Origin of the sequence: Treponema primitia, assembly GCF_046533075.1 — a bacterium.
Taxonomy (GTDB): Bacteria; Spirochaetota; Spirochaetia; order Treponematales; family Breznakiellaceae; genus Termitinema; species Termitinema primitia_B.
The window spans coordinates 1-83,940 of record NZ_JAJQRB010000074.1; the positions used below are offsets into that span (position 1 = coordinate 1).

81 protein-coding genes, 2 tRNA genes and 1 pseudogene are annotated in these 83,940 nt (G+C 50.3%); 55 read left to right on the forward strand and 29 right to left on the reverse strand.

The annotated features are described in order from the left end of the window. Positions 1 to 110: 110 nt before the first annotated feature. From LQZ19_RS15380 to LQZ19_RS15395, 4 genes and pseudogenes are all read right to left on the reverse strand, one after another. Positions 111 to 656: a flavin reductase family protein gene (locus LQZ19_RS15380; RefSeq protein ID WP_411048569.1), complete on the reverse strand. Its 546-nt coding sequence runs from the start codon at positions 654 to 656 to the stop codon at positions 111 to 113. Between the two features lie 132 nt (positions 657 to 788). Next, positions 789 to 980 carry a hypothetical protein gene (locus tag LQZ19_RS15385; RefSeq protein WP_411048570.1) on the reverse strand — a complete coding sequence of 64 codons (192 nt, stop codon included), beginning with the start codon at positions 978 to 980 and terminating at the stop codon, positions 789 to 791. A gap of 15 nt (positions 981 to 995) precedes the next feature. Then, positions 996 to 1,082, reverse strand: a pseudogene (locus tag LQZ19_RS15390) (helix-turn-helix domain-containing protein); the annotation flags it as partial. Between the two features lie 158 nt (positions 1,083 to 1,240). Continuing rightward, positions 1,241 to 1,723: a flavodoxin gene (locus tag LQZ19_RS15395; protein WP_411048571.1), complete on the reverse strand. Its 483-nt coding sequence runs from the start codon at positions 1,721 to 1,723 to the stop codon at positions 1,241 to 1,243. A 179-nt stretch (positions 1,724 to 1,902) separates the two neighbouring features. Between LQZ19_RS15395 and vapB the strand changes: the two genes are divergently transcribed. Continuing rightward, on the forward strand, positions 1,903 to 2,115 hold the full coding sequence (vapB, locus tag LQZ19_RS15400; protein ID WP_411048572.1) for a type II toxin-antitoxin system VapB family antitoxin: 213 nt from the start codon (positions 1,903 to 1,905) through the stop codon (positions 2,113 to 2,115). Between the two features lie 860 nt (positions 2,116 to 2,975). Here vapB and LQZ19_RS15405 read toward each other — a convergent pair. Next, positions 2,976 to 4,067 carry a class I SAM-dependent methyltransferase gene (locus LQZ19_RS15405; protein ID WP_411048573.1) on the reverse strand — a complete coding sequence of 364 codons (1,092 nt, stop codon included), beginning with the start codon at positions 4,065 to 4,067 and terminating at the stop codon, positions 2,976 to 2,978. 146 nt (positions 4,068 to 4,213) lie between these two features. Here LQZ19_RS15405 and LQZ19_RS15410 point away from each other — a divergent pair, with 146 nt between their 5' ends. The 22 genes from LQZ19_RS15410 (at position 4,214) to LQZ19_RS15515 (ending at position 28,366) form a co-directional block, all read left to right on the forward strand. Then, complete coding sequence (locus LQZ19_RS15410; RefSeq protein ID WP_411048574.1) at positions 4,214 to 4,477, forward strand: phosphopantetheine-binding protein; 264 nt, start codon at positions 4,214 to 4,216, stop codon at positions 4,475 to 4,477. Next, positions 4,474 to 4,725 carry an acyl carrier protein gene (locus LQZ19_RS15415; RefSeq protein WP_411048575.1) on the forward strand — a complete coding sequence of 84 codons (252 nt, stop codon included), beginning with the start codon at positions 4,474 to 4,476 and terminating at the stop codon, positions 4,723 to 4,725. Before LQZ19_RS15410 ends, LQZ19_RS15415 begins: the two co-directional genes overlap by 4 nt. 253 nt (positions 4,726 to 4,978) lie before the next feature. Next, entirely contained in the window at positions 4,979 to 5,662 is a 684-nt protein-coding gene (locus LQZ19_RS15420) for an ApeI family dehydratase (RefSeq protein ID WP_411048576.1), read from the forward strand. Further along, positions 5,659 to 6,654: a lysophospholipid acyltransferase family protein gene (locus LQZ19_RS15425; RefSeq protein WP_411048577.1), complete on the forward strand. Its 996-nt coding sequence runs from the start codon at positions 5,659 to 5,661 to the stop codon at positions 6,652 to 6,654. The genes LQZ19_RS15420 and LQZ19_RS15425 overlap by 4 nt, the downstream gene beginning before the upstream one ends. Before the next feature lie 18 nt (positions 6,655 to 6,672). Next, positions 6,673 to 7,143 (forward strand): hotdog family protein, encoded by a 471-nt coding sequence (locus LQZ19_RS15430; protein ID WP_411048578.1) that lies wholly within the window; start codon positions 6,673 to 6,675, stop codon positions 7,141 to 7,143. Between the two features lie 4 nt (positions 7,144 to 7,147). Next, positions 7,148 to 7,873: a GntR family transcriptional regulator gene (locus LQZ19_RS15435; RefSeq protein ID WP_411048579.1), complete on the forward strand. Its 726-nt coding sequence runs from the start codon at positions 7,148 to 7,150 to the stop codon at positions 7,871 to 7,873. A 109-nt stretch (positions 7,874 to 7,982) separates the two neighbouring features. Beyond that, the gene (locus LQZ19_RS15440) at positions 7,983 to 8,987 is read left to right on the forward strand and encodes a C4-dicarboxylate TRAP transporter substrate-binding protein (RefSeq protein ID WP_411048580.1); all 1,005 of its coding nucleotides are present in this window, start codon (positions 7,983 to 7,985) and stop codon (positions 8,985 to 8,987) included. Positions 8,988 to 9,008: 21 nt separating this feature from the next. Next, a complete protein-coding gene (locus LQZ19_RS15445; protein ID WP_411048581.1) occupies positions 9,009 to 9,509 on the forward strand; it encodes a TRAP transporter small permease in 501 nt (166 codons plus the stop codon). Continuing rightward, positions 9,509 to 10,792 carry a TRAP transporter large permease gene (locus LQZ19_RS15450; protein WP_411048582.1) on the forward strand — a complete coding sequence of 428 codons (1,284 nt, stop codon included), beginning with the start codon at positions 9,509 to 9,511 and terminating at the stop codon, positions 10,790 to 10,792. The genes LQZ19_RS15445 and LQZ19_RS15450 overlap by 1 nt, the downstream gene beginning before the upstream one ends. A gap of 44 nt (positions 10,793 to 10,836) precedes the next feature. Beyond that, on the forward strand, positions 10,837 to 11,904 hold the full coding sequence (uxuA, locus tag LQZ19_RS15455; RefSeq protein WP_411048583.1) for a mannonate dehydratase: 1,068 nt from the start codon (positions 10,837 to 10,839) through the stop codon (positions 11,902 to 11,904). Between the two features lie 24 nt (positions 11,905 to 11,928). Continuing rightward, complete coding sequence (locus LQZ19_RS15460; protein ID WP_411048584.1) at positions 11,929 to 13,584, forward strand: mannitol dehydrogenase family protein; 1,656 nt, start codon at positions 11,929 to 11,931, stop codon at positions 13,582 to 13,584. Beyond that, a complete protein-coding gene (locus LQZ19_RS15465) occupies positions 13,565 to 13,666 on the forward strand; it encodes a hypothetical protein (protein WP_411048585.1) in 102 nt (33 codons plus the stop codon). The genes LQZ19_RS15460 and LQZ19_RS15465 overlap by 20 nt, the downstream gene beginning before the upstream one ends. Positions 13,667 to 13,668: 2 nt before the next feature. After that, a complete protein-coding gene (locus LQZ19_RS15470) occupies positions 13,669 to 14,634 on the forward strand; it encodes a bifunctional 4-hydroxy-2-oxoglutarate aldolase/2-dehydro-3-deoxy-phosphogluconate aldolase (protein ID WP_411048586.1) in 966 nt (321 codons plus the stop codon). A 25-nt stretch (positions 14,635 to 14,659) separates the two neighbouring features. Next, positions 14,660 to 15,682 carry a PfkB family carbohydrate kinase gene (locus LQZ19_RS15475; RefSeq protein ID WP_411048587.1) on the forward strand — a complete coding sequence of 341 codons (1,023 nt, stop codon included), beginning with the start codon at positions 14,660 to 14,662 and terminating at the stop codon, positions 15,680 to 15,682. Positions 15,683 to 15,775: 93 nt separating this feature from the next. Continuing rightward, positions 15,776 to 18,730 carry an ATP-binding protein gene (locus LQZ19_RS15480; protein WP_411048588.1) on the forward strand — a complete coding sequence of 985 codons (2,955 nt, stop codon included), beginning with the start codon at positions 15,776 to 15,778 and terminating at the stop codon, positions 18,728 to 18,730. A gap of 61 nt (positions 18,731 to 18,791) precedes the next feature. Continuing rightward, a complete protein-coding gene (locus LQZ19_RS15485; protein WP_411048589.1) occupies positions 18,792 to 20,447 on the forward strand; it encodes a response regulator in 1,656 nt (551 codons plus the stop codon). Next, positions 20,431 to 22,206 (forward strand): cache domain-containing sensor histidine kinase, encoded by a 1,776-nt coding sequence (locus LQZ19_RS15490; protein WP_411048590.1) that lies wholly within the window; start codon positions 20,431 to 20,433, stop codon positions 22,204 to 22,206. The genes LQZ19_RS15485 and LQZ19_RS15490 overlap by 17 nt, the downstream gene beginning before the upstream one ends. Positions 22,207 to 22,309: 103 nt before the next feature. Beyond that, positions 22,310 to 23,827 (forward strand): sugar ABC transporter ATP-binding protein, encoded by a 1,518-nt coding sequence (locus LQZ19_RS15495; protein WP_411048591.1) that lies wholly within the window; start codon positions 22,310 to 22,312, stop codon positions 23,825 to 23,827. A gap of 4 nt (positions 23,828 to 23,831) precedes the next feature. Continuing rightward, positions 23,832 to 24,785 carry an ABC transporter permease gene (locus LQZ19_RS15500; protein ID WP_411048592.1) on the forward strand — a complete coding sequence of 318 codons (954 nt, stop codon included), beginning with the start codon at positions 23,832 to 23,834 and terminating at the stop codon, positions 24,783 to 24,785. An 89-nt stretch (positions 24,786 to 24,874) separates the two neighbouring features. Further along, positions 24,875 to 25,834: an ABC transporter substrate-binding protein gene (locus tag LQZ19_RS15505; protein WP_411048593.1), complete on the forward strand. Its 960-nt coding sequence runs from the start codon at positions 24,875 to 24,877 to the stop codon at positions 25,832 to 25,834. A 95-nt stretch (positions 25,835 to 25,929) separates the two neighbouring features. Beyond that, on the forward strand, positions 25,930 to 26,916 hold the full coding sequence (locus tag LQZ19_RS15510; protein WP_411048594.1) for a substrate-binding domain-containing protein: 987 nt from the start codon (positions 25,930 to 25,932) through the stop codon (positions 26,914 to 26,916). Between the two features lie 100 nt (positions 26,917 to 27,016). Beyond that, complete coding sequence (locus tag LQZ19_RS15515; RefSeq protein ID WP_411048595.1) at positions 27,017 to 28,366, forward strand: alpha/beta hydrolase family protein; 1,350 nt, start codon at positions 27,017 to 27,019, stop codon at positions 28,364 to 28,366. Positions 28,367 to 28,513: 147 nt separating this feature from the next. Here LQZ19_RS15515 and LQZ19_RS15520 read toward each other — a convergent pair whose 3' ends face one another. Beyond that, positions 28,514 to 29,530, reverse strand: a complete 1,017-nt coding sequence (locus LQZ19_RS15520) for a sugar ABC transporter substrate-binding protein (RefSeq protein WP_411048596.1) — start codon at positions 29,528 to 29,530, stop codon at positions 28,514 to 28,516. A 370-nt stretch (positions 29,531 to 29,900) separates the two neighbouring features. Here LQZ19_RS15520 and LQZ19_RS15525 point away from each other — a divergent pair, with 370 nt between their 5' ends. The 5 genes from LQZ19_RS15525 to LQZ19_RS15545 all read left to right on the forward strand — a co-directional run bounded on the left by LQZ19_RS15525 (position 29,901) and on the right by LQZ19_RS15545 (position 35,724). Continuing rightward, positions 29,901 to 31,001 carry a substrate-binding domain-containing protein gene (locus tag LQZ19_RS15525; RefSeq protein ID WP_411048597.1) on the forward strand — a complete coding sequence of 367 codons (1,101 nt, stop codon included), beginning with the start codon at positions 29,901 to 29,903 and terminating at the stop codon, positions 30,999 to 31,001. A 103-nt stretch (positions 31,002 to 31,104) separates the two neighbouring features. Continuing rightward, on the forward strand, positions 31,105 to 32,610 hold the full coding sequence (locus LQZ19_RS15530; protein ID WP_411048598.1) for a sugar ABC transporter ATP-binding protein: 1,506 nt from the start codon (positions 31,105 to 31,107) through the stop codon (positions 32,608 to 32,610). 36 nt (positions 32,611 to 32,646) lie between these two features. After that, complete coding sequence (locus LQZ19_RS15535; protein WP_411048599.1) at positions 32,647 to 33,639, forward strand: ABC transporter permease; 993 nt, start codon at positions 32,647 to 32,649, stop codon at positions 33,637 to 33,639. A gap of 31 nt (positions 33,640 to 33,670) precedes the next feature. Continuing rightward, positions 33,671 to 34,732 (forward strand): zinc-dependent alcohol dehydrogenase family protein, encoded by a 1,062-nt coding sequence (locus LQZ19_RS15540; protein ID WP_411048600.1) that lies wholly within the window; start codon positions 33,671 to 33,673, stop codon positions 34,730 to 34,732. After that, positions 34,732 to 35,724 (forward strand): aldo/keto reductase, encoded by a 993-nt coding sequence (locus tag LQZ19_RS15545; RefSeq protein WP_411048601.1) that lies wholly within the window; start codon positions 34,732 to 34,734, stop codon positions 35,722 to 35,724. Before LQZ19_RS15540 ends, LQZ19_RS15545 begins: the two co-directional genes overlap by 1 nt. Positions 35,725 to 35,837: 113 nt before the next feature. Here the strand turns inward: LQZ19_RS15545 and LQZ19_RS15550 are convergent, their stop codons facing one another. The 9 genes from LQZ19_RS15550 to deoD all read right to left on the reverse strand — a co-directional run bounded on the left by LQZ19_RS15550 (position 35,838) and on the right by deoD (position 44,917). Continuing rightward, positions 35,838 to 36,455 (reverse strand): RloB family protein, encoded by a 618-nt coding sequence (locus tag LQZ19_RS15550; RefSeq protein ID WP_411048602.1) that lies wholly within the window; start codon positions 36,453 to 36,455, stop codon positions 35,838 to 35,840. Then, a complete protein-coding gene (locus LQZ19_RS15555) occupies positions 36,445 to 37,731 on the reverse strand; it encodes an AAA family ATPase (RefSeq protein ID WP_411048603.1) in 1,287 nt (428 codons plus the stop codon). The genes LQZ19_RS15550 and LQZ19_RS15555 overlap by 11 nt, the downstream gene beginning before the upstream one ends. A 211-nt stretch (positions 37,732 to 37,942) precedes the next feature. Further along, positions 37,943 to 39,760 (reverse strand): L-fucose isomerase, encoded by a 1,818-nt coding sequence (locus LQZ19_RS15560; RefSeq protein WP_411048604.1) that lies wholly within the window; start codon positions 39,758 to 39,760, stop codon positions 37,943 to 37,945. A 42-nt stretch (positions 39,761 to 39,802) separates the two neighbouring features. Further along, entirely contained in the window at positions 39,803 to 40,813 is a 1,011-nt protein-coding gene (locus LQZ19_RS15565) for a LacI family DNA-binding transcriptional regulator (RefSeq protein ID WP_411048605.1), read from the reverse strand. Beyond that, positions 40,814 to 41,248, reverse strand: a complete 435-nt coding sequence (gene fucU, locus LQZ19_RS15570; RefSeq protein WP_411048606.1) for an L-fucose mutarotase — start codon at positions 41,246 to 41,248, stop codon at positions 40,814 to 40,816. A gap of 82 nt (positions 41,249 to 41,330) precedes the next feature. Beyond that, positions 41,331 to 41,999 (reverse strand): DUF6320 domain-containing protein, encoded by a 669-nt coding sequence (locus tag LQZ19_RS15575; protein WP_411048607.1) that lies wholly within the window; start codon positions 41,997 to 41,999, stop codon positions 41,331 to 41,333. Further along, positions 41,983 to 43,266 carry a hypothetical protein gene (locus LQZ19_RS15580; protein WP_411048608.1) on the reverse strand — a complete coding sequence of 428 codons (1,284 nt, stop codon included), beginning with the start codon at positions 43,264 to 43,266 and terminating at the stop codon, positions 41,983 to 41,985. Before LQZ19_RS15580 ends, LQZ19_RS15575 begins: the two co-directional genes overlap by 17 nt. Positions 43,267 to 43,274: 8 nt before the next feature. Beyond that, positions 43,275 to 44,204, reverse strand: a complete 930-nt coding sequence (locus LQZ19_RS15585; protein WP_411048609.1) for an alpha/beta hydrolase — start codon at positions 44,202 to 44,204, stop codon at positions 43,275 to 43,277. Between the two features lie 8 nt (positions 44,205 to 44,212). Beyond that, positions 44,213 to 44,917, reverse strand: coding sequence for a purine-nucleoside phosphorylase (deoD, locus tag LQZ19_RS15590; RefSeq protein WP_411048610.1), 705 nt, complete (start codon positions 44,915 to 44,917; stop codon positions 44,213 to 44,215). Positions 44,918 to 45,046: 129 nt separating this feature from the next. Between deoD and LQZ19_RS15595 the strand changes: the two genes are divergently transcribed. Together LQZ19_RS15595 and LQZ19_RS15600 are read left to right on the forward strand one after the other, a co-directional pair. Continuing rightward, the gene (locus LQZ19_RS15595) at positions 45,047 to 46,405 is read left to right on the forward strand and encodes an MATE family efflux transporter (RefSeq protein ID WP_411048611.1); all 1,359 of its coding nucleotides are present in this window, start codon (positions 45,047 to 45,049) and stop codon (positions 46,403 to 46,405) included. After that, entirely contained in the window at positions 46,395 to 46,841 is a 447-nt protein-coding gene (locus LQZ19_RS15600) for a MarR family winged helix-turn-helix transcriptional regulator (protein WP_411048612.1), read from the forward strand. Before LQZ19_RS15595 ends, LQZ19_RS15600 begins: the two co-directional genes overlap by 11 nt. A 32-nt stretch (positions 46,842 to 46,873) precedes the next feature. On the opposite strand, the gene LQZ19_RS15605 is transcribed toward LQZ19_RS15600, so the two are convergent. The 4 genes from LQZ19_RS15605 to LQZ19_RS15620 all read right to left on the reverse strand — a co-directional run bounded on the left by LQZ19_RS15605 (position 46,874) and on the right by LQZ19_RS15620 (position 50,030). Continuing rightward, a complete protein-coding gene (locus tag LQZ19_RS15605; protein WP_411048613.1) occupies positions 46,874 to 47,566 on the reverse strand; it encodes a PD-(D/E)XK nuclease family transposase in 693 nt (230 codons plus the stop codon). Positions 47,567 to 47,895: 329 nt separating this feature from the next. Then, positions 47,896 to 49,155: a hypothetical protein gene (locus LQZ19_RS15610; RefSeq protein WP_411048614.1), complete on the reverse strand. Its 1,260-nt coding sequence runs from the start codon at positions 49,153 to 49,155 to the stop codon at positions 47,896 to 47,898. Continuing rightward, positions 49,152 to 49,427: a hypothetical protein gene (locus tag LQZ19_RS15615; protein WP_411048615.1), complete on the reverse strand. Its 276-nt coding sequence runs from the start codon at positions 49,425 to 49,427 to the stop codon at positions 49,152 to 49,154. Before LQZ19_RS15615 ends, LQZ19_RS15610 begins: the two co-directional genes overlap by 4 nt. A gap of 54 nt (positions 49,428 to 49,481) precedes the next feature. Beyond that, complete coding sequence (locus LQZ19_RS15620) at positions 49,482 to 50,030, reverse strand: hypothetical protein (RefSeq protein WP_411048616.1); 549 nt, start codon at positions 50,028 to 50,030, stop codon at positions 49,482 to 49,484. A gap of 353 nt (positions 50,031 to 50,383) precedes the next feature. Here LQZ19_RS15620 and LQZ19_RS15625 point away from each other — a divergent pair, with 353 nt between their 5' ends. The 3 genes from LQZ19_RS15625 (at position 50,384) to LQZ19_RS15635 (ending at position 51,300) form a co-directional block, all read left to right on the forward strand. Then, positions 50,384 to 50,707: a helix-turn-helix domain-containing protein gene (locus LQZ19_RS15625; protein ID WP_411048617.1), complete on the forward strand. Its 324-nt coding sequence runs from the start codon at positions 50,384 to 50,386 to the stop codon at positions 50,705 to 50,707. Then, positions 50,704 to 50,835, forward strand: coding sequence for a hypothetical protein (locus tag LQZ19_RS15630; protein WP_411048618.1), 132 nt, complete (start codon positions 50,704 to 50,706; stop codon positions 50,833 to 50,835). Before LQZ19_RS15625 ends, LQZ19_RS15630 begins: the two co-directional genes overlap by 4 nt. A 231-nt stretch (positions 50,836 to 51,066) precedes the next feature. Continuing rightward, a complete protein-coding gene (locus LQZ19_RS15635; RefSeq protein WP_411048619.1) occupies positions 51,067 to 51,300 on the forward strand; it encodes a hypothetical protein in 234 nt (77 codons plus the stop codon). Positions 51,301 to 51,326: 26 nt separating this feature from the next. Here LQZ19_RS15635 and LQZ19_RS15640 read toward each other — a convergent pair whose 3' ends face one another. Next, positions 51,327 to 52,286, reverse strand: coding sequence for an Rpn family recombination-promoting nuclease/putative transposase (locus LQZ19_RS15640; protein WP_411048620.1), 960 nt, complete (start codon positions 52,284 to 52,286; stop codon positions 51,327 to 51,329). 424 nt (positions 52,287 to 52,710) lie between these two features. Between LQZ19_RS15640 and LQZ19_RS15645 the strand changes: the two genes are divergently transcribed. The 18 genes from LQZ19_RS15645 (at position 52,711) to LQZ19_RS15730 (ending at position 73,040) form a co-directional block, all read left to right on the forward strand. Further along, a tRNA-Thr gene (locus tag LQZ19_RS15645) sits at positions 52,711 to 52,783 on the forward strand. Positions 52,784 to 52,803: 20 nt separating this feature from the next. Continuing rightward, positions 52,804 to 52,977 carry a 50S ribosomal protein L33 gene (rpmG, locus tag LQZ19_RS15650; protein ID WP_411048621.1) on the forward strand — a complete coding sequence of 58 codons (174 nt, stop codon included), beginning with the start codon at positions 52,804 to 52,806 and terminating at the stop codon, positions 52,975 to 52,977. A gap of 11 nt (positions 52,978 to 52,988) precedes the next feature. Then, a tRNA-Trp gene (locus LQZ19_RS15655) sits at positions 52,989 to 53,061 on the forward strand. A gap of 222 nt (positions 53,062 to 53,283) precedes the next feature. After that, on the forward strand, positions 53,284 to 53,463 hold the full coding sequence (gene secE, locus LQZ19_RS15660; protein WP_411048622.1) for a preprotein translocase subunit SecE: 180 nt from the start codon (positions 53,284 to 53,286) through the stop codon (positions 53,461 to 53,463). A 24-nt stretch (positions 53,464 to 53,487) separates the two neighbouring features. Continuing rightward, positions 53,488 to 54,045 carry a transcription termination/antitermination protein NusG gene (gene nusG / locus LQZ19_RS15665; RefSeq protein WP_411048623.1) on the forward strand — a complete coding sequence of 186 codons (558 nt, stop codon included), beginning with the start codon at positions 53,488 to 53,490 and terminating at the stop codon, positions 54,043 to 54,045. Positions 54,046 to 54,251: 206 nt separating this feature from the next. Continuing rightward, positions 54,252 to 54,686: a 50S ribosomal protein L11 gene (gene rplK / locus LQZ19_RS15670; protein WP_411048648.1), complete on the forward strand. Its 435-nt coding sequence runs from the start codon at positions 54,252 to 54,254 to the stop codon at positions 54,684 to 54,686. Then, entirely contained in the window at positions 54,683 to 55,363 is a 681-nt protein-coding gene (gene rplA / locus LQZ19_RS15675) for a 50S ribosomal protein L1 (protein ID WP_411048624.1), read from the forward strand. Before rplK ends, rplA begins: the two co-directional genes overlap by 4 nt. Before the next feature lie 3 nt (positions 55,364 to 55,366). Then, positions 55,367 to 55,918 carry a 50S ribosomal protein L10 gene (gene rplJ, locus LQZ19_RS15680; RefSeq protein ID WP_411048625.1) on the forward strand — a complete coding sequence of 184 codons (552 nt, stop codon included), beginning with the start codon at positions 55,367 to 55,369 and terminating at the stop codon, positions 55,916 to 55,918. A gap of 124 nt (positions 55,919 to 56,042) precedes the next feature. Then, a complete protein-coding gene (gene rplL, locus LQZ19_RS15685) occupies positions 56,043 to 56,435 on the forward strand; it encodes a 50S ribosomal protein L7/L12 (protein WP_411048626.1) in 393 nt (130 codons plus the stop codon). A 125-nt stretch (positions 56,436 to 56,560) separates the two neighbouring features. Beyond that, complete coding sequence (rpoB, locus tag LQZ19_RS15690) at positions 56,561 to 60,094, forward strand: DNA-directed RNA polymerase subunit beta (RefSeq protein WP_411048627.1); 3,534 nt, start codon at positions 56,561 to 56,563, stop codon at positions 60,092 to 60,094. Between the two features lie 157 nt (positions 60,095 to 60,251). Next, complete coding sequence (rpoC, locus tag LQZ19_RS15695; RefSeq protein ID WP_411048628.1) at positions 60,252 to 64,592, forward strand: DNA-directed RNA polymerase subunit beta'; 4,341 nt, start codon at positions 60,252 to 60,254, stop codon at positions 64,590 to 64,592. Between the two features lie 114 nt (positions 64,593 to 64,706). Continuing rightward, positions 64,707 to 64,940: a hypothetical protein gene (locus tag LQZ19_RS15700; protein WP_411048629.1), complete on the forward strand. Its 234-nt coding sequence runs from the start codon at positions 64,707 to 64,709 to the stop codon at positions 64,938 to 64,940. Continuing rightward, entirely contained in the window at positions 64,915 to 65,364 is a 450-nt protein-coding gene (locus LQZ19_RS15705; RefSeq protein WP_411048630.1) for a hypothetical protein, read from the forward strand. The genes LQZ19_RS15700 and LQZ19_RS15705 overlap by 26 nt, the downstream gene beginning before the upstream one ends. Positions 65,365 to 65,454: 90 nt before the next feature. After that, on the forward strand, positions 65,455 to 67,452 hold the full coding sequence (locus tag LQZ19_RS15710) for an IS1096 element passenger TnpR family protein (protein WP_411048631.1): 1,998 nt from the start codon (positions 65,455 to 65,457) through the stop codon (positions 67,450 to 67,452). Beyond that, positions 67,449 to 67,940, forward strand: coding sequence for a PTS sugar transporter subunit IIA (locus LQZ19_RS15715; protein ID WP_411048632.1), 492 nt, complete (start codon positions 67,449 to 67,451; stop codon positions 67,938 to 67,940). Before LQZ19_RS15710 ends, LQZ19_RS15715 begins: the two co-directional genes overlap by 4 nt. A gap of 60 nt (positions 67,941 to 68,000) precedes the next feature. Then, positions 68,001 to 69,344, forward strand: a complete 1,344-nt coding sequence (locus LQZ19_RS15720) for a hypothetical protein (protein ID WP_411048633.1) — start codon at positions 68,001 to 68,003, stop codon at positions 69,342 to 69,344. 12 nt (positions 69,345 to 69,356) lie between these two features. Then, complete coding sequence (locus LQZ19_RS15725) at positions 69,357 to 70,025, forward strand: HAD family hydrolase (RefSeq protein WP_411048634.1); 669 nt, start codon at positions 69,357 to 69,359, stop codon at positions 70,023 to 70,025. Between the two features lie 6 nt (positions 70,026 to 70,031). Next, a complete protein-coding gene (locus LQZ19_RS15730) occupies positions 70,032 to 73,040 on the forward strand; it encodes a SpiroCoCo family coiled-coil protein (RefSeq protein ID WP_411048635.1) in 3,009 nt (1,002 codons plus the stop codon). A 301-nt stretch (positions 73,041 to 73,341) separates the two neighbouring features. Here LQZ19_RS15730 and LQZ19_RS15735 read toward each other — a convergent pair whose 3' ends face one another. The 6 genes from LQZ19_RS15735 to LQZ19_RS15760 form a co-directional block, all read right to left on the reverse strand. Continuing rightward, positions 73,342 to 73,584, reverse strand: a complete 243-nt coding sequence (locus LQZ19_RS15735; protein ID WP_411048636.1) for a hypothetical protein — start codon at positions 73,582 to 73,584, stop codon at positions 73,342 to 73,344. After that, the gene (locus tag LQZ19_RS15740) at positions 73,577 to 73,843 is read right to left on the reverse strand and encodes a hypothetical protein (protein WP_411048637.1); all 267 of its coding nucleotides are present in this window, start codon (positions 73,841 to 73,843) and stop codon (positions 73,577 to 73,579) included. Before LQZ19_RS15740 ends, LQZ19_RS15735 begins: the two co-directional genes overlap by 8 nt. 394 nt (positions 73,844 to 74,237) lie before the next feature. Then, entirely contained in the window at positions 74,238 to 74,933 is a 696-nt protein-coding gene (locus LQZ19_RS15745) for an endonuclease III domain-containing protein (RefSeq protein WP_411048638.1), read from the reverse strand. Between the two features lie 9 nt (positions 74,934 to 74,942). After that, positions 74,943 to 75,416 carry a 2-C-methyl-D-erythritol 2,4-cyclodiphosphate synthase gene (gene ispF / locus LQZ19_RS15750; protein ID WP_411048639.1) on the reverse strand — a complete coding sequence of 158 codons (474 nt, stop codon included), beginning with the start codon at positions 75,414 to 75,416 and terminating at the stop codon, positions 74,943 to 74,945. A 20-nt stretch (positions 75,417 to 75,436) separates the two neighbouring features. Next, on the reverse strand, positions 75,437 to 76,171 hold the full coding sequence (locus LQZ19_RS15755; protein ID WP_411048640.1) for an IspD/TarI family cytidylyltransferase: 735 nt from the start codon (positions 76,169 to 76,171) through the stop codon (positions 75,437 to 75,439). A gap of 8 nt (positions 76,172 to 76,179) precedes the next feature. After that, positions 76,180 to 76,683: a CarD family transcriptional regulator gene (locus LQZ19_RS15760; RefSeq protein WP_411048641.1), complete on the reverse strand. Its 504-nt coding sequence runs from the start codon at positions 76,681 to 76,683 to the stop codon at positions 76,180 to 76,182. A 372-nt stretch (positions 76,684 to 77,055) separates the two neighbouring features. Between LQZ19_RS15760 and LQZ19_RS15765 the strand changes: the two genes are divergently transcribed. The 4 genes from LQZ19_RS15765 to LQZ19_RS15780 are packed head-to-tail and all read left to right on the forward strand — an operon-like array spanning position 77,056 to position 79,524. Then, positions 77,056 to 77,547, forward strand: coding sequence for a hypothetical protein (locus tag LQZ19_RS15765; RefSeq protein WP_411048642.1), 492 nt, complete (start codon positions 77,056 to 77,058; stop codon positions 77,545 to 77,547). Further along, positions 77,534 to 78,118, forward strand: coding sequence for a cobalt transporter CbiM (gene cbiM / locus LQZ19_RS15770; protein WP_411048643.1), 585 nt, complete (start codon positions 77,534 to 77,536; stop codon positions 78,116 to 78,118). Before LQZ19_RS15765 ends, cbiM begins: the two co-directional genes overlap by 14 nt. Continuing rightward, positions 78,108 to 78,788, forward strand: a complete 681-nt coding sequence (locus tag LQZ19_RS15775) for an energy-coupling factor transporter transmembrane component T family protein (protein ID WP_411048644.1) — start codon at positions 78,108 to 78,110, stop codon at positions 78,786 to 78,788. The genes cbiM and LQZ19_RS15775 overlap by 11 nt, the downstream gene beginning before the upstream one ends. 19 nt (positions 78,789 to 78,807) lie before the next feature. Further along, positions 78,808 to 79,524, forward strand: a complete 717-nt coding sequence (locus LQZ19_RS15780) for an energy-coupling factor ABC transporter ATP-binding protein (protein WP_411048649.1) — start codon at positions 78,808 to 78,810, stop codon at positions 79,522 to 79,524. 42 nt (positions 79,525 to 79,566) lie between these two features. Here the strand turns inward: LQZ19_RS15780 and LQZ19_RS15785 are convergent, their stop codons facing one another. The 3 genes from LQZ19_RS15785 to LQZ19_RS15795 form a co-directional block, all read right to left on the reverse strand. Then, positions 79,567 to 80,376: a DUF4198 domain-containing protein gene (locus tag LQZ19_RS15785; protein WP_411048645.1), complete on the reverse strand. Its 810-nt coding sequence runs from the start codon at positions 80,374 to 80,376 to the stop codon at positions 79,567 to 79,569. Between the two features lie 92 nt (positions 80,377 to 80,468). Then, entirely contained in the window at positions 80,469 to 81,137 is a 669-nt protein-coding gene (locus LQZ19_RS15790) for an energy transducer TonB (RefSeq protein ID WP_411048646.1), read from the reverse strand. A gap of 34 nt (positions 81,138 to 81,171) precedes the next feature. Further along, positions 81,172 to 83,481 carry a TonB-dependent receptor gene (locus tag LQZ19_RS15795; RefSeq protein ID WP_411048647.1) on the reverse strand — a complete coding sequence of 770 codons (2,310 nt, stop codon included), beginning with the start codon at positions 83,479 to 83,481 and terminating at the stop codon, positions 81,172 to 81,174. Positions 83,482 to 83,940 lie beyond the last annotated feature (459 nt).

The window sequence follows — 83,940 nt, forward strand, 5'->3', positions numbered from 1 at the left end:
GAGGCCCCGCCGACCGGAGGGAGGAAAAGCGCGCATGGATGCGCGCGGCAGGGGCTGGAGGCGGCCCGGAGCCCCGAAACAGTAGGTTGAGGGACGGAGGGTTCGAGTCTTTATATGATTGATGTCCACTTTGTCATCTTTTCCCGCAAATCTCTTGTCCTCCCATCAACCTTAAAAGTCCCGTCCCCATTTGCATGAATAGTCCGTTGTTCTTTTCTTGTCTTATCGTACCATGCTTTAAGTCCTTCCATAACAAAAAGACCATATTTGCCGGTCATGGAGGTATCGATTACTTTACATTCAATGTTTGCCAAACATTCTTTTACGAGCGGAGCATTAACATATTTTCCCTTAATGGCGGTTAGTTTGAATCGGGTGTATTTATCGGTATCAATTCCGGAGCAATTGCCAATGTCTACAACTGTGCGTAGCAAATCTACTGTTGGTATAGCTATTACGCATTCCTTTGTCTTTTTAAGGATCTCAAACGTGTAATCCCCCGGACTTAATATGCAACCGAAAATAGGAGTAAAATCTATTACCGTAGACCAACTTAGGGTCATTAGGTTTGATTTACCCTTATAGCTTGTGGATAATAAAATAGTTGGTCCGGGCTCAATGAATTGGAAAGCACGATCTAAGGGAAAAGCTTTCATGGGCAGCTCCTTGCATGAAGTCAAAATCGCATGTCGCACAAAGTCTATTTTGATTTCATGTTTTTTTCTACCTATAGGCAGTCAACATTCAGAATTAAATAAACCTATCCGCCCTGCTATCGGGCCGTTTTTTTATCTTTTTTTACCCTGTGGATTGGATTCCTTGTCGGAGATCTTGCTCATGAGTTCCAGTGAAGAATTTACCAGGGAAGCCATATCAACGGTCAGCTTATCGACTATTCCCTTAATGTCGGCGGCAACAGGGCTTTCAGAGCTAAAAAGATCCCGGACTTCTACTCCCAGGGCAACGGCAAGTCTAACCAAAATATCCGGGTGGGGCTAGCGTTCACATCGTTCTATGGACCCTATATAGGTGACCGAGATATCCGCCTTTTCGGCTAGAACCTGCTGTGAAAAGCCGCGAAATGTCCTAAATCTTTTAAATTCCGGCTCAAAAGAGCCCGCAGGTCATCACCATCCACTCTGTCTTACCCCTCATTATGGGCTCTGAGCGCTGCCATGGTGTGTGATTGACAGAAATAAGTGTCTATCTGCATACCTTGGACCTCACCGCTCAGCTGTTCTCACGATTGAAAAGATTCTACCCATCTAGCTAAAGTATCCTGAGATGGCTTGCCATTCAGCAGTTTTCCCTCTTTCCATATAGCCGTGCCGGAAACGGAAGGCTGGAGCTTTTCTTTCGTCTTGCCTAATCCGCTGCTGCCGGATGTTGCAAAGGGTATAATAGTCTTTCCGGAAAAATCATAGCTTTCCAAAAAAGTGTTAATGATGGTTGGGGCCACATACCACCAAATTGGGAAGCCTACAAATATAACATCGTATGCCGCAATGTTGGCATTCTTATCCGCAAGTGCAGGGCGGGATGATGGGTCTTTCATTTCTATTGAGCTCCGGGACCGGCTGTCTCTCCAGTCCAAATCGGCCTTGGTATATAATATTTCCGGTTTTATTTCATAAAGGTCGGCGTTTGCCGCCTTCGCGAGTGTCTTGGCAAGTTCAGATGTAACCCCACTTGCTGAAAAATACGCTACTAAGTTCCTACTCATACTTTATTCCTCGTCCGTATCATTATTTATGACCATAATACCCTATTAATCTTATAGGCGCAAGCATCACGGCATCCGGGAAATATGTGCTCACACTCCCTGATTGAGATTACGGGGGCGGTGCAAGGGCGGTGGCATAGGTGAGGGATTTGTGCTAGAATAGAGGTATGGAGGCAATAATGAAAACTGACGCCTTATATCAAAATGTACAGCGGCTTCCCGTTTCGCTCCAGCAGGAAGTGAGCGATTTTGTGGGTTTTTTGCTGGCCAAGTACCCTACGTCAGCAGGCCAATCGGACCGCAAACCCCGCGCTGGCTGTATGAAGGGTACATTCACCATGATGAGCGATGATTTCAATGCTCCGCTTGAGGACTTCAAGGACTATCAGTAATGCAGTACCTGGTTGATACCCAATCGTTTATATGGTTTGTCGAAGACGACTCCAAATTGCCCGTGCACATCAAGGCATTGATGGAACAGGCTGACAGTCAACTGGTAATCAGTATCGCCAGCCTCTGGGAAATGGCCATAAACGAGAGTATACCAGTTATTAGCTCGGATACGGTTTTTGGCCAGTACCCAGTAAAATGGATTTGGAATAGGTAACGAACGAGTAGGTTTCCCACTCCTCCTTCCGAGGGTCACTAACCGGAGGGAGGAAAAGTGCGCATGGATGCGCGCGGCAGGGGCCGGAGGCAGCCCGGAGCCCCGAAACAGAATGACGCTGTGCCGCCGGATGGAGGCGTGTAAATCAGTTCCTATCGGCAAACTCTTTAGATGCCGCATGAGCGGCTACATTGGAGGACGTATTTTGAGGGGCAGAGGGTTCGATGGCGGTATCTTCAAGTCCTCAATGATATTTGCGGTATGGATAGCAGTCAGCTTAGTGAATGCCCTTTGGATCTCCAAGGGTAATTTCTTTATATTATTGATGCCCACTTTGTCATCCTTTCCCGCAAATCTCTTGTCCGCCCATCAACCTTAAAAGTCCCGTCACCATTTGCATGAATAGTCCGTTGTTCTTTTCTTGCCTTATCGTGTCATTAGGCAGTCAACATTCAGAATTAAAGCCGTAACAACGATAGCTTTCGATTATACATTATTTGGAAAAGTGTGCTTTAAAAATAATAGGAAAGGAAAGCAGCCGACATCAATAAATATTTATCCATAAGGGGAAGAGAAGGCAGGTGGGTCCATAGAGCGGCATGGTGTACAAAAGAAAAACAATTCGAGCCTGGCACCGACTCCTCCCTAATAGACAGCCCGAAAGCACAGGAGCGAATAGCTGTTTGACCCAAGCCCGTGGTGAGCGCAGGATAATGTAAACCCGGCTTTCTCAATTGCTCCGCTAAGTTCCGCGAAACGGTACATTTTACTGTTGCCGTTTGCCATGCAGGTAAAGTAAAGGGATGTAGCCTGGAGGGAGTAGGCGGAGGCTTCAAAGCGCTGCATGTCCCAGAGCGGTTCCAGTACGTAGATAGTGGTTGCGGGGGTCACCGCTTCGTGGATTTTTGCCAGTATGGCGGTAACCTGGTCCAGGGAAAAACAGTCCAGAAATTGGCTCATCCAGATCGCGTCGGCCCCGGCGGGGAAGCAGGCGGCGGGATCAAGCACGTTGCATGGGTACAGTTCAATGCGGTCCCCAAAGCCCGCATCGGCGGCGTTTTTTTCCGCCACCGCAGTCTGGCCGGGGAGGTCTATGATGGTAATACGTACCTGGGGATCATAATCGCAGCACCTGATGGCCCACTTCGCGGTATTACCGCCTATGTCGAAAAGGCGGCGGGGCGGGGAGGCAAACACAATAGGAAGCGCCTCGGGAAAGGCGATATCGGAATAAAAATGATCAAATTCAAACCAGCTTTTTTTTGCCCCCTCGGGCAGGGAAGAGAGGGCCTCATAAATAGTATTCCAGCGTTCCCCAAAGACCGCAAGGCCCCGGGGCTTTTCGGATCTGATCGATTCGGTTAACCCATAGGCGCCCTGATAACAGATATCGTTGACAAAGTTAAAATTAACCCTGGTCATGTCATCTTCCAGCAGGAACCAGCCGATCTTGCCCAGAACAAAACGCTCCTTCCCGTCTGCACCGGGCCGGAGCTTGAGCACCTTCATGCCCAGGGCAATTTCCGCCAGAACTCCAACGCCGTATAGGGAAACGCCGGTCTGTTCCGCCGCTTCTTCCCCGGTAAGCCCCGCGTCGCCGGCATCGGATATTTTCTGCAGAATCCCCAGTTCCAAGAGCGCCCGCACTGCTTGAAAGGTTAGTGGCGCAAAGGCGATCCTCAGGGCTTCAAATTTTGCGTCCACCGCGTGGATTTTATCAACCGTATAGTCGTGCATGGTATGCTCCGGCCTTCACCACTGGGTCGGGGAAAGGCCGTCCTCATCCTAGTACGGCCTTTCCCGGGTGTCAATGCGGATCTTGACACGTTATAGCAAAAAGGTTAGGTTAAAATACTGTTTTTTACTGCGGGAGTGGGGACCGGATGGACGATCTGAAATTTCAAATAAAGGAATTAATTGTAAACGCCCTTGAGTTGGAGGATATAAAGCCCGAAAACATCGTTGATTCGGAACCGATATTTGGCGAAGGATTGGGATTGGATTCGATTGATGCCCTGGAGCTGGGTGTGGCGCTTAAAAAGAAATTTGGTATAAAATTTTCTGCGGAAAGTGAGGATAACCGGAAGCATTTTGCTTCGGTGGATGCACTTGCGGCTTATATTATTGCGGGAACCGGCGGATCATGACAAAGGATGATATTTTTGAAAAAATAAAGGAAATTCTTATCAAGGAATTCGAAATTGATGGGGATCTGATAACTCCTACGGCTTCTCTTTTTGTAGATTTGGATTTTGATTCGATAGACGCGGTGGATCTTATCGTCAAAATAAAACCCTATGTTTCGGGTAAAATAGATCCGGAACTTTTTGAGAATATCCGCACGATTCAGGACGTGGTAAATGTTCTTTTTCCCCTGGTACAGGAAGTACCTTGAAGGTCTTTTTTTACATAGCAGCTGCGGTTTATCCCATTTTGGTATTTTTCTTTTTGGTGGTTTTTAAGATATCCCTGCGGTTCCTTTCGATTTTTGTCATCCTGGTAGGTTTTGCCTATTTCCTCATTTGTACATCTAAAAAAAAAAGGGAATCCCCCGGAAGCAGCTTCTAAGCGCCTTCCTGCTTTTGGGAGGTGGCTTTTTAAGTTTGTTTACCAATTCTTCTATATATGTAAAATTGTATCCGGTTTTTATGAACGGGGCCCTTCTGGCGGCCTTTGGCAGTACCCTCTTTGCCCCTCCAACCATGATCTTCCGGTTTGCGACTCTCCAGGATAAAAGTATCAAGGGTTCCCTGGCGGAAAAGCGCATAGAAGCCTATTGCCGGAAAGTAACCTGGGTTTGGTGCGGATTCTTCGTTCTCAACGGGGGAATCGCCTTTTATACCGTATTTTTTGCCTCCGATGCCCTCTGGTCTATCTATAATGGGGGTATTTCATATATTCTTATGGGTATTCTTTTTGCAGGGGAGCTTGTTGTACGAAAAATGACGGATAAAAAAATGCCCAAGGACATTTTGGCCCATGGGGTTATCGTAAAAAAGGTTTTGCATCAAACTGAAGATGCGGCATCGGTGGAATTGTTCATCCCCGCCGAGTGTGAATACTTCGATGGTCATTTCCCTGAATTCAAGCTCCTCCCCGCAGTGGCCCAGTTTGACCTGGTGATCCGTCTTGGGGCTCATTTTTTCGGGACCCCCCTTTTATTAAAAACATCCAGACGGATCAAATTCTCCACCCCCATATTCCCCAATATAAGGGTGATCGTGACATTGAACTATAACCGGGAAGCGGGATCACTGACCTTTAAAATAAGTGATACGGGCGCCAAGATCTATGCCGGCGGAACCCTGATCCTGGACGGGACTGCACCATGAAGCAGACTTACTGGTCTGAGCATCCTGGGGCCGAAACAGCGGTCCACTGGTCGGAACAGAAGGAACAGGTCGCCGGATACTGGCATGTCAAGCTCATCCTTATCATTTTTAAGATCTGCCCGGTGATCGTCCTGCGTCTCCTCGCCTTTCCGGTGGCCTTTTTCTATTATGTTTTTTCAAAACGGGCCCGGGACAATTCCCGGCTTTTTCTCTCCAGGGTTGCCGCCTGTTATGCGGATAACGGGAAGCCCTTCACCCTTCACATCTTCCGGCATATTCTGGCCTTTGCACTGACGACGATTGAAAAAGTAGAATCCTGGGGAGGCAAGGTGGATTTAAGCCGCATCCATTTTCAGGATGACGATATTGGGGATTTGCGGGAACGGCTGGATCGGGGGGAGGGGGCGATGCTTATCTGTTCCCACCTGGGAAACTCGGAACTCCTGCGGGCCCTGGCCAACTTTAACCGGACCGGCCTTTCCCGGGAGGTGCCGGTCAACGGGATCGTGGATTTCAAGGTTACCCCCTCCTTTAACCGTATGCTCCGGGAACTCAATCCCGATGTAAGTCTCAGGATGATAGACGTCAATGATATAGGTCCGGATACTATCATTATGCTTCAGGATCGGCTTGCCGCAGGGGAACTGGTGACCATTGCCGGGGACCGGACTTCGGCTAATACCCGGAACAAGTGTTTTTTCATTCCCTTTCTGAATAAAAGCGCGCCCTTTACCTATGGGGCTTTCTTCATGGCCGCCATGCTCAATGTGCCGACCTATTTTGTGTTCGCCCTCAGGCAAAAGGATATATCCCTGTCGTCCCAATACGACATGCATGTCCATAGGAGCCCCGTAAGTTTTGACTGTTCCCGCAAGGAACGGGAAGGGCGTGTTGAAGAATTGGCCCGTTTATTTGCCCATAGACTTGAATCTTACTGTAAACAGTACCCCCTGCAATGGTATAATTTCTATGATTTTTGGACGAAAGGATGATACACGGAGGATTAAGCGGTGATTGGTGGAAACATTGAACGGGATGAGCTTCTTACACTCCTGCCCCATAAGGGTAAGATGTTCCTCCTCTCCCGTATTTTGGCCTATGATACCAGTAAGCGTACGCTTCGTGCGGAATATGATATTACCCGGGATTGTCTTTTTTACGATCCCGAGCTTGGGGGTGTACCCGCCTGGGTGAGTTTTGAATTTATGGCCCAGAGCATTAGTAGTTTATCAGGGCTCGTGAGCCGCGAGAGAGGGGAGCCGCCCAAGCTGGGTTGCATCCTGAGTGTTTCAAACATGGAAATAAAGCGTCCCCTACTAAAGGCGGGAACCACGGTGTGCATTGATGTTAACAAAGATTGTATGGTTGAAGGGGTTTTTAGTTTTGATTGTACCGTATCCCTGGATGGAACTGAGGCGGTGGCGGCGAAACTTATGGTTATGGATGTGGATGACCTGTCCATATTTACAAAAGGAGCATGAATGTATGGAAGGGACAGGCAAATATCGATCCGGCAGCGTACAGGATTCTGTTTACGTCAATCTCCGTAAAAATATCATCAACCTCAACCTGGCCCCCGGTACGGGGATAAGCGAAAAGGAAATTGCCCTCCGGTATAAGGTTAGCCGTACCCCGGTGCGGGAGACCTTTATCCACCTTGCCAAGGAAGGGCTCTTGCAGGTGGTTCCCCAAAAAGAAACCCTGGTATCCCGTATCAATTTTTCCCGGGTTGAGCAGGAATCCTTTCTCCGGGAAAGCCTGGAGATGGCGGTTTTGGAGCCCTTTATCAGCAAATCAAAACCGGAACACTTTGCAGCCCTTAAGCAGCTTATCAGGGAGCAGCGTGAGGCCATTAAAAATGACGATTATATTACTTTTGTCACCCATGACGATGCCTTTCACCATGCCCTTTTCAGCATTGCAGGCCAGGAACTGAGTTGGGCAGTTCTGGAACAAATGAGCGGTCACTATCACCGGATACGGCTCTTAACCGTACGGTTCAAGGGTATCGCCGCCGGAATTGTGGAGCAGCATAAAAACCTCCTTGGCGCTTTACAAAAGGGGGATCTGCCCACCGCCGGGGCTCTCCTTAAACAGCATCTCCATAAACTGGGGGATGAAAAAAACCTTTTGATAGAGGAATTTCCCGATTATTTTGTGTCCGAAGAAGGCGGGAACGCCTTTGACGTAGATTTTGGCGCCCTGCCATAGACTTCGCCCCGCTTACCCCGGGATACAAAAAAATAATAAAAAAAAAGTTTGACACTGGTATACTAGTATGGTAATATATCTTCATGCATTAAATTTTTTGGAGGATTGTATGAAGAAGAAAACATTGCTTGCGGTCCTGGCTGCCGGAATCGTTGCGGGACTATTGTTTACCGGCTGTGCTAAAAAAGACGGCCCTTCGGGTGGGAAGCAGACCTTTATTCTGAAGATGTCTACCCAGCTTAATGAAAGCAGCCCCATGGTTGGCGGTTTCAAGGAGTGGGCAAAGGCGGTAGAGGAAAAAACCTCGGGGAATCTCAAAATAGAGGTGTTCCCTTCAGCGCAATTGGGGAGCGATGAAGATGTGATTGAACAGGCCCTTCAAGGGGTAAATGTAGCCGTTTTAACCGATGGCGGACGCATGGCGAATTATGTAAAGGATATCGGTATTATCGGTATGCCCTATATTGCCGGCAATTACGACGAGCTGCGGAAAATTACCGAATCAAAAACATTTGCCGCCTGGGATGCCCAATTGATACAAAACGGTATGCGGATTTTAAGCTACAACTGGTATGACGGCCCCCGTAATTTTTATACCACCAAGCCGGTTAATGTGCCCGCCGACTTGAATGGTCAGCGCATCCGCACCCCCGGCGCTCCGGTGTGGGCAAAATCCGTAGAATCAATGGGCGCCACCCCTATTGCCATGGGCTGGAATGATTCATATAACGCCCTACAGTCGAAATCAATTGACGGCGTAGAAGTACAATCAACGTCAGCCTATCCCGCCCGTATGTACGAAGTTCTGAAATATATCAATAAAACCGAACATTTCCAGCTGGCCAACTTCATCATGGTTGGTGAAAAATGGTTCTCCGCTCTGCCCGCGGATTATCAAAAAATTCTTATGGACGAATGTAAGAAAGCGTCATACGAAAATGCGCAAATTGTACTGAAAACTGCGGGGGACTATGAAAAACTGATGATTGAAAAGGGAATGATAATAACAAATCCTGATAAAGCCGCATTTTCAAAGGCTGCAGAGAAAGCCTATGATGAACTTGGGTTTAAAACATTACGTGACCAAATATGGTCTGAAATCGGCAAAAAATAAACACATATAGGAGGAGAAAACATGAAACGGCTTGCCATTGTGTACCAGAAATTTTGCAAGGTTGAGGAAGTACTTGTTTCTGCATTTGTGGCGATCATTACTTTTCTGGTTTTTCTCTCCGCCGTTGCGCGGGGGATACGGCATCCGCTTAACTGGGCGCAGGATGTTTCATTGCTCCTCTTTGCATGGGTTGTTTTTCTTGGCGCCGATTTGGCCCTGCGGAAAGCGGATTTTGTACGGGTTGATATGCTTATTACCCACTTTCCGCATAGGGTTCAAAAGTTTTTGTATTATTTCTTTTATATTATTGTCATTGTTTTTTTGGGTATACTGATTCGGTATGGTATACCCCTTTGTATTGATAACTCAAAACGGCTCTTTCAGACCCTGGGGATAAGTTATTCATGGGCAACGATCAGCGCTCCTGTGGGTTCACTATTCCTTACCCTCACGATTGTATTAAAACTTGTTTCGCATTGGAAAGATACTGTAATTGTTACTGAAGGCAAGGAGGCAATCTGATGGGTATTGTTGTTATTGTTTTCCTGCTGTTACTGTTATTCGGTATGCCGGTAGCCTTCGCTATCGGCATATCCGGAGCGGTTTTTTTTGTGGTAACCCCGGGTATTCCATTTCCAATTATAGTACAAAAAGTAGTAAGCTCCAGTCAGAGTTTTACCCTTCTGGCTATTCCGCTTTTTATTTTTGCGGGTAATCTGATGAATAATACCGGTATCACTTCACGCCTTGTAAAACTTTCAAATGTACTTACCGGGCATATGTACGGAAATTTAGGACAGGTATCCTGTGTGCTTTCAACCCTCATGGGAGGGGTTTCCGGTTCCGCCAATGCGGATGCCGCAATGGAATGCCGCGTACTCGGTCCTGAGATGACAAAACGGGGTTATGCCAAGGGATATTCCGGCGCGGTAAACGGGGTTACATCCCTTATCACCGCGACTATCCCTCCCAGTATGGGGCTTATAATTTACGGCTCCGTGGGCGAGGTATCCATTGGCAGGCTTTTTGCGGGGGGCTTTGTCCCGGGTTTCATGATGATGGCGGCGCTTATGTTTACGGTACGTTTAACCGCAAGAAAACGCGGCTATACGCCGGAACGGAACAGGCCCGCCACACTTTCGGAAATTGGGAAAGCGTCAATAGACTGTATCTGGGCATTGCTTTTCCCGGTTATTCTGATTGTCGGTATCCGCTTCGGCGTTTTTACCCCCTCAGAGTCCGGGGCTTTCGCCTGCATGTACGCGATATTTGTCGGAGTATTCATTTACAAAGAGCTGACCTGGAAAGTGTTTTTTATGACCCTCCGGGATACGGCAAGAGACATCGGGGTTATCATGATTCTCGTGTCCCTTTCTGGTATTTTTGGTTATGGTATAGTATACGACCGTATTCCCCAGGCTATGGCCGGTTTTCTGGTAAATATAACAACGAACCCATATCTGATGCAATTTATTATCATTTTACTCTTGGTTTTTTGCGGCATGTTTATTGAAACTACGGTGATCGCACTTTTACTCACCCCAATTCTGCTGCCCGTTGTTTTGGCAATCGGGGTTGATCCGGTACAATTCGGGCTTGTGATGATGACCGTTACTACCATGGGGATTATGACACCCCCGGTCGGCATTGCGCTGTATACCACATCAACCATCATGGGTTGTAAACCGGAAGAAACGGCAAAAGAATCGGTCCCCTTTATTATAGCGGTTCTTGTAGTTGTTACCATATGTATCTTTTTTAAAGACCTTGTGTTGTTTATTCCCAATTTAATTTTTGGGAAATAGGGGAATGTGGAAAATAGACTTATAAAAATAATAGAGGTATTTTTATGCAGATGACCATGCGTTGGTTCGGAACCGGATATGATTCGGTTAAACTTGAATATATCCGACAAGTCCCGGGTGTAACCGGGATAATTACGACACTCTACGGCGCTTTGCCCGGTGAGGTTTGGGAAAAAGAAGCTATCGCCGCTTTGAAAGCAGAGGTGGCGGCGGCGGGACTTACCATCGCCGGTATCGAGAGCGTTAATATCCATGACGCAATCAAGACCGGCGCCCCCGAAAGGGATAGGTATATCGACAATTATATTACCACCCTGGAACGGCTGGGAGAGGCGGGGGTGAACCTGGTCTGCTATAATTTCATGCCCGTCTTTGATTGGACCAGGACCGATCTGTCCAGGAAGCGGGATGACGGCAGCACCACCATGGCCTACGAGCAGAAGATAATCGACACCATCGATCCCAAGGCCATGACCAATGCCATCAACTCCCAGTCCAACGGTTTTGTGTTGGCCGGCTGGGAGCCGGAACGGCTGGGCCATCTGAAGGAACTTTTTGAGATGTACCAGGGGGTGGACGGGGAAAAACTCTTTGCCAATTTACAGTACTTTCTGAACCGCATCATGTCGGTCTGTGATAAGTACGGCATCAACATGGCCATCCACCCGGATGATCCCTCGTGGTCTGTCTTCGGCCTTCCCCGGATTGTCGGTTCAAAAGATCAGTTACTCCGCTTGATCCGGGCGGTGGATAATCCTCACAATGGGGTAACCCTCTGTACCGGAAGTTTGGGGACCAATCCCCAAAACGATATTCCGGATATTATCGCCGCATTAAAGGGCCGTATCCACTTTGCCCATGTGCGGAACCTGCGGCATAACAGTCCCGGCGATTTTGAGGAGTCGGCACATTTTTCCCGTGACGGATCGCTGGACATCTTCCGGATCATGAAGGCCCTCTACGATACCGGCTTTGATGGGCCCATCCGCCCGGATCATGGCCGCGCCATCTGGGGGGAGGTATCCATGCCCGGTTACGGTCTCTACGACCGGGCTCTGGGGGCTACGTACTTAAACGGCCTGTGGGAAGCTATTGAAAAAATGTCCCGGTAAATTTAGTGAACCAGGGGGTGGGATATGCTTTTACTAAACAGAAAATCGGTGAAAGAACAGAAGGTCGAATTTGAAAAGGCGGGGATCAGGATACCTTCCTTCGATATTGACGCAGTGCGTGATCGCAGTTTTGCTGCGCCGGTCTGGGTACATTTCAGCGTGGGAAACCTGTTCAAGGCATACCATGCCATGCTGGCCCAGCGGCTTATAGAAATGGGCGCCATGGATCGCGGCATTGTTGCCGTTGCGCCCCTTGACCACGGGCTTATAAAAAAAGTTTTCCTGCCCCATGACAATCTGTACATACATGTAACCATGAAGGCCGACGGCAGCCTTGAAAAATCTGTCGTCGCTGGCGTTACCGAGGCGCTTGCCGCGGACAGCGCCGATACTGCCCAATGGGAACGGCTTAAGACTATTTTTTGCGCCCCCTCTTTGCAGATAGTATCCCTGTCAATTACCGAAAAGGGCTATGAGCTCAGAAACATGGACGGCTCATTCAAGCCGGAGATCCTGAAGGAATTTGAGGCAGGGCCTGTGGCCCCGGTTCACGGGATGACCAAGCTTACCGCGCTGCTGTACGAACGTTATACAAAGGGAAGCGGCCGGCCTCTGGCCCTGGTGAGTACCGATAACTTTTCCCATAACGGGGATAAGCTCAAGGCAGCCGTACTGGCGGTGGCCGGCGAATGGAAGGCCCGTTCTTTTGTCGATCCGGGCTTTGTAAACTGGCTCTCCGATCCGGCGAAGGCCGCATTCCCACTTACCATGATAGACAAAATAACCCCCTATCCGTCAGAAAAAGTGCGGGATCAGCTTGAGGCTGCGGGTCTTGGGGGCATGGAAATAATCAATACCGGCGGACATTCGGTGAACGCCCCCTTTGTAAATACCGAGGAAGCCGAGTACCTGGTGATTGAGGACATTTTCCCCAATGGAAGGCCCCCCCTTGAAAAGGCCGGGGTTTATTTTACCGACAGGGAAACGGTCGATAGGGTTGAGAAAATGAAGGTTTGTACCTGCCTCAACCCGCTCCACACGGCCCTTGCGGTTTTCGGCTGCCTTTTGGGCTACAGTTCTATTGCCGCTGAAATGAAGGACCCGGATCTCGTAAGTCTGGTTAGAAAAATAGCCTATGATGAGGGGATGCCCGTGGTCACCAATCCGGGTATCATACAGCCCGCAGATTTTGTACGGGAGGTGCTTGAAAAGCGTTTTCCAAATCCCAATATTCCCGACACCCCCCAGCGTATAGCCACGGATACTTCCCAGAAACTGGGCATCCGTTTCGGCGAGACCATCAAGCTGTATACCCTGAACCCGAAGCTTCATACCAAAAACCTGGTCCTGATCCCCCTGGTTTTAGCGGCCTGGTGCCGGTACCTGCTCGGCCTTGACGATAGCGGCAAGGCCTTTACCCCCAGCCCGGATCCCCTGTTAACAACGCTACAGGAAACTCTGCAAGGGCTTAGCCTGGGGGCCCCCGGTTCGGCGGCGGGAAAACTGAGGCCCATCCTTTCTAACCAAAAAATATTCGCAGTAAATCTGTATGAAGTGGGCCTGGGAGAACTCATTGAGGGTTATTTTTCGGAGCTGCTTGCCGGGCCGGGGGCGGTGAGAAAGACACTGCAAAAATATCTTGGACACCACGGCCGCGGTGATGGGGTCTTTTCAGGGTGATAGCATACCTGATAAGATACAGCTTTATTCGGCGTGGTGGTTTCCGGATCACCGGGTTGAAAATAGTAATGGAAGGAGCTAATTATGGAAAACATACTTGAAGAAATAGGAAAGATCGGGATAGTCCCGGTAATCAAGATCGACGATGCGAAAAAGGCTGTCCCCCTGGCGAAAGCTCTGTCCGCCGGGGGCATTCCCTGTGTGGAGATTACCCTCAGAACCGCTGAGGGAGAGGAGGCCATACGCCGCATAAACGCAGAGGCGCCCGATGTCCTGCTTGGGGCAGGCACGGTTTTAACCACCGATCAGGTTGATAGGGCAATTGACGTTGGGGCAAAATTCATCGTAAGCCCGGGATTTAACCCCAAGGTGGTTGCCCACTGTATCCAAAAAGGGATACCCATAGTACCGGGTTGTTCTAATCCATCGGATATTGAACAGGCTCTGGAAGCAGGTCTTGGGGTAGTAAAGTTCTTCCCTGCGGAACTGACAGGGGGCCTGGATTATATTAAGGCCATTGCCGCTCCCTATCCCCAGGTCAAGTTCATGCCAACCGGGGGAATAAACCAGGGTAACATTGCAAAATATTTAAGCTACGATCGAATTGTTGCCTGCGGCGGTTCCTGGATGGCAGGAGCGGATCTGGTAAACGCCGGTGATTTTGATCGGATAACGGCGTTCTGCAAAGAAGCGGTTCAGACTGTTTTTGGATTTTCTCTGGTCCATATCGGCATCAATGCCCAAGATGGGGAGGAAGCGCTCTCTGTGGCAAAATCATTCGGCGCTCTTTTTGGCTTTATACTTAAGGATGGTAATATATCAGCTTTTTCCGGCGACCAAATCGAGATCATGAAAGGATCAGGCCGTGGTACAAAGGGTCATATCGGTATCGGAACGAATAGCCCGTTCCGCGCTGCCGCCTGGCTTGAGCGGCAGGGTATAGCCCTTAACCGGGACAGTATCAAGACCGATGCCAAGGGGAACTTAGTCTTAGTCTATTTAAAAGAAGAAATCGCCGGGTTTGCGGTACATATAATGCAGAAAAAATAACGCCGTCAATTTATAGGAGATTGTTATGGAAAGGATCGTCACCTTTGGTGAAATAATGTTACGCCTAGCTCCGGAAGGGTATTATCGTTTTGTCCAGGCGAATTCTTATGGCGCCACATACGGCGGCGGGGAAGCGAATGTGGCCGTTTCCCTGGCAAACTTTGGATTGGATGCCGCCTTTGTTACCAAACTGCCGAAACATGAAATAGGTCAGGCTGCGGTGAACAGTTTGCGCCAATTTGGGGTGGATACTTCAAAGATAGTACGGGGCGGCAGCCGGGTGGGAATTTATTTTCTGGAGAAAGGCGCTTCCCAGCGGGCCTCCAAGGTTATCTATGACCGGGCGGGCTCCGCCATTGCCGCTGCGGAGCTGAAAGATTTCGACTGGAACGCCATCTTCGATGGTGTTTCCTGGTTTCACTTTACGGGTATTACCCCCGCCCTTGGGGATACGGTGGCGGCCATAACCATGGAAGCCTGTAAAATCGCTAAGGCTAAGGGAATTACGATCTCCTGCGATCTTAACTACCGGAAAAATCTCTGGTCCCGGGATAAGGCCGGGGAGGTGATGGGGAAACTTATGCCCCTGGTGGATATCTGTATCGCTAACGAAGAGGACGCCTCGGATGTATTCGGCATTCACGCCCAGGGCACGGATGTCAGCTCCGGCAAGATTAGCCGGGAAGGCTACGAGGGGGTTGCGAAAGCTTTAACAGACCGGTTTGGTTTTAAGAAGGTCGCCATCACCCTGCGGGAATCCATTTCCGCCAACGACAATAACTGGGCAGCTATGCTGTATACCGGCGATATCTCATATTTTTCGAAAAAATATCCTATACATATCGTAGACCGGGTGGGCGGCGGTGACAGTTTCGGCGCCGGACTTATCTACGGAATGCTGCGGGATTATTCTCCCCAGGAAGTGGTGGAATTTGCCGTAGCGGCGAGCTGCCTGAAACATTCCATTGAGGGCGATTTTAACCAGATCTCAGTGGAGGAGGCGAAGAAACTGGCCGGAGGCGATGCTTCAGGACGGGTTCAACGGTAACGGTTTTCGTAATATTGTGTAAACTTCATTGATTCGCAGCGGAGGTTTCAGAAAACCCTGGATAATTGCTTCAAGAAGAACTAAATTTAAATAATGAGGTTGAACGGACAGAAGGTATTCACCGGAATCGCAGGAGCGGTTCTTCTCATTGTATTTGCGTCTTGTGGAAATAAGGTAAATTCCGGCCCTTCCGTTTTGGGTGAGTATGATTCATATAGAGATATTCCCGGGGTTACCCGGGAGGAAATAAACGTCATCGAAAACGTGCGCCGCAGTACCGCTATCCTCATCTACGGTATGACCCTCAGTACCGAATGTTTCCGCGGTGAAGACGGCAATATCCAGGGTTTTTCTGTCCTGGTTTGTAATTGGCTCTCCGAGCTTTTTGGGACTAAGTTCCGGCCGGTAATATACAGCTGGGACGCCCTGCTCCAGGGGCTGGAAAACAGTAGTATTGCTTTTACCGGAGAGATATCATCTTCCCTGGGGGAAATCGGGGAATATTTTATGACCGATTCCATTGCGGAACGGAGGATTAAATTTGTCAGTGTGGAAGGATCTGGTCGCTTGGCTTTTTTGGCCAATTCCCGGCCGCTTAAATACGGCTTCCTAAGGGGTACCACCACCGAAGCCCTGGTTTCCCCCTATGTCAAGCTGCCCTTTGAACCGGCGCCTGTTGCTAATTACAACGAAGCCTATCAAAAGTTGATCCGTAAGGAAATTGACGCCCTTTTTATGGACGAGACCGTGGAGGGGCTCTTTGCCATATACAACAATCTTATCATCGAGGATTTTTTGCCCCTGAGTTACAACCAGGTTGCCATGGCCACCCAGGATCCCCGGCTCCGGGCGTTTATTTCTGTGGTGCAGAAATACCTGCAAAGTACCGGCAGCTATCGTTTTGCCCAGATGTATGACGAAGGAGCTCAGGAGTACCTGCGTTATAATTTATTGAGCCGTCTTACCCACGACGAGCGGATACTGCTGGACAGGCTTCAGGAAGCTGCAAACGCAGCGCAGCCACAGGACGCAGTGCAGCTACAGGACGCGGCGCGACCTATGGTTGCGGTGTCCATCGAAGCGGATAATTATCCGGTAAGTTTTTATAACCCCAAGGAAAATGAATGGCAGGGTATCACCATAGATTTGCTGCGGGAAATATCTGCTTTAACAGGCATTCAGTTTAATTATGCTAATTCTCCGGATTCAAAATTAGTCGACGTCATAGCCATGCTTCACCAGGGACAGGCTTCCATGACCATGGAGCTCGTCAGATCTCCATCCAATGACCAGGAGTTTTTATTTGCCGATACTCCCTACCAGATCGATTATTATGCCCTCATATCCAAAAACACCTGTCAGGATGTAACCCTGAGCGACATTCCCTACAAGCGGGTTGGGCTGGTTAGCGGAACCACTTCCGCAGGAATTTTCCATGAGTTATTTCCCCGTCACACCAATATGGTGAGTTACGCGGATCGGGAGACGGCCATTAATGCTCTGGCCCGGGGGGATATCGAGCTTCTGATGGCTACCCGAAACCTGCTGCTTAATATCACTAATTATTTGGAACGCACGGGGTATAAGGCAAACCTGGTACTGCGCCGTCCTTACGAAGCCTACTTCGGTTTTGGCCCGGAAGAAAACCTGCTCTGTTCCATCATAAGCAAGACCCAAAGTTTGATCGACACCGAAAGGGTGGTGGACGACTGGACCCGTCGTGTCTTTGATTACAGCGGCGCCATGGACAGGTCGCAGAAACCCTACCTGATCGGCGTTTCGGCGCTGCTGGCGATAATATTAGTGCTTCTCACCGTAATGCTGCTGCGAAAAAGGCAGATGGCCGCCAATCTGGAACGTACCGTGGAGCAGCGGACCCATGAACTTGAGGTTCAGACCAAGGCGGCTCAGGTGGCGTCCCGGGCCAAGGGGGAATTCCTGTCCCGAATGAGCCATGAGATCCGTACGCCCCTTAACGCCATCATCGGCATGACCGAAATTGCCCGGCGGGCCCATGATATCGAAAAAAAGGATCGTTCCCTGGGTGAGATTGCCTCCGCCTCGGATCACCTTCTGGGTATTTTGAACGATGTACTGGATATGTCAAAAATTGAGAGCGGTAAATTTGAAATTGTCCATAACCCCTTTGTACTGGCCGAGGCCATGAAAGAGGTGTCCAAGATCATTATTCTGCGCTGCCAGGAAAAGGGGATAAATTTTGGCAACGATTTTGCCGGCATTACGGATATTTGTGTAATGGGGGATAAGCTCCGGCTTAAACAGATCCTGATAAACCTTTTGGGGAATGCGGTTAAATTTACTCCTAATCTGGGGACCATCATCTTCAAGGTTCAGGGATTGGATCGGGATGAAAAACGGATAAAGCTCTATTTCCATGTATCCGATTCGGGGATCGGAATGAACGCGGAACAAATGGAAAATTTATTCACCGCCTTTGAGCAGGCGGATAGTTCCATCTCGGTCCGTTTCGGCGGGACCGGCCTGGGACTTGCGATCAGCCAAAATCTGGTAAAACAGATGGGGGGCCTTATTACGGTAAAAAGCGTTCCCGGTGAGGGATCTGCCTTTTCATTTACCCTGGATATGGACATCGCCGAAATGCCGCGGGAAGAGGCGCCCCAAAAGGATACTACGGTAAAGGTTTTTCCGGGCAAGCGGATTCTATTAGCCGAAGATATCGATATTAACCGGATGATTCTCCAGGAACTTCTTTCGGATACACATGTGAAAATTGACGAGGCCCCGGACGGAGCCGAAGCGGTAAAGATCTTTGCCGCTTCTCCGGAAAACTATTATGATCTGATTTTCATGGATATACAGATGCCGAATTTAAATGGCCACGATGCCTCCCGCAAAATCCGTGCAATGGATCGGGGGGACGCAAAAACCGTGCCTATTATCGCGATGACCGCCAATGCCTACCGGGAGGATATCGATCGCGCCCTGGCAGCCGGCATGAATGGTCACCTGGCCAAACCTGTTGATATTGATGAGGTTATGAAAGTGTTATCCCAGCGTCTCGGCTGAACGTGCCGGTCATTTGACACCGCTGCTAAAAAGGGAGTACAATTTTATCCGGGTAGGCCCTATGGACTCATGGTTGTATTCCTTTGTGATTGTTGATGATGAACCCGAGATACGGGAAGGTATACGGGATACCATACCCTGGGAAGAGTTGGGTTTTTCCTTTGCCGGGGCCTGCGTAAATGGGTTTGAGGCTCTGGAACTGGCGGAACGCATCCAAATTGATGCGGTGATGACGGATATCAACATGCCCTTCCTGGACGGTCTTGCATTCACGGACCGTTTGGCGGTCCTGTCCCCGGCAACTAAGGTATTGATCATTTCCGGATACGATGATTTTGAATATGCACGGAAGGCAGTTCAGCTTCAGGTCTATGAGTATATCGTTAAACCGGTAACCCCTAAGGAACTCCGGGCGGTTCTGGAAAAACTAAAGACCACCCTGGATCAGGAACGGGCGGAACGGCTTAACCTGGAACAAATTAAAAAACAGCTATCGGAGAGTATGCCCCTTATGCGGGAACGGTTCCTGGCCCGGCTTGCGGAGGGGAAACAACGGCCTGCGGATATACCGGAACGGATCGCCGCCCTGGGCTTGGACCTGCCTGTCCGGGGAGTCGCCTATCAATGTCTGATCCTGGATTTTGTCTGCCCCCGGAAGGGGGAGCGGTTTGATATTGATCACCTGACCCAGCGGCATGTACTGGAACAATTTCTTGAGACCGGTGAAACCGGATTCCTGTTTCAGGATAGGGAGGACCGGTCTGTCCTCCTCATTTGGAATAGCGATAGGGGCCACCTGTACCGGGAGAGCCTGAAAACCGCGGAAGCCCTTTACCGCAGTCTCCAATCCATGGGGCTCAAGGATACTATCCTGGGGGTTGGTGAGCCGGTGGATGATCCGGAGGATCTGCTTGTTTCCTACAATTCCGCAGCGGAAGCTCTGATTGCGGCGGCCCTCCGGGGAATAAGCGGGGTTTCCGCCTACCGGGAGGTGATGGGGAAAACCGGATTCTCCGACGAAGTTTTCCGCAGAACACGGAAGCGGGAGGAAGGGGAGCCGGCTTGGGAACGGCGGATAGCCTCGGCTATCAAAACCGGAGGACAGGATGAATGCCTCCTCTGCATAGATGAGATGGCCCGGCATTTTCAAAATACCCCCTTTACGGTTGAAGAGTACCATCGTAAGCTCGCTCTGGTTTTAGCGTCAATCATGCAGAGCTGTACGAGCCTGGAAATCCCCGAGCAGGAAATTTTTCTACCCGGTTCCGATCCCTTTGCGGAAATTATCCGGCTTAAAAATCTCGGCGAAGTCCGCGCATGGTTCATTGATCTGGTGAGCCGGATCACTACCTATATCCGGGCACGGCAGGAAAATTTTGCCCAGATAAAAGTGAGGGAGGCCCTGGATTACCTGGAATCAAACTATGCCGATCCGGCTCTGTCCCTCCAGGGGCTCTGCAAAAAACTGGATATCAGTATGAGCTACTTCAGTGCGGTCTTGAAGCGGTACCACGATAAAACCTTTGTGGAAGAATTAACGGATATCAGGCTGAACAGGGCCATGGAAATGCTGCGGACCACCGATCTTATGACCTACGAGATCGCCGAAAAGATCGGCTACCGGGACGCGCATTATTTTTCCCTGAGTTTCCGCAAATACTCGGGGTTTACCGCCACGGAATACCGAAACAGGAACCGTAATGAAAGCCAGGCCTAAACGGTTTCACAGCATACAGCTGACCCTGGCAATCGCCTTTACCGTCCTCTCGATTATCCTCGTCATGGGGGCTATTTTTATCGCCTTCGGGGTAACCGAAGAAAGTTCCCGGCTGGCCTCCCGGCACTATACCCAGCAGTTGGTTCATCAGATTACGAACAATATCGAATTCTATATTGACTATATGGATTCGGTGTCCGCCATAGTCCAGGCCGATCTCGGTGTGCAGGAATATCTGCGGACCGGCAAAATCCGCCGGGAAAACGAAGATGCGGCCCGGGCGGTGCTGCGGGTGATGACCAATACCCGCAGCGATATTTCCCTTATCGGAATGTTTTCCTACAAGGGGGAATTCATCACCCCGGACCAGGATCGCCGGCTTAACCCCTTTACGGAACCGGTAAAACAGGCCTGGTATACCGCCGCCCAACATGCCCACGGGGACTCGGTGATTTCTTCCTCCCATGTGCAGAATATTATCGCGGATCAGTACCAGTGGGTCATATCCCTTTCCCGTGAAATAATCGATCAGGAAAGCGGCGGAGGCCGGGGGATACTGCTGGTGGATCTGAATTACCGGATCATAGAACAGATCTGCAGTTCGATTCAGCTGGGGCAGCGGGGTTACATCTTCATCGTGGATCGGAACGGAGACATTGTGTACCATCCGCAGCAACAGCTTCTCTACGGAGGGCTCAAGACCGAAAACATACGCCGGGTCCTGGATGAACAGGAAAACTATTTCCTCGGGGACGATGAGGACCGGGAAAAATTCTACACCGTGGAGCCCATGTATGCCACGGGCTGGAAAGTGGTGGGGGTGAATTACCGGAGCGAATTCCTGGAGAACCGGGACGCCATACGGCGGAGCTACGCCCTCTGGGGTCTCCTGTTCCTGATGATTTCCATGGGGATCTCCATCATCCTTACCTGGCGCATTTCCCGGCCCATCAAGGATTTGCGCCAATCCATGCGGGATGTGGAGAAGGGCAACTTCGATGTGGTTGCGGATATCCGGTCCTCCAATGAGATTGGAGAACTGGGGAAGGATTTTAACATCATGGTCGGGGAGATAAAAAAACTCCTCAACCGGGTTACCCAGGAGCAGGAACAGAAACGGAAGAGTGAGCTTAATGCGTTACAGATGCAGATCAACCCGCACTTTCTCTACAATACATTGGATTCGGTGATATGGATGGCCGAGGGGGGCAAAGAGCAGGATGTGATCGCCATGAGTTCCGCCCTGGCCCGGCTGTTCCGCCTGTCCATCAGCAAGGGAAAGGAGATCATCGACGTTGCCTCCGAAATTGAGCATGTTAAAAATTATCTGACCATTCAGAAGATACGCTACAAGGATCGCCTGGATTACCGCATTGAAGTGGATGAGGATATCATGCATTTTAAGATCGTTAAGATAATCCTCCAGCCCCTGGTGGAAAACGCCATATACCATGGGATAAAAAACAATTCCGTCGCAGGCGCCGTGATTATCACCGGATGCCGTACGGAACGGGGCATGGATCTGGCGGTACGGGATGACGGCGCCGGAATGGACCGGGACACCCTGGAGCGGGTCAGGGCGCGGCTGGTCCGGGGAAATACGGCGGATCCCCCGAGTCCCGGACGGGGCAGCGGCGTGGGGGTGGGCAATGTGGATGAGCGGATCAAACTGTACTTCGGCGCCGAATATGGTTTGGAATTTGAAAGCCGGGAAGATGAGGGTACCACGGTATTCATACACCTCCCGGCCATCAATTAAGCGGAAAAAAACGCCATTCACCAAGAAAGGTTTGACATTTTCCTTACAGAAACATACAATATACTTACAATAATTTAAGATTGTAGCCGGAGGTGTATAACGGATGAGTGAGCTCCTTGTGCAAATGGAAGGGATAGAAAAGAGCTTCCCCGGGGTTCATGCTCTCATTAACTGCAGTTTTGAATTGCTTCCCGGAGAGATTCATGGACTGATAGGGGAGAACGGAGCAGGCAAGTCAACACTGATGAAAGTCCTTTCCGGTATTTATGGGAAAGATGCGGGAACTATTAAAGTCCGGGGTGAGCTTGCGGAGGCCCATAATACCAAACAGGCTCAAGCGCTGGGGATCAGCATTATTCATCAGGAACTAAACCTGATGAAGCACCTTACCGCCGCTCAGAATATTTTTATAGGGCGGGAACATAAAAAGGGATTTAATTTTTTAGTTGATGATAAGGAAATAAATCGTAAATCTGAAGAGCTTTTTAAACTGATCAATCTCAACCTTGACCCCCGGGTCTTGGTCGCCAGTCTCACCGTCGCCCAGCAGCAGATGATAGAAATAGCCAAAGCCCTGTCCTTCAATTCGGATGTCCTTATTATGGATGAGCCTACCTCGGCCTTAAGCGATTCCGAGATAGATGAACTTTTTAAGGTTATCAGAGGGTTGAAGTCTCAGGGCAAGGGGATCGTGTATATTTCTCACCGCATGGATGAATTGCACCGTATTTGTGACCGGATTACGGTTATGCGGGATGGTCAGTATGTAGCTACCAGCCATATGAAAGAAATAAGCACCGAGCAGATTATTTCCCAGATGGTGGGACGGGAAATTTATGAAAGTCACCACCCCCATGGGGATACCTCTAAAAATGAAGTGGTCCTGGAAGTAAAGCACCTTAACCGGGGGCGGGCAGTTCAGGATGTATCCTTTGAGCTTCATAGGGGCGAAATTCTTGGATTTGCCGGGCTTCTTGGAGCCGGCAGAACCGAAACCATGCGGCTTATCTTTGGAGCGGATCCTATGGATTCGGGGGAGATTATTGTAAAGGGGAAAAAGGCGCTGATTAAACAGCCCAAGGATGCGGTACGGCATGGAATAGGGTACCTCTCGGAGGATCGCAAGCGTTACGGCCTTGCCTTGGGCATGTCGGTAAAGGTTAATACGGTCATGGCCTCCCTCAGTAAATTTTTAAAACCCCTCGGGGTGATTGATGAAGCTAAGGCAAAAAAAGTTACCGAAGAATATATACAGCGGCTCAATACCAAAACCCCCAATGTGGAACAGCAGGCAAAGAACCTTTCCGGCGGTAATCAACAGAAGGTAGTGGTGGGGAAATGGCTGGTTCGGGACAGCGACATACTTATTTTTGATGAACCCACCAGGGGTATTGATGTGGGCGCCAAGAGTGAAATCTATAAGCTTCTTAATGAATTGGCGGATCAGGGAAAATCGATAATAATGATATCCTCTGAACTGCCGGAAGTTCTTCGCATGAGCCACCGTATTGTGGTGATGTGTGAGGGCAGGGTTACTGCGACCCTGGGTACCGTGGACAGCACACAGGAAAAGATCATGAGCTATGCAACATTACGGAATAATCTTGTGAATAAAGGATAGGAATATGGCAAACAAAAAACGCTCCAATTCAAAAACGACCCAAACGATACTTGCTTTCGCAGGTCTTATTGCCCTGATCATTATCTTTTCTCTTTTTTCGCCGAATTTTTTAACCTACAATAATTTGGTAACCATATTATTAATGACCGCTGTTAACGGCATTTTGGCCGTGGGGATCACCTTTATTATCGTTACTGGGGGCATAGATCTTTCCATTGGTACGGTTATGACCTTCTGCTCGGTTATGGCCGGGGTTTTTATTACCATGCTGGGAATGCCCGTTTTTGTCGGTATCATCGCCGCTGTTATTGCCGGCGCCCTCTGCGGGTTTGTTAACGGGGTCAGTATCGCCAAGCTTAAACTTCCCCCCTTTATTGCTACCCTGGGGATGATGAACATTACCAAGGGGCTTAACCTCATCGTTTCCGGAACTAAACCCGTTTATTTTACCGATATACCGAATTTCGGTTCCATCGCCACCAGGCCCATTTTGGGGATACCCCTGGGGGTCCTCGTATTTTTCGGGACCGCCCTGGTTGCCTCATTTATACTATCAAAAACCATTATCGGCCGGTATACTTTTGCCATCGGGTCCAATGAGGATGCGGCAAGACTTTCGGGAATAAATACCGATGCATGGAAGATAGGTATTTATTCCCTGAGCGGCGCCTTCTTTGGTATCGCGGGGATTGTGATGGCCAGCCGGCTAAACTCCGCCCAGCCCGCGTTGGGACCGGGATACGAAATGGACGCTATCGCGGCGGCGGTTATCGGCGGAGCATCCCTTTCCGGAGGGGAGGGAAGTATTCTGGGTACCGTAATAGGTGCATTTATCATTACGGTTCTTACCAATGGGCTGCGGATCCTTTCGGTACCCCAGGAATGGCAGATGGTAGTAACGGGTCTTATCGTCATAGGTGCGGTATACCTTGATATTGCCCGGCGGAAAATAAAATAACCCGTTGTATTGTGTAGAAATTACAATAATCCTGTGATTGTTGTAAATATCACCATGGAAATTCATGGTGAAATAAACAGGAGGAATCTATGAAGAAGATGTTTTTAGCAGTTCTGTGTCTCATGGTTGGGGCTTCCGGTTTTGTGTTTGCTAATGGCGGAGCGCAGAGCGGTAGCGGTGCGACCTACATACCCTTGGTTTCAAAGGGGTTCCAGCATCAGTTCTGGCAGGCCGTTAAGCAAGGCGCGGATCAGGCGGCCAAGGAGCTGGGAATTCAGATCACCTTTGAAGGCCCCGAGAGTGAATCCCAGGTAGATAAGCAGATTGAGATGCTTCAAACCGCCATGGGAAAAAATCCTGCGGCGCTGGGTTTTGCGGCCTTGGACAGCCGGGCGGCGCTCCCCCTTTTGCAGCAGGCTAAATCCAGAAATATTCCGGTTATCGCCTTTGACTCAGGGGTGGAGTCGGATATCCCCGTAACGACCGTTACCACGAACAATAAGGCTGCCGCTGCGCTCGCGGCGGATAAAATGGCCGAAGCTGTTGGCGGAAGCGGCAAAGTGGCGCTTATCGTCCACGATCAGACCAGCCGTACCGGTATTGATCGCCGGGATGGGTTCCTGGAGCAGATGAAAAATAAGTACCCCAATATTCAAGTTCTTGAAACCCAATACGGCGGCGGTGATCATCTTCGTTCCACCGAAATTGCCAAAGCCGTTATTAATGGTAATCCGGATCTGAAGGGATACTATGGCGCCAATGAAGGTTCCGCTATCGGCGTGGTGAATGCGGTAAGTGAACTTGGCCTGTCCGGAAAGATCATCGTTATTGGTTTTGATTCGGGCAAACTCCAGTTGGATGCCATCAAATCCGGACTGATGTATGGTGCGGTCCAGCAAAACCCGGTTCTTATGGGTTATAAGACCGTTGAATCCGCCGTTAAAGCGCTCCGGGGTGAATCACTGCCCAAAATCGTTGACTCCGGTTTCCTTTGGGCGGACAAGAGTAATCTGACCAACCCCGATGTGGCAGCGGTTGTTTACGAATAAAGCCGGAAGCTATTTTACAGGAATGATCTGCCGGTAAATATATATTTTACCGGCAGATTTTTTATACATTGATTTCTTATCAGATAGGGGAAACATTGTTTCGAATTCGTTCCTTTATTATGCCCGCCATCCTGGCCTTCATCTTGTTGGCGGGAAGTCTAATCATCCTTTTTATTACCCAACCGTCTCCCGAAAAGGCCATCAAAGTTACCGCAGTGATAAAGGCCATTGCCAACGATCAGGAATTTTGGGAGGTGATTAAAACCGGTATGCGCGCTGCGGCAAACGAATTCGGCATTACCCTGGATATCCAGGGGCCATGGGTGGAAAGCGATGTGGACGGCCAAATACGCATCACCGAGAATATCCTCAAAAACGATCCCCCCACGGCGCTTATCCTGGCAGCTGCCGATTATATCCGGCTGGCCCCCCTGGTTGAGCAGGCCGTTTCTCAGGGTATCCGGGTAATTGCCATGGACTCCGGGGTGGCTAGCTCCCGGCTGGTCACCTTCGTGACAACGAACAATATAGAGGGGGGGGAAAAGGTTGCCGCCGAAATGCTGCGCATCCTTGAGCCGGGGCGAAAACTCGCCATAATCAACCATGTTCAGGGGACTACCACCGCCATGGAACGGGAAGAGGGGGCCCGGAAAGTTCTGGCGCAGGATGGCCGCTACCCCCTGCTGGGCGTTTGGTTTACCGAAAATTTTGAGGAAAACGCCTATGCTATTACGGTGAATCTCCTTAAGGAGTATCCGGATCTGGGGGGTATTCTGGCGATGAATGAGTTTTCCACCCTGGGTACGGCTCGCGCTCTGCAGGATCAGGGCCATGCCGGGAAGGTACGGCTTGTAGGCTTTGACAGCTCTCTTACGGAAATACAGCTGATTGAGCAGGGGGTCATCGCCGCTACGGTAATACAAAAACCCTTTAATATGGGGTATCTCGCAGTCCGGGCTGCCCGGGACGCCGCAGCGAATCGGCCCCTGCCCCCCTTCATTGATACCGGTTCGGTACTTATCACTGCGGATAATCTGTATGAACCGGAGAACCAAAAATTGCTCTTTCCTTTCGTGGATTAAGGGTATTTTAAATCTTTTACCTAAATTACACAAGATCTTGACTTGACAGTGCAAAATGCGAGGTATATCGTTACTTATATTCTATTATTTGGAGGTTTTTATGAGAGTAAGGATGTTAGGTATCATGCTTTTTATCGTTATGATAACGTCTTTTGCCTTTGCTGAACCGGCAAGGGATGAAAAAGCGGCTTCATCGCCCGGAGGCGTAAGAATTGTACAATTTTCCGGTAAACTCGTTGCCCAGTTATATCAGCCCGGGGTAATAAATTCATATAATAAAATCGGGCTTTTTTTAACGCATCCGAACAGCAATTATTTTGATCATTCCCTGGTTAAATATATGACAGAACGCGGCTTTACTGTTATGGTAGCCAATACACGGTATACCGATCATAAACTTGCGGATATTTATTGGGATAATGTTGCCCTGGATATGAAAGCAGCCATTAGTTATTATAAAAACCTTCCGGGTATTGAAAAAATCATTTTAATTGGACATAGCGGCGGCGGTCCGGCTTCCGCTTTCTATCAAAATATCGCTGAAAACGGCGCCGCCGTCGGGCAGGGCCCCGAAAAAATCTGGCCCCTGGGGAACAACTTGAATGGTTTACCAAAAGCAGACGGCCTGATATTACTGGATTCCCATCTTGGATATGCCTTTGCCCAATTGGTAAACTATGATCCCTCCGTAGTTTCCGAGGGCCCCTTAGCGCCGCAGGAAATTGACAGGAGTCTGGACATGTATGCGGAAGCAAACGGCTTTAGCGCAACCGGCTCGGTGTATACGGATGAATGGAAGGCGCGTTATTATTTAGGACAATATAAGCGTAACGATCAGTTATTGAACTTTGCCTTGGGACGTTGGGATGCGTTAAAAAATAAAACCGCAAACTATCCCGATTCGGAGCCGCTTGTAATTCCCCGCCTTTCGAGCAGACTGTTTTTAAGCGATCTCACCGCTTTTTCTCACACAAAGAAGGCTTATCCGTTACTATCCGTAAGGGGTGTCGAGAATACCGTAATACAGAGTGTGCGTACTGCGGGTATCGACAAAAACGGACGCCTTTCGGGTGAATCCAATAATAGAAATTATGCCGATGGTGTTGTAGCAACGGATATAGTGAATTTTTTGAGTACCCTTGCCATCAAGGTCAACAGTAATTTCAAAATTACCGCAGATGATATTATTGGGGTAGATTTTAATTCTTCCAATACGTCTACACCGGGAAATCTGGAAGGAGTCCATGTACCCGTGCTTATTATGAGCATGACCGCACATTATTGGATAGTGCCCAGTGAAATTGAATATGAGCACACCGCAAGCAAAGATAAAACTCTTGTCTATGTAGAAGGCGCTTCTCACGGTCTATCGGAGTCTGCGCCAAAATACGGTGATACTCAAGCCATGATAGCCGATTGCATTACGAATTGGGTTTCTCAACGATATTAAAATATTTTTCTGAGATAAAACGTGCCTGATTTCTCAATACCCCGCCGCAAATGCAGCGGGGTATTTCAATTTGTAAATTAATATTCCAGAGTTCACATAGGCTGTCCAAACAGTTTTTGAAACTTTTTGGACAACCTCGTAGTAAAACTATTTGGTCATATACTCACTGAGGTGAGCATATTTCACCCATTCATCAACATTGGCATTGGTAATGAGTTTGGTCTCAAGATTAAAAAGCGGTTCAACCTTTTTTCCCTGAGCAACAAGAAGGCCCTGCTTTACCGCGGTGTAACCCATATTGAAAAGCGGCCATGCAACATCGGCGTCAATTCTGCCGGCTTTCATTTCACTCAAGGCATCTGCCGAACCATCAAAACCTACGAGCTTCATCTTGCCTACAAGGCCTGCCTTATCCAACACATCAAGCGCATTGATGGTACCGCCGTCCCATGCACAATACACGCCCTGTATATCATTTTTCAACTCCGCGAGAGCACCCTCCATACCGGAATGAGCCCTTCCCATGTTGAAATCGGTGGCGACTTCGTGGATTTTAATGTCCGGATAATTTTTATTCAAATACTCCACAAAACCATTCCGGCGATCACGGCCGGTGGGACGGACTAACATTCCATTGAGAGTAACGACAGTACCCTTTCCTCCAAGAGCCTTACCCATCCATTCGGCGCCCGCTGCGGCGCCAGCATAGTTGTCAATGCCCACATGACAGGTGATACCCTCAATATTACTTTTTGAATCGATGGTGATTACCGGGATACCGGCAGCCATAGCATCAATCAACGCCTGATCGTAATTTGTCCCGCCGTAGAGTGCTACTATAATGTTGTAATGTTGATCCACGAATTCTTTTACAAGCCCCGAATAAGTTGCGATATCCCCGTCCTTATACTGAACGACACGCAGCTCAATGCCTTCTTCGGCTGCGGCGGCAATGATGCCCTGTTTAAACAATTCATGGGATTGATTCTCAAGATCATTCACAACATAACCGAACCGCAGTTTTGCCTCGGATTTAGCGGGAGTTCCCGCTGTTTCGGGTGTTCCCGCCTTTTCGGTGGTTCCTGCTGTTTCGGGAGTTCCCGCGCACGACATAAGTACTGCGACCAGAACGCAGCACATGGAAAAGATAATTTTTCTTTTCATTTTTTCCTCCAAAGGTTAAAATATTTTTTTACTATACCATGTAACAATTAATAGCGCAAGAAAAAAATAATAAAAATATCTAAAAATTATCAGCCCGTGTAATAAAAGTATTTTTTTAACCTTTCGTCATATAAATTTAACCATGGGCAGATTTAGGGAAAAGAAATATTAAAATAAATACCCCCTGATTTCTTCCTGTTTTCCCGATGGCAGCCAATAAAAGTATATTTTTGACCTTTCATCATATAAAATTAACCAAGGGCAATTTGGAAAATAATAAAAAAATGGCTATACAGTTTCAAGAACAGAGTTTATAATAATGCCAAGAGGGTTTAGGCCTTCAGAGACATCATTATGGAGGAAAGGATTTATGAAAAAAATCACATTAGCTATAATGGCGCTGGTAGTTGCGGCGGCCATGGTGTTTGTTGGCTGCCAAAAGAAAACAAGCGTACCGGAAGCGGGTGGGAAAACCAAGATTGCTCTGCTTATGAGAAACATGGACGAACAATTTCTCAAGGATTATTCCGAAGCGGTACGGAAATTTGCGGCGGCAAAGAATGTGGACCTGAATGTTCAAGACGCCCGGAGCGATGGCGCCACCCAGCTTACCCAGCTTCAGACCCTGCTCAATCAAGGGTATAAGCACTTTGTAATTATCCCGGCGGTTTCCGAACTTTCCGAACAGATGAACCAGCTTATCCTGGAACGGGGCGGATCGGCGGCTTATTCTAACATCCAGCCAACCGTTGCGTCTCTCAAGGTGGGAAAGACCTTTTTCTACGCCTCATCTCCGGAATTCGTGGCCGGCCGCTTCCAGGGCGAACTTATTGCGGACTATTTTGACAAATATCCGGATAAGGCCCCGGGCAAAACGGTAAACATGCTCCTCATCCTGGGCCAGTTGGGTCATCCTGCCCAAATCAACCGGGAAGCGGGCCTTATGGCGGAACTCAAGACCCGGGGATACACCGTTAACGTGGTAGCCCGGGACACCGCTAACTGGACCCCCGACCAATCTCAGCAGAAGATGGACGCCTGGATCGGCGCCTATCGGGGCAAGTTTAACGTAGTGGCCGCCCAGAACGATGGTATGGCCCTGGGCGCCGTGGAATCCCTCATTCAGAACGGCTTTACCAAGACCGATTTCAGCGACGGTACTACCCTCACCGTTCCGGTACTGGGCATTGACGCCACCGGGGAAGCGCTTAATTCCATGAAGGAAAACAAGCTCTACGCCACGGTTCTGCAGGATGCGGCCGGTCAGTCTGCGGCGGCCTTTGATGTGGTCTATCAGGTAGCTACCGGTACCTACAAAGCGGGCAACCCCGCCGGCGGAACCCCTGCGGCGACCACCCCCATTGATGAAACTCCGGCCAACGACGCCGCCATCATTGGGCAGTGCTATCTGGTCCCCTTTGTACCCGTAGACAAGGCTTCGGATTATTACAAGGCGAACGCTCCTAAATAAGGAATGCGTATAGCGGATTTTTAAAAAGAACCACAAAAGGGTTTTAGTCCTTTCGGCTAAGGTCCTTAGTGGTTCTCATTTTAATTAAATTGATGGAGCAAGCATGGCGGAATCAGCCTATGTCCTTGAAATGCTCGGGATTGTCAAACAGTTTCCGGGGGTCTTGGCTTTAGACAATGTGGATTTTCAGGTAAAGCCGGGAACGGTCCACGCCCTGATGGGGGAAAACGGCGCCGGAAAATCTACCTTGATGAAGTGCCTCTTTGGCATCTACAAGACGGACGCGGGAAAGATAATTCTTAATGGAAACGAGCGTCACTTTAACAGCGCCTCCGATGCTATGGATGTCGGGGTTTCCATGATCCACCAGGAATTGTCCAACGTGCCCGAACGATCTGTGGCGCAGAATATTTGGCTGGGCCGGGAACCCGTGAATGGCCTTCACTTAATCGATCATAAGAAAATGATCCGCGATACCCGGGAACTACTTAAGGGACTTAACTTTGATTTCGATCCCGCCGCAAAGATGAGCAGTCTTTCTATCAGCCAACAGCAGGGCTGCGAGATCGCCAAGGCGGTTTCCTACAAAGCCTCCATCGTGGTGATGGACGAGCCCACCAGCTCTTTAACCGAGAACGAAGTGACCCACCTCTTTGAAATTATCCGGAACCTCCGGGCTCAGGGCGTGGCTATCATATATATTTCCCACAAAATGGAAGAGATCTTCCAGATTGCCGATTCCGTTACGGTCATGCGGGACGGCAAGGTAATCGGTACCTATCCGATATCCGGGATTGATAATAACAAACTGATTACCCTCATGGTGGGCCGGGATATTACCCACCGCTTCCCCCCGGTGGAATCCACCCTTGGGGAGGTATGCCTGGAGGTACGGAACCTTAGGGCCGCTAATCCCCGGTCCTTTAGGAATATCAGCTTCGAACTCCGCAAAGGGGAGATCCTGGGGCTGGGAGGACTGGTGGGAGCCCAGCGTACCGAATTGGTGGAAGCCATCTTTGGGGTCCGCTCAGTGGCGGAGGGGGAAATTCTGGTAAACGGGAAGCCCTTGAAAAAAATCAGCCCCCAGGCTGCTATACAGGCGGGGATAGGAATGATAACCGAAGACCGGCGCAGTTCCGGTATCTTCCCGCTGTTGGACATTACCGTTAATACTACTGTGGCATCCCTGGGAAACTATAAAACGAAGATTGGCCTTCTGGATCATAAAAAGTTGAGAGCCCTGGCTTCAACCCAGAACGATCAGCTCAGAACCAAGACCCCCACCATGGGTACCATGATCCAGAATCTTTCCGGCGGAAATCAGCAGAAGGTGATACTCAGCCGCTGGCTTATGACCCTGCCGGAGATACTCATCATGGATGAACCTACCCGGGGTATCGATGTGGGGGCCAAGTACGAAATCTACACCATCATGGCGGATCTGGTAAAACAAGGTAAGGCCATCATTATGGTGTCCAGCGAAATGCCGGAGCTTATCGGCATGAGTCACCGGGTAATGGTACTCTGCGCAGGCCGGCATACGGGGACCCTGGATAAACAGGATGCAACCCAGGAAGCGATCATGCGTTACGCCACACAGTTTGCTTAAAATCTCGATACAAAACAGATATTGATGGGGGAAAATATGAAGGAAATTAAAATAAAGCAGATTGTCAGTAAGTATACAACCTTTGTTACCTTTGTGGCGCTGGTTTTTATTCTAGCAATTCTTACCCGGGGTCAGGCTTTAACCTGGCCTTCAATTAAGACCCTTATCATCGCCGAATCGGTCAGGGCCTTTGCATCCCTGGGGGTTGGGATGATCATCATCACCAAGGGGATCGATCTTTCCATCGGCTATGTGGTCTGCCTTACCGCTTCGGTGGCGGCTTCCTTCGCCCAGATCTCCACCTATGAATCGGCGTTGTACTTCGGCCATAGTTTTCCGCTGCTGGTTCCCATTCTGGCGGGCATTCTTGCGGGGGGCCTGTTCGGCGCCTTCAACGGGGTGCTGGTAGCCTACGGGAAACTGCCCCCCTTCATTGCCACCTTAGGAACCATGTCCATTGCCCGGGGTATTCAGCTAATCTACACCAAGGCTGCCATCGTCGGTTCCCTGACTCCTCAGTTTAAGGCCCTGGCCCAGACTTCCATCGGTCCTGCAACCTTTTCTTTCCCTGCCCTTGGTATCTATGTGGTGATTATTACCATTATTGTTTGGGTATTGCTCAAACATACCCGGCAGGGGACAAACTTTTATGCCATTGGGGGCAATGCCCAGGCAGCCCGGGTTTCGGGGATCAATGTGGAGCGGGATCTCCTCTGTGTGTACCTTTTTGCGGGACTCCTCTACGGCTGCGCAGGGGTATTGCAGGCAGGCCGCCTTGGTCTGGCCAACGCCCTTACGGCAAACGGTATGGAGCTGGACGCCATTGCTGCGGTTACCGTGGGCGGTGTGTCCCAAAACGGCGGTGTGGGTACCGTAGGGGGCATGATCATCGGGGTATTCACCATGGGGCTTATCAACTACGGGATGAGCTTCCTATCCATCGATTCCTATTATCAATTATTGGTAAAAGGCTCTATAATAATTGTGGCGGTTTTCTTTGATATGAAGAAATACGCTAAACGCGCGTAGCGTTTGAACCACATTTATGCAGGAGGCTATTATGGAAGGAACCATGAAGGGAGCCTATCTCCCGGGAAACAGTACCGTAGTGTTGAAGGATGTTCCCATTCCCAAGCCGGGACACGGGCAGGTTTTGGTTAAGATGAAGGCCTGTACCATCTGCGGCAGCGATATCCGCGCCATTTACCGTGAACATATTGGCAAGGGGCCCGAGGGATATCAAAATGTCATCGCCGGGCATGAACCCTGCGGACAGGTAGTGGAAGAGGGCCCCGGGATCAGACGCTTCAAGAAGGGCGCCCGGGTTATCGTGTACCATATCTCAGGATGCGGGGTCTGCCACGACTGCCGTATGGGCTACATGATCTCCTGTTCCTCCCCCCTCCGGGCGGCCTACGGCTGGCAGCGGGACGGGGGCATGGCGGAATACATTCTCTGCGACGAAAAGGATCTGGTGGAACTCCCGGACTCCCTGAGCTATGCCGACGGCGCCCAGGTGGCCTGCGGATTCGGCACGGTCTACGAGGCCATCACCAAGGTGGGGGTTTCCGGCAACGATGCGGTGCTGGTGGTTGGTCTGGGCCCGGTGGGTCTGGCCGCCCTGATGCTCTGCCGCGCCATGGGGGCCAACAAACTCTACGGCATTGAGGGAAACCCGGTACGGATAGAGCTGGCAAAAAAACTCGGCCTGGCGGATAAGGTACTCACCCCTGCGGATAGTAATGTTGATGAAATTAAAGCGCTGACCAATGGCAAGGGTGTGGAGCGGGCCTTTGACGCCTCCGCCAGCGATCCCGGCCGGGTCACCGCCATACGGGCTACCCGGCAGTGGGGTAAGATAGCTCTGGTGGGGGAGGGCGGAACGGTACACTTTAATCCCAGCCCGGATATTCTCCATGATCAGAAAACCATCTACGGCAGCTGGGTAACCAGTATCTGGCTCATGGAAAACCTGGTGGAAGAACTGGTTCGCTGGAACATGCACCCGGATCTTCTGGTGACCCACCGTTTCCCCCTGGACAAAGCTTCGGAGGCCTACAAACTTATGGCGGATGGAAACTGCGGCAAGGTTGCTATCTGCGCCGATGAGGAGCTGAAATAATGGCCGGTCCTATCGATCCCAAACTGGTCCCCAAACGGACCCTGGCTTCCGGGGAAAAGATTCCCTGCATAGGTATGGGAACCTTCGGCTCCGACCGGTATCCCCCAGCGGAGATTTCCGCAGCCGTAGGCGGGGCTATCCGCGCCGGTTACCGGCTCTTTGACTGCGCTGCGGTCTACGGCAACGAGGACCGGATCGGCGAAGTATTCGATGATGCCTTCAATTCCGGTGTGGTAAAGCGGGAAGAACTCTTTATCAATTCCAAGGTCTGGAACGATATGCACGGGAGGGGGAATGTACTCCTTGCCCTGGCAAAAACCCTGCGGGACCTCAGACTGGACTATTTGGATTCCTATATGGTGCACTGGCCCTTCCCCAACTGCCACACCCCGGGGTGCGCCGGCGATGCCCGTAACCCGGACTCGGTTCCCTTCTCTGCGGATCGCTTCATGGGCGCATGGAAACAGATGGAACGCATCGTTGATATGGGACTTGCCCGGTACATCGGTATGTCCAACATGACCATCCCAAAACTTGAAGCGGTACTTCCCCTCTGCCGTATACAGCCGGCGATGATCGAGATGGAAATGCACCCCGGTTTCCAGCAGCCGGACTTGTACAAATACTGTGTGGATCGGAAGATCCTGGTAATCGGCTTTTCCCCCGTAGGTTCCCCCAACCGGCCCGACCGGGACAAGGCCGACGGGGATATTGCCGCCACGGAAATTCCCGAGCTGGTCGCAATAGCCAAAGCCCACGGCCTCCACCCCGCCATAGTCTGCCTGAAGTGGGCGGTCCAGCGCGGCCAGATCCCCATACCCTTCTCTGTCCATGAAAAGAACTACCTTGCCAACCTGCGCTGCGTCACCGAGGATCCCCTGACGGACGCCGAGATGGCCGCCATTGCCCGGGCGGATAAAAACTGCCGTCTTATAAAGGGGCAGGTGTTTCTGTGGGAAGGCGCCAAGGGGTGGGAGGATCTTTGGGACTAAGAGAAACCAACTTGATCGAAAAAACGCCGGTGGGGCGGGGAAGCCCCACCGGCGCCTGTTCGCAGGGGGTTTCTCTCCGCTCACCGGATTGCGCTTTATGAAATGATAGGGGATTAGCTTCGTAACTTTTTAACCAGCTCAAAAACCGTTGTTATCGGATTTTGATCCCTGATTGCTTTTGTACATTGAATGTTGTAAAGCTTGTTTGCATTGCGTATGGCGGTTTCTTGTTTGTCTTGTAAACGTTTATACATATCTTTAGCGTTTTTTAGATATTCTGCATCTAATGCGGTTGTTAGTTTTTCTTTGTATTGAGTACGGGAAAGTGCGGTGTCACAGTAATTAAAATGAAGTAAATACCATATTTCAAATGCTTCAATTGAATATGCGCAGCGTATGTTTTCGCGTTTTGCCAATGCAAGAGCTTCATTAAAAGACTCTAACGGAAAAGAGTCACGGTCAAATACGCACCACACTTCCTGATAGGGCTGACGCTTTTTCTGTGCCTCGTTTTTTAGCTGTATTGCTTTTTCTACCAAAGATATTGTATTGTATCCTGTCCCCTGTATGTCAATTTCATCATAAACGCAGGGATTTTCCGGAAACGCCTTAAAATAATTTGGTTCGGTCTTTTCCCCCTCACAGACAATAAGTATTATACGGGGCTGCCGGGTACTTTCTGCACGGCGCAGTTCCGCAGTTCTTTTTTGAAATAGTTTGTCATGCCCCATTGTTGTCATCCGCTAACTGCATGTTGATTTCATTAATATAGGGTATACCGCCATATTTCCCTTTTAGGTAGTTTTTATCAAAAGCGGCGTCATTTCTGACTGATCCATGAGTTCCCGGCTCCACATACTCAACCAACGAATAGAGTTCGGTTGCACCGTAGGGATCTTTTTCACAAAACCAAATTTGGTCACGGCGAAAAAGGGCTTTCTTCATAATATGTACCGCATGACAGGAAATAATAAGCTGTCCATTTCCGGGATTGGTTTTTGGTGAATGAAATAATTTTAGAATTGATTCCAGGATAAGCGGATGCAGAGAAGAATCAAACTCATCAATGAACACAGGAAATCCCTTGTCCAGTGATTCAAGGAGCAAAGCGGCAAATTGAAAAAGTTTTCTTGTTCCCAATGACTCATTTTCTTCATCAAAGTCAACTGTTGATATAACATCTTCATTATCATAGAATGCGTGACTATAGGAAGCCTTTTTTTGCATTCGCACCCTTGTTTCAATGGCGCCGCCGGGAGTACGAACACGATATGGAGAAGGAACTTCTTTACTATTTACATCGAGAATTTGAATGTCCGCGCATCGAAGAAAATCGACAACACGCTCCCGATATTTCGGATCATCAAGTTTAGAGAGTGTTTGTGTCCTTTTATTATTTAGCCCTATAGAAAAAAACTGAAAAAAAAGTACAAGTTCCTTTGCCAGTTCCCCATTAATTTGAGCGCAAACGGAGAGAAACGAAGCGTTCTCTCTGGTTATCTTTACTGCCGCTTCACCTTCGGCAAAATGTTTGGAGTTGCATTTAATCTCCTGGCCTTCCCGGGTAAAAAGCTCGACTTCCTGTACATTAAGAATGGCGAAAAGATATTCCCCGTATACTTTATCCTGATTAACCGTAAATCCATACCGGTATCGTATTGGTTTGCCCTCCCGGTTTTTCAGGAAAAGCAGCAATTCGAATGCAGATGGTTCTTCCACCGTTTGCTGGGAGAATAAAAATGGATGGACATTTTCTATGGCATCGCCCGCTTGCTGCGAGGGGCCTGAATTAACCGCAAAATTCAAAAAAAAGGTCAATGCCTCGAAGAAGTTGGATTTGCCGCTGGCATTTGCCCCGTAAATCACCGCGCTCCGTAAGAGGCGCACATCCTTAGTGACTTCAAAGGTATTTTCAGCTATCAATTCCTTGTTTTTTGTCGACAAAAGCGAAAACGTTTGTTTGTCTTTGAAAGACTTGAAATTTTCTATACTGAATTCAACGATCATATGGGACCTCTTATTGGTTATACTTATTATCGGCAAAAAATGCAAAGGGAAAATAGCGTTTTTTACGGAAAATCCACAGAAAAGTATTTTTTATATCATATTCTAGTCTATCAAATGTATAATTTCCCATAAACTACTAAACACCGGCGGGCAGGGGGAGGACAGGCATTCCCCTCCCCCTGCCCGTACATGCGATTAGTACGGGTTTCCCTTACTTATAAAGAGGCCCCAGCGCCGAACAAGCCCGGTAGTCAGATCCTTCCTTATCCATACCAAAAGCATTCCAGTAACTAGGCCGGTAGATCCGGTCCTCGGTCACATTGTGCATACACACGGGGATCCGGAGTATGCTCGCCAGGGTGATAAGGTCCGCGCCGTTGTGGCCGTAGGAAACTGCCCCGTGGTTGGCGCCCCAGTTGTTCATCACCGAATAGACGTCCTTGAAGGGGCCTTCTTCCCCGGTGATCCTCGGGGCAAACCAGGTGGTGGGCCAGGTGGGATCGGTGCGGAGGTCCAGCTTGTCGTGAACATGATCCGGAAGGGTTACCGTAAAGCCTTCGGCAATCTGCAGTACCGGACCAAGGCCTTTGACCAGGTTAAGCCGGGTCATGGTTACGGGCATACCCCCTTCGCTGATGAAGTCCGAGGAATAGCCGCCGCCCCGGAAATAGCCCAGGTTGCCGTAGCGCCAGCTTACCGCATCCAGGCAGGCCCCGGCTTCCTCAGGACTGATCTCCCAGAAGGGCTTCCAGGCGGCTTTCCCGTCCTTCCGCTGTTTGCCCGTGCCGTCGATGGCGGCGGAACCGGAGTTGATCAGGTGGATAAGGCCGTTGGCTGCCCCGCCTTCGGGTTTCCAGCCGGTAACCCGCTCAATAGCCGCGGGGCTCCAGTAGGTCCGCACGTCCGCGAAGACCTGGGCCGCGCCGGTGAGGAGGTAGCCGAAGAGCATGGACACTCCGTTGAGGCCATCATTCTCCGTAGCCACCACATAGGGGGAGCGAATGCCGTTCCAATCAAAGGACGAGTTGAGGATGACCTCCATGAAGTCCCCGTTGGGGAAGTGGTCGGTCCACTGACGTTGACCCTGGAAACCGGCCAGGATGGCGTTATGCCCCAGGGCTTCCTCGTCCAGCTTCTTCCGGCGCAGGTCCGGATTCCCAACCATGAGGTCCCGGACGATGAGGGCCATCTTTACGCAGGTCTTCCAGGTTTCGTCCTTCTGTTTTTGGCTGTGCTGTTCCTCGGCGGGATTATTGTCCGGCCCTACCTTACAGTTTTCCAGGGTCCAGGCCAGGGCCCGTTTGTACTCAACTTCGGAGTAGATCTTCTCTTCAAAACGCCGTACCAGTTCGGACATATCCACGTATTCATTCCGCATCCCCAGGTATTCCTGGAAGAAATCGGCGTTGCTGATGGAACCGGCGATACCCATGGCCACCGAGCCGATGGATAGGTAGCTCTTGCCCCGCATCCATGCAGCGGCCAAGCCGGATTTTATAAAGCTGAGGATCTTGCCCTTCACATCATTGGGGATCTTGGCGGCATCCGCAAAGTCCATCACATCCCTGCCGTAGATACCAAAGGCGGGGAGTCCCTTCTGGTTGTGGGCGGCCAGAACCGCCGCCAGGTATACCGCGCCGGGCCGGTCGGTACCGTTGAAGCCCCAGACCGCCTTAATAGTGGTGGGATCCATGTCCATGGTTTCCGAGCCGTAACACCAACAGGGGGTTACCGTCAGGGTTACCTGTACATTTTCCCGGGAAAACTTATCCGCGCAGGCGGCGGCCTCAGCCACACCCCCGATGGTAGAATCGGCGATTACACACTGTATGGGCTGCCCGTTGGGGTGCCTAAGGTTTTCGGTGATAAGTTTAGCCGCCGCTTTAGCCAACTCCATGGTTACTATTTCGAGGGATTCCCGTACCCCCCGGCGCCGGCCATCGATGGTCGGCCGTATGCCGATTTTCGGCAGCGCTCCCCGGTAACGGTTCTCCGGGGGATTCAACTTGAGACTGGATATATCAGCCATTTTTTGCCTCCTGTAAACTTATGGGGTGGAAAAACCCGCCCCTTAATGACGAATAATAGTTATCGGGATACGGATAATCCGGCTCCCGGTTTTCCGGTTTTGTTTTTTCAGGCTAATCCGTTCAAGGATACGCTGTCCCGCCTTTTCCCCAATGCTTACCGCATCCTGGGCTGCCGTATACCGGCATGCCGGTAAAAAAGGGGTATACCGCGTCTCATCAAAAGCGGCTATAACCACCGGTGGAAGTTTCCGCCCTTCACGGGTCCATTCCAGAAGCCTCCGCTCCATCCCCAGGTGAACCAGGCTGTTCACTGCCACCAGGGCTTCCAAGGTTTGCGGGGACTTGAGCATGGTATCCATACCCTGGTACCCATCCTCCACCCCCATTCCGGCCAGGCGTATCCACTCCGGTTCGGTCCTGATCCCCGCCTGCCTCAACGCCCGGGAAAAACCGGAAAACCGTTCCCGGGCGTTGGAAATGACGTTATTCCCCCCGACAAAAACGATACGTTTGAACCCATCGGAAAGGAGACGCCCGGTAAGGTCAAATGCTCCGCCTTCGTTATCCGAAAGCACCGCATCCAGATCGATCCCCTCTACCAGCCTATCCACCAGGACCAAGGGGAATCCCCGCCGGGCGATCGCCTTCAGGTGTTTCCCCTGGGCTCCCGCGGGGATGACCACCATGCCATCCACCATACGATCCGTCAGTACGGAGATCCGCTTCCGCTCTTCCTCCACGGAATTTGCCGAAGAGGAAATAAGCATGGTATAACCCTGGGCATCCAGTACCCGTTCAACCCCCTCCGCCAGATCCATGAAAAAGTCGTTGGACAGTTCCGGGGCAATAATCGCTACCGTCCTTGTGGACCGGGTTTTCAGGCTCCGGGCCATTTGGTTAGGCCGGTATCCCAGTTTTTTCACCGCCAAGGAGACCCGCAGCCGGGTTTTTTCGGACACCCTGCCGGTACTATCCGGGGCAAGAGCCCGGGATACCGTAGCGGTAGAGACCCCTGCGGCGGCGGCAACATCCCGTATGGTTTGCCCTTTCATTTATTGTAGGGGGATAACCCCTTTTTTCAGGATTATATTCCCGTATGTCCTGGTCTCCCCGGTCATAACCACGGCGAAAGCCTTTTTAGCCCGTTCATAGAAGGCAAAGCGTTCAATCCGCTCAACCGGGGGAGTTCCGGGCCAGCGCCGGTCAATGACCGCCCGGTAGGATTTTTCTACCCCAAGGTCCAGGGTATCCCCGGGCATGACCTGCATCATCATCACCGGATGGGGTACCGCGTAGTCCAGGTTTGTCAGGGCCAGGATCCCGTCCAGCAAAGCGGGAATTTTGATACCGTCCGCCCGGATCACCCGGGAATTACAGGAATCACCGGGGAAAAAAGCGTCCGCCAGGACAAGCTCATCCCCGTGGCCCATACGGAACAGGGCATCCAAAAGCTCGGGGCTAATAACCGGATCAATACCAATAAGCATAACAACCTCCCATATTGCCTTAATGATCAGGCCGAAAGGGCAATTTGTCAAGAGGAAAATGTAATCGTTTACATTATGCGTTCTACAGATGCATCCGCCGCTGCAGTTCTTCCCAGAGGGATCGGCCCTCAAAGACCAGCAGGAAAGCCAGGGAAATCAGGGAAAGGGCAAAGCAGATTACTGCGGGGTAAACAATGGTAACCACATGAAAAATGATGAGCAGCAAAGAAAAAATACTGAACACACTGATGATGCCTAAAAATATGATATAATCCTCTACCTTCAGCCTGCGGACCTTGGCAAATACCGCCAGGGCTACCATGGAACAGCTAAAAAGGGTGGGGATAACAAAGTTCAGGGACCATTTATAAAAACCCGTAAAAAAATCCCAGAGGAGAACCATCACCGAAATAACCAGGAGCTGCAGAAAAATTATTTTTGGAATATTCCACCATTGGCCATTGATAACCAGGAAGGAAAGCCAGAGACTGCCCAATCCCGCAATCACAAAGAGGGACCACCATACACCCCCTGAGGGGATAGCAATATTGATAGCCACGGTTATAACCGCCACAGCGATGGCGCCAAAGGCAATAAAGCTGATGAGCCGCTTGTTGGGAGCCGGCAGGACGGGGATTTCCGGAAAAACGTCCAGATCCGGTTCGGCTTCCCCGGACAGTTCCCCCTGGCAGAGGGGGCAGCGGCGGGGACTTCCCCCAACCCTAACCCTGCATTTATGACAAAACAGCATGGGGCGCTCCAAGTTCTTCCGTATTGGACACAATTTCAATATCCAAACCAAAGCCGCTGAGGGTACGAAAAAAGGCCCTTTGAACATCACTGCTCATAAAGGGGGATGAAAAACTGATAACCAGGTTATCCTCAAAGGATGTTATACATACCTGATGACGTTTCGTGCAGGTGGTCATGCAGAATGAACGTATATGGGGGGCCATTTCCGCGGGCATGGTTATTTTTCCGATATTGGAAAAGGCTGCGCTGTCTTCCCTTGCCGCCTTCCATGCCGCATTCTTGAGAACCGGAACCTTTACCGCCAGGGGAACCACCTTGATGGGCAGGGCATGTTCCAAAGAGCTTAGCTGATTCAGCCGTTCATAGATTTTTTCCGGTCCTAACTGGGCCTCAAAGGACTGCCGTACCTGGGCCAGGACATCCTCAAAATTTTTCCCCTGGGTGGAAAAATTATGGGATACATTGATAACGCTGAAAAAATTCCGCGCCGTGGGGGTGGCAAAATAGCGCCGCAGATCCACAGGAATAGTGAGGGAGACCGGCCGGTTTTCATCCCGGACCTTCATACCGTCGTGGATGGAACAAATAAGCAGGGCGGAAAGAAATTCCCCCATGGTGGCATGGTATTCATGGGTTTTTTGCAGTAACGCTGCGGCGGAAATATGGCCTTCAATAATGCCAAGCCGGGATTCGGGAAATCGTTCGCCCTTGATTCTGTAGGCAAGGGGCAGTTTGGGGATTTTAACGGATTTCCCCCTTGAATAGTATTTATCAAAGGCGTCCCCGCTTCTTTGTTCATTCGAAGCGTTATTATCCTCCATGCGGATATTTTTATCAATAATTCCCCGGTGCTTTTCAAGGAGATAGTAATAGACAATGGTTTTGAGAAACTGTAGGGCCCCCATTCCGTCGGACAGGGCATGGTAGAGTTCAAAATTAATACGTTTTCTGTAAAAGTTCAGTTCAAAAAGCAGGTTTGTCCGGTTTGCATCGTACAGGGGGGCGCAGGGGGGTTTATATTCCTCCCGTACCTGGGGCTGTATATCGCTTTTTTCAAAGTAGTACCAAAAGAAGCCCCTGCGTATGATGAAGCGGTAAAAGGGGAACTGTTCAAGGCTTGTATTGAGGGCACGCTGCAGGGTTTCTGCGTCCACATCCTCATGGAGTTCGCAGCAGAAACGGAAAACCTTGGTATCATCCTTGGTAGTGCTTGGGGGAAAGATCTTTGCGGCATTATCAAGCCGGTGCCATTTTGCGGAATACACGGGCCCCCCTAATTATCCAAAAAGTTATTGATCAATTCGTAAGTCTTTTTTACATGAACAAAATGGGGCGGCAGCATCATATAGCCGTGGAAAGCATCCTTCATCCGGTAAAGCTCCACCTGATTCCCCGCTGTTTCCAGCCTCTTTCCATAAAATTCCCCCTCATCCCGGAGGGGGCAATACTCGGCGGTGATAATCAAGGTCCTGGGCTGGCGGCTCAAATCCGCCGCTTCCAGGGGGGCAAAGTAGGGGTTCACCGAATCCGCCCCGGAGCCCTTATACAATTCTAGCATATCTTCAACTCTTTTTGAAGTTAAAAGATAATCATATCCGTTGGTCCGTATGGACTCAAAGGGTGAATTTTCGCTGTGGTCCGCGGCGGTGGCGGGGTAGAGCAGTATTTGGCGGGGCGGCAAAAATTCCCCCCGGTCCCGGGCCATGAGGGAAACCGCCGCCGCAAGATTTCCCCCGGCACTGTCGCCGATGATTGTTATATTGGAAGGGTCCACGTGCAAAAGACCGTTTCCCAGAAACAGTTCCCGGGCCACGGCGTAGCAGTCCTCCGGGGCCGTGGGGAACCGGTATTCCGGGGCAAGCCGGTAATCTACGGAAACCACGATACTGGAGCTGGCCCCTGCCAAACGGCTACACATCTCGGTATAGCTTTCAATACTCCCCAGGACCCAGCCGCCGCCGTGGAAAAACAGCAGGAGCCGCCGGGGCTTCCCCTTTTTGGGCAGGAAAACCCGCACCGGTATCTCGTAATCCCCGGAGCTGACAACATGGTCCCAGACGGAGTATTCCGTCGGTAAGGGGCGTAACCTGGCACCCAGGTTTTCAAAATGCCGTTCAACCTTATAGCTTTTTTTGATATCCACATTCAGGTTCAGGTAGGCTATTGTTTTGAGCGCCGCCCGCATTGCCTTGTTGATAGCCATAGCTGCCCTCAGGAGATAGCCGTTTCCAAGGCTACCTCCATCATCCCGGTAAAGGCGGTTTGCCGTTCCTCGGCGCTGGTCGTCTCGCCTGAGACCAGGCTGTCCGAGATGGTTAGCAATGACAGGGCTTCCCGGCCGTATTTGGCCGCCAGGGTGTAGAGTTCCGCCGTCTCCATTTCCACCGCCATAACGCCGAATTTTGCCCAAAGTTTCCAATCCCCGGGGTCCTCGGCGTAAAACATATCCGTTGAAACAATGGATCCCACCTTAGGCTGCCAACCCCTGGCGGCTGCCGTGTCGTATGCGGTCTTGAGGAGGCTGAAGGCCGCGGTGGGGGCGAAGTTTCTTCCCCCAAAGCGTTGGTTGTTGGCCCCCGAATCGGTGGATGCCGACATGGCTATAACCAGATCCCGGAGCTTAAGTTCCGGCAGTATAGCCCCCGCCGTCCCGATACGTATGGCCCGGCGGACATGGTAATCCCGGAACAGCTCATTAACGTAGATAGAAATTGAAGGAATCCCCATCCCTGTCCCCTGTACGGATACCCGTTTCCCCCGGTAGATTCCGGTATACCCAAGCATATTCCGCACCCCGGTATACTGAACCGGTTCTTCCAGGAAATTTTCCGCAATAAACTTTGCCCGCAGGGGGTCGCCGGGCAGCAGAATCGCCTCGGCGATGTCCCCGGATTTTGCCGCAATATGAGTGGACATGACAACTCCTTCTATCTAGATACTAAGACCAACAGCAGGGAGGATCTACCCCTTGTCTTGGTAAGCGATTTATTGTACCTTAAAGTTAATAGCTTAATTTTTAAGATTTTAACAATTGCGGAGTAAACAATGGCGGCGCAGACGGGTAACAGGAACTTACATTTAATGGAATCAACGCCGGTTTGGGTCAGTATTATCCGGCTTGCCCTCCCGATGATGTTCAGCATGATTGCCCAGTTGGTCTACAATATGACCGATACGTTTTTTATCGGACAAACCGGGGACCCGAACATGGTAGCGGGTATTTCGCTGGCAATGCCGCTTTTTATGGTATCCCAGGGTGTGGGGAATATATTCGGCGTAGGGGCCTCAAGTTATATCTCCCGTATGCTCGGCGCGCGGGAAGCGGAAATCGCAAAACGTACCAACGCGGTATCTTTTTACACAACCATCCTCGCAGGCGTGGTTATTACAATTGTCCTGCTTCTGTTCCGTAAGTCGATTTTGCACGTCATCGGAACGAGTGACGTAACGTTTCCCTACGCCGATAGTTATTTTACGATAATTTCTGCGTTTATCGTCATTGCGCTGCTCAATATTTCCTTATCGGGACAAATCAGAAGTGAAGGCGCCACCGATAAGGCAATGATTGGTACGCTCATCGGCATAATCATTAACATCATTCTTGATCCGGTGTTTATTTTGGTTTTTAATATGGGAACCGCAGGCGCGGCATGGGCCACCGTGATAGGACAGGCCGCTTCACTGGTGTATCTCCTTTGGTGTTTTATGTCCCCCCATACCATGCTTTCGATACATCCCCGGGATTTTAAGCCCTCCGGGAAGATATACGGAGAAATTCTCAAAATCGGACTACCCGCGGCGCTTTCAAACATCGTGATGAGCCTTGCGATGGCGGTACGGAATCTTATGGCCGCAAGCTACGGCGATATGGTAATTGCCGGTATGGGAGTTACCATACGGGTTGAAAGTTTAAGTTTTATGCTGATAATGGCCCTGGCCATGGGTTACCAGCCCTTTGCCGGATTTAATTACGGGGCTAAAAACTATGGGCGTCTCAAAAAGGGCATGAAGATAACTTTTATGTATACCACCGCTTTGGCGCTGTTTTTCGTCGGCGCCTTTGCCCTGGCGGGGCGCAGCATCATTGCGCTTTTTATCAATGACGCCCAAACAATTACGGCGGGAGCAAGCTTTCTACACGCTTTTTTATTTGGGCTTCCTGTTTTGGGCATTCAGATGACGATTATGGTAACGTTCCAAGCCCTTGGAAAGCCGGTACTGGGAACGATAGTATCCCTGGGGAGACAGTGTTTGTTTTATATACCCCTCGTTTATGTGTTTAATCATTTTTGGGGGTTCGAAGGGTTTGTATTTTCACAACCCGTTGCCGATATAGCTACCACCGTAATTGCCCTTTTTTTGGTACGCGGCCTGTTAAAGGAGTTAAAGCATCATGAAAAATGAACTGCATAATGAATTACTCCGTTCTCTTTTCATGCTAAAAAAATTTACCAATACGTTCCGCCCCGCTGTTCTTCCTAAGGAAGACGAGATGAACCTCGCGTCATTTACCTTGCTCTATTATATTAAGGAGCACAACGGAGATTTGAGTTGTGAAAAAATCAGGAACGAACTATCGGTTACAAAACCTGCGGTTTCGCAAATGCTTGCTTCCCTCGAAAAAAGGGGTTTTTTAACCCGTGAAACGAACAAAGAAAACCGGAGATGTATTGTACTTTCCCTCACCGAAAAGGGAACTCAATTTATTGAAAAGACGCAGCGAAAAACCGAAAAACGGCTTACGGAAATTATCAAACGCTTTGGCGAAGACGAAACCCACAGTTTAATAACGCTGGTCAACCGTTTCGTGTCAATTATGGAAGAATCTGACCGGGAGTAGAATACGATAGCAGTTTTGCCCGGATACTTTTCTTAGCCGTCAGCCCGGTTATGCAAATTTTGAACCGCCTGCCGCAATTCCTGTTCCAAAGTCTGGATTTTTCTGTCTTTTTCCTGGAGCGCCGTGTCCTTCTCCCGGAGTATTCCTGCGTATTTCTTTTCAGCCCGTTTCTCTCCCCGTTTCTCTCCCCGCTTCTCCCCTACGGCTTCTCCTTCCTGTAAACCAGCCAGTCTTGCGTTTGTCATACCGCTCTGCCAATCCAGTTCGTTCTTGAGTTCGTGCTCAAGCCGAGCCCGCATTATCTCATCCTCACTCACGGTCAAAAGTTCCGCCGTTGCCATGGATATTGCCTCCTCGTAGTTTAGTATCTCGTTAATCAAATCCCGATATATGGGGTCCTGGATATACCGGAAGAACACCGCCCACCGTTCTATGGTCGTCATTGCAGGAACCGGCTTGGCCAGGAACTGTTCCGCCTTCAACAATTCAATGTCAATTATAGAGGTCAGCCCATCAAATGGCAAGTTATTTTCCTTGTCATAATAGCGGAACCGGTGGACCAGAGCATTGTCACCATGAAGATTCTTGCTAAGAAGGGAAATTTGCCAGGTAGGTTGCAGATCCCTATAACGGCGCTCAATTCCCTTGATATCCTGGGTAGTAAAGAGCCGGGCAAGGTGATATTCCTGCCGCCAATGCTCATGGGTATCCGGGTCTACGGTCATTTCGATGTTGCCCAGGTTGCCGTAGATACCGGCCTTACCCTAGAAGAAGTTGAGCAATTATAGCCGCTAGGCGCTTTTCGTGCTAAGCCTTCTCCCCTCGCCCCCTTGTTGGCCGTGATTATCAGGCAAAATTTGGGTATGATTTGACTATAAAAATTTTGTCTAATAATCACGGCGAATTTTTCCTGGGTGTAATCTAAGGCCCTGGGGATCAAAGAAACATCGAAGGGTTCCTCAAACCCTGTCCTGGACATCAGACTTACTGCCACTGAGAAAAGCTGTTGCCATCGGTTTTTTGGGCCGGTATAACGCCATCATTCTTACTATGTTTATTTTAGCTGTTCCTCATATCTGGAATAAATTTCTTTTACCGAAGCAATCTGTGTATTGAGTGAATTAAGCCGTGTGCCACGTTCTCCAGCACCCGGTACTTGAGAAATATCGTTGCAATAAAGAAAAACGGGTACACGCTGCCCGCTTACATTAGTCCCATATTCGCGGGTTACATAGTAAAATCCACCGTGCATTATTATGGTTGTTCCTGTTCGGGAAATCGTTTCTGTCGTAATATTTTTTCGTAGTACAACAGTTAAGTTGCTCCTTACATCTCTGTAACCATTAGACTGAACCGTTGTCAGGTTCATAGGAAGCGGCTGTGCTATACCCCATATTGAATATGTTAAAGCATTGCTATTTTCAGAGGTATCGGTTATTTCCCCTTGAATAAAGAATTCCGGGAAAACATCAACCAGAGGGACTTTCTCCAACTCCAATTGTTTAAGGAATATATTGAGCTTATCGCTAAGTATTTCAACCAATAGCCTATTCTGAAATGGATATTTCATTTTTGGTTTTAATGCCACTAGGGCCTTTGCAAATGCCTCGCAGGTACTTGGGCTATTTATGACGGATTGGGGTAATGAAGCGATTAAAGCCTGGGTATCAGAATGTGCTTTTTCAAAAAATTTTGTTTTAGAGAGATCAACCATGGACTGTAAAGAAAGTGAAGGAATTCCAATACTGCAATTGGAAAAATTATCTATAGAAGTACCAGCCATTAGAATTTTTGCCTGGAGTTCTTCAGTAAACAGCAAGATTCCCCCTTCACTTGACAAAGAAGAAACCCTGGGAGAATTCCTGGAGTTTCCGATGATTATAACAACCTCCGTACCAATTGGCGGTAATACTGTTTCTGTTTTTTTGTTTTCTGTCAATATTTCCCGTTTTTTTGGCGCACCTTCTTTTTGACGTTCGGATTCCCTTACATTTTCAAAGCGTCCTGTATGAATATCCTGCCCTTCATAGAAGAATTTATAAGTTTGAACGGTAGAAACTTCGTATTCTTCCATGGATTGTGAATAACTCAGCTCAATTCCTATCAAGCTATTATCTTCAATATATCTAAATAACGGGGTAGGATTTCTCTTGGGTTTAAACACTTTCTCTGTACTAATTATTCTCTCTTCATAGCCGGGTTTTATTTGGCGGTATGGATAAAATGGTTTTAAGAAGAGGGTATAAAGACTGTTACAGCTACTTAATAAAAAGGTCATACAGGTCAGGAGAAAAATGCCTATTATATTTTTCATATTTTTCTCCAACATTCACATTCAGAAAAATCATCTTTAATATTTTTTGAATAGGCTACCCCGAGGTCTTCAACTAAAATATTTTGATATTTGACAATTGACTTACCAATATGCCCATGATATGACTCAATGGTTGAGAAAGGCTGGGCATTTACCAGATAGTCATTGGTATATTTTTGTATGAGCTTTTGAATAACCATATGTGTATCAAAGATATGTTTACCCGGAATGGAATTGATAATTTCCCGGATAAGGTTGTCCAATTGATTCATTTTAACCTCCATAGGGAGAACATTGCACCTTCGGTCCGTTGTCTCCCTGTTCCCTTATTTTTTTATTAGCTGTTTGTTTACTACGCACATATTTTTCCCTGTGCAATAGGTAACTTTCTCTGATTCTTCCCATATATAACAGGGAAGGCTAACCCCATTAAAATTATTAGTCGCTATTATAATTTCTGTAGGGTTTCCCTTTTGGCTTTTTATCATTTCAAACAACTGGGCAGAAGATATTTCCCAAAGTGTACGGACGGCAAGCAGTTTATTGTTGGAAAAAAAAATGGATACATTTGGTATTGGATCATTTAGATAATACACGTGTATATAATCTGGCAATGGTGATGATAAATCTATTTCGACTAAATTCTCCGGAAATTGGTTATTCAAATTTGCTTTATCTAAATTAAAAATATCCAGTTTTGCGCCGAAAGATTCTTGATTAGGATTTGTAACCCTTAGAACCTCTCTTGCTTTAAGTACCACTTGATCTTTTGTCATGTCTGTATTTAACCCATTCCATAAATCAAATGCAAACAAATGAGAAGACAAAATAAACATGTAAAAGATTGCTAATACCAACATAATATGTTTTTTCATAAAATATTCCTTTGTGTTTATAGTTCCCACCGAACTTTTTTGTTTTATCCATACGGATAAAAATTTTAACTCGCCTTGCTGCTGTCTTCCATGGTACAATCCGGTTCAGTAGCTCCCTAGAGAGCTCCTTTCTGGTCACTTATCCGGGGTACCCCTGATGTGGCTAAACCCCACCGACTTGCCACAATGGCGCTTAAAGTCGGTTTTTCATACTTTAGTCTTAAAATGACCTTAGTCTTGTACGTTTAATACCATCAGTATAAAACATTTCGTTCTATACTATAAAACATTCCGTTTTTTGTCAAGCTATCTATCTTGTAGTTTAATAAGGTAGAACGTTAAGGATGGGTTGAATGGGGGGACAAGACATAAAGGATGCCTTAGGCAGAAATATCAAGTTTTTTCGGGCTCACCGGCAGTTATCCCAAGCCGATTTGGCCGAAAGGGCCGGGATTTCCATCACCTTTTTGAGTACCATAGAACGGGGGTTACAGTTCCCCAAAGCCGAGACCTTATTTTGCCTTTCCAGGGGGCTTGAGGTGGAGGTTTACGAGCTGTTTAAGGGAGAAATTGTCCTAGATGACGAGACCAAAAAACTTTTAGACCGTTTTTCCGGGGATATTACAAAAAATGTAGTTCAAGCACTGGAAGCTGTGTATAAGCAGTATGAAATATGACAGAGGCAAAACTGGCGGATTTAAGCCTTTGTGATTATCAGGCAAAATTTGGGTATGATTTGATTATAAAAATTGATGTTCAGGGGATGGATATGATTCCAATTATAAGAGCTTTCAGTGAATTATAGATTTTTCGAACCGGAAGAAAAACGAACCCTTTATGGTCGAGATAGATTCCAAGCTGTACGCCGTTCCCCTTGGGGCTATCAAAAAATTCCTCGGCAGCTCCTGAATCGTTCTTTCCCCAGGATTAATCCCCTGATAGCAGATTACAAGGAGAAAGCGCCAAAGACGAAGGCATTGCAATGGGTGAGGTGAAGGGCCTGGAGCCGCTTTTTGAAGCCGAATAGGAGAACTGTATGCAAGACATTACCGACAAAGAAGGGGAAGCCCTGGATGAATATTATACCGAGCATTTGCCAGTCACCGATCCCTCCAAAGGCGGCGTCACAACCCAGCAGGGCTTCCGCATGGTGGCGATCGACCGCCTTTCAGAGGACTACCTCTTGACCAAGGCAATTGCGGCACATAAAACACCAACTGAAATTATCGGTGAGCTGGTTCGGGAAAAGATCGCCGCTTTGGCGACTTAAATTTCTGACTATCTAAAGCACCCCCCCTATTGTGAGGAAATATTTTTGACAGTTGCAAGGTCAAGTCCGGTCCCTTTGGCAACTTGCTCCGGGCTCAATCCCATCCCAAGGAAATTTCGTGCGTCTTCCAGGGCTTTTTCCTCCTTGCCTACCCTCTCGCCTTCCTCTCTGGCGCGGCGTCTGTCTTCCAGCACCTTTTCCACCACATGCTCAAACATGCCCCGTTCCTCCTTCCCGGTGAAATAATTGGTCACGATCCGCGTCTCCTCCTTGGGAAACTTAAGCCGATTCAACAGGGTGCTCATCACATCCGTTATCAGTCTAGTCAATTCCTTGGGGATTTTCAACGCCATCCGTTCGAGGTAGTCAGGGGGTATCTTACTCAGAAGTGACTCCCCGTCCCAGGTTTCCAGCTTGTCTATCAGCATGATCAGGGACAACGCGTCGCCAAACCGGACCAGATCCTCCGGCGCGTACCGGTTCAGGTCCACCAGAAGGTATTCAAACTTGGGGATGTACTTTTGGAACACCTGGTTCAGGGCGGTCCGGTCCAGGAAGTTCAGCTCCGCCGTCCAAGGGTCCGTTCCGTCATAGAAAACGATAGGCAGTACCGGCGGATACCGGAAACCCTTCTTTGCGCTGGCGCCCTCTTGCTCCTTGTTGATTTCTTTTTCGTAGTTATCCAGGATAAGGCAAATGTACTGGAGCATCTTGAAGCTCGACCTGAAATTCACCTTGGACTCGTACTCCAGCAGGGCTATGACAAAGAAGGGTGGTTCGCCCTTGAGGTTGATCCGCTTGACCGTGTCCGAGTCCTGGTTGTCTTGGAAAAGCGGCAGGAATCGTTCGCTCATGTCCTCGATGTCCTCGGGCTGAACATCCTTGAGCAGCTCGATATTCAGATAATCCCGCAAAAATTCGACAAAAAGCTGGTGGTTGCCCAGGATGAGCTTAAAGCTGTTGTCCTTGGCGTTGTGGATGGCCATGCTATATTACCCCCTTGGCTGTGGTTTGATGGCGGCGCAGATTGTCCGCTTTAAACCTCTTAAGGGATCGAGGGTGGATTTTGCTTTAGTCATGCCAAAAAAAAGTGACAAAGATCACCCCGCTAGTGGCTTCCGCCGAGGGGGAAACTGCTGTGTCATTTGCGTGCTGTCATTTTCTCCTCCAATCTGCCTTTATAGTCTGGTTTCTTCCCTCCCTGTTAGCCGCTAAGCCGCCCCATTGCCAAAACCCCCTGTTTTCGCTATACTTAGCTAATATTGTCCTCGGTTCCCTCCTTTTGCTGTTTTTAGGCATAGGGGGATTAATAGTTTGAGTTTTTAGCTGCTAATCTATTGACACAGATAGAGGTTTTTGGTAACCTACCAGAACCTGCGGACCGGAGGTCCGGTAAAATGCTCGGGTGATGCCCTTGTAGCTCAGTTGGCAGAGCATATCCATGGTAAGGATAAGGTCAACAGTTCGATTCTGTTCGAGGGCTGGTAGGTAGGAGGAAGAGACATGGCGAGTAAAAAGACAGCGGTGGAGCTTATTGCCCTGCAATGTACTGAATGCAAGCGGAAAAATTATACGACCTCAAAAAACCGTCGGAATATCCAGGAAAAGCTGGAATTCAGTAAATATTGCCCCTTTGACCGGAAGCATACCCTGCACAAGGAAACAAAGGTTAAGTAGTTGCAGCTCAGAGGCGTATAGCTCAGTTGGTAGAGCAGCGGTCTCCAAAACCGCAGGTCGTGGGTTCGAAGCCTACTGCGCCTGGAATGAAATGGAAGGCGCAGTAGGCTTCGAAGGGTCTGCCCCGCCGACCAACGGGAGGAAAAGGGCGCATGGATGCGCCCGACAGGGGCAGACCCCGGCCCGGAGGCCCGAAACAGGATGTTGAGGGCCGGAGGGGAAGCCGAGCGCCTGGAATGAAATGGAAGGCGCAGTAGGCTTCGAAGGGCCTGTGTGACCAGGCTGATTTGAGAAGGAGAAGGTGACATGCGCAAGATAGTTCAGTTTATCAAGGAATCCTACGCAGAACTCCGCAAGGTCGTATGGCCGAGCAAGGAGGATGTTGTCAGCTCCGTGAAGGTGGTACTTATTTCTACCGTTTTATTCGCTGCAGTTCTTGGGCTGGTGGATGTGCTTCTGCTTCTGGGCGTACAGGCAATATTTTAACAAAGAGGGCAAAAAAGGTACAATATGGCTACGGGTTGGTACGTGCTTCATACCTATTCCGGATATGAAAACAAAATAGAAAAAACCATCCGCATGATGACCGCTGCGGGAGATCTCGATAAAGAGGTCGTCCGTGATGTAAAGGTGCCCTCCGAAGAGGTGGTGGAAGTCAAGGATGGGAAGAAGCGGACCCTGACCCGGAAGTTTCTGCCCGGGTATATCCTGGTAGAAATGGACCTTCCGGACCTGGAGTGGAAGGCGCCCTGTTCGAAGATTAAGAAGATTCAGGGGGTTACCGGCTTTGTGGGAACCCCGGCGGATAAGAAGCCCCAGCCCTTGACCGGGGACGAAGCCCGGGGGATTTTGCAGAAATCCGGGGAGATTAAGGGAGAACGGCCCGTCCGCGCCCGGCAGAGTTTCGCCGCAGGCGAACAGGTTAAGATTATTGACGGACCCTTTGAGTCCTTTACGGGGACCATCGAAGAGGTCAACCAGGAAAAGAACAAGCTTAAGGTTATGGTCGGGATTTTCGGCCGCAATACCCCGGTAGAGGTAGACCTTTTGCAAGTAGAGAAAATGTAGCGAACTTTAGTTCGAGCGAACTTTAGTTCGAGCGAACTTTAGTTCGAGCGAACTTTAGTTCGAGCGAACTTCGAGCGAACTTTAGTTCGAGCGAACTTTAGTTCGAGCGAACTTTAGTTCGAGCGAACTTTGGTTCGAGCGAACTTTGGTTCGAGCTATATAGTGGAAGTTTCCCGAGGGAAACGTTATTACCACAAAGGAGTATCATAATGGCAAAGAAAAAGGTTGCCACCTACGTCAAGCTCCAGTGCCCGGCGGGAAAGGCCACTCCGGCCCCGCCCGTTGGCCCTGCCTTGGGACCCCACGGAGTCAGCGCTCCCCAGTTTGTCACCCAGTTTAATGACCGGACGAAAACTATGGAGGCTGGGCTTATCATTCCGGTGGTCATTACCGTGTATACGGATAAGACCTTCACCTTCATTCTCAAAACCCCCCCTGCGGCGGTTTTGATTAAAAAGGCTATTGGCCTGGAAAAGGGTTCCGCGGAATCTCACAAGGTCAAGGTCGGGAAGCTGCCCAAGGCTAAGTGTGAAGAAATCGCCAAACTGAAGATGCCGGATCTGTCCGCCAATGATGTTGACGCCGCCATGCGGATTATCGCCGGGACTGCCCGGTCCATGGGTGTCGAGGTAGAAAAATGAGCCACGGAAAAAAATACACCGAAAGCCTAAAAAAATACGATGCCGCAGTTTCTTACCCTTTAAAAGAGGCGGTAGACAAGGTAAAGACCCTGGCATTTGCCAAATTTGACGAGACCGTGGACCTTGCGGTCAAGGTAAGCCTGAAAAAGAGCCAATCCGTCCGGGATACGGTGGTACTTCCCCATCAGTTCCATGCGGAAAAGCGGGTATTGGTGTTCTGCAAGGCGGAAAAGGAAAAGGAAGCCCAGGAAGCGGGGGCAACCTATGTGGGCGCCGAGGACCTGATCGAGAAAATCAAGGGGGGCTGGCTGGACTTTGATGTTGCGGTGGCCACTCCGGATATGATGAAGGACGTTGGTAAGCTAGGTATGGTCCTGGGCCGCCGCGGCCTTATGCCTAATCCCAAGACCGGAACCGTAACCTTCGACCTCAAAAGCGCCCTGTCGGAGCTTAAAAAGGGCCGGGTAGAATTCCGGGCCGATAAGACCGGTGTGGTACACCTGGCGGTGGGTAAGGTTTCCATGGATGCCGAAAAGCTTGCTGAAAATGTCAATGCGGTGGTTACGGAAATTAAACGGAAGCGTCCTGCGGATGCCAAGGGCGAATTTTTGGAAACCGTATCGGTATCTTCCACCATGGGTCCCGGTGTATGGGTTGCTATCAAGGATGAGGAGTAAAATATGGCGATTGTTGCAAAAAAAATACAGGATATTAAAACTAAGGCCATAGCTGAGTTAAAAGAAGATTTTACCGCAGCCCCGGATTTTATCTTTACCGATTATCGCGGGCTTACGGTGGCGCAGATCACCAATCTGCGGAAGAATCTCCGGGCCAAGGAAGCCAAGTTCAAGGTTGTGAAAAACAACTATGCCCGTATCGCCTTTGAACAGCTTTCCGCCCCCGGCGAAGTAGCGTCTTACCTAAACGGCCCGACGGCGGTGGCCATTGCTCCCAAGGATGCCAACGAGGTCGCTAAGATCCTTCTGGATTTTGCCAAGGAAGCTCCGGCGCTGAACGTAAAGGGCGGCTTGGTAGGCGCCAGTGTATACGACGCCAAGCAGGTGGAGGCCTTCTCCAAACTGCCCGGACGGCTGGAACTTATCTCCATGCTCATGTCGGTGATGAACGGTCCGGCCCGGAACCTTGCCGCTGCCCTGAACGACGTCAACGCCAGACTGGTGCGGACCATCAAGGCGGTTGGGGACAAGAAAGCCGAAGGCGGCGCCGCATAAGAAAAGGTTTTAATTTTTCCGTCAGGCTTCGGTTGCTGCCGTTCCTGTCGGGGGTTTATACCGGGTAATACCGGAAACATACCTGTATGGGTGTGTTAATTGAGATATTTTAGGAGAAGATAATATGGCAGCCCTTACTACGGATCAGATTTTAGAAGCGATTTCTTCCATGACAGTTCTGGAGGTTTCCGAACTGGTTAAAGCCATGGAAGAAAAATTCGGTGTTTCCGCCGCCGCCCCTGTTGCGGTCGCCGCTGCCGGCGCCGCTGCCGGAGCCGCCCCCGCAGAAGCTGCGGAGGAACAGACGGAATTCAATGTAATTCTTAAGGCTTATGATGACACCAAGAAAATTGCGGTCATCAAAGAGGTCCGGGCTGTTACCGGTCTTGGTCTCAAGGAGGCAAAGGATCTTGTTGAGGGCGCTCCCAAGCCCCTCAAGGAGAATGTCTCCAAGGATGAGGCTGCAAAGATTAAGGAACAGGTCACTGCCGCCGGCGGTACGGTTGAAGTTCAGTAAGATATTGGGACAAAAGTAATTTTTCTCTAAAAGGGATGTTTGAGAAACGGCGTGAAGATGCCGCTCAAACATCCCGGCGGCTTCCGGCTTTTAGCCGGGGCCTTTTGTAGTTTGGGGGTAAACGCATGGTAAAGGGTAAGGCAATCACAAAGCGAACATACATTGGTAAGGACATACAGGATGTGATGGATCTTCCGGATCTTATTGATATCCAGCTTTGTTCTTATGAGCGATTCCTTCAGCGGGAACGGCTCCGGGGCAAAGAGGCGCCGGAATTGCAGGGGCTGGAGGAAGTATTCAGAACTACCTTTCCCATCGAAAGTCCCAACGGTGATATGACCCTGGAATATGAGTACTATACCCTGGATGAGGATAACATAAAATTTTCTGAACAGGATTGCAAACAAAAGGGTTTGACCTATGCGGTGCCCCTAAAGGCCCGGATCAACCTGATTTTTCAACAGACCGGTGAAATTCGTCAGAAGGATATCTACATGGGTGATATCCCCATCATGAGCGAGCGGGGTACCTTTATCATAAACGGTGCGGAACGGGTGGTGGTTTCCCAGATCCACCGTTCCCCGGGCGTCATCTTTAGCCACGAAAAAGGAATCTACTCCTCCCGGATCATCCCCTACCGCGGTTCCTGGCTGGAGTTTGAAATTGACCAGAAGCGGGAGCTGATCTTCGCCAAGATCGACCGGAAAAAGAGGATCCTGGGAACCATATTCCTCCGGGCCCTTGGGTACGAAAGCCGTGAAGATGTCATTCGGGCCTTCTACAAAACCGAAGTTCTGGACGTTAAGGATGACCGGGAAACCAGGGAACATTTTTCCGGAAAGATACTCGCCAAAGCGGTGGTGGTTGACGGCGTGGAAGGCGAAGGGCCGCGGAAACTTTACCGGGCGGGAGAGAAACTCCACCCCCACAACATCGACGAACTTTTGACCAACGGTGTTACTACCGTGGAGGTCATTGATTTTGAACATAAGGATTCTCTTAACTCTCCCATGCTGATCAACTGTTTTGAGCGGGAGGAGATTAAATTTGTGAAGGAAGATCCCACCAGGGATGAACCTTCCAAGGAAGACGCTCTTTCCAATGTCTACTCCGTGCTTATGCCCGGGGAATCGATCACCGTGGAGGCTGCCGAGAAGGACCTTCAGGGGATGTTCTTTACCAGCCGGCGCTATGACCTGGGTAGGGTGGGGCGTTACAAGCTCAACAAGAAATTTAACCACCAGCCTCCGCTGGAAGATTTTACCCTGACCAAACCGGATATTATCGCCACCATGAAGTTCCTCATCCAGGTTTATGTGGGTGATGAAAACATCGACGATATCGACCACCTGGGTAACCGGCGGGTGCGCTCCGTAGGGGAACTGATGGCCAACGCCATGAAGACCGCCTTTAGCCGCATGGAACGGATAGCCAAGGAACGGATGAGCCTGAAAGAGACCGATACGATTAAGCCCCAGGACTTGATTTCCATTAAGCCCGTGGTTGCGGCCATCAAGGAATTTTACGGTTCCAGCCAGCTTTCCCAGTTCATGGACCAGGTAAATCCCCTGGCGGAACTGACCCACAAACGGCGGCTCAACGCATTGGGCCCCGGGGGACTTTCCCGGGACCGGGCCGGCTTCGAGGTGCGGGATGTTCACTACACCCATTACGGCCGCATGTGTCCCATCGAAACACCGGAAGGTCCGAATATCGGTCTTATCGTATCCCTGGCCAACTATACCCGGGTAAACGAATACGGCTTCCTGGAAACACCCTACCGGAAAGTATCCGACGGGGTGGCCACGGGCAATATTGAATACCTTTCCGCCATGGATGAGGATCGTTACTTCATCGCCCAGGCTTCAGCAAAGCTGAACACCAACGGTTCCTTTGCGGACGAGCAGATTTCCTGCCGCCGTCAGGGGGACTATACCACCAGGGCGCCCGGGGAAATCCAGTACATGGACGTATCCCCCAAGCAGATCATTTCGGTCTCCGCATCCCTGATCCCCTTCCTGGAACACGACGACGCCAACCGGGCCCTGATGGGTTCCAACATGCAGCGTCAGGCGGTACCCCTGGTATTCCCCGAGGCGCCGCGGGTCGGAACCGGTATGGAAGGAAAGTGCGCCTACGACTCCGGCGTCTTAGCCAAGTCCCGGCGCAGCGGTACTGTGGTACGGGTTACCTCCCACGAAATTATTATTAAGCCCGATGAAAGCGGGAAGAACGCCCCCAAGATTCCGGAAACCAACGCCGACGGCCTGGATGAATACCGGCTGGTGAAGTACCAGCGGACAAACCAGGACACCTGCTATAACCAGCGGCCGGTGGTTAAGGTTGGGGAGAAGATTGTGGCCGGTCAGGTTATTGCCGATGGTCCTGCCACCCGGAACGGGGAACTTGCCCTGGGGCGTAATATCCTGGTGGGCTTTATGCCCTGGAACGGGTACAACTACGAAGACTCCATACTTATTTCGGAACGGGTGGTTAAGGACGATATGTTCACTTCCATCCATATAAAAGAGTTTATCACCGAAGTCCGGGAGACCAAGCTGGGGCCGGAAAAGATAACCCGGGATATTCCCAATACTTCGGAGAAGAGCCTGGATAACCTGGACGCTGAAGGGATTATCCGGGTGGGCGCCAAGGTGCGCTCCGGAGATATACTGGTAGGAAAGGTAACGCCGAAGAGCGAAACCGAAACCACCCCGGAGTTCAAGCTCCTCAACTCCATATTCGGCGAGAAGGCCAAGGAAGTGCGGGATTCCAGCCTCCGGGTACCCCACGGTATTGAGGGGACCATCATCGACATCCAGCGCTTAAAACGTACCGAAGGGGACGATCTTAACCCCGGTGTGGATGAAGTAGTAAAGGTGTTGATCGCCACCAAACGGAAACTCCGTGAGGGTGATAAGATGGCGGGCCGCCACGGTAATAAAGGTGTTGTGGCACGGATACTGCCGGAAGAGGATATGCCCTACATGGAAGACGGTACGCCCCTGGATCTGTGCCTGACGCCCTTAGGGGTTCCTTCCCGTATGAATATCGGCCAGCTCCTGGAAACCGAACTTGGCTGGGCGGGCTCCACCCTGGACGAATGGTATTCGGCCCCGGTGTTCCAGTCCCCCTCCACGGATCAGATCGAGGAAAAGCTCAGGGAAGCGAATCTGCCCGTAACCAGTAAGACCGTGCTTCGGGATGGCCGGACCGGGGAACCCTTTGTGAACTCCATATTCTGCGGGATCATTTACTTCCTCAAACTCCACCATCTGGTTGACGATAAGATGCACGCCCGGTCCACCGGTCCCTACTCCTTAGTAACCCAGCAGCCCTTAGGCGGCAAGGCCCAGTTCGGCGGTCAGCGTCTTGGGGAAATGGAAGTCTGGGCTCTGGAAGCGTACGGCGCGGCCAATACCTTACAGGAACTCTTAACCATCAAGTCCGACGATATGACGGGCCGGTCCAAGATATACGAAGCCATTGTAAAGGGAGAACCCTCCACCACCGCGGGGATTCCCGAATCTTTCAACGTATTGGTACAGGAACTGCGGGGCCTGGCGCTGGATATGACCATCTACGACGCCAAGGGAAAACAGATCCCCCTCACCGAGCGGGACGAGGAACTGATAACTAAGAGCGGGAGTAATTTCTAAAATGAAGATGAAGATAAACCACGGAGATCACAGAGGAGACACAGAGTACACAGAGGAAGAAATAAATTATAAATTCTCTGCGTCCTCTGTGGTTTTCCTCCGTGTCCTCTGCGGTTTATCTTTGTGTTGGTAATTTCGATTACGCGAGGAGAATAAGATGCGGGACATACAGGATTTTGATTCGATTATGATAAAGCTGGCCAGCCCGGAGATGATCCGGGCATGGTCTTACGGGGAAGTGAAAAAGCCGGAGACGATTAACTACCGGACCCTGCGGCCGGAGAAGGACGGACTTTTCTGTGAGCGGATTTTCGGGACCACCAAGGAGTGGGAGTGTTACTGCGGCAAGTTCAAGTCTATCCGTTATAAGGGCGTTATCTGCGATCGCTGCGGCGTTGAGGTGACCCACTTCAAGGTGCGCCGGGAACGCATGGGCCATATTGAGCTGGCCGCTCCGGTGTCCCACATTTGGTACTACCGTTCCGTGCCCAGCCGTATGGGTCTGCTTCTGGATCTCCCCCTGGCTGCCCTGCGGTCGGTGCTCTACTACGAAAAGTACGTAGTCATAGACAGCGGCGATACGGATCTTAAAAAGATGCAGCTCCTTACCGAAGAAGAATACTACGAAGCGCAGGATCGCTACGGTCAGGGCTTCTCTGCGGGGATGGGCGCAGAAGCGGTGCGGACCCTGCTGGAAAACCTCAATCTGGATCAGATGGCCATCGATCTCCGGGTAAAGATGATCGATAAGGGCGCCAAGAGTGATAAGCGGCTCCTGAAGCGTATCGAAATTGTGGAGAACTTCCGCAATTCCACGAACAAACCCGAGTGGATGATCCTTGACGTAATCCCCGTGATTCCGCCTGAACTGCGGCCCATGGTTCAGCTTGACGGCGGCCGTTTTGCCACCAGCGATCTTAACGACCTCTACCGCAGGGTTATTAACCGGAACAACCGCCTTAAACGGCTCCAGGTGCTGAACGCCCCGGATATCATCATCCGCAATGAAAAACGGATGCTCCAGGAAGCGGTGGACGCCCTGTTTGATAATTCCAAGAAGAAGCGGGTGGTCAAGGGCGCCAGTAACCGGCCGCTAAAATCCATTAGCGATATGCTCAAGGGTAAGCAGGGGCGGTTTCGGCAGAACCTTCTGGGTAAGCGGGTTGACTATTCCGGACGCAGTGTTATTACCGTAGGACCGGATCTCAAGATTTGGCAGTGTGGGCTCCCAACCAAAATGGCGCTGGAGCTCTTCAAACCCTTTATCATGAAAAAATTGGTTGACAAGGATGTTGTTTACAATATCAAGAAAGCCAAGATGCTGGTGGAGCAGGAGACCCCCGAGGTCTTCGCCATACTGGACGAGGTGGTAAAGGAACACCCGGTATTACTGAACCGGGCGCCTACCCTGCACCGGCTTGGTATACAGGCCTTCGAGCCGGTCCTGGTTGAGGGCAAGGCTATCAGGCTGCATCCCCTGGTCTGTCATGCCTTTAACGCCGACTTTGACGGGGATCAGATGGCGGTCCATGTGCCCTTAACCCAGGCGGCGCAGATGGAGTGCTGGACCCTGATGCTCAGCGCCCGGAACCTCCTTAACCCTGCCAACGGTAAGACCATCGTATTCCCATCCCAGGACATGGTTCTGGGGATTAACTTCCTGACCCGGATTAAGCCCAATTCTAAGGGCCAGGGCCGGCGCTATTCCTCCACCGAGGAGATTCTCATGGCGGTGGAAGCTAAGGCCCTGGACTGGGAAGCGCTTATCAAAGTAAAGCCCGTCAAATTCCCCATCTGGGATAAGGCGGACCGGGAATTCATCCCCGGCGATGATGGGCTTATTGAGACCACCGCGGGGCGGCTGGTGTTTAACGAGGAAATGCCGCCTGAAATTCCCTTCCTTAACTACGAACTCAAGGACAAGGAACTCCGGGGCCTTATTGAAATTGTTTTCCGTGATAAAGGTTCCTGGACTACCGTAAAGATGCTGGACGTTATTAAAGCTACGGGTTACAAGTACGCCACGGTCTTTGGCGCCACCATTGGTGTGGACGACATTGTGGTGCCCAAGGAAAAACCCGAGATGATCGACAAGGCCAACAAGGCGGTCGAGGAAATCCAGCGGCACTGGCGCCAGGGGACTATTACCCAGGAAGAGCGGTACAACCGGGTCGTTGAAGTCTGGTCCAAGACCAACGAAGATCTGACCAACATCATGATGAAGACCCTGGAAGCGGACCGGGACGGGTTCAACTCAGTATATATGATGGCCAACTCCGGCGCCCGGGGAAGCCGCAACCAGATCCGCCAGCTTGCGGGTATGCGGGGCCTTATGGCCAAGCCCTCCGGTGATATTATCGAACTGCCCATACGGTCCAACTTTAAAGAGGGCCTTTCGGTTATCGAATTCTTCATCTCCACCAACGGCGCCCGGAAGGGGCTCGCCGATACGGCCCTTAAAACCGCTGAGGCGGGGTACCTTACGAGGCGGCTTGTGGATATCGCCCAGGACGTGGTGGTTAACGAGGATGACTGCGGGACCATCAACGGTATCAGTTATTCTGCTATCAAGGACGGCGAGGATATTGTGGAGCCCCTGAGCGACCGCATTGTAGGCCGCTACACCCTGGAACGGGTTAAGCACCCCATCACCGGGGAACTCATCGTAGATGTGAACGAGGAAATTACCGAAAGTATTGCTGAGGATATCGAGAAGGCCGGGGTTGAGACCGTACGTATCAGGACGGTTCTTACCTGCGAGGCCAAGCACGGGGTCTGCCGCCGTTGTTACGGGCGGAACCTGGCGACCAACCGGTCGGTGGATATCGGGGAAGCGGTGGGAACCATTGCCGCCCAGTCCATCGGTCAGCCCGGAACCCAGCTTACCATGCGGACCTTCCATATCGGCGGGGCCGCTACGAAGGTGAGCGAGGAAAACCGGACCTTCCTCAAGTACCCGGTGTATATCAAGGAAGTTGTTGGGACCCATGTGGAGCTTGAAAACGGCCGCTGGCTCTTTACCCGCCGGGGTCATGCGGTGGTCAACAAGGTGATGAAGGAATATAAACTGGAAGCCAAGGATGAACCCCTGGTGGAAAGCGGTAAGAAAATTATCCGGGATGAACCTATCATCAAACGGGGCGGGAAAGAAATCCTCTCCCCGGAAATTGCCTTTGCCCTGATCCAGGAAGCGCCCGGAGGGGGACGCAGCCTGTACCTTATCGGCCAGGACCAGAAGATCGAAATCCGTAACGGTTCCGATTTCCTGGTAAAGAAGGGCGAGGTCGTGGACACCGAAAAGACTATCGCTACCTTCGACCCCTTCTCGGACCCCATCATCGCGGAAGCTTCCGGGTATGTGAACTACGAGGATATACTCCCCGGCACTACCCTCAAGGAAGAGCTGGATGAGGAAACCGGAAATACGGAAAAACGGATCACCGAATATCAGTTGGAAAGCAAGCAGCCCAGGATCTTCATCACCGATGAGGAGGGCGCCGAAGTTGCATCCTACTTCCTCCCCGGAGGCGCCTATATCCAGGTTGATGAGTGGCTGGTACCCCCGGATAATACCGAGGGGCGGCCCGCTGAACGGACCAAGATCAAGGCCGGGCGTATCATAGCCAAGACCTTGAAGGAAAGCGCCAAGGCCATGGACATCACCTCCGGTCTGCCGAGGGTCAGCGAGCTTTTCGAAGCCCGCAAGCCCAAGAGCCCCGCGGTTCTTGCCCAGGTTGGGGGTATCGTATTCTTTAAGGGTATCGTCAAGGGCAAGCGGGTGGTAACCATCCAGGACGACTTTGGGAAGGAGTATAAGCACCTCATTCCCATGGCCAAACGATTACAGATCCGGGACGGGGATACCGTGGAAGCCGGGGAGGCCCTCTGCGTAGGGGCGGTCAACCCCCACGATGTTCTGCATATATTGGGCGAGGCCACCCTCCAGCGTTACCTGATGGACGAGATCCAGCAGGTCTACCGCCTCCAGGGCGTGTCCATCAACGACAAGCATATCGGCGTTATCGTCCGGCAGATGATGCGGAAGGTGGAGATCGTCGCCGTGGGGGACACCAAGTTCATCTACGGGCAGATGGTTGACAAATACCGGTTCCACGAGGAAAACGGACGGGTCATTGCCGAAGGCGGTCAGCCCGCGGTAGCCCGGCCCATGTTCCAGGGCATCACCAAGGCGTCCCTTAACATCGATTCCTTCCTGTCCGCGGCGAGTTTCCAGGAAACTACCCGGGTACTTACCAATGCCGCTATTGCCGGGTCCACGGACTATCTCCGGGGCCTCAAGGAAAACATCATCATCGGCCACCCCATACCGGCAGGTACCGGCATGAAGCGTTACCGGGCGGTGAAGCTCTTCGGCGAGGACCAGCAGGACCTGGACGTGCAGATGCAGGAGATCCTGGAACAGCGGAAGCTGGAAAAGGTCGCCGAGCCGGAGGAAGAGGAAGACTTTTCGCCGGAAGCGGAAGAGACGGAAGAATAAACGGGATTTCGGGGATATGATGAACCGGTGTTTAACAGGTCTGTTAGACGCCGGTTTTTTTTACACTTGCCTGTGTTTGAAAACCGGACTATATTGAGTTATGAGGATAGGTATATGCTGCAGGTTCAGATGTCTTTAGAAGAAAAGCTTAAAATTGGAGTTCAAGCAGTAGAACTCAGGAAACAGGGAAAGCATGAAGAAGCAGAGACGCTGATGAGGCAGATTCCCCTTGCGCCATATTTGGCAAAAGCTGCTAAAGAAACATTTGGGGTGGATGTTTTACGGCAGGGCGGATGGGACTTGTCAGAGGCAAATGAGGAATATGGACCAAATTGGCTTGGAAAATAACTTAATTAACTATGCCCAAAATATTGATATAGGACGAAAAGGTTTACGGATCCCCGGACAAGAGGCTGCGGGAAGGATAAACTACGAAGATGGTATAACCCGTTCAATCAGTATTTTTACTGATGCCCAGATTTCCGGTAATGCTGAACTCCTGATAATGGCTGAGCTTTATTTTTTGAAACAGGAGTTGAGTTTCTGTGAAGCCTCCGATACCCCGACCATATCAAGCCTTACACAGGCGATTCAAAGTTTTGAAGATGCCCTCCACACGGCTTGCATAGCCCACCGTACAAGGCTCGGTAATATGGACCGGGTACCGGGGATCAATCCCCTTGAGAAAGCTTTTTTTCAGGTACGGAAGGATAATATGACCGCCGTCCAAAATATCTATCTTGCTAAACAAAAAACAGCCTTGGGAGATTGATCGGTGTTTCCAGCAGTGTGGTGGTGAGCTCTATTCCTTAGCCGCAGCCTTGCAAAATACCCCCCTTCCGGTCCATAGTATAAGTAATACATGACTGAGAACCAGGAAGATGCGCTCTACGAATTTCTCGAGAATAACCGGGACCCCTTTACCCTTGAAGATGTGATGGGCTTTATCCGGCTTCTGGACTTTTCCCGGAATAACCGTTTGGCGGAGGAAATTACCGCCTTTATCGATTCTCAGAACATTGCTTTCCGTCTGGAACCCGGGAGATGGGTGTCCAGGCGGGGCTGTTTTGAGCCCCTGCACTTTGTTATCAGTCCCACCAGGCCGGAGCTGCTGAACGGGATACTGATTCCCGGGCATCGCTGTGTGCCCTTTGCCAATCCCATGCTCTATCCCCAGGAATACCGGTTTTTTTATAAGGGGAGTCAGATTCCCTTTTCCTCCATTGAGGGGCCGCCGGAGGAATTTTACCCCTATTACACCATTTTTGGGGAGGAATATGCCCCCGAGTATGTGGCTAAGGATAATCCGAATAATGAAAGCGCCTTTAACAGCGACCCCTATGAGGACCCGCCGGAAGTTTCCATCCAGACCCTGGATATGCGGAACCTCTACCGGGAACTAGCCTTTGTTCCCGGGGATCGTTTTGTGGTTCATACCCGGGACTGGAGGGAAGGCTATTTTGATCTGGAGCGGGTAGGGCGGGAGGAGTGGTCCAAGGTGGATCTCTATGCCTGGCTGGAGGCTGCCGAGGGGGGCTTTGAGGGTTCCTTTAAGTCCCTGGGGCCCGGCAGCCGTACGGAAGAACAGATCGCCTACGCCTACTGGTACGGCGGGAAACGGATGCGGGATGTACCTGCCTATTCTCTGGAGGATTTTCTCTACGAACAGACGGACCGAATCGAAACCACCCCCTACGGCATGGAAACCCGGTTCTGGTTTGCGGGGAAAGAGATTCCCGACCGGAATGAATTGGAGGGGATCAATGCCCAATCTCCGGTTGAAGAGATTTTAAGCCGAAGCGGGGCGCCCGTATCGGAATATGTGGTACAGGCCTATGTATGCGACGCCCTTTTCCGGCGGGACAAGGATATCTCTGCCCTGATGAAGCGGATCGTTCCCCCTTCGGTGGCGATAGAGGAGAAGGACCGGGAATACCTTACAAGGTTTGTTACCGAATTGATGTCGGAATTTGAACCCATCTATTCCCCCTTTAAGGATTCCGCCATGGGACCCATTCGTCAGCGTATGGGGGAGCTGCATACCGCGGTGATTGACCTGGCGGCCCGGCTCCATAAGGGGGATATTAACACTTCCTGGCTGCCCAAGCATACCTTCATCATTCTCTCCCAGATTAAGGACCATGCCGAGGGAGTTCTCGACGACCTGAATACGGATACGCCGCCCGAGGAAGATGAACTGGATGCTCTGGATAATTCCCTGGATAGCATGATAGAGACCTATGAGGATATCAAGGAATTGATAGATGACGCCCTGGACAGCTTTAGGCAAAACAACCTTTCGGTGGTGAAGCGTGTCAAAAGCGAGGGCCTTGAATGGCGGATCCTGCAGGTGAGCCTGGGGGGTACCGATGTCTGGCGCCGCCTTATCCTGCCGGAAAGCTGCCGCTTAAAGGAACTCCACGGGATAATCCAGGCCCTTTTGGGCTGGAAGGGTGAATATGCATACCATTTTGCCCTGGAGGAACAGAATTCCCGGGACCGGGGCGGTTCCGGGCGGCTGGAACTTGATTCGGCATTGGGAGAACTCGACCTTAGGGGGGGGAATTCCTTTTTGTATGAATACGGATCAAAGTGGACGGTGAAGATTCTGGTTCTTTCCCGGTACGAACCGGAAGAACAGCCAAGTATCCGCTGTGTGGCAGGGGCAGCGGCCGCGCCGCCCGAGTATATTGACGGCCCCATGCGGTTCAGGCGGTATATCACCGCCCTGGAACGGGGGGGGGTCGATGCGGAACGGGAATTGGCGCTCCGGGAACTCGGCCAGGATTTTAATCCCGAAGCCTTTGACTTGGATACCTGTAACCGTAAATTGGCATCGGTATTAATAGGGGAACAATGATGGACAATGCTATAGAGCCCGGTTTAATCGAACTTATCAAGCGGGGCGGGGGGTTTCATATCATTCCCGGCGCCGGTCCCCAGGAACTGTTGATCAACCTGATAGGGGGGATCTATCTTCCCCCATCGGTGGACAGGACGGTTCTGCTGAATGCGGTGCTGGAACGGGAAGCCCTGATGTCAACCGCCGTGGGAAGCGGTATTGCCCTGCCCCATCCACGGAATCCCCTTATTACGGATCCCGCCGAGCAGTTTGTGACCCTTGCGTATACGGAGCAGGGGCTGAACTGGGAAGCCCTGGACGGCAAGCCGGTGCATACGGTTATGCTCATCGTTTCCGCTTCCGCAAAGATGCACCTCCACACCCTTTCGCGGATCAATTTCTTCTGTCAGCAGGAATCCTTTAGGGCGCTGCTTGGAAGGCGCGCTCCTGAGGCGGATATTTTGAAGGCTATTGAGGAGATTGAACAGACCTGGAAAAATAGCTAATTGCTTGCTCTGCCCAAATTCCGTATAAATTGTCTTTTTTTGCCGATACTAGAAAAGGAAATGAATATCCCCCGGTTTTCGCGCCTGATAATCGTCCTTCTCGCTTTCCTGGGTACTTTGATCCCGCTGTCGGCGTTGGATCAACCCATAGCGCGTATACCCGACGATTCGTCCCTGCGTATTTCCCTGAAGGATTCCTGGTTTACCGAGGTTCCGTCGGTGGTGCTGAACAAGCGGCGGCTGCTCCAAACCCTGCCCGGGGGCGGGCGGGTCGAAGTGCGGGCCCAAGCGGCGGGGGATGAGTTTATGATCATCCTGGCCAGGGAGATGAACGGGTCCTTTCCCGGCTGGGCCCAGGGCTCCTGGGTTCTGACCCGGCGGCGGAACGATGGCGCCGCCCTACGGATACGGATTTTTCCCCAGAGCGATTTCAATACCTATGTTCAGTTCAGGCCCTTTTCGGAAGATAAGTGCGTGATGGACGTGGTGATCTACAATGCCTATGTGGTCAATTCCCTGCCGCTGCCCATCCCCCTGGAACGGCTTTTCGTGCTTCCCCTGGAGGAAGTCCTGGATCTGGCGAAGGATAAATTCCCCCGTCAATACTTTGAACCCCAGGTGGGTTCCTACCGGGATGTCCGGGAATTTATCGGCCGTTTCCGGGAACGGCTCCCCGAACTGAGCTTCCGGGACGATGGCGCCATAGACGAAAACGGCCGCTATGTGTTTATCAACGATCTGGCTGTCCAGGACGGAGAAGCGGGGCTTAACTGTTCGGGCTTTGCCAAATGGGTGGTGGATGGCATACTCAGGCCCCTCACGGGGGAACGGCTTTCCATCGGCCCGCTCAAAGCGCCCTTTGGGGAGCGGGGTTCCGGATTTACCGCGCCCTACGAGGAACTGCGGGATCCCTTCTTCGGCCTGGACTGGACCCGGAACCTGGCGTCTATTGCGGGAAAGGTACTTCGGGCGCCCGCCTTTGGGGATTTGGCGGAAATTGAAGTCCGGGACGCCCCTTTTTCTGCGGTGATACGCCGGGAACGGCAGGGTCCCGTGGTCCGCTCCTTCCCGGGCTACCTGAATGATGCGGGCTTCGATATTGAAGGTATTCATCCCCTGCTCTATACCCTGGCCATTGATGAGCCGGGCCGGATCTACCTGGCCTCGGTGAATGCCGAAATGGGCGCCCCTGTTACGGCGGATAACCCCAGGGGGCTTCCCCGGATGCGTCAGTACTTCCATGTGGCGATCCTTATCCCCTATTTTAACGAGTACGGTAATTTCCGGGTGGCCATATTTGAAAGCGCCGAGGAAACCCAGTTTAATGCCTTTAAAACCCGGTATCCAAGTAATCATAGTGTCAATTTAGTTCGTATCCCCGTAGAAACCTCCTTTGATCCATAGTATAAAGGTATTATGAGAGAGGATATCCGCGGGGTTGCCTTTGATTTGGATGGAACCTTCTACCCAAACTATCGCTTTTATATACGTCTTATCCCCTTTATTCTGAAGGAGTGGCGGTACCTTCTGGCCTTTGGTAATGCCAGGACAACGCTGCGAAAAACCTTTCGGGATGGAAACTTTTATGATCTTCAGGCCCATTTTATGTCGGAAATCCTGAAAAAGGACGGTACGGTAATCAAGGATCGGACGGAAAAGATCATCTACCGGGGCTGGGAACCCCTGTTTAAGAAGGTAAAGCCCTATCCCCATGTCCGGGAAACCCTTGGCGCCCTCAAAGCTGCGGGGCTTACCCTGGGGCTCCTTTCGGATTTTCCTGCGGAACTAAAGCTGGAATACCTCGGCCTGCATGAACACTGGGATACGGTGATCTGTTCCGAACATACCAACCGCCTAAAACCGGACCCGGCGCCCTTTCTGGAGCTTTCCCGGCGTATGGCCCTGCCGCCGGAGCAGATACTCTACGTGGGGAACAGCGTGTCCTATGATATTGTGGGGTCTAAACAAGTGGGAATGAAGGCCGCTTTGATCAGTTCCCCTTTAAGAACGCATCGCCGAAATACGGGTAACGCGGATTTTGTCTTTTCTGACTATCGCCAATTACGCGAATTTGTGTTAGGTTAGAAGTAAATGAGCTTTTTTACGGTTGGAAATCTTTTAACCCTTGGCATTGTTGCCCTGGCCCTTCTTCTCTTCCGTCAGCTCGACAAAAATAACCGGTCCCTGGATAAGCTGCGCAAATACGGGGAGCGGCTTAAGGAAGACCTGACGGATTTTGTGATACAGAAAGAAGCTGCTGTCCGGGATTACGGGGTAGCCCTGGATGTCCATCAGAAAGCAGCTAAAGAATTGATGAACCGGCTCCAGGTAAGTGATGAAGATTTGGCCGCCAAGACCGAGATGGTGGCCGAGCTTAATGAAAAAATAAAAACCTACGACTCAACCCTTGGTGAACTGGTCCGCATGACCGTGAGGGTACAGGAAAATCTGAACCGTATCCAGGATGAATCATCCTTTGTGGAGGGTGTGGGTAAGCGGGTGATCGAGGCCAAGGAAAAGCTCAGCTCTATGGAAAAGGGCCTTACGGACCTGGAACTGCGTTTTGAACGGGAAAACGCCGATTCCCTGGAACAGGCTTCGGCTTCCATGATTGGGGCGGTCAAATCTACCGTATTGGATCTTCAGGCCGCTGCGGAAACCATTGAACGCCAGGTAGAGGATCACCGGGAAGCGATAAACAAGGTAGAGCAGGACCGGGCGGCAAACATTGCCAGGGATGTGGCTGCCGTCGAAAAAACCCTGAAGGAAGCGGTGGAGCAGGCGGGGTTCCGGGCGGATAAGATGGAAGAAGCCGCCCTGGTGAAGCTTCGGGAGCAGGCCATGGAAAGGGTCCAGCGTTTCCAGACCGTGGTGGAAGAAAAGCTCCGGGTCTACCAGGAGAGCAGTAAAGCGTATCTCACGGACATACAGGGTGTGGCGAAAAATATAAAGGAAGAGTGGAAGACCGATCATGCGGAAATAGTACGGGAGCAACGGGTCTTTAAAGAAGACTGGAAGAATGATATCCAGGATATAGAAACCCAGCTTCGGACGCTTAAGGATCTGGAAGTCACTTCCGCCGGGAAGGCCGCTGAGTTGGAAGGCCGTTTAAAGGACCTGGATGGACAGACCACCAACGCTGTTGGTCAGATGCAGCAGCGGCTCTCCAAGACCATTGAAGAGGAAGGCCAGAGAGCCCTGGAAGCTGCGGATGCTAAACTTGATGAATACCGGGCAGCCCAGGCCCGGGAGTTTGAGCGTCTGGGATCCCTGTCGGATGATGCGGCCAATCTGGACGGGGAACTGCGGCGGCATATGCAGGAAACGGAAAACAGGGTACGCCGGGACTTCTCCCTCTTCGAACAGGACTTCGCCAATACCCGGAACGCAGTCTCTGCGGAATTTACCGCCGGTCTGGATGCCCTTAGGGGCGATATTTCGGCGGTGGACAGGGAATTGGCCCGGCTTAAGGAACAGACCTACGATACGGTATCGGATAAACTCAAGGTCTTTGAGGAAGATTTTTCTGCGGACCTCTTCCGCCGGCGGGAGGACTTTGACGCCCGGCTTGACAGATGGAAGGACACCCTGGATACGGAACTGACGGCCCTGGCGGAGGAATCCCGGGAGGAAAGGCGGAAGCTGGAGAGTACCTTTAGTGAGGACCTGAAGCGCCATTTTGCCGACGAAGACGCCCGGCTTGTTTCTGAATTGGAACATCTTAAGGCTGAGTCCGGCGCTTTTGAAGAGGGGATACGGAATCAGATGGTCCAGGCGGATGAATCCCTGGATGCTCTGAAGAATCAGCTTGATCGCAATCTATCTGACGCCAGGGATACTGCGGAATCCGCAGTTAAAGCCGAGCTTGGCCGCTTCTCAGTTTCCATGGCGGAAACTTTTAAACAACAGCAGCGGGAAATTGAGGGGGAGCTTAAGAAGATTTCCTCCCAGGTAGAATCCCGGAGCGGGGAATTCGGTGAGCAGCTGGATGAATCCCGGCGGCGCATTGAAGAATGGCAAAACAAGTTTGGCGGCCAGATGCGGGAACTGGATACATCAGCGGATGAATACCGCCGGAAGATTCGGGACCTGGGTTCCGTCATCGAGAATCTCCGGGAAGAAACTGCAGCCCAGCGTACCGAAACCTTTGCCCATACGGATGAGCAGGCAAAGATACTGGATTCGGCTATCAAAGATGCGGACCGGCGTATCAAAGAATTCCTCACCCAGACCAAGCTCTTTGATCAGGCGGAGGAACTGAAGTCAAATCTGGAACGGAAGATAGAAGATCTCCGGGGCGATCTGAACGGCCTGGATCAGCGCCGCACCGAAGCTGCGGAGCTGGAAGCAAAATTCGTTAGAATCAAGCGGCTGGAAGAAGATGTGGATGCCAAGATGGTCGCCTTCCAATCGGAGAAGCGCCGTATTGAACTTATGGAAACCGACTTTAACCGGCTGCTCCAGACATCGCAGTCCGTAAAGGAAAAGCTTACCGAGGTCAGCTCTTCCGATGATACCCTCCAGGCAGTCCAGGTACAGATCCGCCGCCTGGAAGACTCCCTCTCGGATGCGGAAGAGCGGTACCAGCGGATAGAGAAGAAAAACCAGACCCTGGAAGAGACCAACGCCGGTATAGATGATAATTTCAAGGCCCTCCAGGAAGCGGAGAAGGCGGTACAAAAGGTTCACGGAGAAATGCAGCGTCTCCTGGATGAACAGGAAGAACTCCGTGCTTCGGTAGAAAAACTTTCTGCGGAAAACGCCAAGGTCCGGGAAGCTTCGGATAAAGTTTCTTCCCTGGATACGCTCCTCATCACCATTGAACAGCGCATGGATAAGCTGCAAACCGTCCGGGAATCCCTTGCCAAAGCGGAGACCCGGTTTGAGGAAATTAACAAGAGTATGCACGCCCAGTTCAAAGCCTTTACCGGCCTGCTCAAGGATGAACCGGGAAAGATTAGAGGAGCGGCCCCCATTGGAACCCGGGAAACGGTAATAAAACTAAAACAGCAGGGCTGGGCGGTTGAAGAGATTGCGCGGACAGTAAAACTATCGGTTGGCGAGGTGGAGCTGATATTGGAGATGGGTTCTAAAATCTAGCTTCGCCCCCTATGGACCCGATTGGGTTACCGGGAACGCACTAAAACTATGTATGGGGGCCTGCCAGCTGGAGAAAATATCAGGAACCCCCAAAGGGTCCCCCTGATATTTTCTCCACTGTCACCCCCGATAACTGATCCTGTTGTGCGTTCCCGAGCCGCTTAAGGGGTCCATAGGGGGCCGGCGCTACAGGCTGAACCATCACCAATAGTGTTAGCGCTTGCTTGGGCTGTTTGGGAGGGCGGTGCTACGCTGAACCGTTCTCGATAGTGTTAGCGCTTGCTTGAGCTGTTTGGGAGGGTTATGCCGAAGTTTTGGCGGCTATTTTTTCTCGTACCAGTTCGCCGATGATTTCAGTCTGGGTCTTGTGGGTGACTTCAGACTGCACTCGGAGCCAAGTGGCGGAAACTTGGTCCAGAAAAATGAGGGTCTCCCTTTGATGCTGTGCAAAAAAGCCGCCAGTTCCATCGCCGGACACTTTGGGCGGGTTTTTCGTTACCTCTTCCTCCAGGGCTTCGTATTCGTCGTCAGTTAAGTCAGGCATTGTTTTTCCTCCGGTCAATGAACGGCAGATAGGTATTCCGGCAGGGCATGGCGTGGAATACCCGTAACTTTTGTTCATCAACTACATTATACATAATTTCCAACGGATTGCCACTACGGTCAAAGCCAATCAGCAGGTACTTGTCCGTAGAATCGTCCCACAAATCGTCATATAACCAGTTGGTGATGGCATGTCTAATGTCTTCCTTGGTACAATGGTGCTTGAAAGCTGTATGAACGTATTCAATGACGATTTCCACATTCAGAGCATACTACAAATTCCGGCAGTATTCAATTCTACGCGTAGAATTTATAAGGTGCAGTAAGGATGAAAGAACTAAGGGTTTTTTATCATATTTTATTCCCCTGGGAGGACCCTATACTTCGTACTGTGCGTTCCCGAGCCGCTTAGGGGGGCGCATAGCACTAAATACCGTTTGGAGCTTAGTTAAAGCATAATTTGGCGAACCGGCCGGTGAAGCCATGCGCCTAGGAGGCACGGAAGCACACCTACAAATAGTACGGAGTGGGGTGTCAGGAAGGAAACGTATGGAGGGACCCTTTGGGAGGCCCCATACGTTTCCTTCCTGACAGGCCCCCCCTACCAATTGTGTGCTTTCGAAAACCCAGTATGCGCATGGCTTCACCGGGGTGTTACCGTGCGCGGTCTACTCCGACCTTCTCACAATGTCCGGGCATGATGCACTGCGAACAGAATGGCGATATGGGGCGGCAAACACGCTGGCCGTAGAGTACTAACAGCATATTTATGCGCTTCCAGTATTTTCGGGGCAGGATATCCCGGAGTATCATTTCTGTTTCTTCCGGGGTCTTTGACTGTAAGGCGCCTAGGCGGTTAGTAATTCTGTGTACGTGTACGTCCACGCAAATTCCATCCATGTCGAAGGCTTCGGTAAGTACCAGGTTGGCGGTTTTTCTTCCTACACCGGGCAGGGCGAGGAGGAGGTCCATGTCTGCGGGAACTTGTCCACGGTAGGTTTCTATGATGATGGAGGCTATTTTTTGCAGGTTCTGCGCCTTGGTGTGGTAGAACCCCACGGGGTAGATGAGCTTTTCTATTTCTTCCGTTGTCAGTTTCAGGAGCGCTTTGGGGGTGGGAGCTTTTTTCAGAAGGGCCTGGGAACGGACCAGGGTTACTTCGTCCTTGGTACGCAGACTCAGGATGGTGGAGGCTAATACCGCCCAAGGGTCCCGGCGGTACCGTTCCGCCACGGTACTTACCGAGGGGTCCCCGCTGTCCGTTGCGGCTTCATCGGCCTGGGCCATTTTCCGCCATTTTTCCAGGGCCTTAACGATACCATCCCAGTCCGTCGTTTTGCTTTTTCCCATATACTTCACCTATTGTTCCAACAAACAAACCGCCAGGGCTTCTATTGCCAACCCGGCGCCGATACTATCCAAGCCTTCACCGGTTTTACCCTTTACAAAAACTGCTTCCGGGGAAACACCAAGCGCCGCTGCCAGGGACGAGCGGATTTTTTCGCGGTAGGGAAGGAGCTTCGGCTTTTCTGCGCTCACCACGCAGTCCAGGTTTACCAGCCGCCACCCTGCGCCATGTACCGTGTTCCAAGCCGTACCCAGGAGTTTCATGGAATCCGCGTCCTTCCATTTTGGATCAGCGGGGGGAAACAGTTCCCCGATGTCCCCTAACCCGGCGGCTCCAAGCAGGGCGTCTATCACCGCGTGGACCAGAACATCCCCATCGGAATGTCCCAACTCCCCCTTGTCTGCGGGAATCTCCACACCGCCCAGCAAAAAACGCCGCCCCTCAACAAGCCTGTGTAAATCCCGCCCTAATCCAATTCTAATCACCGTGCTTCACCCCGTCCTTTTTAAAGATCCTCCGGAAAGGTAATCTTTCTATTTTTAGGCGATCCTTCTACCACCGCCACAGGGCCGATGAATTCAGCCCAGACTTCGGCGTCGTCGGTATACTCGTAGTTTTCCCGTGCTTCCCGTTCCGCCGCCAGCTCGTGGGCCCGGAGTATCTCCCGGAAGGCGAAGCCCTGGGGGGTCTGGGCGCCGCCCACGGAGGAACGCCGCAGGTGACGGGTTACAAACCCGGCCTTGTCAAATTCCTTTGGGGTCTCGGTCAGGGGAAGCAGGGGTACCACCGCTGAATACCGCAGTACCGCATCGATGGTCCGTTCAATAAGCAGACCGTCCACCCAGGGCCGCCCGCCGTCATGGATGAGGACATAGTCCGGATTGTAGGCCGAAAGCATGGCCAGGGCGCGGTGAACCGATGAACGGCGGGTGGGGCCGCCGGATGTAAAGAGAATACGGGGCCTGCGGCCTGCATTTAGGAGGGAAGAGGAGGGTAGGGCGGAACGAGCCGCCGCTTCTCCGGAATCAGGGTTCGCCGGAACAATGATGACAATTATCCCGATACGGGGATTAGCGGCAAAGGCGCCCACCGCCGCTCCCAGAACGGTCAAGGGCCGCCCCTGGGCATCGTCGATACCGGGACCTAAGGGACGGTATTCCTTTTTAAGGCCCCCCCCCATGCGGTTTGAAGAACCGGCTGCGGCGATCACCGCGGCGATATTCGCACCGGGTCCACCCATGATTCAGGCTACTTGGATTCCAGGCGGGCAAAGATCATGGTTTCCACCTCGTCCTTGGGCTTGCGGAGGGAGAAAGAAACCTCGTCCTCCAGCAGTTTCAGGGCGGAATCGTAGAGTTTCCGTTCCAGGATGGGCAGTTCCTTGACCTTGCTCCGGTGGTAGAGGGAACGGACTATGGAGGCAATATCCATGACACTGCCCTTCTTCAGAAGGTCCAGATTCATCTGATACCGGAGTTTCCAATCCGAAGGTATGGGTTCATAGTCCTCGCTAATCAGTTCCAGGGCCTTTTGGGCCTCTTCCTTGGGGACAATAGCCCGAATTCCCAGCTTTTCGGCCTTATCTACCGGGACCATGATGGTCATATCCGATACTTCAAGATATATGACATAATAAGGAATTTGCTCATGCTTGAATTCCTTCTCTCCGATTGAAAGAATGACACCAACCCCCTGGCTGGGGTAGACCACCTTCTGATCAACCTGGAATGTCCTTGCGGCTGCTTTGTTCATTACCAATCAGTATAGCATAAAAAATGATACGTGTGAATGGGTATACCCCCGGGTCGAAATCCGGATAGGCAATCTGTCATTGGGGTGGTTCCGCCCCGGATTATTTTTCGGTTAGTGCGTAATACCCCAAAGGGGCTTTGGACCGATGCCATGTGTGCCCTATTGACATAAAGGGCATTTTAAAACAACATGTAACATCCCATGAAGTGATGGCTTTGTTCCATGATGGAACCCTTAAGCTGCGGAGATGAACTCCTATAACAGGTTTTATCCGATGAAACCAATAATACTCTATTTATAGGAGAGAAAAATGGAAAAGTCTCTATTCCTCACTGAAGCCAACCTGGCTGCAATAGCAGGGCTTAAAGTTAAATGAGAGTCCGTAATATTTGTGTTCTGTTCTGTTTGGCGGCTCTTTTTGTTGTTCCGCCAAACATTTTTGGTCACGGCGTGGAGATTTATGATCTGACAAGTGAGGACAGGGCTGTTCAAACTATCCGTTTTCAATATAGTACAGGCGAGTCCATGTCTTTTGCCAAAATCAAAATTTTTCCGCCATCAACTGCGAAAAATAATGTGGAATCCCTTGTTTCAATAAGCGACAGGAATGGTATTTTTTGTTTTATCCCTGATGAGGTAGGGGAGTGGCGGGTGGAAATTGAGGACGGTATGGGCCATAAGGGAAGCATCATGATAAATGCCGGCCCTGCGGATCAGACGCCTTCTTCGGCCCCCGAAACTGCGGCGGGTAAATTGCCGCTTCCCACCGGCATAATTCTGGGGCTCAGTATCATTCTCAATATTTTCGCCATTTGTTATTTTATGGGCAGGGTGAAAACAGGAGGGGTTAATGCACATCAGTGAAGGGGTGTTGTCGCCTCCGGTACTGGCGGCAGGCTGGACTCTTGCGGCGGGAGGGCTGGCCATCGGGTTAAAAAAGACGCCGGTGGAAAAGCTTCCTGAAACAGCCCTGGTCTCCGCAGTACTGTTTTTAGCATCCCTGGTCCATGTTCCAATCGGCCCTTCGAGTATTCACCTGACGCTTCTGGGGCTTGCAGGAATTATGCTGGGCTGGAGCGCCATTCCGGCGCTTTTTATAGCACTTTTTCTGCAAGGGCTGCTGTTTCAGTTCGGCGGAATTCTCTCCCTGGGGGTGAATATGGTTTCCATGGGGGCGGCGGCTATAGTGGGATACTATGTTTTCCATGCCATACCGGCCAAGGCAAAAGCCCTGGGCGCCTTTGCCGGAGCTTTCACCGCAGTATTGACCGGAACGGTTATTGTAGTAACGGCGCTGTTTCTTTCAGCTAATGACCTGAAGGCCGCAGCCGCCCTTCTATTTGCGGCTAACCTGCCCCTTGCCGCAGTGGAGGGGGTGATATCGGTTTTTATTGTCACATTCCTTTCAAAAATGATACCTTCCTATGTATCTTGACCGGTTTGAATTTAAAAAAGATTTATTAAAAGGCTTTGACGGAAGAGGCCGGTTCATAGCGGTACTTTTTCTCATTGCCTCCTTGATAAATTCAAATAATGAGCTTATTTTGATATCCGCAATTTTATTATGCTTAGGTTTTTTAATTCGTGAAATTCGGGTAGTATTTTCCCGTCTGCTGCCGGTAAACATGATGGCCCTGGCCTTATGGCTGCCTGTTTTTTTCGGCGTTAAAGTGAATGCCGCCCTTTTATACACCCTGAGAATAAATGCCGCCGCTTTACTGTATATGTGCTTTATCATTCCCATGAGTATAAGCACTGTTGCGTCGTCATTGACAAAATTAAAAGTTCCGTCCAGACTCATTTCACTCTTTATATTGACATATCGGTATATCTTTTTGATGCAGGAACGGTTCCGGACGGCGCAAAAGGCGATGCGTCTGCGTAATCCCATGCACAATGATACCTGGGTTTGGCGTTCCTTGTCGGCAGTTTTTGCAAGTTCGCTGGTCAGCGCTGTTTTTCGCGGTCAAAAAGTCTGGACAGCCATGTTGGCCAGGGGATTTGATGGTAACTTCCCTGTTACTATTGCGTTTAAGTGGAAATTGCGCGATACGGCGCTGCTCGCCGCCAGTGTTATATGTTCGTTCTTTGTTCTGATATACTGATACAAGCGGAGGAAATGTGATGGGACAATTACTGTTAAAGCATATATCCTGCACCTATGACGAAACCAATATTTCCCTTGATGATATAAATCTTTCCGTTGAAAAAGGGGAGAATATCTGTGTGCTTGGTTCCAACGGATCGGGGAAATCAACCCTGCTGCAAATAATCGCATCCTGTGTTAAGCCGTCGGGCGGAGAGATATTTATTGACGATATTTTGTTAAAGCCGGGGGTAAATAACGGAAAGACGGGAATCGTTTTTCAGGAACCGGACAACCAGTTTTTTATGCCCACCGTTTGGGAAGATGTTGCGTTCGGCATACTCAAAAAGGGCATGGCGATCGAAGAGGCCCGTACCCTTGCCGTCAAGGCGCTTAAAAATGTTGAAGCTGAAGAATTAGCCGACAGGCAGCCCTATAAACTTTCGGGAGGCGAAAAGCAGCGGGTGGCCCTGGCTTCAATTCTCATCATGGACCCGGAAATTCTGCTCCTGGACGAGCCGAGTGCAGCCCTTGATCCCCGGTCCCGGAAAAACATCATCAGCATCCTGAAAAACCTAAATAGCACAAAAATAATAGCAAGCCACGATCTTGACCTGGCCCTTGATTTGGCGGACAGAATAATTTTCTTACACAAAGGAAAAATTGCCGCAGATTGTCCTGCGCCGGGTCTATTGTTGAATGAAGCCTTTTTGCAAGGCATAGGCATGGAATTGCCCCTGAGTATTAAAGTGTAAATATCAATACTTCGGCTTTGGTGATCCGCTGCCTTGCCTTGACTATTTCCGAACGGTAAAGGACACCCACGAATTATAAGATTCTGCATCATAGGCAGGATTATCCTTAACTTCGCCCGAGTAAAGGGTTTTTATTATCCATACGTCTTTTGCGCCCTGCACATTCGGAATATTTATGGTAACAAGCCCTTGTGCATTTGTTTTGATATCCTTAACGGCCCATGCTTCCGCGTCCTTGGAATTGTAACTCTTATATGTCGAAAATATATTTGCATCACAGAGAGGCTGGCCGTGTAATAAAACCTTAAATACCGCAGGGCTGCCAATAGCAATATCAGCCGGATTTGTTACCGGTACAATTTCGAGCGGCAGACCAAGAGGCCTGGAAAAAGAAGTGTCCTGGGAAGAGGGGTTAATATAGATTTTGCACCAGTCTTCGCTAAGGAATGTGTTAATAATCGTAAGGCCTAATGCTTTTATGGTTGCCTTCGTCCCTGATTTATTCCCGGATGTAGTAGTATTTGAAAACCGGGCACTGCTATTAAGCAATACCGTACTGGGTGCGCCGGTCGGCAATGTAAAGGATTGGCTCAGCAGGTTAAGTGTCTCGTTTGCGGTAGTAGTTATCTTGACATCGGTGAGATTGTTATTCTGTAATACATAAAACCCGCCTGGCCGGGGTATTCCTTCGCCTGCGATAAGATGATGTGTAGAATACGAATATACCGGAACGGTATCGCCCGGTCTAAAATCTTTTATATCCCCTATTGTACCGAACCATTCATGCGCGCCTATTGTACCACCGGATAAGAAGACACATAAAACACTAAACAGAAAAATTGTCCTTTTCATTCTTAGTTCTCCTGATAAATAATATGATCTTCAATAATGAAAATCTTTAATGCTATAAAGGAGTTGTAAAACGTCAATTTTGAAACCGGCCTTTATGTCAATTTAAAAGAAACAGGTATAGTTATTTTTACCCGTGTCGTTGGTTTGCGAAATGGCGAAGCGCTGTTCACCGCACGTTGCGCTTCGTCATCAAGCAGTCTGTTTCCACTGCTTCTACGAACCGTAGTATCGCTTATGGAACCGTCCGTATTTATTATAAAAGCAATTTCTACAATCCCCTGTATTCCGGTACGTTTTGCCTGTGACGGATATATCAGTTCGTTCAATACACGCCTTTGTATATAGTTGTAATTACTTTGTAAATAGCGTGAAACTTCGGCATTATTTGTCGTCGTTGCCGTTGTCGTTACCGTGCCGCTTCCCGAATAAGCGCCTGTTGTTTCTTCGATGACTTCGGAAATAGCTTCTCCGGTAACTTCAGGAGTAACAGGTTCTTCTTCTGTCTCAACAAGAGTCTCCGCTATTTCTTCTTGAACCGGAATTATTTCAGGCGGCTTTTCTTTCACCTGCGGTTTTACCGTTATTTTAGGTCTGGGCGCTTCTTCTTCAAATTCAGCGATATTTATCAGACTCATAACCGCGGGTTCTTCGATCTGCAGAGAGATGCTTTTAGAAGTAAAAACGACACAGAATAAAATTATTATATGAAGCGCGGCAGAAATAATTATAACACCAAGCTTTATTTTTTTATCAGTTTTCATTATAATTTCCTGCCGCCCTTACATATAAACTGTTCTAGAATTTCGCTCCAAAGGATATGTTGAAGCTGCGCCCTGCGGCCGGCATCCACTGCGTTGTATAGTAAAGTTGGTCCATAATATTGTGAAATGAGATGGAAGCCGAGTAGTGCCTGGCAATATCGACAGAAATACCAAGATGCAGAAGTACATAATCGTCAAGATATGTTCTCCCTGCCGCAGTCACCAGATTAGTATCGCCGCCGACGAACCTTGTGCCGACATATTCAAAACGAGGCATGATTCTAATATTTTCGACCGGACCCAGATTTTTGCCTGCAAAGGGTGATATACTAAAATAACCATTTGTTGTGAGCAGGGGAGAACTTCCCATAAACTCATAAGAAGCAGCATTGGGACTTGTTTCGGCGTGTAGAATTTTGTACTGGTTTATGGCGAAGGACCCTCCCAACGTAAAGTAGTCGTTCAGAAACATTTCTGTTCCAAACTCAAAACCATAGTACAGATTTTCGTCAATATTCTGATTTTGTCTTTCGTAGCCATCAGGATCGCCTACAAGCGTAACGGTTGCGATTTTGTTCAACTCATAATTGGTATAGATCGCGCTTGTTATGCGGATATGGTCAAGAAAATACCCCTTGTAACCGAATTCAAAATGATGAACCTGCCGCGGTAACAGGTCCATATTGGGCTTTAAGTCATTACCGCCGGTAGGGTTTGGGGTATCAGTACCCTCGGCGCCTTCTTTATCGCTAAATGAAGCGAAGCGGTTTTTCTTGGCATAGGTAAGATGTAGTTCGTGTTGTTCTGTTAGATCGTAAAACAAACCGGCCGTCCACTGGGGTATGGCGTTGAAACCGGCAATGTCAGATTTTTGCGGTGTACGTTTTTGCTCTTGGCTAGAGATACCCCATCTGTCCATTTTCTGCGGATCCATCATATCAAGACCGAAGCCAAGGATTACCGTAAACGGATCAAATGGGTTTGCCGTGTATTCGGCCCCGGCGAACCATAGATTATCCGTAAATGATTTTGTTTGATATTTATCCGTATGTTCAGGTTCTGCCCTAATGCCGAACGCGCTGCCGCTATATTGATCATAGTCGTTCTGTCTGAACTGTACCGACGCCTGAATTTTATTCCGATCATTGATTTCATATCCGCCATCAAGGTTTACACCAAAAGTGTACGTGTTGAGATCACCTATGGTATACTGGTTATTCAAGTACTGGGGCCAAACCGTCCTGGTCGAACCATAGTAATTAGTACGATCCGAAGGAGGAGTCAGAGAATATTGTCTCTGAGTATACAGATTAAAATATCCATGGAGTCCCAGGTTGAACTTTTCCTGGGTCCATTCAGCATGGAGAGTAGCGTCATGCCTATCGCGATACGGATAGGCTCCCATCAAAATGTAAGTATCTGTTACGCCGGCCGGTACCCCGTAGCTCGTACTGGTCGTCGGGTTTCCCGCTCTGGGAGGCGCCCATCCGTCAGGCAATATTTTTCGTGATGAATAAGCATAGCTTGTCCAGATATCAAGCTCATCAAGCGGGTTGACGCCTGCCATAATATTTGCACCAAAGGTATTCGCATTCGTAAATATTCTATTTCCTTTTTGCTGCGGATCGCCGCCGTCTGATGGATCTCTGGAATTCAGCGGTTCATAATCGTCAGACAGTCTCCAATGATCAACATATTTCTCCTGGATGCCTGCCCGTGCATAGAACATACCCAGGCGGGTACCAACCGTTACCGTGTCGGTATTTGCGCTAAATCCTCCGGCGTCAAAATCAAAACCGGTTCTGGCGCTGAGTTCAAATTTCCGCTGAGGCTTTGCGGTCCGTACCATTAAAACACCAGCCATGATATTGGGACCGAGAAGCACCGAAGAATAACCCTTCGCGACATCTATACTCTCAAGCCCTCCGGTAAGTATACCCGCATAGTCTATACGTCCATTAGTACCGTAGCCGCCAAGATCCGATATCGGAACGCCGTCTTGCATAATGGTCATAAAGTCGGTACCGTGTCCGCCGCCGCCTATACCCCGCAGGCTGAGTCCACCGGTATCGGTGGCGGCGTGTCCGCCGTTTTCTACAATACCGGGAATCCATCTCATCGCCTCAAAAAGATTCGTGTCGCCGCGTTCGATCATCTGTTCCTGACTTATATGTTCCGCTGTTTCTTTTTTTGCTTTGACTTCTGCGACCGGTAGGACTATTTCATCATCATCAGATTGTACCGCAGTGGATTGACCGGGAATTGGGGGAGAATTGTCCTGTCCAAAAACCTGGACGGACAAAACCATCAAAAACGCACATAAGGAACAAAACGCCTTTTTCATTACGCACTCCATGAGTTAAATGTGAGATAAAGAGTTTCATTCTCTTGGGCGGACAAAAGTGTCCGTTTATTCCTTGCTATGGAACTGTCATTTGGAAAGGAAATTAACCCATTCATGGAGATTGGCAGGCGCTTACAAATATATAAGCGTGTTTTTGCACCGGGTTTCGTACCCGATAGTGAAAAATATCATACTAAAAAATTTATGTCAAGCATTTCTGAGCACAAAATTCCGTATTTTTTTTAATGAAGTACCGCGGCCTCTTGTTTTTTTCATGGTAATGGTGTAACGTATTTAAGGTATATAGAGACTAAATTCATCCAAGGGGGAACTTATGGAAAATTATCGTGCAATTTCTTGTATTATAAATAATTATACCCCCCCCCCCCCCCCCCCCCCCCAAAAAAAAAAAAATTTTTTTTTTTGAAAATGTTTATTATATGTTATAATGATGAAGGG

Excerpts from the sequence above, each read along its gene's own strand:
- LQZ19_RS15780 (WP_411048649.1), top strand. The coding sequence starts at position 78,808 with ATGGGACAATTACTGTTAAAGCATATATCCTGCACCTATGACGAAACC.
- LQZ19_RS15435 (WP_411048579.1), top strand. The coding sequence starts at position 7,148 with ATGGAAGGGACAGGCAAATATCGATCCGGCAGCGTACAGGATTCTGTT.
- LQZ19_RS15480 (WP_411048588.1), top strand. The coding sequence starts at position 15,776 with ATGAGGTTGAACGGACAGAAGGTATTCACCGGAATCGCAGGAGCGGTT.
- LQZ19_RS15475 (WP_411048587.1), top strand. The coding sequence starts at position 14,660 with ATGGAAAGGATCGTCACCTTTGGTGAAATAATGTTACGCCTAGCTCCG.
- LQZ19_RS15625 (WP_411048617.1), top strand. The coding sequence starts at position 50,384 with ATGGGGGGACAAGACATAAAGGATGCCTTAGGCAGAAATATCAAGTTT.
- rplJ (WP_411048625.1), top strand. The coding sequence starts at position 55,367 with ATGGCGATTGTTGCAAAAAAAATACAGGATATTAAAACTAAGGCCATA.
- LQZ19_RS15515 (WP_411048595.1), top strand. The coding sequence starts at position 27,017 with ATGAGAGTAAGGATGTTAGGTATCATGCTTTTTATCGTTATGATAACG.
- LQZ19_RS15440 (WP_411048580.1), top strand. The coding sequence starts at position 7,983 with ATGAAGAAGAAAACATTGCTTGCGGTCCTGGCTGCCGGAATCGTTGCG.
- LQZ19_RS15610 (WP_411048614.1), bottom strand. The coding sequence starts at position 49,155 with ATGAAAAATATAATAGGCATTTTTCTCCTGACCTGTATGACCTTTTTA.
- LQZ19_RS15445 (WP_411048581.1), top strand. The coding sequence starts at position 9,009 with ATGAAACGGCTTGCCATTGTGTACCAGAAATTTTGCAAGGTTGAGGAA.
- LQZ19_RS15635 (WP_411048619.1), top strand. The coding sequence starts at position 51,067 with ATGCAAGACATTACCGACAAAGAAGGGGAAGCCCTGGATGAATATTAT.
- LQZ19_RS15715 (WP_411048632.1), top strand. The coding sequence starts at position 67,449 with ATGATGGACAATGCTATAGAGCCCGGTTTAATCGAACTTATCAAGCGG.
- LQZ19_RS15575 (WP_411048607.1), bottom strand. The coding sequence starts at position 41,999 with ATGCTGTTTTGTCATAAATGCAGGGTTAGGGTTGGGGGAAGTCCCCGC.
- deoD (WP_411048610.1), bottom strand. The coding sequence starts at position 44,917 with ATGTCCACTCATATTGCGGCAAAATCCGGGGACATCGCCGAGGCGATT.
- LQZ19_RS15775 (WP_411048644.1), top strand. The coding sequence starts at position 78,108 with ATGTATCTTGACCGGTTTGAATTTAAAAAAGATTTATTAAAAGGCTTT.
- LQZ19_RS15505 (WP_411048593.1), top strand. The coding sequence starts at position 24,875 with ATGAAGAAGATGTTTTTAGCAGTTCTGTGTCTCATGGTTGGGGCTTCC.
- LQZ19_RS15790 (WP_411048646.1), bottom strand. The coding sequence starts at position 81,137 with ATGAAAACTGATAAAAAAATAAAGCTTGGTGTTATAATTATTTCTGCC.
- LQZ19_RS15730 (WP_411048635.1), top strand. The coding sequence starts at position 70,032 with ATGAGCTTTTTTACGGTTGGAAATCTTTTAACCCTTGGCATTGTTGCC.
- LQZ19_RS15525 (WP_411048597.1), top strand. The coding sequence starts at position 29,901 with ATGAAAAAAATCACATTAGCTATAATGGCGCTGGTAGTTGCGGCGGCC.
- LQZ19_RS15450 (WP_411048582.1), top strand. The coding sequence starts at position 9,509 with ATGGGTATTGTTGTTATTGTTTTCCTGCTGTTACTGTTATTCGGTATG.
- LQZ19_RS15470 (WP_411048586.1), top strand. The coding sequence starts at position 13,669 with ATGGAAAACATACTTGAAGAAATAGGAAAGATCGGGATAGTCCCGGTA.
- LQZ19_RS15700 (WP_411048629.1), top strand. The coding sequence starts at position 64,707 with ATGCTGCAGGTTCAGATGTCTTTAGAAGAAAAGCTTAAAATTGGAGTT.
- LQZ19_RS15620 (WP_411048616.1), bottom strand. The coding sequence starts at position 50,030 with ATGAAAAAACATATTATGTTGGTATTAGCAATCTTTTACATGTTTATT.
- LQZ19_RS15500 (WP_411048592.1), top strand. The coding sequence starts at position 23,832 with ATGGCAAACAAAAAACGCTCCAATTCAAAAACGACCCAAACGATACTT.
- LQZ19_RS15540 (WP_411048600.1), top strand. The coding sequence starts at position 33,671 with ATGGAAGGAACCATGAAGGGAGCCTATCTCCCGGGAAACAGTACCGTA.
- nusG (WP_411048623.1), top strand. The coding sequence starts at position 53,488 with ATGGCTACGGGTTGGTACGTGCTTCATACCTATTCCGGATATGAAAAC.
- LQZ19_RS15735 (WP_411048636.1), bottom strand. The coding sequence starts at position 73,584 with ATGCCTGACTTAACTGACGACGAATACGAAGCCCTGGAGGAAGAGGTA.
- vapB (WP_411048572.1), top strand. The coding sequence starts at position 1,903 with ATGAAAACTGACGCCTTATATCAAAATGTACAGCGGCTTCCCGTTTCG.
- LQZ19_RS15460 (WP_411048584.1), top strand. The coding sequence starts at position 11,929 with ATGCTTTTACTAAACAGAAAATCGGTGAAAGAACAGAAGGTCGAATTT.
- LQZ19_RS15755 (WP_411048640.1), bottom strand. The coding sequence starts at position 76,171 with ATGGGTGGACCCGGTGCGAATATCGCCGCGGTGATCGCCGCAGCCGGT.
- uxuA (WP_411048583.1), top strand. The coding sequence starts at position 10,837 with ATGCAGATGACCATGCGTTGGTTCGGAACCGGATATGATTCGGTTAAA.
- LQZ19_RS15425 (WP_411048577.1), top strand. The coding sequence starts at position 5,659 with ATGAAGCAGACTTACTGGTCTGAGCATCCTGGGGCCGAAACAGCGGTC.
- rplL (WP_411048626.1), top strand. The coding sequence starts at position 56,043 with ATGGCAGCCCTTACTACGGATCAGATTTTAGAAGCGATTTCTTCCATG.
- LQZ19_RS15710 (WP_411048631.1), top strand. The coding sequence starts at position 65,455 with ATGACTGAGAACCAGGAAGATGCGCTCTACGAATTTCTCGAGAATAAC.
- LQZ19_RS15380 (WP_411048569.1), bottom strand. The coding sequence starts at position 656 with ATGAAAGCTTTTCCCTTAGATCGTGCTTTCCAATTCATTGAGCCCGGA.
- rplA (WP_411048624.1), top strand. The coding sequence starts at position 54,683 with ATGAGCCACGGAAAAAAATACACCGAAAGCCTAAAAAAATACGATGCC.
- LQZ19_RS15530 (WP_411048598.1), top strand. The coding sequence starts at position 31,105 with ATGGCGGAATCAGCCTATGTCCTTGAAATGCTCGGGATTGTCAAACAG.
- LQZ19_RS15560 (WP_411048604.1), bottom strand. The coding sequence starts at position 39,760 with ATGGCTGATATATCCAGTCTCAAGTTGAATCCCCCGGAGAACCGTTAC.
- rpoB (WP_411048627.1), top strand. The coding sequence starts at position 56,561 with ATGGTAAAGGGTAAGGCAATCACAAAGCGAACATACATTGGTAAGGAC.
- LQZ19_RS15595 (WP_411048611.1), top strand. The coding sequence starts at position 45,047 with ATGGCGGCGCAGACGGGTAACAGGAACTTACATTTAATGGAATCAACG.
- LQZ19_RS15555 (WP_411048603.1), bottom strand. The coding sequence starts at position 37,731 with ATGATCGTTGAATTCAGTATAGAAAATTTCAAGTCTTTCAAAGACAAA.
- LQZ19_RS15585 (WP_411048609.1), bottom strand. The coding sequence starts at position 44,204 with ATGGCTATCAACAAGGCAATGCGGGCGGCGCTCAAAACAATAGCCTAC.
- LQZ19_RS15405 (WP_411048573.1), bottom strand. The coding sequence starts at position 4,067 with ATGCACGACTATACGGTTGATAAAATCCACGCGGTGGACGCAAAATTT.
- LQZ19_RS15415 (WP_411048575.1), top strand. The coding sequence starts at position 4,474 with ATGACAAAGGATGATATTTTTGAAAAAATAAAGGAAATTCTTATCAAG.
- LQZ19_RS15520 (WP_411048596.1), bottom strand. The coding sequence starts at position 29,530 with ATGAAAAGAAAAATTATCTTTTCCATGTGCTGCGTTCTGGTCGCAGTA.
- LQZ19_RS15600 (WP_411048612.1), top strand. The coding sequence starts at position 46,395 with ATGAAAAATGAACTGCATAATGAATTACTCCGTTCTCTTTTCATGCTA.
- LQZ19_RS15795 (WP_411048647.1), bottom strand. The coding sequence starts at position 83,481 with ATGAAAAAGGCGTTTTGTTCCTTATGTGCGTTTTTGATGGTTTTGTCC.
- LQZ19_RS15765 (WP_411048642.1), top strand. The coding sequence starts at position 77,056 with ATGAGAGTCCGTAATATTTGTGTTCTGTTCTGTTTGGCGGCTCTTTTT.
- LQZ19_RS15705 (WP_411048630.1), top strand. The coding sequence starts at position 64,915 with ATGGACCAAATTGGCTTGGAAAATAACTTAATTAACTATGCCCAAAAT.
- LQZ19_RS15395 (WP_411048571.1), bottom strand. The coding sequence starts at position 1,723 with ATGAGTAGGAACTTAGTAGCGTATTTTTCAGCAAGTGGGGTTACATCT.
- LQZ19_RS15760 (WP_411048641.1), bottom strand. The coding sequence starts at position 76,683 with ATGAACAAAGCAGCCGCAAGGACATTCCAGGTTGATCAGAAGGTGGTC.
- LQZ19_RS15545 (WP_411048601.1), top strand. The coding sequence starts at position 34,732 with ATGGCCGGTCCTATCGATCCCAAACTGGTCCCCAAACGGACCCTGGCT.
- LQZ19_RS15490 (WP_411048590.1), top strand. The coding sequence starts at position 20,431 with ATGAAAGCCAGGCCTAAACGGTTTCACAGCATACAGCTGACCCTGGCA.
- cbiM (WP_411048643.1), top strand. The coding sequence starts at position 77,534 with ATGCACATCAGTGAAGGGGTGTTGTCGCCTCCGGTACTGGCGGCAGGC.
- LQZ19_RS15745 (WP_411048638.1), bottom strand. The coding sequence starts at position 74,933 with ATGGGAAAAAGCAAAACGACGGACTGGGATGGTATCGTTAAGGCCCTG.
- LQZ19_RS15550 (WP_411048602.1), bottom strand. The coding sequence starts at position 36,455 with ATGGGGCATGACAAACTATTTCAAAAAAGAACTGCGGAACTGCGCCGT.
- LQZ19_RS15630 (WP_411048618.1), top strand. The coding sequence starts at position 50,704 with ATGACAGAGGCAAAACTGGCGGATTTAAGCCTTTGTGATTATCAGGCA.
- LQZ19_RS15495 (WP_411048591.1), top strand. The coding sequence starts at position 22,310 with ATGAGTGAGCTCCTTGTGCAAATGGAAGGGATAGAAAAGAGCTTCCCC.
- LQZ19_RS15535 (WP_411048599.1), top strand. The coding sequence starts at position 32,647 with ATGAAGGAAATTAAAATAAAGCAGATTGTCAGTAAGTATACAACCTTT.
- LQZ19_RS15725 (WP_411048634.1), top strand. The coding sequence starts at position 69,357 with ATGAGAGAGGATATCCGCGGGGTTGCCTTTGATTTGGATGGAACCTTC.
- LQZ19_RS15485 (WP_411048589.1), top strand. The coding sequence starts at position 18,792 with ATGGACTCATGGTTGTATTCCTTTGTGATTGTTGATGATGAACCCGAG.
- LQZ19_RS15410 (WP_411048574.1), top strand. The coding sequence starts at position 4,214 with ATGGACGATCTGAAATTTCAAATAAAGGAATTAATTGTAAACGCCCTT.
- rpoC (WP_411048628.1), top strand. The coding sequence starts at position 60,252 with ATGCGGGACATACAGGATTTTGATTCGATTATGATAAAGCTGGCCAGC.
- LQZ19_RS15785 (WP_411048645.1), bottom strand. The coding sequence starts at position 80,376 with ATGAAAAGGACAATTTTTCTGTTTAGTGTTTTATGTGTCTTCTTATCC.
- fucU (WP_411048606.1), bottom strand. The coding sequence starts at position 41,248 with ATGCTTATTGGTATTGATCCGGTTATTAGCCCCGAGCTTTTGGATGCC.
- LQZ19_RS15720 (WP_411048633.1), top strand. The coding sequence starts at position 68,001 with ATGAATATCCCCCGGTTTTCGCGCCTGATAATCGTCCTTCTCGCTTTC.
- rpmG (WP_411048621.1), top strand. The coding sequence starts at position 52,804 with ATGGCGAGTAAAAAGACAGCGGTGGAGCTTATTGCCCTGCAATGTACT.
- LQZ19_RS15605 (WP_411048613.1), bottom strand. The coding sequence starts at position 47,566 with ATGACCGTAGACCCGGATACCCATGAGCATTGGCGGCAGGAATATCAC.
- LQZ19_RS15420 (WP_411048576.1), top strand. The coding sequence starts at position 4,979 with ATGAACGGGGCCCTTCTGGCGGCCTTTGGCAGTACCCTCTTTGCCCCT.
- LQZ19_RS15640 (WP_411048620.1), bottom strand. The coding sequence starts at position 52,286 with ATGGCCATCCACAACGCCAAGGACAACAGCTTTAAGCTCATCCTGGGC.
- secE (WP_411048622.1), top strand. The coding sequence starts at position 53,284 with ATGCGCAAGATAGTTCAGTTTATCAAGGAATCCTACGCAGAACTCCGC.
- LQZ19_RS15465 (WP_411048585.1), top strand. The coding sequence starts at position 13,565 with ATGGGGTCTTTTCAGGGTGATAGCATACCTGATAAGATACAGCTTTAT.
- LQZ19_RS15615 (WP_411048615.1), bottom strand. The coding sequence starts at position 49,427 with ATGAATCAATTGGACAACCTTATCCGGGAAATTATCAATTCCATTCCG.
- LQZ19_RS15565 (WP_411048605.1), bottom strand. The coding sequence starts at position 40,813 with ATGAAAGGGCAAACCATACGGGATGTTGCCGCCGCCGCAGGGGTCTCT.